Consider the following 115343-nt stretch of genomic DNA (forward strand, 5'->3'; position numbering starts at 1 on the left):
GCCATGGTGCGTCGGAAATGCGGAAGGAGGTGCCCGGCGCGATCGCCACGCCTTGCAGCCGGGCCTGGGCGACGAAGCTCTCCTCGGCGCGGTCGGCGGGCAGTTGCAGCCAGACATGCAGCCCGTCGCGCCGGGCGCGATAGTCGACGCCTGCCAGCACCTCCGCCGCGATATCCTGCCGCCGCCGCAATGCCGCGCGCTGCCAGCGGACAAGCTCCATCGCGGTGCCGTCGGTGACCCATTTGGTGGCGATCTCGGCCACCAGCGGCGTCGCCATCCAGTTCGAAACCAGATGCCGATTGGCGACGGCGGCGACATAGCGGTCGGGCGCGGCGAGATAACCGATGCGCAGGCCGGGCACGGTGATCTTGGTGAAGGAGGTGACGTAAAGCGTGCGCTCCGGCGCAAAGGCAGCAACCGGCGGCGGCCGGTCCTCGACCAGGGGGCCGAGCACATCGTTCTCGATGATGGCGATGTCGTGCTTGCGCGCCACCGCCGCGATCTCAGCGCGGCGTGCGGCATCCATCAGCGTCGCCGTCGGGTTGATCACCGAGGGCTGCACGAAGACGGCGCGGATGTCGGACAGCCGGCAGGCTTCGTCCAGGGCTTCCGGAATCAGGCCGTTGCCGTCGATCGGCAGGCCTTCGAGGTTGAAGCCGAGATAGCGGGCGAGCGGCACCAGCGTGTGGTGGCCGATCGCCTCGGTGGCAACCGTCGAGCCGGGCGGCGCCACGCTCATCAACGCCACCGTCATGCCGGCGGTAGCGCCATTGGTCAGACTGATGTTCTGGGCGGAGATGTCGAGCCCGCACAGTTTCAGCCATTCGACCGCCACCGAGCGGTGACGTGGAAACACCATGTTGGGCCGGAACGACAGTGCCGAACTCGACGGCAGGTTCTCTGCCAACCAGCCCAGCGCCTGCTTCAGCCGCTCCAGATGCATCGGTTCGCAGACCGGCTTCAGGATGGAGAGGTCGATGACCTCGCCAAGACGCTCGGGCAGATATGGCGGCTCAGGTTCGCGGCGTTGCGTCTGGACGAAGCTGCCGCGACCGATCTCGCCCGAAATCAGGCCGCGGCGGATCAGTTCCTCATAGGCGCGGCTGACCGTCTGTACCGAAAGTTTGAGGTCGTCGGCCAGCCGCCGATGGGTCGGCAGCCGCGCACCATTGGCAAGGCGTCCGTCATGGATGGCGCGCGCGAATTGGTCGGCCAGCGACTGATAGGCCGGCCGCCGGATGAGCGCGGGATCGGGTTGCCACAATGTCATGACTTATTAGAGATCGAAATCAGTGCAATTGACAATCGAAATAATGCGCCGTCATGGTGAGGACGACGAAAAGTGGACGCTGATGACTGCTGCGAAACTCGACCCGATCGACCTGAAAATCCTCGACGCCATCCAGCGCGACGGACGCATCACCAAGCTGGCCCTGGCCGAACAGGTCGGGCTGTCGCCGACGCCATGCTGGATGCGGCTGCGCAGACTGGAAAAGGCCGGCATCGTCTCGGGCTATCACGCCCGGATCGCCATGCGCGTCGTGGCACCCGTCGCCACCGTGCTGATGGAGGTGACGCTGGCCAGCCACCGCCAGGCCGATTTCGACCGCTTCGAGCGTGCCATTCGCGACATTCCCGAGATCGTCGCCTGCTGGTCGGTGGGCGGCGGTGTCGACTATGTGCTGAAGGTGATGGCGCGCGACATCGATGCGTATCAGCGCCTGGTCGACGGCTTGCTCGACCGCGAAATCGGCATCGACCGCTACTTCACCTACATCGTCATCAAGACGGTCAAGGACGAGATCGCGCTGCCCATAGCCGACCTGTTGCCTACATCGCCGTAGGACTGGAGAGATCGCCTGCCGGAGCGGCACAATAGAGAGAGTCTCTCTACGGGCGGGCATCCAAACAGCCTCTCTGTCCGCATAGGGCGGATAGTCTTCCCGCAATCAGTCCGAACCGGGAGGCCTCGACCATGTCCGCGCATTTCGCCCGCTCACATCGCCACGAAGCGCTCGATCGCCTGGCCGACCGCCGGCTGCTGCGCGAACTCGCCTATGTCGACGGTCACTGGACGGCAAGCGAGGCGGCCGAAAGTTTCGAGGTCACCGATCCCGCCGCCGGCACCACCGTTGCCTTCGTCGCTGCGCTCGATGCACGCCAGACGACAAAAGCGATTGATGCCGCCGCGCGCGCCTTTCCGGCCTGGCGGGCGCTGCTGCCGCAGGAGCGTTCCAAAATTCTGCGAAAATGGTTCGACCTGATCATCGCCGCGAAGGACGACCTCGCTTTGCTGATGACACTGGAACAGGGCAAGCCGCTGCAGGAGTCGCTGGGCGAAATCGACTACGCCGCCTCCTTCGTCGAATGGTATGCGGAAGAAGCAAAACGCCTGAACGCCGAGAGCGTCACCAGCCATCTGCCGAACGCGGAAATGATGGTGCGGCGCGAGCCGCTTGGTGTCGTCGGCGTGGTCACGCCTTGGAATTTCCCGTCGGCCATGCTGACCCGCAAGGCCGCGGCCGCGCTTGCCGCCGGCTGCACCATCGTCGCGCATCCGTCATCGGAAACGCCTCTGTCGGCACTGGCGCTGGCCGAACTCGGCGAGCGCGCCGGGCTGCCGGCAGGCGTCTTCAACATCGTCACCGGCAAGGCTTCGACGATCGTCGGGCAGATGTGCGAAGACCCGCGCGTCCGCGCCATGAGCTTCACCGGCTCGACCGAAATCGGCAGGCTGATCGCCGCACAGAGCGCACCGACGATGAAGCGGCTGGTGATGGAGCTTGGCGGCCACGCACCGCTGATCGTCTTTGCCGACGCCGATCTGGACAAAGCGGTGGGCATCGCCATCGACGCCAAATTCGCCACGTCGGGCCAGGACTGCCTCGCCGCCAACCGCATCTATGTCCAACGTCCGGTCTACGATCGCTTCTGCGCGGCCTTTACCAGGCGCATCGAGGCGCTGCGGACCGGCAATGGCCTTGCTCACGGCATCGATATCGGGCCGCTGATGCATGAGCGTGCCGTCAAGAAGGTCGAGGAACAGGTCGCCGATGCGCTGACCCACGGCGCGCGCTGCCTCACCGGCGGCGGGCGGCACCAAGCTGGCCCCCTGTTCTACCAGCCGACGCTGCTGGCCGACGTTTCCGACGAAGCGCTGATCATGCGTGAGGAAACCTTCGGCCCGGTCGCCGCCGTGACGCCGTTCGACAGCGAGGACGAGGTGATCGGCCGCGCCAACGCCACCGAATATGGGCTCGTCGCCTATGTCGTGACCGAGAATGGCGCCCGCCAGCAGCGCATGGGCCGCGCGCTCGACTACGGCATGGTCGCCATCAACCGCGTCAAGATCACCGGCGCGCCGGTCCCGTTCGGCGGCGTCAAGCAGTCCGGCATCGGCCGCGAAGGTTCGCGCCACGGGCTCGAAGCCTTCACCGATCTGAAGTATCTGTGCCTGGACGTCGCATAGGTTCGCCCGGCCATTCCTCAAGGAGTAGAAAAAATGCTCGACCAGTCCAACGAACTCGCCGCCTGGGATCGCGACCACTTCTTCCATCCCTCGACGCATATGGGCACGCATGCGCGCGGTGAATCGCCAACCCGCATCATGGCCGGCGGTGAAGGCGTCACTGTCTGGGACAACAATGGCAAGAAGAGCATCGATGCCTTTGCCGGTCTCTATTGCGTTAATGTCGGCTATGGCCGCCAGAAGATATCTGACGCCATCGCCGCCCAGGCCAAGAACCTCGCCTACTACCACGCCTATGTCGGTCACGGCACCGAGGCCTCGATCCGGCTTTCCAAGATGATCATCGACCGCGCGCCGCAAGGCATGTCGCGGGTCTATTTCGGCCTGTCCGGGTCCGATGCCAACGAGACCAACATCAAGCTGATCTGGTACTACAACAATGTGCTGGGGCGGCCGGAGAAGAAGAAGATCATCTCGCGCTGGCGCGGCTATCACGGCTCGGGCGTCATGACGGGATCGCTGACCGGGCTCGACCTGTTCCACAACGCCTTCGACCTGCCGCGCGCGCCGACCCTGCACACCGAGGCGCCCTACTACTTCCGCCGCGCCGACCGCTCGATGAGCGAGGAACAGTTTTCGCAGCATTGCGCCGACAAGCTCGAGGAAATGATCCTGGCCGAAGGTCCCGAAACCGTCGCCGCCTTCATCGGCGAGCCGATCCTCGGCACCGGCGGCATCGTGCCGCCGCCCGCTGGCTACTGGGAAAAGATCCAGGCGGTGCTGAAGAAATATGATGTGCTGCTGGTTGCCGACGAGGTGGTGACGGGCTTTGGCCGGCTGGGCACCATGTTCGGTTCCGACCACTACGGGATCAAGCCGGACCTGATCACCATCGCCAAGGGCCTGACCTCGGCCTATGCGCCGCTGTCGGGCGTCATCGTCGCCGACAAGATGTGGCAGGTGCTGGTGCAGGGTTCCGACAAGCTCGGCTCGCTCGGCCATGGCTGGACCTATTCGGCGCATCCGATCTGCGTTGCMGCAGGCGTTGCCAATCTCGAACTGATCGACGAGATGGACCTGGTGGCAAATGCCCGCGAGACCGGCGCCTATTTCCGCGCCGAGCTGGCCAAGGCCGTCGGCGGTCACAGGAATGTCGGCGATGTGCGCGGCGACGGCATGCTGGCAGCGGTCGAGTTCGTCGCCGACAGGGACGACCGGGTGTTCTTCGATGCCTCGCAGAAGATCGGACCACAGGTGGCGACGGCGCTTGCAGCGAGCGGCGTCATCGGCCGCGCCATGCCACAGGGCGACATTCTCGGCTTCGCCCCGCCGCTCTGCCTGACCCGCGAGGAAGCCGACATCGTGGTGGCCAAGATGGCCGATGCGGTGAAGAGCGTGTTTGCCAATCTCTGAAATCGACCTGTGAATGCCATGACCAAGACCCTCCCCGCCACCATGGCCGCCGTGCTTTTGACCGGGCACGGCGGACCGGAAAAACTCGTCTACCGCAGCGATGTGAAAGTGCCCTCGCCTGCATCAGGTGAAGTGCTGGTCAAGGTCAGCGCCTGCGGCATGAACAACACCGATGTCTGGGTGCGCCAGGGCGCCTATGGCACGGAAGAGGATGCGGCGGCGGTGTCGACATGGCGGCGCCAGGGCAACACGCTGACCTTCCCGCGCATCCAGGGCACCGATACGGTAGGCCAAATCGTTGCCGTCGGCGACGGTGTTTCGCCAGATCGCATCGGCGAACGGGTGATGGTCGATTTCTCCATCTACAACCGCGACGACGATTCGCTGGCCGACATCGACTATATGGGCCATGGCCGCGACGGCGGTTATGCCGAATACCAGGCCGTGCCTGCCGAGAACGCGCATGTCGTCGACACGACCTTGAGCGACATCGAGCTTGCCACTTTCTGTTGCGCCTACCTCACTGGCGAACAGATGCTGGAGCGCGCCGGCCTGAAGGCCGGCGAGCGCGTGCTGATCACCGGTGCTTCGGGCGGTGTCGGCTCCGGCATCGTGCAATTGGCACGGGCGCGCGGCGCCATTCCCTATGCCGTGGTCGGCAAGGGCAAGGAACAGGCGGTGCTAGACATTGGCGCCGAGGCCGTCATCACCCGAGGCGTTGCCGACCTGCCGCAAGCCGTCGCCACGGCAACCGGCGGCCAACCGATCGACGTGGTGGCCGACCTCGTCGGCGGCGCCATCTTCAACGACCTCCTGCGCATCCTGAGGCCCGAGGGCCGATACACGACTGCAGGCGCCATTGCCGGCCCGGTCGTGCAGCTCGACCTCAGGACCATGTATCTCAAGCAGTTGCAATTGCACGGCTCGAGCCAGGGCAAGCGAGCGGATTTCCGCCGCATAGTGGGCTACATCGAGGAGACGAAGATCCGGCCGCTGGTCGGCGGCGTCTACAAGCTCTCCGATTTCCACCACGCGCAAGCGGATTTCATCGCCAAGGATTTCGTCGGCAAGCTGGTGGTGGTGCCGGACGCCATGTGGAAAAGCGGGCCCGATCTCAAGTAAGATGGCGAAGCCATAACGTGCTGCCTTTCATGCTCCGCATACCCTCCAATTGAGTCCCTTGCCAGGATTTGTCGCAGAGTTGGCATGACATTTCGCAGCGGGCCACCGCCACAGAATTAACCTGACAGCCTCGACCTTGTCGTCCGGGCTGATTATCCCGCGACCCGCACGACAAGCTTGCCGAAATTCCTGCCCTCGAGAAGACCAAGAAAGGCCTCCGGCGCGTTCTCTATGCCGTCGACGAGATCCTCCCGGTAACGCACCCGCCCGGATGCTATCCAATCGGCCATGTCGCGATAGAATGCCGGGCGCTGGTCGACGAATTCACGCTGGATGAACCCCCTGATCGTCAGGCTGCGATGGAGCACCTGCTGCATCAACGTCGGCAGCCGGTCGATGCCGGAATCCGGGATGACATTGTATTGCGCGATCAACCCGCAGACCGGCACGCGGGCAAAATCGTTCAACAGGGGAAACACCGCATCCCATACAGGACCGCCGACATTCTCGAAATAGATGTCGATGCCATCAGGGCAGGCGACCCTCAACTGCTCGGCAAAATTGTCGGCCCTGTGATCGACGACCGCATCGAAGCCGAGTACCTGCCGCACGAAAGCGCATTTGTCAGTGCCGCCGGCGATGCCAACGGCACGCGCCCCCTTGATGCGCGCGATCTGGCCAACGGCTGACCCGACCGCGCCGCTTGCCGCCGCCACGACCACCGTCTCGCCGAGCTTTGGCTGTCCGATGGTGAGCAGGCCGGCATAGGCGGTGAAGCCCGGCATGCCGAGCACGCCAAGGGCCGTCGTCACGGGCGCCGCCGCGGGATCGAGCTTGCGCAACCCGACACCGTCGGACAGCGCAAAACTCTGCCATCCGGAATGGGACAACACGATATCCCCTACGGCAAACTCCGGATGGCGAGAGCTAACGACGCGCGCAACGGTGCCGCCTTCCATCACGCCGTCGACATCGACCGGCCTGGCATAGGATTTGGCGGCGTTCATGCGCCCGCGCATATAGGGATCAAGCGATAGATAGAGGATCTGCAGCAGCAGTTCGCCCTCACCCGGTTGGACGACGTCAACTGTCTCGATGCGGAAGTCGCCTGGCTTCGGCCGGCCTTGCGGTCGCGCCGCAAGCACGATGCGGGTGTTCGTCTGGGTCGGCATTGGAGACCTCTTTGCGAAGGACGTTCTATTCGAAAAACCGGTTGGGTGGCCGCTTCAGGCCAAGATTCTCGCGCAGCGTCGTTCCCTCGTACTGCCGCCTGAAGATGCCTCGCCGCTGCAGTTCGGGCACCACCTTCTCGACAAAATCGTCGAGCCCGGCAGGCAGATGGGGAAACATGATGTTGAATCCGTCGGAGCCCTCAGTGACCAGCCATTCCTCCATGTCGTCGGCGATTGTTTCAGGCGTGCCGACGAAAGCAAGGCCGGAATAGCCGCCTAGCCTTTGCGCAAGCTGCCTGACGGTGAGGTTCTCGTTGTGCGCCAGTTCGATGACGCGCTCGCGGCCGCTTCTGCTGGCATTGGTCTCGGGGATTTCGGGCAAGGGCGCGTCAGGGTCAAAACCGGATGCGTCATGCCCGATCGCGATCGACAGCGAGGCAATGCCGCTCTCGTAGTAGACCAGACTGTCGAGCTTCGCCCGCCTGGCCTGCGCGTCCTCGACGCTGTCGCCGACGACGACAAAGGCGCCGGGCAGGATCTTGATATCGTCCCGCGATCTGCCGAGTTTCTCCGCGCGGTTTTTGACGTCGGCAAAGAAACGCTGTCCCGCGGCGAGATCGGCATGCGCGGCGAAAATGACTTCCGCCGTTTCGGCAGCCAGTTGCCGCCCCGCCTCCGACGCGCCGGCCTGGACGATGACCGGCCAGCCCTGGATCGGCCGGGCGATGTTGAGCGGCCCGCGCACCGAAAGATGCTCGCCCTTGTGATCGAGCACATGCAATCTGGAAGGGTCGAAATAGAGCCCGCTTTCGGCATCGCGGATGAAGGCATCGTCGGCGAAGCTGTCCCACAGGCCGGTGACGACGTCGTAGAATTCCCGCGCCCGCCGGTAGCGCTCGTCATGCTCGACATGGTCGTCGAGGCCAAAGTTGAGCGCCGCGTCAGGGTTGGACGTGGTGACGATATTCCAGCCGGCGCGCCCGCCGCTGATATGGTCCAGCGAGGCGAAGCGACGCGCGATGTGATAGGGCGCGTCGAACGTCGTCGATGCGGTGGCGACCAGCCCGATGTGATCGGTGACGGCGGCCAGCGCCGACAGCAGCGTGAACGGCTCGAACGACGTGACCGTGTGGCTGCGCCGCAGCGCCTCGATCGGCATGTTGAGAACGGCCAGATGGTCGGCCATGAAGAAGGCGTCGAACTTCGCCGCCTCCAGCGTCTGGGCAAAGCGCTTCAGATGCGCAAAATTGAAATTGGCGTCGGCATAGGCGCCCGGATAACGCCAGGCGCCGGTGTGCAGGCTGACCGGACGCATGAAAGCGCCGAGCCGCAATTGTTTCTGGGTCATGAAAGTCGTCCTGGCAGATGAATACAATCGAGCACTGTCGCTCGAATCCTGATCTTAGGATCGGACGGTCTGCCCAACTCGGGAAGGCACTCTGTTGCGTCGCACCCGGCTTTTGCAGCATTTCCGTTTTGCCGCACCCTGGACCGCAGCACAAAAAATGGCCGGGCTCGAATGCGGCCCGGCCAAAAGAAGGTTAAAACCTTCAGAGGGGAACACCGCTCAGCGGAATGGGAGGAGACCGCCGAACGATTTTACCTGTTTGAGCCTATTTCAGAGCTTTGGCGACGAATGGCATTCCAAAGAATGCCCCGAACGGCGAAATTATGTTCAGCGCTTCCCACCAGCCTCATGGGCGCACCGCTCCGGTTTCAAGAAGATCGGCATAGTGGCGGCGCGCCACGTCGGGATGCGAACGCAGACGGCTTTTCAGGACGTTGGTGCCGACGTCGCGGAACAACGGGTTGTCGGGATCGCTTGCCGGTCCGCGTGCCTCCGCCGCCAGTTCCTCGGGCAAAGTCAAAAGCGGTATGGTCGCATCCAGCCGCGCGCTGAAGAAGAAGGGAACGGAAATCCGCTCGACGCCGGCGGGCGGCGTCACGACGCGGTGAACGGTGGCGCGCAGATACCCATTCGACGCCAGTTCAAGCAGTTCGCCGATGTTGACGACCAGCGTTCCGGGGATCGGATCCACATTGACCCAGCTTCCATCATATTCGACCTGCAGCCCCTTGTTGTCGTCCTGCAGCAGCAGGGTCAGGAAGCCGCCATCCTTGTGCGCGCCGACACCCTGGTCGCCATCCGTCGCGTCACGACCGGGATAACGCACGATCTTCATACGATGGTTGGGCGAGTCCCTGTAGATCGAGTCGAAGGCGTCCTCGGGCTGGTCAAGCGACAGCGCGAAGGCTTTCAGCAGCCTGATCGCCACCGCCGTGGCCCTGGTCTGCCATGCCAGCAGCGCCGGTTTGAGATCGGGCAATGCCGAGGGCCATTGGTTCGGCCCTTGCAGCCGCGTCCAGGCCGCAATTCCCGGCCCTTGCGGTATGGGCTGGCGCTCGACGCCGATGTCGAGTTGCTCACGCCAGTCGGCCGCGCCCTTGGTCAGCTCACCGCCGGCGCGCGTGTAGCCGCGAAACTGCGAGGATTTGACCATTTCGATCGCCAGCTTGTCGGCCTCCGGCAATGCGAAGAACCGCCGCGAGGCATCAAGCACGTCATCGATCTCCGAGGCGGAAATTCCGTGGCCGCTGAGATAGAAGAAGCCGACGTCCCGGGCTGCCGCGCGCAGGTCCAGGAGAAAGGCGCGATGCTCGGACGCCCCTTGTTCGACACGGCTCAGATCGAGTACCGGCACAATTCTGGGCATGGTCAGGTTCCTTCTTTTCCCTGCCCGTGCCGAGGAGAAGTAGAAGCGCCCCATCGGCAAGCACTCCGGGCACGGATCGTGCATCCAAGGTTACACGCCGGGCCGGCCGATCAAAGCAACGGACGCTCCAATCTGGGCCGGATAGAAGAAAGCCAGCGCTGCATATTATGGCTTGCGGGCAAATAATGTTCCCAACAGGTATTATAAAATCGGAGAGGGTTATGCGGACTTCGGCATAACCTCGAGGCCGGGCGGGTTGGCCGTTGCAAGGAGGAGGCAATCGTCTCGCGGGCAAGACGAGTAACCCGCCGATTCGCGCCTCACGTCTCCAGAGATCGGCCGGTCCCGGCATCGAACAGGTTCAATTTGGCAGCCGTAGTCGACCTTCTTTTTATCCGCCACGCTAAAGGCTGAACCGACCGGCAACATTGTTCCGTCGCTTGCTCGCACCACAGGCGCGCCGTTGTCGCACGCGGCCTCGCCGTTGAGAGCGCCGGCCGACAGAGCTAGATTACCGGCCCGAGGCTTTGGACCGACAGAGCGAGCGCCTGGTTACGCATGCGATCGCGCGAACGCTTGAGGGCTTCAAGCCAACCCGAACGTCTCCACGGCGCGCATGATGCCGCGCAGTTCGGCGAGGCCTTTCAGCCGGCCAATCAGCGAGTAGCCGGGATTGATCCTGGTCTTGCCGATATCGTCGGCGAGCAGATGGCCGTGATCGGGGCGCATCGGGATGCGCCAGTCGGCGCGACCTTCCTTGCTGCGGCGCGCCTCTTCCTGCATCAGAGCGAGGATGACATGTGCCATGTCGGTGCCACCCTCGAGATGCTCGGCTTCGTAAAACGAGCCGTCTTCCTCGATGGTGATGTTGCGCAGATGGGCGAAATGGATGCGGTCGGCGAACTCCTTGACCATGGCGACAATGTCGTTGTCGGCGCGTGTGCCGTAGGAGCCCGTGCAGAAGGTCAGGCCATTGGCCGGACTGTCAACGGCGTTGAGGATGAAGCGCGCATCCTCGGCGGTCGAAACGATGCGCGGCAGGCCATAGAGCGAGAAGGGTGGATCGTCGGGATGGATGCACATGCGCACCCCTTCCTGCTCAGCCACCGGAATGATCTCGCGCAGGAACCAGGCAAGGTTGTCGCGCAATTCCTTCGGGCCGATCGCATCGTAGTCCGCCAGGGCCTCGCGAAAACTGTCCCGGTCGTAGCTGCGCTCGGTCGCTGGCAGGCCGGCGATCAGATTGCGCTCGATCCTGTCGATCTTCTCAGCGCTCAACTCCCTCAGTCGCGTATCCGCCTCGGCGATACGCGCTGCACTGTAACCGACCTCGGCATTCCGGCGCTTCAGCACGAACAGGTCGTAGGCCGCGAAATCGATCGCGTCGAAACGCAAGGCATAACCCGTCGTCGGCAGCCGATAGGCCAGATCCGTGCGGGTCCAGTCGACCACGGGCATGAAATTGTAGCAGACCGTGGTGATGCCGGCCTTGGCAAGCGCGCGGATCGTCTCCTTGTACCAGCCGACATAACGGAGCCTTTCCGCCGCGCCGATCTTGATCGAGTTGTGGACGGGAATGCTCTCGACGACCGACCAGGTCAGCCCTGCCGCCTCGATAATCCGCTTGCGCTCCAGAATGCTCTCGAGCGGCCAGGCGCGCCCGTCATAGATGTCGTGCAGGGCTGATACGATGCCCGTCGCGCCCGCCTGCTTGACATGATCAAGCGTTACCGGGTCGTCGGGTCCATACCAGCGCCAGCACTGTTCCATTGCCGCTTTCCTTCTGCGAGTGAAGGGCAACTTATTGTTGGACCATAACGAGAGTCAAACTAAAAATCTGAGCTGATTTCAAGTACTCCTTCCCCGAACTTCAATTGAATCCCGGAGGCCCTAAGCCAAAATCAATTGTTTTTTTTAAATCCTGCGCTATCTTGGTCCAACAATTAAAAGAAGGCTCGACGTTTGGAACACTCTCAGGCTGCACGCGAGAACGCCGCCGCTCGGCGCATCAGCGGCCGCTCGGCGGTCGACACGACGGCCGGTCGGATTCTTGACCTGATCCGCGTGCGGCAGCTGAATGTCGGCGACGTGCTGCCGACGGAGCGTGAGCTCAGCGAACTCACCGGCGCCAGCCGCAACACGGTGCGCGAAGCGTTGCGCACCATCCGCACCTACGGGCTTATCGACCCCAAACCCCGCGTCGGCGCCGTCCTGGCCAACGGGCAGAGCATCGCCATCCAGAATTTTTTCGCCGCGCACATGGACATCTCGCGCTCGTCCTTCGCCGACATACAGGGCTACCGGCGCATCATCGAGGTCGGCATCGGTGACCATATCGTGCTCCACGCCTCGAACGAACAGCTCGACGCGCTCGACGAGATCAACGCCCGGATCGTCGGCAGCCACTCGGCCGAAGAGGCCGCCGAAAACGATTTCAATTTCCACATGGCGCTGATCAGGCTGGCGGACAATCGCATGCTGACGGACATGTATTCCTTCCTTTCGCCAGTGATCCTGCGGATTATGACCATCGGCAAGGAAAGACGCCCGATCCTGGCCGATACGAGGGCAGCACATGGCGAGATCATTGCTGCGCTGCGCGCGCGCGACAGGCTGGCCTACGCCTACCTGATCAGCCGCCATCTCGACTTCGGCTTGCGCTTCCTGCCGGAAGAGCCGGCCTGCGACCGCCAATGATGGAGTTCCCACAATGAAGGATTTCGACGGCAAGGTCGCCTTGGTGACCGGCACAACCGGAATCGGCCTGGCGACAGCCAGACGTCTTGCGGCAGGTGGTGCCGCGATCATCGCCTGCGGCATCGATCGCGCGGCCAATGCGGCGCTGAAAGCGAAACTGGAAACCTCTGGAGCAGGCGTGCTCGTCATAGACGCCGACGTCTCCGTGCCGGATCAGGTTCGTGACGCGGTCGCCACCGGCGTCGAACGGTTCGGTGGCCTCGATATCATCGTCAATTCCGCGGCGGTCCATCCGTACGGAACCGCAACCAGCACCGACTTCGAGACCTGGAACAAGGCGATGTCGGTCAATGTCGGCTCGATCTATCTGACCGCGCATTTCGGCATTCCGGAAATGATCCGCCGGGGTGGCGGCGCCATCGTCAATGTGGCTTCGGTACAGGGTCACGCTTGCCAGCAGAATGTCGCCGCCTATGCGACGACCAAGGGCGCGATCCACACTCTGACGCGCTCGCTGGCGCTCGACTACGCACGTCAGGGAATCCGCGTGAATTCGGTCAGCCCGGGCTCGGTCCGCACCCCGATCCTGGAAAAGGCGGCACGCGGCGAGAATGGCACCGATGCCGATGTCGAGGCGGCCTACAAGCGCTTCGGCGAAGCGCACCCTATCGGCCGCATCGGCGAGCCGGAAGAGGTGGCGGAACTCATCGCTTTCCTGTGTTCGGCGAAGGCCGGGTTCTGCACCGGCGCCGACTACAAAATAGATGGCGGCCTGACCGCCGGCATTGGCGTGAAGTAGCATCTCCGATACGGCCGACTACGGCGCACCCCCACCCAAAGTCGATTTCTGGTTTTGAACAGATTTAGCCCGGCATCTAGGCGCCTCGACCAAATGCTCTATTTCCTCCTTGTCGCGTTGATCAACGATGGAGGTTGGCATGGATCGGCGATTGTTTCTGACTGGAATGTTAGGATTGGCGGGCGCTGCGGCCGTGGTCACCGTAGCTCGCCCCGTGAGGGCGGTGGCTGGCATCCCGAGCACTGGGAACGGCATTCTCGATGAGCTGGACAAGCCGGTAGACGACCTTGTGGAGCCGGGTCCTGATAGCCAGAATGACGTCGAACCCGTGCAGTACTATCAATGGAGGCGGCGGCGTGTATGGAGGCGGCGGCGTGGATGGCGCGTGGTTTGCCGGCGCTATTGGCGTCGAGGCCGCTGGCGCCGGAGATGTTTCCGCCGATCCTACTGGATCCGCTACTATTGATACCCTGTAAACGCGAAGGCTCCGGCGTTTTGTTGGAGCCTTCGCTCGGCCCAGTTCATTCCTTGCTGCCGGCTCGAACCGGTTGCGCTTGCGGCGGTGGCTCCCATCCGAAAACACTGCGGCCGCCCAGCATATGCGACTGGTCGAACTCCCCTGCCACGATTTCCTTCAGGCTGGGACCGGTGACATAGCGCTCGACCTGGCGCGACTGGTCGTCCAGCCGTCTCAATGCATCGATTTCCTCGGTGCGGCCGAGCCTTGCTTTGTGAACGGCCGATTTCAGCACGCCGATCGTCTCGTCATAGACTTTCAGCGGCACCGGGAACGGGTGTCTATCCTTGCCACCATGCGCCAGCGAGAACCGGCCGGGGTCCGAAAACCGGCATGGCGCCCCATGCACGACCTCGGCCACCATCGCCAGCGCACGCACGGTGCGGGCACCGACGCCGGGCACCATGAGCAGTTCCGAGAAATCGGCGGGCCCGCGTTCGGCGGCGGCAGCGATATTGCTGTGCAGGCGGCGCATGACGACGTCGCTTTCGCGGACGTCATGATAGGCCGGCATGACGAGATACGGCAACAGCGGCTGCGCGGGAGCGGGTGGAGAGCCATGCTCCAGCAAGGCAAACTCTTTCACGATGCGATCGGGCCCCAGATCCCGCAGCAGGTCCAGTTGGCCGTGACGCGAAGCATCGGCGCGCCGGTCGGTCAGGTTGACGATCTCGCCCTGATTGGCGCCTTCGATCGCGGCATGCGGCTGGTCGACAAAGCTCGTCAGCCCCTCGGATAGCCAATGATAGCGACGCGCCACCTTGCTGTCGCCGTTCATGCCTTGTTGCACCACGACCCAGTCGCCATCGTCGGTGACGATGAAGCCGTGAAGGTAGAGATCGAAGCCGTCCTGGACGGCGGCACTATCCACCTTGGCGACCAGTCTGCTGGCCTTGGCCAGGCCGGTTCCGTCGAACCCGACACGCTCGCCGATCAATGCCAGTTCGTGCGGGGTCTTGCGCGAATGCGCGCCACGCCCGCCGCACACATGAATGCCGAGTTCGCCGGAGAGCGGTGACAGGCCACGTTTCAGGGCGCCGACAACGCTTGTCGTGATGCCGGAGGAATGCCAGTCCATTCCCATGACCGCGCCGAAAGACTGGAACCAGAACGGGTGTGCCAGGCGGCGCAGCAATTCGGTTCGGCCATAGTGATGGATGATCGCCTCGCACATCACCGCGCCAAGGCGGGTCATGCGGTCACCAAGCCATTTGGGCACGCGACCGCCATGCAGTGGGAGATCAGCACTTCCCGATCGTTGCGCCAAGTTGTGCCGCCCGCGTTGCTCGTTGCGTAGAGATAGGTGTTGCGGCCCTGTCAGGAAAGCCTGCTGTCGCCCTTGGCTGGGCGAACATCAAGCAGCAGCGCGAGATGTCTGGCCGCTGCGCTTTCGATGATGAGCTCTTCCAATTGATGATCGGACAAACTTGTAGCGGTTCGCTTGCGAACCTCATCGATGCCGCCGCGGACGGATATCGGGACGGAATGTGCCTGATCGTCAAGGTAGGCACCGATCGCCAACACCGCATCGGCATCGACATTGCGTGGCAATGGCCGCATCGACCCTTCCTCCCCGGCACAGTTTCCCTGAAGGTAAAGTCCGAGTCGAGATCGATCTCGTTGATGTACGATTTCGTACATTGATCGCGTCTCATCGTATCGATCGGAACAATTCAGCCATCAGGCGATTTAAGAGCCCTGGAAAATCTCTCGGGTGGAGGCTTGAATGGCGAAACGGAGAATGCGCGACCCGTATCAGCTGCGTGCGCAGGCTGACCGGATTTCCAAGGAGATCATCGACATCGAGCGCTCAGCCCGAGAAGCAAAGACCGCAAAGCTCAGGGCCCAGCGCGAAGCCCTGCAGCAGGCATCTGCTCGGACAAAGCCCGACAGGGTCAGCAGCGGCGACGCCGAATAGACCTGTCACGAAGATCCGCCAACGGATCGCACCATGGCCGGCTCGTCGGATTTTTGCCGATCCTGACCGCTGCAAAAACCGGGGGGCTGCTGCCCGAACCAGAACGAGAAATGGCACCAAGCCCACACCGGAGGAACGATTTGAACGGAAACTCGTTTGCCCTGACTGGAAACGGGATGAGCAAAATGGTCGCGCCCCGTGCTGCCTGGAAGGGTTTTTTGAAGGTCGGTTCGGTTTCCTGCGGCGTGAAGATCGTCGGCGCCACCAGCGAGGCGTCGAAGGTTCATTTCAGGATATTGAACCGCAAGGACGGACTCCCGGTCAAAAGCGTCTACGCCGACGACGAGACCGGAAAGCCGGTCGACGTGGAAGACCAGGTGAAGGGCTTCGAGGTCGAAAAGGATGAGTTCCTCCAGATCGAGCCCGACGACATCAAGGCGCTCAAGCTGACGTCGAACCATACGCTTGAGGTCGGTGAATTCGTATCGCTTGACGAGATCGACACACGCTACCTCGAGAAACCCTACTACCTGATCCCGGCCGATGGCGCTGCACTCGAGGCCTACGGCGTGATCCGCGATGCCATGAGGAACAAGGGTGTCGCCGCGCGATCCTGCGTCGTGCTTTACCAGCGGGGCCGCGAGGTTCTGATCCAGCCCTATGGCAAAGGCATGGTGATGACCGAGCTGCGAAACCACAATGAAATGGTCTCGCAGGACAGCGTGTTCGACGGCTTGAGGACACAGAAATATGATCCAGAGCTACTCGAAATCGCCGGCATGCTCATCGACAAGAAGCTGACGACGTTTGATCCTTCGAAGTTCGAGGACACCTACGAAGATGCGCTGATTGCCATGATCGATGCGAAGCGCAAGGGCAAGCAGCTGCCGAAGCCGGCGCCGAAGCCGAAAGAGAATGTCATCAACCTGGCCGAGGTGCTGAAAAAGAGCCTCAGACAGGAAGGGTTGGGGACACCTGAAAAGAGCGCCCCGCCGAAGCGCAAGACCGCCTAGCACCAAGACGACGGCTAGCACCAGGACGTGCCCGATCCAGGAGAGATTTGTGAGCAGACTTACTCCGCAGCAATGCCGTGCAGCACGTGGCCTGTTGGATTGGCCGCAGGCCAGGCTTGGTGCAAAATCGAATGTAAGCGAGGGAACGGTTCGGGATTTCGAAAAGGGAAAGCGTGTTCCAGCCGCGGACAAGCTCGTCGCAATCCTGTCGGCGCTCGAACTGGCGGGCGTCGCCTTTCTGGACGAGACAGCCCATGGCGGGCCCGGCGTCCGGCTCAGGAGGTCGACGACGTCGCGCACGCGTGTTCGAGACGGCGAAGCCGGAATTATCGAGAGCAGCGAAATGTAACGTGCCGTCCTTGAGGTGCCGGACTACGCGAACCGCCCCTACGAGGGCTGGCCCGTCATCAGGCGCAGGAATTTGGTCGACAAGTTAGGGGAACGACGACCAGACACCTGATCAGTTCGATGACATTTCGCGGATGAGTTCGTCGAGCGCGCCAATGTCGTCCAATGCCGCCACCTCCAGCGGATCCGTGCTCTGCCGCAATGTCCTGAGGTGCGGTGTCCCGTCCGGGCCGACAGGTGCGTAGCTCGCGACCAGGATATCGCGATATTGCTGCAGCAAGACGACCGCACGCTCCATAAGTTCCTGTTTCATCGATGCGAGACTATCAAATCGGTGCACTCGATGTGGATCTGTTTTGCCCGCACCATCTGTCCGCATCCGGCCAGGCTGCGTTGCGCCGCTCCCAGCCGTGCTTCAACGAAAAATGCACCATCGCCCTACCTATGGCCGGAACGCCGGCTCTCCTAGACGGTTATTGGCAAATGAGAGGAGCGGACCAACATGGTGAAAAGCGTCGAGCAGGCACTGGAGGACGCGATCCTTGCAATTCGGATTCTTCGAAAATCCATCGCCGACCATGGGCATTCCGAGGCGATGATAGATTTCGACCGGCTGATGGCCGCAGCCGTGGGCGGAGCCGAGGAACAACTGACCAAGCTGCAGGACTCCGGTTTGTCTTGAACGTCGACGCGCGACTGGAAGGCTTTCTAGGCAAGCATCCGAGCTGCCTTCGCTGCCAATCCCGGAACTCCAATCGGCTGGTTCCCCGAGCTGCTCAGCATCGCGCCGATCCTGGTCTCGGTCACCGGGCTAGGCACCTCGTCGCCGACGGTGGGGAAATCCTTCTCGCTGGCGTTCCGGCAGAGCGTGACGATCCAGGTCACCTAGCACATTTATGGAATTGCTCGCGCCGACACCATTGACGCTGGGCTCGGCTGCCTGAAGATGTCGGTACTGCCCGCCCGCACAAAGAAAGCGTCAGGCCACAACGCCAGACGACGGGTTTCAGCAGTGCCCGATCGGCGATTTCCATGCCGAAACCAGTCGTGCCGCCGTGTGGCTGCATATCGCCAAGGATTGAACGGAATGAACAAAATCGATCTTGAAGGACAGGTCGCCGTCGTCACCGGCGGAGCGCAAGGACTGGGCCTGGCCTTTGCCAGGCGGATGGTCGCATCGGGCGCAAGGGTGAGCCTGTGGGACATGAACGAGGCAGGGCTGGAGGTGGCGGTTGCCGGACTCGGCGATGCAGCCAGGGGAGTGCTGGTCGACATCACCGATGCCGAGGCGGTGCTTGCGGCGCATGCCCGCACCGAAAACGACAGTGGGGCCGTCTCGATCATGGTCAATTCGGCCGGGATAGCCGGGCCCAACCATACGCTGGATGAGTATCCGCTCGACGCCTGGCGGCGCGTCATCGATATCAACCTCAACGGAACCTTTCACGTCAACCGCGCTGTCGTGCCTGCCATGAAGGCGCGCAACTACGGCCGCATTGTCAACATCGCCTCGATCGCCGGCAAGGAAGGCAATCCCAATGCTTCGGCCTACTCGGCTTCCAAGGCAGGCGTCATCGGGCTGACCAAGTCGCTGGGCAAGGAGCTTGCCGGCTACGACATTGCGGTCAACTGCATCACGCCGGCCGCGGCGCGCACGCCGATCTTCGACCAGATGAAACAGGAGCATATCGACTACATGCTGGCCAAGATCCCGCGGGCCCGGTTCCTGGAAGTCGACGAGGCGGCAAACATGGTCGCCTGGCTGGTCTCGAAGGAAAACAGCTTCACCACCGCATCGGTGTTCGATCTCTCCGGCGGCCGCGCCACCTACTGATCCCAAACCACGAGAATTCGCGAAACACGGGCCAGGCTCACAGCAGTTTCAGGGGCGAACGCGGCCCGAGATTCAGGAGAGCAGCATCCTCCCGGCGGTGATCGCCAGGAAGAACGCAAAGGCAAGTTTCAGGTAACGCGGGTTGAGCGCGTGAGCGAGCCTTGCGCCCAAGGGTGCGAACAGAAAGCTTACGGGCGCTATGATGGCAACGGCCGGCAGGTTGACGTAACCCAGACTAAGCGGAGGCCTGCCAGCAACCTCGAGACCCGACCAGATGAAGCCGGCCACCGCTGGAAGCGCGATCAGCAGGCCGAGCGCGGACGACGTGCCGACGGCTCGGTGTACCGGAAAGGAAAAGCTGGACAGCGTCGGCACCGAGAGCGTGCCGCCGCCAATTCCCATGAGCGAAGAGACAACGCCGATGACAGAGGCAATCGCTCGGTTGATCCAGCCGCTTTGCGGCAGGTGATTGGAGATCACAAGGTTCTTCGGCATCGCCATGTTGACGGCCACCAGCAGGCCAACGACGCCGAAAACCAGCCGCAGGCCGGCGCCCGGAATGAATTTCGACATAATGCCGCCGATGAGGGCACTGGCGAAAATAGCCGGTCCCCAGAGATTGAGCAGGGGCCGATCGACATTGCCGCGCTTGTTGTGCGACCGCATCGATGAGATCGAGGTGGGAATGATGACCGCAAGCGACGTCGCGACCGCCAGATGACTGGTCACATCAGGCGAAAAGTGAAACAGGGCAAGCACCCAGAACAGCACCGGGACGATGACTATTCCGCCGCCGACCCCCAGCAGGCCGGCCAGCACACCGGACGCCACGCCGGTGATGGCCAGGCCGGCGACCAGCATTGCAACCGTCAGCCCGTCGAACATCGACGCGAATCCGAAGTTCACCATGATTTCCCCTTGAATGGCCGTGGCGGGCACTTTTGGCCGCACCCGTCCGCTGTTGCGACCCGATGCGAGTCGCCCAAAGTGTGCAGTGGTTTTGGGTACGCGATGCGCTTTAGACTAGTGGCGCACCATCCCGGCGTCGACATTGAGCGTCTGGCCGGTGATCCAGCGCGCATCGTCGGAAGCCAGGAACGAAACCACATCGGCGATATGCTCCGGCTGCCCTTTGCCTTTCATCGCCTGAAGCATCTCGACGAAGCCGAAGGCCTCGTTATGCGGGCTCGCCTTGACGCCGTCGCTCTCGATCAGGCCAGGCGTTACCGCGTTGGCGGTGATGTTATATTTGCCGAGTTCCGTGGCGAGAGCCCTGGTGAAGCCGATGACGCCGCCCTTGGCGGCGACATAGGCCGCCATATTCGGTGTGCCGGCAAAGAAGGTGTTGGATGCGATGCTGATCACGCGCCCGGCCTTGCCTGCCGCACGCATCTGGTCGGTGCCGGCGCGGCTGACGATGAAGGTACCTGTCAGGTTGACATCGATGATCTTGCGCCAATGGTCGAGATCGACATCGTCCCAGGCGACGAACGGCACTATGCTGGCATTGTTGACCAGAATGTCGATGCCCCCGGTCAGGGCCTGGATTTCAGCGAAGAGCGCCTTGACGGATGCCGGATCGGAAATGTCGGCAGCGATCGCCTTCGCCTTTCCACCGATCGACGCCGCCGCCGCCTTGGCGCCTTCCGCGTTGATGTCGCTGACGATGACGGTCGCGCCGTCGACGGCCAGCCGCGCTGCGATCGCCTTGCCGATACCCTGCGCGGCGCCAGTAACCAGGGCCGTCTTTCCCATAAGCCGTTCAGTCATGAAAATGCTCCCTCAATCCGTGATCTGGTGATGTCTGGTCAGGCGTCGGCATCGATCACTGCCAGCGCAGCATCGATGCCTTTGCCAATCGTGAGCTTCTGCCCTGCCGCGTTCATGGCGCCGCCAAGTGCCGTCAGCGCCGCGATCGCATAGATCGGCTGGGCGGTCGGGCCCATGTGGCCGACACGTGTCAGCTTCCCCAATGTTTCGCCGCGGCCCGACGAAAACACCACGCCGTAGCGGGCGCGCGCGGCCTGGCGAAGCGCCTTCTCGTCGACGCCTTCGGGTGTACGGACTGCGGTCGTTGTCGGCGACGCGATCTTGTCACTGGCGGCCCAGATCGACAGGCCCATCGCGGCGACGCCCGCGCGCATGGCCTTGGCCGTGAGCGCGTGGCGCGCCCACACCGCCTCCGGCCCCTCACCAAGGTAGAGGTCGAGCGCGACGTCGAGCCCGTTCATCTCGGAGACGGACGGCGTGAACGGAAACGCCTCGTTCCTTGACCATGCATTTTCCCAGTCGACGATGCTCAGCATCGATGCGCGCGGCGCCAGGGGATTTGCCTTCATCTTGGCCCAGGCCCGCTCGCTGACACCCATCATCGTCAGCCCGGGAGGCGCACCCAGGCATTTGTTCGGGCCGGTGACATAGATATCGGCCTGGCAATCCTCGGGGTGCGTCTTCATGCCACCAAAGGACGAGACGGCGTCGACGATGAGATAACCGCCATGCGCCGAAACCAGCGCGCCGATCGCGTCGATCGGATTGATGGTGCCGGACGGCGTGTCGTGGTGACAGACGGAAACGACGGTGATTTCCGGATGCGCTTTCAGCATTGCCGCAACCGCCTGCGGGTCGATCGCCTCGTTGTAGGGCACCTCGATCTCGAGCAGTTGTGGCGAATAGCGCTTCGCCCAATAGCCAAACCCCTTGCCGTAAACCCCAGAGGCGAGGTTGAGCACGACGTCGTCGGGCGCGATCAGGGAGGCTGCGGCAGCCTCCAGGCCAAGCACCGGCTCGCCATGCAGAATGACCGGCCTGTTCGACAGCCGCATCGCCTTCTGCGCCTTGTCGATCACCTTCTCGTAAAAGAGCTGGAACGCCGGGTCGTAGTCGTAGAGCACCGTGCGACCGAGGCCGCGCAGCACATCCGGATAGGCGTTCACCGGTCCCGAGGTGAGTGTAATGACCGGTTCGGCATGGTCAAAATAGCGCATGGTCTTGTCTCCGCATTGGTGACGGTCAGCCGTAGAATTGCGTGCCGGTCCTGTAGGTCTTGAAGTTGTCCATATCGTGCGAATACATCAGGTCGGCGCCATGGTCCTCGGCCAGCTTCTTCACCTTGCGCATCGAATTGACGCCCGCCACCGGATCGATGTGGAAAGCCGCCTGGCACAACGTTTCAAGGCTCTTCTGCGTATAGGCGGCATCGATCGTGAACATGATCGGCTTGCGCTTGGGGAACTCCACCAGGAGGCTGTAGTGGCCGATCGAATGGCCAGGCGTCGAGATCAGCCTGACGCCCCTTGCAAGGTCGACGTCGCCATCGATGCCCTCGAAGGTCGAGTTGGCGCGCGTCGTGCCCTCCAGCAACTGCGCGGTCGCGCCGCGCGCCTCCGCCGCTTCCGCCGAGAAGCTCAGGTCGGAATAGCCGAGGTGTTCGAAAGGCTGCGGATTGCAGGCCTGCGGCACCTCACTGCGGTGGCAGATCTTCTTGGCGTGCGGAAAGTACTTGTTGCCGCCGCAATGGTCGAAGTGGAAGTGCGAATTGACGACGACGTCGATGTCCTTCGGTTCGAGGCCGAGCAGCGCCAGGGCGCCGGGGATGGTCTGGTGCTTTTCCTGGATCGGCTTTTCGAACGGCAGTACCTTCATCACGTGATCGTAGTCGTAGCCGGTGTCGATGAGAAACCGGCCCTCGGCATGCTCGATCAGGATGGAATAGACGGGGAAGCGCACTTCGCCGCCAGGGCCCCTGTTCCAGAACACGTGATATCCGTCGAGAACGAGCGAGCCGCCGTCGAGCAGGTAGACCTTGGTATCCGACATTCTTGCCTCCTGTTTGGCGCGGGTCCCGTCCGCGCTTGATTGTGATCAGCGCGCGCCGCGCTCGTATGGAATGCCCAGCGCTGCCGGCAGACTGGCGCGCCGGCCGAACAGCACCAGCATGATCATCACCGCCAGGAACGGCAGCATCTGGATGATGTCGGTCGGTATGTTGATGCCGGCCACCTGCATTGCTGTCGTCAGCGACAGGCAGACCCCGAACAGCAACGCGCCGAACAGCACCCAGATCGGGCGACCGCGCGCCAGCATGGCCAACACGATGCCGAGAAAGCCTGCGCCATTGGTGATGAAAGGAATGAATAGCCCGGCCCCGACATTGGCGAGATAGGCGCCGCCAAGCCCGGCCAGTGCTCCGGTCGTCAACACGGCGATGGTGCGGGTTCGCACGACGTCGATGCCGGCGACATCGAGCGCGGCCGGCTTGTCGCCCGCAGCCTGCAGGTTGAGGCCCAGTTGTGTGCGCCGGTAGACGTAGCGCATGCCGAAAACCAGCGCGACCGCCAGATAGACGATCAGATGCTGTTTGAAGAACGCAGGGCCGATGACCGGAATGTCCGAAAGCAGCGGAATGACCGTCGCGTCCGCTGCCGGCAGGCGCGGATAGCTGCGCGAAAACTGGAAGTGATGGAGCAGTGCCGTCAGACCTTCCAGTCCCAAGGTCAGTGCGATACCAATGACGATCTGGTTCAGCCCGATGCGCACGCAAAGCAGCGCCATGACAAGCGCCACCGCTGCGCCGCCGGCGGCACCGGTGAGAAAGCCCAGCCACAGCGACCCGGAATAGAAGGCGCCGACAAAGCCGAGATAGGCGCCGGCCAGCATCATGCCTTCGATGCCGATATTGAGCACGCCCGCCTTCTCGGACATCTGCTCGCCGAGCCCGGCAAGCAGCAGCGGGATCGCCGCGGTGACGGCGCCGAACAGGAGCGCGCTGAGAAAGACTTCGCTGAAGAGCCCGGTCATGCCCTAAGCCCTCCGCGACTGGTTGTAGCGGTGATCGAAATATTCGGCGAGCGCGAGCACGATCAGCACGATGGAGACCAGCACCAGCGTGAAATGATTGGGTACGCCGAGCCGCCGAGCCGCACTCTCGCCGCCGATCGAAAGCACCGAAAGCAGGAACACGAAACCGATGGCGGCAAAGCCGTTCATGCGGGCAAGAAACACCGCGGGAATAACGGCAAGCCCGTAGGCGGGATTCCAGTCGGCGCGGACATTGCCCTGGACGCCGATGATGTCGACGGCGCCGGCTAGGCCGGCAAGTCCGGCCGAAATGGCGAAGACGGCGATGGTCAGGCCGGGCACGCCAAGCCCCGAATGAATCGCCGCGCGCGGGTTGGCGCCGACGATCCTCAGCTTCAGCCCGAACGCCGTGCGCGTCATCACCAGATGCACGATGATGATCGCCGCAAGTCCAAACAGCAGGCCGCTGGTAATGGTTGTTTCGAACAGGCGCGGCAGCCGGTCTTCCACCGGCAGCGTGCGGGTCTGCGGCACGGTCGTGCCAGGATCGCGAAACACCAGCTTGACCAGCACATTGGCAAGCGACGTCCCGAGGAACGTCATCATCAGCGTGGTGATGATCTCGTTGACGCCCTGATAGGCACGCAGCAGGGCCGGCACCAGCGACCAGATCATCGCCACCACCATGGCAATGAGGAACGCGCAGATCAGCGCCAGCCAGGATGGCATGATCTGAACGAACACCGGAGCACTGGCGGCCGCCGTCACCGCGCCGAGCAGGAACTGGCCGTCGCCGCCGAGATTCCACATGCCGGCGCGAAAGGCCACGATCAGGCCAGCGGCAAGGAAGAGCAGCGGCGCCATGCGCGTCAGCGTCTGCTGGATGCCGAGCGGCGAGAACAGGCCTTTCTCCAGCACGTAGCCATAATAGGCGAGCGGGTCGACGCCGACGGCAAGCAGGATGCAGCCGGCTATGACGAGGGCGGCAAGGATCGGGCCGAGGGTCATCAGCAGCCGGTGCAGAATGTCGCGGCGCGTCGCCGCCCCGCTCGTCGCATCGAGCGCGGTAGCACTGACCGTGGGTGCGGTGTCGATGCTCATGCGGCAAGTCCGATCATCAGGCGACCGACCCTGGTGCGGGCATCGTCGGCGTTCGCGACGGTGCCGACCAGCGCTCCGTTGGCGATGACGGCGATGCGGTCGCACATGCTCAGCAATTCCTCGAGGTCGGTGGAGATCAGCAGCACGGCAAGGCCGCGCGCGGCCGTGTCGCGGATGCGCTGGCGCGACGCCACGGTGTTGGCGAGATCGAGGCCATAGGTCGGCTTGTTGAAGATCACCACCTTGGCGCCTTCTGCCAGTTCTCGCGCCAGAAGCACCTTCTGGATGTTGCCGCCGGACAGCCGCGCGACGGGCGTCTTCAGGCTTGGCGTACGCACATCGTATTCGCGCACCAGCTGGGCGGCGCGCCTGTCGATCTCCGCGCGCTGCTCGACGCCGTTGCGCCACAACGGCGCTGCGCCGACCTGCTTGAGAAAGAAGTTGATCGAAACCGGGAAGGTTCCGACAGTGCCCTCGCCCAGCCGGTCGTCGGTCAGGTAGCGCAGACCGCGCTGGCGGCGTTCGCCGACGCTCAGCGCCTCGATGGCAACGCCCTCCAGCCTCACCGAACCGCCCGTCGCCGCGCGCTGGCCGGCCAGTGCCTCCGCCAACTGCTTCTGGCCGTTGCCGTCGATGCCGGCTATGCCCAGGATCTCGCCAGGGCGGATGTCGAAGGAGATCGACGACAGGCCGGGCGCATTGTCCGTCGGGGCGACCGCCAGATCCGCGACCTGAAGCAGCGGAGCCGCTTCGGCGCGGACAGTGCGGACAGGACGTTCGACAGCTTCCGGATCATCCTTCTGCTTGCCGAACATCAGTTCCACGATCTCCGAGATGATCTCCTGTTCGCCCAGCGCGCGAAACCGCTCGGGCGGGATCTCGCCGACCTTGCGGCCGAGCTTCAGCACCGAGATGCGGTCGCCGAAGGCCGCCGCCTCCTTGAGCTTGTGGGTGATGAAGACGATCGCCAGGCCCTGCTCGACGAGGCGACGCATCAGCGCGCCCAGTTCGTCGATGCCTTTGGGCGTCAGCATGGAGGTGGACTCGTCGAGAATGAGCAACCGGCTGTTGCGGACCATCGCGCGCAGGATTTCGACCTGTTGCTGTTCGCCAAGCGAAAGCTCCGACACCTTGGCATGCAGCTTCACCGTGATCCCGAGTGTGCGGGTGATCTCGGCGACACGCGCCGCCAGTTCCTCGGTCCTGGGCCGCTGCCACCAGGGCCCACCAAGCAACAGGTTCTCAGCCACGGTCAGCGTCGGCACCAACATCATGTGCTGGAAGACAGTGCCGATGCCGAGCGACAAGGCATGGCGCGGCGAGGTGATCGGGGTCGGTTTTCCGTCGACCAATATGCGCCCCTCGTCCGGCTGCTGCAGGCCGGACAACATGCCGATCAACGTCGATTTTCCGGCGCCGTTCTCGCCGAGCAGCACATGCACCTCACCCGGACGGATCGCCAGGTCGATGCCGTCATTGGCGACGATGCCGGGGAACCGTTTGGTCACGCCTTCGAGCGCGACGATGTCGCGCACGACAACAGACGATGAAGAAAAAATGCTCATGAAAGCCCAGCACCAGAAAATGGGAATCGTCCGGAGGGGTGAACGGATCACCCCTCCGGCAGCCGACCTTGATCGCCTTACTGGGCGACGCTTGTCATCAGCGCCCGGACGGCGGCCGCGTCATAGACCGGATCGACCTTGATCTTGCCGGAAATGACGTCTTCGCGCAGCGCCTGGATTTCGGCCCAGACATTGTCCGGGATCGCCGCGGTTTTCAGCAGCTTGACCGAGTCATCCTGAAGGCCGATCGTATAGTGTTTGGTGCCGAACGTGTCGGCCTTCAGATCGGCAATCATCGCCGCATAGACCGGCTCGATGTTCCACACCACCGACGACAGCAGGAAGCCCTTGTCGATCGACGATTTGTCGCCGATGACGTCGATGAAATAGACCTTGCCGCCATCGGCGGCCTTGGTCGTCTCGACCGCCTGCAGCATGCCGAAGCTTGAACCGTTGCCCTGGCCGAAGATGATGTCCGCGCCCGCCGCGATCACGCTTTCAGTGACGCGCTTGCCGCCGGCCGCATCACTATAGGCGGCGGGTCCGATCACCGCATAGGTGATCTTGACGTCCGGCTTCTCCGCCTTCACGCCTTGCGCGAACGCCGCCGACTGCGAATTCCACGATGGCGGTTCGCCCGACACCACGATGCCGACCGACTTGGAGCGTGACATCTTGGCGGCGAGGCGGCCGGCGAGATAGGCGCCCTGGTGGCCGCTCAGCGTGTAGTCGGCGACGAGGCCCTTCTCCAGGCCGGTCGGCGTGTCGACGATCGCCACCGGAACTTTCAATTCCTTGGCGATCTCGGGAGCCGAGGTGTTGTAGCCACTGGCGTGGGCGATCAGCAGGCTGGCGCCGTCGGACGCAAGTTCCCGCAATGTCGGACGAACGTCGCCATAGCCGAGGCCCTGGGCGACGACCACTTCGACGCCGGCGGCTTTGCCTGCCGCCTTGGCGGCGTCGATGCCTTGCTGGTTCCAGCCAAAATCCGTGCCCTCTTCGGGTGTCAGAATAGCAATCGACTTGACCTCGGCGGCAAGCGCGCCGCCCATCAAGACGCCACTCAATATAGCTGCACTTACACTGCTCTTAAGAAGCTTTAACATGTTACCCTCTCTGTTTGATCTACCAATCATTATTCTTATTGTTATTGCGCGAAAGCGAGATAGACTGCATAGGCAAATTGCATATGGAGTTCAGGCAAATTGAAGATCCGTTATGTCCTTCCGGTGGCGCTGGCGTTCTCCTCCTTCGCCAGCGCGGTTGAGTTGCACCATGTCACCGTCCGCACGGGCACCGACGGGCTCGACTTGGTGCCGCTGACGATCTCGAATGCGGGCAGCGAAGGGCTGTCCTGCAACGCCGACTTCGCCCACTGGTATTCGGCGGGGATCGCAACGGTCGAACCGGGCAGAAGCGCCCGCATCGAACTCTGGTTCGATCGGAAGACCGGCACGTTCACGATCCTCAACGACAAGCGCGAGAACCTGCCCGTCGAGCGGCTCTGGTGCGGCCTGTCGGGCCGCGCATATGCCACCCGCGTGCAGATCACGCTAAACCGCGCCGACGCGGTGAAAGGCGAGCGTGCCGTGTCCTGCGCCATGGCGCAGGACAGTCTGCTCTGCCGGTAGGCGCTCATCGAGCCGTCCGTTCGAACACCGCGCGCCCCCTTATTCTTTTGCCAGGAATGCGTCGGTGAAGACATCGTCCGCCGACAACGCCGCCTTGAGCACGCCCTGATCCGTCAGCGTCTTCAAGGTTTCCTCCCACTGCGTCTTCGTCATCCAGCCGAGACCGTGCTCGTTGGTGTCGGGGCTGTTGAACGTCGATGCGATGTCGGCGTTGATCTGCGCCAGCAACACATCCTTCTTTTCCGCATAGCCGGGCGCTGCCTTGGCCGTGATCTCGGCGGCCTCATCCGGATGAGCCACGACATAGTCGAAGGCCTCCCTGTAGGCCTTGACGAAGCGGCGCACGACGTCCGGCTTGTCCTTGATCATCGTCTGCGAGGTGAACAGGCCCGAGCCATAGGCCTTCCAGCCGTAGTCCGCCCCCATCATGATGCTGAGCGAGCCGGGGCCTCCGGCTTTGGCCTCCAGTTCGGGAACCTCCGCGTCGACATAACCGACGACGGTCTGAACCCGGCCGAGGAGCAGGTAGCTTTCATAGGGCGGCGAGACGCTGTTCAGCGTCATGTCCTTTTCGGTCAGGCCGTTGGCGGCCAGGAAGCCCTTGAAGAAGATATAGGTGGAGCCGGCTGGATGAATGCCGATGGTCAGTCCCTTGAGATCGGACGGCTTTGCCAGCTTCAGCGTCTTGGCCAGCGAAATGATCCCCAGCGGTGACTGCTGATTGACAGCCGCCAGCGCCACGACCGGAACATTCTGCGAGCGCGCAACGGCGAGCGTGGGAAGATCGCCGAAGCCGAAATCAGCGTTCTCATTGCCCACCAGCCGCATTGCGTCGGGCGAACCGGAGCCCTTGCGGATCTCGGCCACATCGATGTCGTTCTTGGCGAAGAAGCCTTTTTCCTTGCCGACGAAGAACATGGCGTGGTTGCCGCGCACCACCCAGTCGAGCTGGACGTTGACCTTGTCGGCCGCCAAAGCCGCGTTGGAGAAGCCGATAGCACCGACAACCGCCGCGAAGGCAGCGGCCTTGATAAGTGAGCGTCTCAGCATTGTTGTTCCCTTGTATGATTTTGGTTGTTCGAAGGCCTAGGCCTGGCTGAATTTGGGTGCCCAGGGCACCACGATGCGTTCGAGAATTTCGGCGGCGTAGTAGAAGGCGATGCCGAGCACGGAAACGAGCAGCAGCGCCGCAAAGACCAGCGCCGTATCGAGCTGGGTCGAAGCGAACTGGATGACGTAGCCGAGACCGTCCGAAGCGCCGGCAAATTCGCCGACAATGGCGCCGATCACACTCAACGTGGCGGCGATCTTGGTTCCGGCCATCAGGTTCGGCAGCGAGTGCGGAACGCGGATCCTGAACAGGATCTGCGTCGGACTGGCACCGACCGAATTCATCAGCGACAGCAGCGAGCGGTCGACCGATTGCATGCCCGCCAGCATCGACAATGTCACCGGGAAGAAGGCGATGACCAGGATCAGGCCGATCTTGGGTGCCAGCCCGTAGCCGAACCAGAGGATGAAGATCGGCGCGAGGGCCACCTTGGGCACGTTCTGGAACAGCACCACCAGTGGGTACAGCGCGCGCCCCAACCAGTCGAAGCGGACAATGACCAGCGCAATGGCAATGCCGACCACGACCGAGACCAGGAAGCCGAACAGGATCTCGCCTGCCGTCACCAGGGTCGCCTTCATCAGCGTGCCCCATTGCGCGACCAGCGATTGCGCGATTTCGGACGGGGCGGGAACGACGAAGGCGGATATGGAAAATATCCGCACGGCAGCTTCCCACGCCGCGATTGTCGCCAGCAGGAGGATGACCGCGGGAAGCCAACTGCCTGTCGCCGCGCTCCAGTTCGAGACGAGCCGCGGCTCGGAAAGATCCGTGATGCTTTGCTCGCTCAAGATACGCCTCCCGGTTGATGGCTGGCGCGCAGCATCGTCCGCAACTGAACCACCAACCTGACGAACTCCGGATCCTCCGTGACCGAAAGGTCGCGCGGATAAGGCAGTGCAATGTCGAGGCTCTCGGTAATCCGCCCCGGCTTGATCCCCAGCACATGAACATGGCGGGACAGGTGAATGGCCTCGTCGATGGAATGGGTGACGAGCACGATGGTCTCGCCGGTGCGCTGCCAGATCTCCAGCAGCGACTGGCCCATCGCATCGCGGGTGATGGCGTCAAGCGCGCCGAACGGCTCGTCCATCAGCAGCACCGCCGGATCGAGCGCCAGGGCGCGTGCGATGGCGACCCGCTGCCGCATGCCACCCGACAGTTCGTTTGGGCGCTTGTGGGCGGAATCGCCCAGTCCCACCAGTTCCAGCATCTCCTGCCCGCGCGCCCGCAAGTCCGAGCGCGACAGCGACTTGTCGGCGATACCCAGCAGCATCGAGGCATTGTCGACGGCGTTCTTCCACGGCAGCAGATTGGCGTCCTGGAAGACGAGGCCGATCATCCGCTTGCGCGCCGCCTCGGTCGGAGCGAGCCCGGCGATCGAAACGCTGCCCTGGCTCGGCTGCACCAGCCCGGCCAGCACCTTGAGCAAGGTGCTCTTCCCGCAACCGGAGGGGCCGATAAGGGAGACAAACGACCCCTTTGGCACCGAAAGATCGATGTTCTGGAGGATCAGTTGCCGGGCCATCACCACCGAAACGCCTTTGGCGGAGATCAGATCTTCATGGCGGATATGGGCTGGCCTGTCGCCGGCGGCTCGAATGGTTTCAATGCGCATGGCTTGTCGCCCCGCGCATTGTCATCGGCCGCACCCGCAACGTGCGGCCCGCGAAGGCAGGCTTCGCACAACGGACCAACCGGAACTCCCCACCCTGGCCAGCCTCGTGCGCACGATGTGACATTGGCTACTCCCGGCCTTCCAGGATGCGCCGCACCGCGACGAGCTTGCGTGCCCGTTCGCCTTGCAGCGCCTTTGTCTGCTCGGGCGTGTAGGAGAACATGCCCTCGCCCGATTTGATGCCGAACTTCGACGCAGCGGTCTTCTCCAGCACCATTGGCGCGACATCGTCGCGATTGGAGAGATCGGCGTTCAGGAAGGACGAAACCGATTTGTAGATATCGAGGCCCGCCATATCGAGCAGCGCCATCGGGCCGATGACGGCGATCTTGTAGCCGATGCCCCACGACACGCAGGTGTCGAGATCTTCCGGCTCGATGACGCCGCGCTCGACGAGGTCGACCGCCTCCCGCAGCAACGCATAGAGGACGCGGTTCTCGACGAAGCCCGGAACATCCTTTTTCACCACCACCGGCAGCAGGCCGAGCGAGCGAATGAGGTCGCGGATCGTCGCCACGGTTTCAGGCGCGGTCTTTTCGCCGCCGATCACCTCGATCATCGGTATGATGTGCGGTGGGTTCGACCAGTGCATGCCGACCATCCGCCCGGGATGCGAGATATGCGCCTGCAGCTTGGTGATCGGAATGCCCGACGTGTCGGAGGCGACGATGACAGACGCGTCGATCAACGGATCGATGTCGCGATAGGCCTGCGCCTTGATGTCGATATTCTCCGGCACATTCTCGATGACCAGTTCGGCGCCATCGACGGCTTCGGCGATCGTCTCGACGAAACGCACGCTGCCGGCGCCTGTCCCGGGCGCCTTGATGTCGAGACGGTCGAGCACCCCGCCGGCAAGATCAAGCATGCCGCGGGCACGCTCGACCGCCGCCGGCGAAACATCATACGCCGTGACATCGAGCCCGCCGCGCGAAAGCCGCGCGGCGATGCCCGGCCCCATCGTTCCCAATCCGATGAGAGCGGCGCGCTTGATCATCATGCGGCCTTTGCCGGGGCAGCGGCGGTTGCCGCCTTGAAGGCTGGTCGAGCGGCGATCGCAGCCACCCAACGCTCCAGATTGGGCATCGACGGCCGGTCGATCTTGAAGTCGACGCAGCGCTTCAGGATCGGCGCGCAGGCGATGTCGGCAAGGGTCAGCTTGCCGAGCGCCAGGAAGTCCTTGCCGGCCAGGTGGCCGTCGACGATCTTGAGCTGCGCCACAAGGTCCTTCACCTGTTCCTTGTATTCGGCGGTCTGTTCCTCAGGTGTCAGCTTGGCGCCCTTGAAGGCCGCCAGGTAGCCGGGATTGACCGCCGCCAGCAGGAAGTCCATCCAGCGCTCGACCTCGGTCTTTTCCGCCGGCGTGGCGCCAGTCAAATGTTCGCCGCCGGATGCCGCGAGATAGCGCAGGATGGTGTTGGACTCCCAGATCACGGTGCCGCCGTCGACCAGCGTCGGGACCTTGGAGGTCGGGTTGAGCGCCTTGTATTCGGCCGTCTGCGTGTTCTCGAACTGGCGGCCATAATCCTCGCGCTTGTAGGATGCCCCAAGCTCCTCGAGCATGAAGAGCACCTTCTGGACGTTGCCTGATGTCTGGCGGCCTAAGAGCTTGTACATGTCATCTCCTCGATTGTGTCGTGCCTACTTGCCGGCCGGCAGCGGCTTGTAGACGATGGCGTCCATTTCGATCTTGGTGTTGATGACCGCCTTGGCCTCGACGGTCGTACGCGCCAGCACGGCGTCGCCGATCCCTTCGAGAAACGCCTTGTTGTAGCGGCCGAAATCGCGCGTATCCTCGAGATAGGTGGTGATCCGCACGACATCGGACAGCGTCGCGCCTTCATGCGCGATAACGCGCGCGATGGTCTTCAGCGTGGCCAGCGTCTCTTCCTCGATCGTGCCGCTGATCATGTTGTTGTTTTCGTCCTTCGGCACCTGGCCGGAGACGAAGATGAAATCGCCGGCCCGCACAGCCGGATGAAACGGCAGGTTCGGGTTCTTGTTGCCGATGGCGTAGTGGCTGGCGGATTTTCGCGTGCTGTCGCTCAATGCCTGCTCCTAGAGAACGCTGGTTTCGATGATGTCGACGCCACGGATGCGGTCGATCAGGTAGACAATGCCGCGATCGTCGATGGTCACGTCGTTGGACGAGGAACGCTCCGCACCCTCCGGCGCGTCGGGCATGAAATGGCCGACTTCCTTTGGCGCGAACGGGTCGACGATGTCGACCAGCCGCAGTCCCTGCGCGAACCATGCAAACGGAATGACCGTTCCCTTGAACCGTTCGGAAGGCTGATGGCAGCCGGTCATCTGCGGCTGCGGTGAACCATCCGTGTCGAGGCCCGGCACCTGGAAGGTCGAAATCGGCAACGGGTTGGTCTCGTCGGTGATGTCGTAGATCCAGGTGAAGGCCGGCGCCGATGGCCGAAGCTTGGCGACATCCTCATCCGCCACCACCATGATGTTGCGACCCTTGAGCAGCTGCGGGATGGGCAGGCATGTATGCGTGGGATGCGGAAAGCTCGGGCTCGAATTGACGTGCGAGATCAGCTTCGGCTTGGAGATGTCCGAAATGTCGAGGATGAACAGGCCGTGATGCCAGTAGCTGACATAGAGCCGGTCGCCCATGCGCAGCGGATGGTGGCAACGCGGCGTGACATAGTCATGCCAGGGGTATTCTTCGCCACCGCCGGTCCATTGGCCGGGAATCCACCAGCGTCCGACCTCGACCGGCTTCGTGGGATCGATCAAATCGAGGATCATCACGATATTGCCGACATAGCCATCGGCGGTCGGCGAGATATAGGCGTAACGGCCGTCGAAGTCATAGCGGTGGACGCCCTTGCCGCCGGTTATCCATTTCGAGATGAGCCTGGGCTGTGATGGCTTGGTGGTGTCGTAGAGCGCCAGTCCGCCGCCGAAGTCGGCCGGGCCGTCGCTGCCGAAGCGCTCGTGATTGATGATCATCAGCCCGTCCTTGGCGCGCACCTTGTGCGAGTGCCAGCCGGGGGGGACATCGATCGTCGTTATCTTGCGCGGATTGCGCGGGTCGGAAATGTCGACCAGCGTCGTGCCGCTCGGCGGCCGCATGTGGCCGATATAGAGGATGTTGCCATCGACCCAGACCTGACCGCCGCCCGGACAGTCGACATGACCGATCTGCTTGGTGTTGAACGCCGAAACCAAATGCATGCGCCTTTGCTGCTGAAACGTCGTTTTCGATGTCGCGCCGCCATGGCGGCGCGACATTCTTGCCGGAGGACGAGGATCAGGCGAGGCGAAGCAGATCGCCGGCCTGGTTGCGGCCCCAGCGCTTGTAGAGGAGCAGCGCCTTCTGGGTCGGCGCATCGGTGGCGCCGAAGAAGATCACCGGCTCGCTAGAGGAGCCGTTGACATGTTCGACCCACGATCCGCCGGGTATGGCGATCGTGTCGAACTGGTTCCAGTCGTAACGCTTGCCATCGATGATCGAATGGCCGTTGCCGCGGAAGGGCGCCAGCAGCAGGCTGGCGGTTTCACGCTGCGGCAAGGTCTTCTCGCCAGGGCGCAGCATCTGAGCGTAGAAATTGATGGTACGGAAGACCGGCCCGCCTGTGCTCGGATCGACGTAATCGACGACGATGCCTTCATGAGGGTCGCCATCCCAGTCCTTGTGGGCATCGAGGACCGCTTCCATCTTCTCCCAGCGATAGACATACATCGGCGACGACAGGCCGCCACCGCGCTTGTGGTCGACGAAACGCGGCATCAGGCCACCCTCGCCATAGATGCGCTGTGAGTAGTCGCTCGGATAGCGGGCGGTCTGCACCTTCTTCTCGACTTCCTTGCCGTCGACCATCTCGGTGTATTTGTGGTCGAAATGGACGGCGTGCAGCGTCTCGACCAGCGGCAGGTCGAGCACCGACAGGTTGACCGCCTGCTCGCCGCCCACCGTGCCGTGATTGTGCCAGGCGTCGTTGGGCGTCAGCACCATGTCGCCCGGGCCGAAGACCACGTCCTCGCCCTCGACGCCGGTGAAGTTGCCCTTGCCGGTCAGGCCGAAGCGGATGGCGCTCGGCGAGTGCTTGTGCGGCGGCATGATCTCGTCCGGATCGTTCAGGCGGTAGGCGGTGTACATCGTGCTGACCGATGCGCGTTTGGGCGCAAGGCCCGGATTGACCAGGATCAGCGAACGGCGCTCGCTGTCGTCCATGGTCACCAGTTCGGCGGCGCGCTGCAGCAGCGGCTCGATGTCCGAATAGGACCAGACGAAAGGAATGGCCTTCGACGTCGCCATCAGCTGCTTGATCTCGTCATGGTCCACGCCTTCCGACGTCGCCCAGAACGGAAACATGTTCTTTTCGTAGAGGGCGTCGTAGAGGCCCTTGAGTGCTGCTTTCTTGTTGGTGAGCGTATCGTTAGCTGGTTGCGCCAGGGACATGTCGGACACCTCTTGTCACGCAGAAAATGCTTCTAACCAACTCAACCGTATTCGCATTGGTTTTGCTCGACAATCCCCAAATTGCGAAATTTAAAAGTTTTTGGTTGAGACGCATTTTCGAACGGCAAATGCCCAAAAATGGGCAGAAATGACGCGAAAATAGCACAAAGACTGCTCAAACCTGCAAGTTGCGTCCAACCCGTCACGGCCATGTAGGATCACATGGCAGCCCAACCAAATGCAGATTTTAATCTCAACCAAAAGATATTGGTTGCATTTCAGCCGTCACTATCAGGCCGCCACGCTCTGTTGAGCGCGGCTGCGGATCAGGTCGGCGGCCTTTTCGGCGATCATGATGACCGCCGCATTGATGTTGCCGCAGACGAGATCCGGCATCACGGAGGCATCCACGGCACGAAGTCCGGCAACGCCGCGCACCCGCAATTCCGGATCGACGACGGATTCCGCATCGACACCCATACGGCAGGTGCCGGCCGGATGGTGCACGGTGATCGATGTCTTGCGGATATGCTCGTCGATCTCTTCGTCGCTCTCGCATTTGGGGCCGGGGAAGAATTCCGCGCCAACGAACGGGGCCATGGACGGCTGGCTGGCAAGGTTGCGCGCAACACGAAAGCCGGCGCGAAGCGACTGCCAGTCGCGCTGCGAAGACAAGAAGTTCTGATGGATCAGCGGCGCGGCGAACGGATCGCTCGACGCCAGGTTGACGCTGCCACGGCTCTCCGGCTGCACGGCGACGATACGCGTTGCAAAGCCATCGGCGAACGGCGCCTTGAACGGCGACATGTAGGGCCACGCCCCAAGCGGTGCAGCGGTGAAAAGCAGCTGTACGTCCGGCAGCGGCCGGCTTGCATCGCTTTTGAGGAACGCGACGACACCGCCGGGCACATCCCCCGAAAAGCCCTTGCCCGTTAGATAGGTCTTGACGAAATCCAGGCCGATGCGATCGGCCCGCATCATCCTGAGAAATGGTCCTGGCTGCTTGCGCCGATACATCACGATGACCGAAACATGGTCCTGCAAATTCTTGCCGACCTGCCGACGATCGACCTTCGTCTCGATACCATGTGCCGCGAGTTCAGCTCCGTCACCGATCCCCGACAGCATCATGAGTTGCGGCGTGTTGATGACGCCGCCGGCAAGCAGAACCTCGCGCCGCGCGAGAGCTTCATGCCCCGCCCCGCCTCTGGTATAGGCAATACCGGTAGCGCGCCCATCCTTCAGCAGGATCTTCGTCGCCATCGCGCCGGTCAGCACCTCGAGATTGCCGCGGCGCATGGCCGGGCGCAGATAGGCGGACGCGGTCGAGCAGCGGCGGCCGTTTTCGATCGTCATCTGCAGGCGGCCAAAACCTTCCTGCTCGGCGCCGTTGTAGTCGTCGGTCTGCGGATATCCCGCATCACGGCTGGCCGTGGCGAAGGCATCGATCAGTTCATCCTTGTAGCGGCAGAACTGGGTGTTCAGCGGTCCGCTGCCCCCGCGATACTGGCTTGCGCCCTTTTCCCAGCGCTCCTGCTTCTTGAAATAGGGCAGCACCTTGTCGAACGACCAGTCGCTCAGTCCGGTTGCCGCCCAGCGATCGTAATCGCCGCGATTGCCGCGCACATAGGCCATGGCATTGGTTGAAGACGAGCCGCCGATGACCTTGCCGCGCGCGCATTCGACCTTGCGGCCGCCGACATTGGCCTCGGGTTCGCAGAAATACATCCAGTCGTGGCGGCGCTCGGTCAGGATCTTGCCCCAGCCGAGCGGGATGTGAATCATCGGATCGCGGTCCCAATCCCCCGCCTCCAGCAGAAGCACCGAAACCGCAGGGTCCTCAGTCAGCCGGTTTGCCAGCACGCAACCGGCCGAACCCGCGCCGACAATGACGTAGTCAAAGGTTTCGTCAGCCGGCATCCATGACCCTCGGGAGAAGGACAGCCGCGATGGCAGCCGTCAACGAAGTCAGTCAACCATCGCGCAACTGGTGTTGTCAACCACCGCATGTGGATGTAGATTGGTTGAATTGGTTGAGTGCCGTTTCCATCAGGTTTCGTGTCACAATATGATAACCGGACGCTGAGTCGGCGCCTGCCGATCGGACAGGAGATTTGGTTTTGAGCGCATTCGAGCCGCAGGTGGAAGCATCGGATCTCGACGACATCATTGCCGCAGTGCGCCAGTTGCAACAGGGCGGCGGCAAACTTCCGTCCGAGCGCGACCTTGCAGAACATCTGAGCGTAAAGCGCCATCAGCTTCGCAAGGCGCTTGAAGTGCTGCGTCATGCGGGCGATCTCAAACCGGCGCGCGCCAGGCGGGCGCCGACCGCCCTTCCAAGATACGGGGAGGAACTTGTCAGGGTGACCAACCCGATCGAGGTTCTGGAATTGCGCCTGATCATGGAGCCGGGCCTTGCCAGGTTGGCGTCGCTGCGCGCGTCCTCGTTCGAGACGGCGCGGATCATGGACGCGGCAACCACGCCGGAGAATGCTCCATCGGGTGAGGTCGACTTCGCCTTCCATCTCGCGATCGTCGCTGCTGCCCGCAACCATCTCGCGGCAGAATTCTACAAAATGTTGCGTCAGGTCGGTGTCGACGCGCGGGTGAAGGTTGCACGCACCGCCGCTCCTACCTGCCCCAAGCGGATCGCCCAGCGCGACGGCGAGCACCGCCTGATCGCCGAAGCGATATCGCAGCGCGATCCCGAAGCGGCGGAGGCGGCAATGCGCGCGCATCTGTTGTCCGTGCAGAGGCAGATCATGGAACGATCGAATGCCGGCGCCTTCGCCGCGTGATCGCATCATCGCGTGAGATTGAGCCTGTGCGGGGAATTTCAAATTGAAACGTCATTTCGACGTGCTGGTGATCGGCGCGGGATCCGCCGGCTCGGTTGTTGCCAGCCGGCTCAGTGAAGACCCGTCGTGCCAGGTCGGCCTGATCGAGGCCGGGACGATGCCGGCTGACCCCGATATCGCCGACCCGCTGAAATGGACGATGCTCCAGGGCCGCGCCTACGATTGGGCCTACCGGACCGTGCCGCAGCCGTTCACCGCCAACCGCGTCCACGAGTGGCCACGCGGCAAGATCGTCGGCGGCTCGAGCTGCCTGCATGCGATGGCCTATGTGCGCGGCCATCCCGACGATTTCGAACCCTGGGCGCAAGCCGGCGGCGAGCGCTGGTCCTATCAGGGATTGCTGCCGGGCTTCATCCGCAGTGAAGCCTTCACGGCCTTCGCCGGGCCGACACGCGGCAGGAGCGGCCCGCTGGACGTGTATCTGCCGGACGCCGAGGTCAGTCCGGTCGTGCGTGCCTACATCGCGGCCGGGCACGCCTTGGGTGCCCCCATACTGAGCGACCACAACAGCGGCGAACTGGTCGGCACCAGCCCCAACTCCCTCAACATACGCGACGGCAAGCGCGTGAGCGTCGCCGACGCCTATCTGCCGCCGCGAGTCATGGCGCGGCCGAACCTGACCTTGCTCACCGGCCACGAGGTCGAGCATCTCGTGCTGGACGGCCACAAGGTCACGGGCGTGATCGTGGTGTGCGAGGGGCAGACCAGAACGCTGTCCGCCGACCGGATTGTTCTTTGCGCCGGCGCCGTGTCAACGCCGCTCATCCTCATGCGGTCGGGCATTGGTTGTGCGGATACCCTGAAGCAGGCGGGGATACGCTGCCTTGCCGACCGACGCGATGTCGGCCGCAACCTGCAGGACCATCTGCTGGCTCTTGGGAATGTCTACAGCACGAAAAAGCCGGTGCCGCCGTCCCGCCTGCAGCACTCCGAATCGCTGATGTACCTGCATGGTGACGACCCGGCCCGTTCGTCGGGAAGTCCCGACGTGGTGCTCGCCTGCGTCGTCGCGCCGTCAGCGGCCGAGGGCCTGAATGCTCCGCCCTACGGCTCCGCCTTTACGATCCTGTGCGGCGTTACCCATCCGACAAGCCGCGGGCGCATCGCACCGGGCGGGCCCGGCCGTAACGATGCGCCGGTGATCGATCCGCATTATCTCGAAACCGAACACGACCGCAGGGTCTTCAGGACGGCCTTGAAAAGGGCGCGCATGGTCGGCCATCATGCGGCTCTCGACGAATGGCGCGATGCGGAAGTCCTGCCCGGTATATCGGCTCAGTCCGACGACGAGATCGATGCCTTCATCGCCAGCGCTGCCTCCACCCATCATCATCCGGCCGGCACATGCCGGATGGGTGGCGATGCCGACGCCGTCGTCGACCCCGATTTGCGGCTGAACGGCTTCGACAACATCTTTGTCGTCGACGCCTCGGTGATGCCGGCGATCCCGAGCGGACCGATCAACGCCGCAATCGTCGCCGTTGCGGAAACCTGGGCAGCGTTGGCGGCGCACCGGAAATCCTGACAATGCCAGCAGTCGCAAGCTCGGTTCACCGTTTCACGGAAACGCTGAACCACTCCAGCTCTTTGTTTTGACGCAATTCCCTAAGGGAAAGCGCTACGCGCTTTTCCCGGGGAAACCGGTTCCCACTTTTCCTGGAATTGCTCTAACCCTTGATTTGGTCAAGCCGATCAACCGCCTTGACGTTCTCCGCCGAAGGCCCGGTTGGATCGAAGTTGGACGCCAGATACTTGTCGACGATCGCCTTCGCCAGTTCCGGGCCTATCACACGCGCGCCCATGGTGATGATCTGCGCATTGTTGGACTTGGCAGCACGTTCGGCCGAATAGGTATCGTGGGTCAGTGCGGCGCGTATCCCCGGCACCTTGTTGGCGGAAATCGAAACGCCGATGCCGGTTCCGCAGAACAGCAGACCGCGGTCGAATTCGCCTTCAACCACCTTTCGAGCAACCGTCTGCGATATGTCGGCATAGAAGCCCGGCTGACTGAGATCGGTTAGCGTGATGCCGGTCTTTCCGGCCAGATGCGCTGCAATCACATCGAGAAGCGGCTTTCCCCCACTGTCGGCGCCGATAGCGATCTTCATAGGCTCCCTTCCTTTCGATTTTGGGCTGGTTCTCCGCACCATGCCGACAACGCGCCGTCTTGCGCCTGGGCCCTGGGCGTCCGCGGGGGCATTCGATCCGCGGCCAACGGGGTGGCATTCATAGTCTCATCCACCGCTTGACATTTGTCGAGTGCTAATCGACTATTGTAAAAATCGACACCAAGAAGAAAGAGCATTCGTGTCGATCGGCTCGCGCCAAGGAGGGGTGTCGAGCAGCCGTGGGAGGAGAAACGACGTGGAATTTTTGCTCGAGGTGGAAGGGCTGAAGAAGTCCTTTGGTGGCGTCGCAGCCTTGCGCGAAGGCCGCTTTCAACTTCGCGCCGGCACGGTTCACGCACTCTGCGGCGGCAACGGCGCCGGCAAGTCGACCTTCCTCAAGATACTGATGGGTATCTTCAAGCGCGATGCCGGCTCAATCCGCCGCCGCGGCAAGGACGTGGAGTTCGCAAGCCCGGCCGACGCATTGGCCTCGGGCATTGCCATCATCGAACAGGAGCTCAGCCCTGTCCCTCACATGACGGTTGCGGAGAACATCTATCTTGGCCGCGAGCCTTCCGGGCGGTTCGGAGGCATCGACTTCCGGGCCATGAACCGGTCCGCGCAAAAGCTGCTGGACGATCTCGAATTCGACATTCGAGCCACGCAGTACATGATGAATCTCTCCGTCGCGCAGATGCAGCTCGTCGAGATCGCCAAGGCGCTCAGTCACGATGCCGAGGTCATCTTCATGGATGAGCCTACATCGGCGATCGGCGAGCGCGAGGCACAGCACCTCTTTGCCGCGATCCGACGCCTGCAGGCCCAGGGCCGCGGCATCGTCTACGTTTCTCACCGGCTGTCGGAGATCTTTCAGATCGCCGACTCCTACACGGTCTTTCGTGACGGCGCCTATGTCGGCAGCGGGGCGCTTGCAGACATCGACCGGCACAATCTGATCCGCATGATCGTCGGCCGCGAACTGTCCGAGGAATACATCAAGACCAACACGCCCACCTTGGAAACCGTTCTCGAAGTTACCGCCCTCACCTGCCCGAACAAGATCGAAGATATCTCCTTCTCCGCACGAAAGGGCGAGATCTTCGGCATTTACGGCCTGATGGGGGCCGGCCGGACGGAGATTTTCAACTGCCTCTTCGGGCTCGACAAGCCTTCGGCGGGAAGCATCAAGGTCGACGGTACCGAGATCACCATTTCCAAGTCGGCGGATGCCATGGCGCAGGGACTGGCGCTGGTCACGGAGGACCGCAAGCTGACCGGTCTCAATCTCTCCGATTCCGTGCGCGCCAACATCTGCATGGCGAGCCTGCCGGAAATGAGTCCCGCCTTCGCCATGGATCGGGGGCGGGAGGCGCAAGCGAGCCGCGACATGCGGGAAAAGTTCCAGATCAAGGCCGCGCGCGACACGATGCCGGTTTCCGGCCTTTCAGGCGGCAACCAGCAGAAGGTGGTGCTCGCAAAGTGGTTCCTTCGCAACCCGAAGGTCCTGCTTCTGGACGAGCCGACCCGCGGTGTCGATGTCGGGGCCAAGCGTGAAATCTATCGGATCATCAGCGACTTCGCCGCCGCCGGCGGCACGGTCGTGATGATCTCGTCGGAAATCGACGAAGTTCTCGGCATGTCGGACCGCATCATGGTGATGCGCGCCGGCAGGAGCGCCGGGATCTACAGCCGGGAGGAAACGGATGCCCAATCACTCGTCCACCTATCAACCTGAACAGGGACAGGGTGTTCGTCCGGCAGCAGAGGAGTCAGGGATGTCGGTTGGAGACAACAAGAACACAAAGGGCTGGCTCGGTTCCGAGCAGCGCCGGCTGCTGATCCAGGAATACGGCATCTTCTTTGCTTTCCTGATCCTGGTTGCGGTTCTGTCGGTCTCCAACGAGTTCTTTTTGACGGCCGGCAACATCTCGAACGTGCTGCTGCAAACGTCGATCAACGGTGTCCTCGCCATCGGCATGACCTTCGTCATCCTGACCCGCGGCATCGACCTCTCGGTTGGCTCGGTCGTCGCGCTGGCCGGCCTCATCAGTGCCAGTTTCGTGACCACGTCGGCGACCGCGGGGATTTCCGGAGCGCCCTATCCAGTCGTCTTCGGCCTCGGCATCGGCCTGTTGGTGGGTGTTGCCTGCGGTGCCGTTTCCGGTGTGATCGTGTCGCGGTTCTCGGTACCGGCCTTCGTGGCGACGCTGGGCATGCTGTCGGCGGCGCGCGGACTGACTCTCATCTATGGTGGAGGCCGACCTGTTCCGGCGCTGACGCCGGCGTTTCGCTGGATCGGCACAGGCGACTTCCTCGGCATACCGGCCCCGGTCGTCATCCTGGCAGTTGTGTTTGCCGTCTCCTGGTGGATCCTCAACCGGACCCGTTTCGGCCGTTACATCTATGCCGTCGGCGGCAACCCTCACGCAGCCAGGACCTCGGGCATCAACATTACCCGCATACAGTTCGTCGTCTATGTCGTCTCCGGCGGTCTTGCCGGCCTCGCGGGAATGCTGCTCAGCGCCCGCACTGGCTCCGCACTGCCGCAGGCAGGCATTGCCTACGAACTGGACGCGATCGCTGCGGTGGTGATCGGGGGAACCAGCCTTTCGGGAGGGGTGGGCCGGGTGACCGGCACGCTGATTGGCGCGCTGATCATCGGCGTCATGAACAACGGCCTCGATCTGATGGGTATCCAATCCTACTACCAGCAAGTTCTCAAGGGCGCCCTGATCGTCGGCGCCGTGATGCTTGATCAGAAGAGAAACTACGGGGCCTGAGCCCCCTTCCGGGATCGGACCTGCACAACGCGTGTCCGTTGATAGGCGAACCATGTCGGTCGCTCACTTAAGTGGAGGTACGAAATGAAAACATTGATGATAGCGCTCGCATCCGCGACCGCGCTGCTGGCCTCGTCGGCCATGGCGCAGGAGAAGATCAAGATCGGCGCAGCGCCTTACGGGTTGAATGCGGAGTTCATGCAGATCTGGGCGGCAGCGCTTCAGGAGCACCCTGCCGTCAAGAGCGGTGAAGTCGAGCTGACGGTCTTCGACGGCCGCTATGATGCCCTGGTCCAGCAGGACCAGTTCAAGACGATGGTCACGCAGAAATACAATGCGATCATCTTCGCGCCGATCGATGTCGACGCCGGCGCGGCTGCCGTGCAGACGGCAGCCGACGCAGGCATCCCGGTTGTCGGTTCGAACACCCGCGTCAATTCTGATCTCCTGGCCTCCTATGTCGGCTCGGACGACACGATCTCGGGCTACATGGAAGCCAAGACCGTGCTCGACAAGATCGGCTGCAAGGGCAACGTCGTCATCCTCGAAGGACCAGTCGGTCAGTCGGCGCAGATTTCCCGTCTCGAAGGCAACAAAAAGGCGCTTGCTGAGTGCCCGGATGTCAAGATCCTCGAAGATCAGACGGCGAACTGGTCGCGCGCTGAAGCGCAGACGCTGATGGAAAACTGGCTCACCGCACACCCCAAGCAGATCAACGGCGTGATCGGCCAGAACGACGAAATGGCTCTCGGCGCCATCGAGGCGATCAAGGCCGCGGGCCTTGACGTGAAGAGCTTCGCCATTGCCGGCATCGACGGCATCACCGACGCGCTCCACGCCGTCAAGGCCGGCGAGATGACGTCGATCCTTCAGGATGCGCGCGCCCAGGCACAAGGTGCGCTCGATCTTGCCATCTTCAATGCCAAGAAGGGTGACTACAAGCCCCAGTCCGACATCTGGGTGACCTACAAGGACATGCCGTGGAAGGACGGCAAGGAAAAGATCTACAATGTTCCGTGGACCCCGGTGACGGCGGAGAACGTCGACAAGCTTCTTGCGACGCGCAAGTAATCCAGCCCGTGGGGTGTGCTCTCTCGCACACCCCACTTTCCAACAGGCCGAGAAGAGAACCATGACTGATTCCATACAGGTCGACCTCAATTTTTCACTTGGCGGCAAAGTCGCCCTGGTCACCGGCGGCGCCTCCGGCATCGGCAGTGCCATTGCGTCGGCATTTGCCTTCAAGGGAGCTGCCGTGGGCGTGATCGACATCAATGAATCAGTCGCGAAAGCGAAGGCCGACGAACTCGGCAACGGCGCGAAGTCCTTCGTCTGCGATGTCTCCAATCCGCAATCGGTGGATGCCGTGTTTGCTGCGGCGGAAGCCGCCTTCGGCCATATCGACATCGTCGTCAACAGCGCCGGTGTCGTCATGCTTGCTCCCGCCGAGGAGCTCAGCCTCGACGCCTGGGACAAGACCATCGCCATCAATCTCAAGGGGACGTTCCTGGTCTCCCAGGCCGCCGGACGCATCCTGATCAAAGCCGGCAAGGGCGGCAAGATCATCAACATGGCCTCGCAGGCCGGCACCGTCGCGATCGACCAGCACGTCGCCTATTGCGCCTCGAAATTCGGCGTCATCGGCCTGTCCAAGACGCTTGCCGCCGAGTGGGGCAAGCATGGCATCACCGTGAATACGATTTCGCCGACAGTGGTGCTGACCGAGCTCGGCAAGAAGGCGTGGGACGGGCCGCGCGGCGAGGCGCTGAAGCAGCGCATTCCGACCGGCCGCTTTGCCTTCCCGGAGGAAATAGCCGCCGCGGCGGTGTTCCTGGCATCGAACGGCGCCGACATGATCAACGGCGCCGACCTTCTGGTCGACGGCGGCTACACCATCATCTGACGGCGCAAGATTGGAGCAACAATGCAGCGGTTCATCAACAATCCCGACGAGGTCGTCGAGGATACGGTCAAGGGCTTCGTCAAGGCGCATGCCCATATCGTCAGGCTGGGTGGCAATCCCCGTGTCATCGTCGCCCGCCATGCACCGGTCAGCGGTAAGGTCGGCGTGATCACCGGCGGTGGCTCCGGCCATGAACCGGCCTTCATCGGCTATACGGGACGCAACATGCTGGATGCGGTCGCGGTCGGCGAGCTGTTTTCGTCACCGACGGCAAAGAGCTTCTTCGACGCCGCGCGCGAGGCCAATGGCGGCAAGGGTGTCGTCTGCCTCTATGGCAACTACGCCGGCGACAACATGAATGTGAAGATGGCCATCAAGCTCGCGGCCAAGGAAGGCATCGAGATCGCAACTGTCGTTGCCAACGACGATGTGTGTTCGGCGGGACCGGATGAGCGCGACAAGCGCCGAGGCGTGGCCGGCGAGATCTTCATGTGGAAATGCGCCGGAGCCAAGGCCGCGGAAGGTGCCGATCTGGCGGATGTCCGGGCGACGGCGCAAACGGCGATCGACAACTGCCGCTCGATTGGTGTTGGCCTTGGCCCTTGCACGCTGCCCGCCGTGGGGCACCCAAACTTCTCGATCGAGCCGGGCACGATGGAAGTCGGCATCGGGCATCACGGTGAGCCGGGTGTCAGGATCGAGCCGCTGAAGCCCGCGGCCGAGATTGCACGGGATATGGTCAAGATCGTCCTCGATGATCATGACCTTGCGGCCGGAACAGAAGTTGCGGTCCTTGTGTCCGGCCTCGGCGCAACGCCGGTCAACGAACTCTACATCCTCAACGACACGATCGAACAGGAGATCACCGGACGCGGGCTCAGCATCCACAAGACCTATATCGGCAACTATTTCACCTCGCTGGAGATGGTCGGCGCCACACTCACGGTCATGGCGCTCGACGCCGAATTGAAAAGGCTGCTGGATGTGGACGTCGATTGTCCCGCAAGGTTCTAGGAGACAAGCGAATGCAGCACTTTGACAACGCTTCCACTGGCGACATCGTTCTTTCGGTGGCGGACCGGATCATCGAAAATCGCGCCTATCTGAGCGAGATCGACGGCAAGATCGGTGACGGCGACCACGGCGTCAACATGGCCAAGGGCTTCGGCATGGCCGCGGAGAGGATCAGGGGCAACGACATGTCGCTGGCCACGGCCTTCGATACGCTGGGCACCGTGCTGATGACCGAGATCGGTGGTTCCATGGGGCCGCTGTATGGCGTCATGTTCACGCAGTTCGCCGAAACGATCGAAAAATCATCGTCAATCGATGCGAAGACTTTCAGCGCCATGCTCACCAGTGGTCTCGACGGCATCCAGGCCATCGGGTCGGCCAAGGTTGGCGACAAGACGCTTCTCGATACGCTCGTCCCGGCCATCGACGCCTTCAACAGCGCCGACGCCGACGGAAAGCCGTTCCCGGAAGCCCTGGATGCGCTGGTTGTCGCGGCAGAGAAGGGCCGCGACGGCACAAAGGACCTTGTGGCAAGGATCGGCCGGGCCAGCCGTCTGGGTGAACGCTCGCTCGGCGTCCTCGACGCCGGCGCCACATCCTGCGCGTTGATCCTGAAAGCCCTGGCGCTCGGTGCCAAGCAGAAAATGCAGCTGCCTGCGGCCTAGGTGCGTTGAATTTTGAAGTATGCTCCTCCCGAGCAATGGCTCCCGGCTGATCTCCCAGCCGGGAGCAAGCCAGAGCATGATCCCGAAAAGTGGAATCCGGTTTTCGGACAAGATCATGCTCAAACAAAAGCCAGAGCCCCATCGCTCTGGTGCATGATCCGGAGCAAGATTGAGAGTTCGCCCGTTTGCGCTCATCTTGGCGGCGATTTTGGATTCGGGGAAACCAGGCAGCATGATCGTCAAGGCATCATCGGCACGGAAGAACGGAACGATGCGGACGGGAGCAGAGGCCGGCACTGAACCCATCCCGCTGCGCTACGGTGACGACCCCTATGTCTGGGCCTGTTGGCTGTACTACGAAGATCGCATGACGCAGGGCGATATCGCCGACATCATGGGCATTTCGCGGGCGACGGTGAACAGCTATCTGGCCGATGCCCGCGCCCGCGGCATCGTCAACATTTCCCTCGAGCCATCCCGGCTGAGCTCGCTCTCCATCGCACAGGAACTCAAGCGTCACTTCGGGTTGCATGACTGTCTGGTCGTGCCAAGCGACGACAATGCGCGTCCGCTGATCGATCGTCTTGGCGGCGCCGCGGCGCAGGCACTCGCCAAGCTCCTGAAATCCGGGGACACGCTTGCGGTTGCCTGGGGAAGAACGGTGCTGGCGATCGGCGAGCAGGCCTCCGTGCCCGGCCTCCAGGACGTCACTGTCGTTCAGGCGACCGGAGGCACCCGTGCGAGTTTTGCGTATACGCCGGAACTCTGCGCGGCCGCCATCGCCGGCGCCGTGGACGGGAAGCTGATCAACATCACCGCACCAGCAGTCGTTTCGACCGCCGAGGTTCGCGACATGCTGCTGCGCGAGACGCTGATCGAAAGCCAGTTCGAGGCGCTTGCCAAAGCCAACAAGGCGCTTTTCGGCATCTCTTCGCTGCGACCAAATTCAACGATCCACACCAGCGGCTTCTTCGAATCGGTCTCACTGCAACAGTACCTCGCCAAGGATGCCGTGGGTGTCGTTGCCGGTCGCTTCATCGACGGACAGGGCAATCCCGTGGCCGGCCCGCTCGACGACCGTACGATCGGAATATCGCTCGACAAGCTGAAGGCCATCGGCCTGCGCATCGCGGTCGCCGGCGGTTTCGACAAGGTGCCGGCAATCCTTGCCGCGCTGCGCGGCGGCTATGTCAACGTGCTCATCACCGACGCTGCCACGGGCCGCGGCATCCTGAATGCCGACGGCGTGACGGAGCTCGACCAGAAGCTCTCGCAACGCCCAAGGTTCGACAACACCGTGGCTTTGCCCAGCAACTTCCGGACCCATATCAAGAAGTTCCTCAACGACCCCGACGATGTCGTCGAGGAAATGCTTGACGGCGTGTTGAAGGCCCATGCCGCCTACATCAAGCCTATCAACGGTTCGCATCGTGCTCTCGTTGCCCGCACAGGGCCGAGGCCTGGCAAGGTGGGGCTGGTGGTCGGCGGCGGCACGGGGCACGAACCCTGCTTTCTCGGCTATGTCGGAAAGGGGCTCGCCGATGCCGTGGCGGTCGGCAACATCTTCTCGTCACCGCCTCCCGGCCCGATCTTTCAGTGCGCCAAGGCCGCATCCGGCGGGCAAGGCGTGCTCTTCGTCTACGGCAACTATGCCGGCGACGTGATGAACTTCGAAATGGCGGCCGAGATGGCGGCGGAAGACAACATCGAGGTTCGCACGGTTGTCACGACGGACGACATCGCCTCGTCTCCGCTCGAGGACAGGGAGGGCCGCCGTGGCGTCGCTGGGAACTTCTTCATGTTCAAGATCGCCGGAGCCGCCTGCGACCGCGGCTTGTCGCTTGATGCCTGCGAGGCAGTGACACGCAAGGCCAACGCGCGGACATTCACGATGGGCGTTGCATTGGAGCCCTGCTCTCTCCCGCAGACCCGCCGCCACAATTTCGAGATCGGCCCCGACGATATGGAGATCGGCATGGGCATCCATGGCGAGCGCGGTGTCATTCGCGAGAAAATGATGAGCGCCGATGAGATCACGGACCGGGTGATGGACCGCATCTTTTCGGAAATGAAACCGGCATCGGGCGACCGTGTCGCGGTGCTGATCAATTCATTTGGCGCGACGCCGCTGATGGAACTTTACATCCTGTTCAGACGTGTCGCGCAGCGGCTGAGCGCGAAGGACATCAAGATCGAGGCGAACTGGGTGGGGCATTATTGCACCTCACTCGACATGGTCGGTGCGTCGATAACGGTGTTGCACCTCGACAACGAGTTGACGGACCTGTTGCATCACCCTTGCGATACGGCCGTCCTGCGGGTCGGCTGAGATTAGAAGTATGCGCCGATCGACGATGGGCCGCATCCTGCTTGAACTGGGAGGAACACGATGTCGGAAAACGCGGCGCGACGCCTGAGCAGGATGTTTTATCGCATCTCCATTGCGATCGAGGCGGGCAAGGACCGTCTCTCGGATCTGGATGGCGCCATCGGCGATGCCGACCATGGCATCACCATGTCTCTCGGCTTCATGGCGGTAAACGCGGAGCTGGCCAAGCTCGATCTCGACCACATGCTTCCATCGGACGTTTTCACCGCCGCCGCGTCGGCCTTTCTCGATGCCGTCGGCGCCTCCACGGGGCCGCTTTATGCGACAGCGTTCCGAAGAGCGGCACAGGCCCTCAAACAGGATGAACGCCTTTCAGCCGCCGGCCAGGCGGCGATCGTCGAGGCGATGACGACCGGCATCAGGGAGCGCGGTAAAGGGCAGCGCGGCGACAAGACGATGCTGGATGCCTGGATTCCCGCAACGGAAGCAGCTGTCGGTGCACGTGCCCGCGCTGCCGGAAGCCTGGAAATGTGGAACAGCGTCCTCGAGGCCGCGGAAGCCGGCGCGAATTCGACACGATCCATGGTCGCTGCGCGCGGCAGGGCGGCCAGGCTCGGCGAGCGATCCCTTGGACACATGGACCCGGGCGCGGCCTCGGCTGTGATTATCCTGCGCGCGATGAAAGACACCTTTGGCGAAGACGGTGCGAAGTAACCTGCGATCCTGCGGCCGGGTTTTGTTGGTCGAGGCCATGTGTTGGAGTGACCCAGCCGGATAGCGTGCCGGTGATGCGGTCGAACCCATCGAGTTGTGGAGCCACGTCCCGCGGTCGTCGTCGATCCAGTCTGAGCCTCGGAAGGGTAGCGGCCCGCAAAAGGGGCCGCCAGCTTTATGGAAAGCTCGGGGCTCAGCCTCGCTTCGGAATCTGGATGTCCTCGAGCAGAAGCGTCAGCGCCATGGCGACAAAGTAGAGCGCCGCCACCCAGATGAACATCGTGTTGAAGGCACTCGAGTAGTGGCCGAGCACCACTTCGCGGATCGTAGCCGGCAGGCTCGACGCGAGGTGCGGGCTCAGTCCGGTCAGCCCGTCCGACAGCAGCGCGGCGGCATCGGCGGGGAGCTCGGCGGTCTGCCTGTTCAGGGCCCAGGTCATGACCGCGCCATTCAGCGCCAGTCCCAGCGATGCTCCGATGGTCCGCGCCTGCGTGATCAGCGAGGTCACCGCGCCGATGTCCTGCAGCGGCGCCGCGGCCTGGATCGCCACGATCAGCACCTGGAACTGCAGACCCATGCTGATGCCGAACAGACCCATCATCGCCGCCAGAACCCAGATCGGCGTGTGCGAATTGACAAGGACAAAGCTCAGCATCAGCAGCCCGCCAATACCCATCGCCACAACCGGCATCCATTTGTAGCGGCCGGTTGCGGCAATCACCCACCCGGCCACGATCGAGATGATCATCGAGGTGATGGAAGCCGGCAGGAAAAGGAAGCCGACTTCGGCCGGGCTCAGTCCGGTCAGCGTCTGCATGTAGAGCGCGAAATAGAAGAACATGCCCAGCGTCACCGATCCGGCGACCAACGACACGCCCGAGACGATGCGGACCGTCGAAATGGCGAACAGCCGCAAGGGCACGATCGGCTCCTCGGCCCGCCGCTCAACCATGATGAACGAGGCGATGGCGGCAAGCGCGAGTACCGGCAACACGAAGGTGAGCAGGTCCGGCCCCGCGGGGTCGAGCACATGATAGCCCCAATAGACGATGGCGGTGGTGCCGATGGCCAGCAGCAAGCCTCCGAGATAGTCGATGTGATGCTTCTTCTCGTTGAACCGGCTGCGCATGGCGAACGCCAACACCGCCAGCACGATGATGCCTATCGGCAGGTTGACCAGAAACACCCAGCGCCAGCCGAACAGGCTGGTGATGTAGCCTCCGGCCAACGGGCCCAGCACCGACGACAGCGCGAACACCGCCGAACTGTAGCCTTGATATTTGGCGCGGTCGCGCGGCCCGAACAGCTCGCCGATCATGGCGAAGGCCGAGACCATCAGGCCGCCGCCGCCGATACCCTGCAGGACGCGCGCGGCGATCAGGCTCTCCATCGACCATGCCATGCCGCAGACCAGCGAACCCAGCAGGAACAGACCGATCGCCGTCAACACCACGTTCTTGCGGCCATACATGTCACCGAGCTTGCCGTAGAACGGCGCGACCGCCGCGGTCGACAGCAGGTAGGCGGCGCCGACCCAGCCGAACAGGTGCAGATTGCCCAGTTCGCCGGCAATAGTGGGCAAGGCAGTGACGACGATCTGCATGTCGATGGTGGCCATGAACATGGCGATCAGCGCGCCGAAATAGACGATGAGTGTCGCGAGATCGGGTTTGGCTCCGGCGTCTGCGGACGATGCATCCGGAAGGGTCGTATCGACGGTCATAAGTGTCTCCGTACTTGCCCGCAATTTATGTGCCTGCGGCATATATATGTCAATGACAAATACATGCCCATAGCATATAATTGACAGTCGCATATATTTTTGCTAGCGCGCGGGATATGAGCAGCAACGATACTGGACCAGGCAATTCCGACCGATTTTCCGCTTTGTGTCAAACACACGGCGATCAGAACCTTGCGAATCTGGCGCGCAGCGCTGGCCTGTCCGAAGCGGCAGCCGAGGCCGTCGCTGCCATCGATGCGGTGATGAACAAGGTGCGCCGCTCAATCCAGCGCCGGGACTTCGGTCGTTTGATCCTGGCCCGCATCGACCCCTCGCTGGAAGTGAGCCATCTCGATGTGATCAGTGCTATCGCGCTCAATTCGGCCGTCGGCAACACCCAGCAGGACGAGGTGACGGTCGGCATCATCGCCGAGCGCCTGGGGATCGATCCCTCCCGCGCCAGCCGTATCTCCGCGGACATCGTCGAGCGCGGCTACGCCTTGCGCGTCGCATCGCAACTCGATGCCCGGCGCATCTGCCTCAAACTCACCGCCAGGGGCGAGCGCCTGGTGACGGCGGTACGTCAGACCAAATGGCGGATTTTCGCCGAGTCACTGGCGCAGTGGGATGAGCAGGAACTGGTGACGTTCGCCACCTTGCTGGAACGCTTCGCGGGTTGGGCCACGGACGAAGCGAGGATGAGCAGGTCGGCCGATGCCGTCAAGCAGATGATGGACGGGACGGAACCCGTGGTGAAACTGCCCGAGGCGAAATAGGCGCCAGCACTGGACGATCCCGGGCGCCTGACGCCCAGGGGTTCAGGTGCTCCCCTGGGTCGACCATAGTGTGGCGATGCCGGATGCGAAGCAGATCGGCTATGCATGCCGCGTTGGCTGCGCTGTAGTGGCGGTGTCCGTCACGTGATGCTGTTTGGCGCCCGGCCGATGCGGCCTAGATGGGTATCGGAAAACGCAGTCGCATATTTGAGGCCATAGCCCAGCGCACGATCAATACCGATATGCGCAATCCAGATCAGTGCCAGGCTGGCGAACCAGGATGCATGGGTCACCCAGGCCAGCGCGGCCAGCAGACCAGGCCCGATATAGGTATGGACCGCGTTGTAAGCGATTGCACCGGCGCGTGGGCCGGCGAGATAAGCAAACATCGAAAGGTCGGGGACCAGAAGCAATACGGCAAACCAGCCCCAGTTGCCGCCGGACAGCTGATATGCCCAAACAGCCGCACCGATAGCCGCCAATCCCTCAAGACGAAGCAGAACCCGTGGAACGCCCGTGACGGCGAACGGTGATGAGGAAGAGCGCGAGCCCGGCAGAATGGCGCTACTGGTCACAGTTAAATACCTCAAGAAAAGTCAATGACGCGGGGACATTGCCCAGCATTCGCCTTCGAGTCTATCGTCGCAACATAACCAGCGCTTCGAAAAAAGTGACTATGACGGCTTCTGCAAACTGGGCTTTGTACGCGACCTTTCTGTCCGTGATGCATCATGGAAGCCTGTCCGCTGCCGCGCGTGCGCTTGGTACTGCGCAGCCCACGGTCAGGAAGCAGATTGCCGAGCTCGAAGCTGCCTTGGGCTGCGTCTTGTTCACCAGATCCAAGGCAGGTCTGGTGCCAACCGAGACAGCTCACGCGGCCTACCCTTTCGCCGAGACAATGGCAGCTACCGCCAATGCTCTCGCCGCTCGATCTCGGGCCAGGAGCACGACGAAAGCGGGGTGGTCCGCATTACCTGCAGCGAGGTTGTCAGCGTGGAGGTGCTGCCTCCTATTCTCGCTCGGTTGGCCCGTGCACATCCGGCCATTCGCTATGAGATATCGCCGACCGATCGCGCTGAAGATATGTTGCAACGCGACGCCGACGTAGCGATCCGCATGTTTCGACCACGCGAGTCCGCGTTGATCGCCAGGCGGGCATGCACGATCGAACTTGGTCTGTTCGCCAGCGAGAGCTACCTGGCCGAATATCCGCTGCCAGACAGCTTTGAGAGCCTGCTGGCGAACCACCGCCTGATCGGCGATGATCGTGGCCAAGTGCTTATTGCCGCGCTCGAACGGCAGGACGCGAGGCTAACCAGAAAAGACATTTCGTGGCGAACCGATAGTGGGCTGGCGCAATTGGCGGCTGTCCGCGCCGGGTTTGGCGTGGGGCCATCTCAAGTCCCGCTGGCCGGATTGACCAACCCGCCCTTGCGCCGCGTACTGCCTTGGCTGCGTGCGGATATGGAGGCCTGGGTCGTCATGCATGAAGATCTGAAGGCGGTTCACAGGGTCCGGCTGGTGTTCGACGCCCTGTCGAAGGGCCTGGCGATTTATGCACGGTGCCCCGGAATGCAACGGCCGTCGAAGAGCTATATGGACGATACGACGCGGTTTCCATGCTGATCGAAGAGATGAATCTGGGCCAGATCAGGCGCCAGGAAAACCCGTTGGCCGGGAACCACATGGGCGCGTTCGCGCACCAATGCGCTTAACGTGTTTCGGCCGGCGGTCGTGACGACAAGGGTTTCCGATCCGGTCGGCTCAACCACCTCGACCACGGCCGGCACGCCGCTGTCCGAGAGCCTGAGATGTTCCGGCCTGATGCCGTAGGACACCGCCGTCCCGGTGTGTCCTGCCTGTTGCAGCGGAAAGACCATTCCATCTGCGGCCACGAAGCCGTCCGATGCCGCATGGCCCTCCAGGATGTTCATCGAAGGGGAACCGATGAACTGGGCGACGAACAGATTGGCTGGGCGGTCATAAAGGTCGAGCGGCGCACCGAACTGCTCGACGACGCCGCCATTCATGACGACGATCTTGTCGGCCATGGTCATGGCTTCGACCTGGTCATGGGTGACGTAAACGATCGTCGTTCCCAGGCGCCGGTGTAGTGCCTTGATCTCCGAGCGCATCTGCACGCGCAGCTTGGCGTCGAGATTGGAGAGCGGTTCGTCGAACAGGAAGACCTTGGGGTCGCGCACGATGGCGCGGCCCATGGCGACACGCTGGCGCTGGCCGCCGGAAAGCTGGCGCGGATAGCGGTCGAGGAGATCCTGCAGTCCGAGGATCGTCGACGCCCGAGTGATCTTGTTCTCGATCTCGCGCCTGTCCGTCTTCTTCAGGGTCAGTGCGAAGGTCATATTCTCCCGCACAGTCATGTGCGGGTAGAGCGCGTAGTTCTGAAACACCATGGCTATGTCGCGCGACTTCGGAGCGACGTCGTTGATGACCTTGCCATCGAGCGCGATCTCGCCCCCACTGATGTCCTCCAGGCCGGCGATCATTCTGAGCAAGGTCGACTTGCCGCAGCCGGAAGGCCCGACGAGAATAACGAACTCGCCCGACGTTATTTCCACCGACACGCCATGAATGACACGTGCCTTTCCATAAGCCTTCTCAACGCCGGTGATCGTAACTGCACTCATGTTGTCAGACGCTCCATCGCTTCCGTTCGTGTCAGCAAGCATTCGTCAGAAGGAGACCTTGTCGCCGCCCTTGAGCTGGAGAATTTGCCGCGCCTCATCAGGCGTAGCGACAGAGGCGCCGAGCCCTTCGATGATCTGGCGTACCTTGCGCACCTGTTCGGCGTTGGATTTCGCCAGCTGTCCCTTGCCGATCCACAGCGAGTCCTCCAGCCCGACGCGCACATTGCCGCCGAGCGCGATGGCCTGCGTGGCGATGGGCAACTGGCTGCGTCCGGCGCCCAGCACCGACCAGCGGTAGTCGTCGCCGAAAAGGCGGTCGGCCGTGCGCTTCATATGCGCCACATCTTCGGGGTGGGTGCCGATGCCGCCCAGGATGCCGAACACGCTCTGAACGAAGAAGGGCGCCTTGACCAGGCCGCGCTCGACGAAATGGGCGAGCGTGTAGAGATGGCCGATGTCGTAGCACTCGATCTCGAAACGAGTGCCGTTGTCGGCGCAGGTGCGCAATATGTGCTCGATGTCGCCAAAAGTGTTGCGGAAGATGCGGTCGCGCGAGCCCTCGAGATAGGGCTGCTCCCAATCGTGCTGGAAAGTCTTGAACCGCTCAAGCATCGGGAACAGAGCGAAATTCATCGAGCCCATATTGAGCGAGGCGACTTCCGGCGCAAAGACCTTGGCCGGCTTGACCCGCTCCTCGACGCTCATCGTTGCGGCGCCGCCGGTGGTGATGTTCACCACGCACGCGGAACGCTGCTTGATCACCTGAAGGAAGGGCGCGAATGCCTCCGTCGACTGATCGGGCCGGCCGTCGACGGGATTGCGCGCATGAAGATGGACGATGGCGGCACCGGCCTCCGCCGCCTCGATCGCCGCCGTGGCGATTTCCTGAGCCGTCACGGGCAGATGCGGCGACATCGACGGCGTGTGGATCGAGCCTGTTACCGCACAGGAGATGATGATCTTGTTCTGGTTTGCCATTCAGCAAGTCCTCGATTGCGCGTCTGAATTCTGGTCAGGCATCACCGCAACGACCGGCTGCCGCTTTTAAGGTCATGCCTATTTGACCGCGCCTTGCGTGATGCCGGAAATGAACTGCTTCGACAGCACGATATAGACCAGTGTGATCGGCAGTGCAGCCAGCGTCAGTCCGGTGAACAGCACGCCCCAGTCGGTGGTGAACTCGCCGACGAACACGGTCAGGCCCTGCGGCAGGGTCTTCAGATTGTCGGAAGTGATCAGCACCAGCGGGAAGAAGAAGTCGTTCCAGATCGGCACGGCGTTCTGGATTGCCACGATGACCAACGCCGGCCGCGCCAGCGGCAACATGATCGAGCGCATGATGCGAAATTCACTGGCGCCGTCCATGCGTGCGGATTCTTCCAGCTCGCGCGGCAAGGTGCGCAGGAAACCGGTCATGATGAAGACGGCAGACGGAATGCCCATGGCGACATAGACGAGGACGAGGCCGAGATAGCTGTCGACCAGGCCCAGCGAATCCAGCTGGATGAATAGCGGAATGATCGCCAGCTTCAACGGCACGGTCATGCCGCTGAGGAAGAACATCAGCACCAGCGCACTAAAGCGGAACTGGTAGCGGGCTATGGCATAGGCGGCAAGCGTGCTGAACAGGAGGATCAGCGCAACCGATGCCGTGGTGATGCCGACCGAATTGGCGAGGTAGCGCACGAAATTGGTCTGCGTCCACACCTTGTCCATGTTGGCGGTCGAGAAATGCGTCGGCAGCGCCAGCGGCGAGGAAAAGATCTCGGCATTGGTCTTGAACGAAGACATCAACATGACGAACAGCGGATAGATCATGATGACGGCATTGATCGCCAGCAACAGCTGGATGACGCCGTTCTTGAACAGGTCGCCCTTGGCCGTCATGATCCAGCCTCGGCGGAAGCGTGGGTTGTGGTCACGGCGGCGCTCATAGCTCGATCTCGCGGCGGCGCAGATAGCGCAACGCCAGCGCTGTGACCCCGGCGACCAACAGGAACATCAGCACCGCCAGCGCGCTGCCCTGGCCGAAATCCTGGATGCCGGTGGTCGTGCTGCCGAAGGCGGTGCGGTAGAAATAGAGGCCAAGCACGTCGGTCGAGCCGCCCGGCGAGCCGGTCAGTCCGGTCATGACATAGGGAATCTCGAACCAGTTGAAGCTGCCTATGAAGGTCAGGATGGTGACGATGGTGACGCTCGGCGCGATCAGCGGCCAGACGATCTTGCGCATCAGCACATAATCGCCGGCGCCGTCGAGGCGGGCAGCCTCCAGCACTTCCTTGCTGACCCGCTGCATGCCTGCCAGAAGCACCAAAGTGGGGAAACCCAGCCAGTGCCAGATATTGGCGAACAGGATACTGCCGAGCGCTGTGTGCTCATTGCCGAGCCAGGGAATGGCGCTGAAGCCGACCAGTCCCAGGATCTGGTTGACCAGGCCGAACAGCGGATGCAGGAACAGCTTCCACAGGAAGCCGACGATGACCGCCGACAGCACCACCGGCAGGAAGACGATGACCTGGTGGACACGATGCCCGGGCAAGGCCTTCAACAGTGCGTAGGCGAGCAGGAAGGCGGTGCCATTCTCGAACACCATCAGCGCCACGAAGGCGATGACATTGTGCTTCAGCGCATTGTAGGTCCAGTCGCTGTAAGGTGTTTCGAACAGCACCTCGCGGAAGTTCGCGAACCCGATGAAGCCTGAGGGCCTCAGGCCGTTGAACTCATAGAAGGCGAAGCGGAAGGCCGAGAGCAACGGCCAGAGCACGAAAAGCACCATGACCACCAGAGCCGGTGTCAGCAGAGATGCGATCCAGAGCGACCGGCGCCACGGAAAGGCTTTTGCGGTGTGGCGCCGGCCGTTGGTCATCTCACTTGCCCTGGAAAGGCTTGTACCACTTGGCGAGGCCGTCGGTCAGGTCGGCGGCCAGTTGGTCCGGGGTGATCGAACCCGACATCATCTTGGTGATGTCGCCTTGCAGCAACTCCGATCCCGTCGGCTTCTCGAAACGGAAGTAGACGACATTGATATGCGGCATTGCGGTCTCGTTCAACTTGGCGACATGCGACAGAAGCTCGTCCTTGATGACGACGCCCTTGATCGGCGAAATGTTACCGAGCAGGGCCGAAAACTTGTCGCCAAACTCCTTGGTGCCCATCCAGTTGACCAGCTTGAACGCCGCCTCCTTGTTGGGCGACTTGGCGTTGACCGCATAGCCGCCGTCGAAGAACTTGGTCACCTGAGGCGTGTCGCCGGCCTTGGCCATGGGCGGGGCGACGAAGTCCATGTTGATGGCCGGATTCTGCGTCCTGTAGGTGGCGATGTCGAAGCTGCCGCCCGCCAGCATCGCTGCCTTGCCGCTGATGAACAGCTGGTCGGCGGTTTCGTAGTCGATGCCTTCGAAGCCGTCAGGCATGTAGTCGCGCAGTTCGAGCAGCTTGCCGAGTGCCGCGACATAACGCGGGTCCTTGAAGTTGGTCTTGCCGCTGGTCAGGTCGCTGACAAAGTCCGGGCCGAGGAAGGGGTTGGTGAAGATGGCCACGAACATCTCGTTGAACCAACTGGTGCCCATGCCGTTGGCCAAGGGATAAATGCCCTTTTCCTTCAGCGCCTTGCTGACCGCGATGAACTCGTCCCAGGTGGTCGGCGGGTTCAGCCCGGCCTTGGCGAAGACATCCTTGTTGATGAACAGGCCAAGTGTCTGTGAGGCGAAGGGCAGAGAATAGACCTTCTTGTCGGCGCGGTAGGTGCCGGCCACCAGCGCATCGGCGGGCTGGTTGGCGAGCGAGGGCACGGTGGTCATGTCCTGCGGCTCGAAATAGCCGGCTTTCACGAACTGCTCAAGCCAGCCATAGGCGTGGGTGTGGATGACGTCGCCGCCCTTGCCGGCGGCCAGAGCCGTCGAGACGATGGTCGGATAATTCTCGTCCGGGAACGACTCGAACTTCACATGGATGTCCGGGTTGGCTTTGGTGAAATCGGCGAAAAGTTCATTGTAGGCTGCCTTGTCTTCCTGGCGCCAGGTCCAGAACGAGATGTCGGTGGCATGCGCCACGCCTGCCGCGAGTCCCCATGCGAAAGACGCCGCCGCCAGGGCGAGACCAATCCTTCTCCTGCTCATGTTGCAATCTCCCATGCGCTTGATGCGCTTTTCACGACGATTATCAAATCATAGTTCTTGCCGTCTGGGAAGATAGTTTGTAAAGTTTCCTAACTAATGCGATTTGCGCGAAGGCGACCTGCCTCGCCAGCCTGCAGGATGAGTGTCCGTGAATCAGAAACTGTTGGCCGGCGTGGATATCGGCGGCACCAAGACGCGCATCATGGCAAGCCGCGGCAGCCTGACGGTGGTTGACGAGACGATCATCACCGATGGCTGGCGGGTTCGCCAGATGGAGGCCGATGCGGTGAAGCTTGCCGGTATTGTCATCGATCTGTGCGGCGGCTCGGCCCCCGACGCCATGGCCGTCGGCGCCCATGGCTGCGACACGGATGAACAATGCCGGCGTTTTCAGGCGCTGTTGTCGCAGCAGACGAGCGGCAAGGTACAAGTGGTAAACGACGCGGAACTGATGGTTCCTGCCGCCGGCTTTGTGGACGGCGTCGGAGTTGTTGCGGGGACGGGATCGATCGCAGTGGCGCGGACAGCCGAGGGCAAGATGCTGGCTGCAGGGGGTTGGGGATGGATCCTCGGTGATGAAGGCAGTGCGGCGGCGCTGGTGCGCGAGGCAGCCAAGGCGATACGCGGCGTGCTCGATCGCGGCCAGGATGGCGACCCGCTGATTGGCGCGCTGATGCGCGAACTCGACACGGACGACCAGACCAAGCTTGGCATTCTGCTCAACGAGACGCGGGGCGCCGCAGTATGGGGCCGCTATGCCAATGCCGTCTTCGACGCGGCGGTCGCGGGCTCGCCGCTGGCGACCCGTGTCATCAGGGAAGGTGGAGCGGGGCTTGCCGCACTCGTCGAAGTGCTGATTGAACGCGGCGCGAACGCGGCGCTGGTCGTCGCCGGAGGTGGCGTCATCGCCGAGCAGCCCATGCTGATGGAGGCCTTTGTCGAGGCGATGGCATCGATTTCGCCCAGCAGTCAGGTGGTGCTGTTGCGCGAGCCGCCGGTGATCGGCGCCGTGGCGATCGCCAGACGCCTCGTCGCGGCTAGCGGCCGGGCCTCGCAGAGCGACGCATAACCGTGGAGTATGAATGATGATGAAGCGTATCGGCTACCGGGCAGCTGTCGCGCGACAGGCCGAGAGTCTTGAAGCAGGTGTGCGGGCGGTTGCCGGCGCACTCGAGGCCCTGGCCCTTGCCGATTTCAGCGGCAAGACGATTGGCTTTGCCGGCATCGGCGCCAGTTATCAGGCGGCGTTGGCGGGCGCGACCTATCTGCGTGCTTCTGGCACCAAGGCCTCCGCCTATTCGCCGACGGAACTTTACGGCAGGACCGGTGCCGCTGCCGAGGCTTTCATCGCACTCTCGGCATCGGGGCAAAGCCGTGAGATCGCCGATGTCATGGAGGAGGCCAGAGCCTATCCTCGTCTCGCCATCTGTCGCGGCAGCGACAATCCGTTGACCGCCATAACCGGCGCGGCAATCGCCACGGCATCGGGTGCCGACAACGGCGCCAGTTCGACAGGCTACACCGGCACATTGCTGGCACTGGGCATGCTGATCGACAGGATTGCCGGCAGCAAGCCGCCCTTCGCGTGGAAGCGGCTGCCGCCAATGGCCGCCACCGTGCTGGATGGTATAGACACTCCTGCCGGACAGGCTGCAGGCTTGCTCTCAGGCCGAACCTCGATCGATATCGTCGGAGCAGGCATCGGCTTTGCGAATGCCGGCGAGGCGGCCATATTGATCCGCGAGGCGGTTCGGATTCCCGCATCCGGTTGGGATACGCTGAACTACCTGCACGGTCCGATGGAATCCCAGGATCCGACCACTGGCCTCATTGTTTTCGGCGATGGTCGCGAAGTGCAGATCGCTCGCGATGTCGCCGCCTTCGGCTGTCCTTCTGTTCTTATCACGCACCGAACGGACATCGCGCCGCTGGACAAGCTCGTTGTCATCTCCATTCCGACGCTTGGCAATGCCATGGCAGACGGCATTCTGGAGATCATCGCCCTGCAGGCGATCGTTGGCGTGATGCAGGACGAAGCCGGCCTGACCGACATAACATTCCGCTACCGCCAGGCCGACACCAAGCTGAAGCCGTGGTCGCCGACCGAGCTCTAGAGTCTCACAAGGATGGCTGGCATCCGGCGCGGTCGACGCTTGGCCGGACACGTTCGCAGAAATTGTCAAAACACCGCACAATGAACTCGGCTTTGTTGATTCGTGATTTCAACGTCGAATTGCGACTAGACGCACCGGCGTTTTCAGGGTGGGTTGAACACCGCTTATGGCTTCACCAGAAATTCCCAGTCTGACTGAAAGTGCCCGCGCCGTCCTGCGCGTGCTCGCTTCACATGGACCGGTCACGCGCCCCAAGCTTGGCGCCATGCTCGACCTGTCGAAGCCGACCATGTCGGCAGCCGTGTCGGAACTCAGCGCCCTGGGGCTCGTTGCCTCGCGCGGGATCGAGCGCGGCGCCATCGGGCGTACGGCCACTATCTACGGCATCGGCCCAGGCGCCGGATGCGTGATCGGCATAGACGTGGGCGCAGCACAGGTGCGTGCCGTTGCCTATTCGATGGATGCCCAACCGCTGGCCGCGCTGGAAGAGACGATCCCGGAGGCGGGAACGACATATCCGGACGTTGTCGGCGCCGTGATCCTGTCGGTGACGAGGTCGATCCTTGCAAAGGTTGGAAAGAGCTTCCGCGTGCTGCGCAGCATCGCCGTTGCCGTGCCGCGCATCGTATCCCCCAGCCGTCTTGGCATGGACCACGTGAACGGTCCCGATGCTGTTCTTCGAGAGCTTCGGCGCCATTTCAAGGTGCCGATCATCCTCGAAAACAATGTCAACTGCGCAGCCATCGGCGAAATGCATTTTGGCGCCGCCCAAGGCCATCAGACATTTGCCTTTCTGCAAGTCGGCGTGCGGGTCGGTCTTGGGTTCATCACCGAAGGCCGCCTGTTCCGCGGAGCTGGTGGTGCCGCAGGGGAAGTCGGCCGCATGCCTTTTCCCTGGTCTGCGAGCGAGACGCCTTCCCGCGAAGGGCTGGAGCATTATCTTGGCTCGAAAGCGCTCGTTTCCCGTTGCCGGCAAGACTGGCCGGCCGATCAGGGCGAGCCGCCCGACTCAGCCAAGGAGTTGTTTGAGCGAGCAATAGCCGGATCGCCGCCTGCCCTCCTGTCGGTGGCGCGCCACGCCGCCGACATCGGCCGGCTGGCCGCCGGGTGCATAGGTGTGCTCGATCCGGGATTGATCGTGCTTGGCGGCGGCGTCGGACGAAATGCGTTGATGACGGCCGAGGTCGAGCGCGTCGCCAGCGAACTTGCCTGGCCCACGAGGATCGCGGTCAGCTCGCTCGAGGATAGCGGAACGGCGCTTGGCGCCACCAAGCTCGCGCTGGATTACAGCCTTGGGCTTCTCTTGCGCGAGGATCGCCATCCGGCCGTGGTCTTACCGCCGCTGCCAGCCGCATAGGCTTCGGACAGACCGTCGACACCGCATGAAGGACGATTGCGCAATCTGCGGCGGCGTCAATCAAGGCCCCACGGCGGTCGCGGAGTGAATGCCGCGAATCAGGAAATCGATCATGGCCCGGACCTTCGGGAGGGGAGCGGTCGGGCGGGTAGATCAGATGTATGCCGCCGAGGTCCGCGGCCGGTTGATCGAGCTTTATCTCTTCCAGCAAGCCTTGCCGGATTGCATCCGCGACGATGAATTGCGGCTCGTAAAGGACGACCAGGGTCTCACTATTTTGGCGACACATTGGCCCGCTGCCTCGCGGTGGGGGCTTGGGACTTTGGTGCACTCGGCAGGGCTCGAACCTGCATCTACCCGAGAGGTCCCGCTCTGTCCTAGATTGAGCTACGAGCGCTAATCTCCGCACGCTAATTGAACCAGGGTCGGTCGAACAATTTAGAGATTGGGGTAACTGCCACATGCATTGGACGTAGAGCAAGGTGCGGCGCACTGCCCATAAGTATCAGGAAGGACGGCGATGCCTTCTCAGAGTCGGGACCCATCCAATATTCAACTATGTCCTTTCGCCCAACCCCCTAAAACGGGCGAATATTCCAAGAGAACCATTGCCGAACGGGGGCGATTTGGCACCCTGCCCTGTCAGTCAATGCATTTATTGAAGAAGCCGATGGTAGAGTTGGCTGATTCTGAACCTAAGCCTCAAATCTGCATACTACCAGCAAGTCAGTTTGAAACTGCCGATCTGAACTTGCTGGGCGGTTGGCCATAGGCCTGACGGAAGAGCCTCGAGAAATGCGAGGCGTTTTCAAACCCGACTTCGATGGCGATCTCGATCATCGGAGCCCTGGTCTGCATCAGGAGGTGCTTCGCCCGCTCCAGACGCACCCTTGTGTAAACAACCGCTGGAGAACTGTTTGTCTTCTCCATGAAGAGGCGCTCGAGTTGCCTTCGGGACAGTCCGACCAAGGCCGCCAATTTCGGAATGGAGATTCTGTTCTCGACATGGTTCTCCATGATGATCAGCGCCGCCTTCAGCCTGGGATCGTGGCTCTCGATGGAAAGCGGTCTGCGCGGCTGGATGTCGGACGCCGAGCGCGCCTTCTCGATCTGCAGCACTTCGAGTGCGTTTGTCTCCGCCTCCCTGCTGATATGGCGTCTGACGATTGACGCCGCCATATCCGCAGCGCTGCTGCCGCCGGCACATGATCCCCTTGTGCGATCAAGATTGAACAGACGGTCCGCCCTGACCGCGTGGTCGGGGAAGCGCTCGCGGAAAGCCTGAAAGTGCAGCCAGCTGACGCAAGTCTGATGGTACTTCATCAGGCCGGCCTCGGCCAGGATGAACGTTCCGGTGCAGACTCCGATCAACGGAACTTTCGCAGCGGCTGCTCTCTTGAGGTAGCTGACTGTCTCGCTGTCGACCGGGAACTCGCTGTTCAGCAGCCCGCCCACGACGACGATATAGTTGAACTCACCCGGATCCACGAAATCCGATGTCGGCGCGACCTGGACTCCGCAACTGGAGGTGATCAGGTTTCGATTGCTCGCCAGGAGTTGCCAATCGGCGAAAACCCTGCCGGATTTGTCGGTCTCGTCGCTTGCCAATCTAAGCGTGTCGACGAACAGGGCGAATGCGGAGAGGGTGAAGGAGCGAGCGAGAACAAAGCCGATCTTCAACCGGTCGATCTCCGGAACGTCATTGACTGATTTCATGTCGGCTCGAACCTCTGGCTATTTGCCGGCAGCGCTGGGCGCAAAGCGCGATAGGTCTCCCGAGTACGCCTTATTCGACGGCATTGGCGACGTCAGACGCAATCATGGGATCAAGATGCGCACCACCCCCATTTTTAAAGACCGTGATCTCTGATGCCGTTTGTCGCACCAATGCCGCCGAAGCGACAAGGTCATAAAGATCTCCGCGCACATCAACACGTTTGATCGCGCCCGTAGCGATCGGCTGCATCAACTCGCCGATGCAAGCAATCGTCGTCTGCCGGCAATCTACAAACACCTTACCCTTTGCCGTCGTCTCACAGCCCTGCCGTCGACCCACCTACTGCTTCACCGAGGTGGAGGTGCCCCATGTATCCGACAGCACATAGCCTTGGGGATACGGATCGGTTGGATCGAGATAGTAGCTGTGCTCGCCCGTGATCCAGGCCCGGCCGGTGATCTCCGGAACGATTGCCTTGCGGCCCCCGATCTGCGTGAGTTCAACGATCCTGCCGGTGAAGCGCGAGCCGATGATCGATTCATGGATCAACACGTCGCCAACATTCATCAAGCCGCGAGCCTGCAGGACGGCCATGCGGGCCGATGTGCCGGTTCCGGTCGGGCTGCGGTCCGAGCGGCCCGGCGAGACGATGCAGGTGTTGCGGGTGACGTTGCCGGGACCCTGGAACGGCATGGCGAACTGCACGATCGACACGCCGCGCACATGGTCGAATTCCGGGTGGACGACATCGAGCTGTTCGCGCGCCGCCCGCCGGACCTTCTCGCCCGCCACCGCCAGTTCACGAGCCTCGTCGGGGGCGACCGAGAAGCCGAGCGCCTTGGCATCGACGATCGCATAGAACATGCCGCCATAGGCGACGTCGACCGTGAGCGTTCCCAGCCCTTTGACCTCGATGTTGGCATCGAGGCGATCGACAAAGGCAGGCGCGTTGCGGAAGGTGATCGACAGGCATTTGCCGTCGCGGCATTCGGCGCGCACTTCGATGACGCCACCCGGCATGTCGAGCTTGAAGCATGTCTCAGGCTCCTGCATCGGCACCATGCCGGTCTCGAGCAGCACCGTGGCGACACAGATCGTGTTGGAACCGGACATCGGAGGATATTCCGTCGGCTCCATGATGATGGCCCCGGCGACGCAATCCTCGCGGGTCGGTGGAACCAGGAGATTGACGTGCCGGGCAACGCTGCCGCGCGGCTCGCAGATCAGCATCCGCCTTATATGATCGTGATCACGTTCCATGGTGATCATCTTTTCCATCATCGTGCGGCCGGCAGGCGGCAGCACGCCGCCGACGATGACGTCGCCGATCTCGCCTTCGGCATGACAGCCGACGACACGAATAGAGGCTTTCGTATGCATTGTTTTTCCTTGTCGTTTGCAATGCCTTCACGGCGAAACGAGCAGCGAGTCCCGAAGTTCAGGCCCAGATGTCTCCCACGGTGAAACCTTCTGGGAAAGGATCATCGTTGTCCAACACGATCGTGTTCAGCCACGCGCGCGACGCTATCCATGCATCTGGTTCCGCCTACTTGATCTGGAAGCCGTGGGCCAACGGGTCGCGATCGTCGACGAATATCGTGTTGTGGCCGATGACCCGCGCCCAGCCGCCGACACTGGGCTTGATGCCCTTGAAGGGGCCTATCTCGGCCTCTGCCTCGATGCGGCCCTCGAAGACGGTGCCAATCAGGCTTTCCTGGCGGAACGTGTCGCCGACCTTCAGTCGTCCCTTCCCGTAGAGTTGCGCCAGGCGCGCCGAAGTCCCGGTGCCGCCCGGCGAACGGTCGATCGCCTTGTCGCCGTAAAACACCGCGCCGCGGCCGTCGGCCTTGCTGCTTGAGGGCGTGTCGCACCAGATGGCGTGGTCCACGCCGCGTATCCTGTCATCTTCGGGATGAACTGGATCGCAGACAGGTTTGAGCGCTTCGCGAAGACTACGGCTGAGGTCTACGATGGCGCTCGCCGACATGCCGTCCAGGCCTTCCCATGACTCCTGCGGCTCGACGACGGCGTAGTAGTTGCCGCCATAGGCGATGTCGACGACGAGCCGACCGAGACCAGGCACGTCGACGGCGACATCGGCGGCATGCAGATAGCTGGCAACGTTGAACATCCGCACGGAGTCCACGAACTCGCCGGGCTTCTCGTATTCGATATCAACCCTGCCGGCCGGAGTCTCGATCGACAGCTTGCCGGGAATCCGGGGCGTTACCAGGCCCTCCTCGATTGCTGCCGTCACGAGGCCAATCGTGCCGGCGCCGCACATTGGCAGGCAGCCGCTGACTTCGATGAAGATCACGGCGAAGTCACAGTCCTCACGGTAGGCAGGATAGATGATCGCGCCTGACATGATGTCGTGCCCGCGCGGCTCGAACATCAATGCCTGCCGGATCCAGTCATGATCGCGGACGAACAGCTCGCGTCGTTCGGCGATCGGGATATGGGGCAGCAAGGGACCGCCTCCCGCGACCAGACGGACTGGATTGCCGCAGGTGTGAGAATCGATGCAGAAGAAACTGCGGCGCATGGGAATTCCTTTTCGGTTCAGGCGGCCTTCGCTGCGCCAGGCCTCTGGCTGCGCTGCAGAACGCCTCTGGAAACCCGGTCGAGAAGGATGGCGACGGCGACGATCGATAGGCCGGCTCTGAGGCCCAGGCCCATCTCCATCCGCGTCAATCCACGCGTCACCTCGGCTCCAAGACCTCCGGCTCCGACGAGGCCGGCCAGGACGACCATGGCCAACGACAAGAGAATGCACTGGTTGAGACCTACCAGGAGCGTCGGGGTGGCTGAAGGGATCTCGATCTTGAAAAGGATCGACCGCGGCGAGGCGCCGGTGGCCTGCCCGAGCTCCAGTAGGTCTTTCGGCACCTGGTTGAAGGCGAGCGTTGTCAGGCGCAGCATCGGCGGTATGCCGTAGACGATCGTCGCGATGATCGCCGGAACGCGGCCGAGGCTGAAGATCATCACGGCGGGAATGAGATAGACCCATGGCGGCACCGTCTGCATGATGTCCAGAACGGGTCGGATCGCGGCCTCGAACTTGCGGTAGCGTGATGCCAGAACGCCAAGCGGGAAGGCGACCGCCACGGAAATGATCACAGCCACCGTCACCAGCGCCAGCGTCTGCATCGACGCGGTCCAGAAACCCGCCAGCAGGCAGAACGTGAGCGCGATGGCCGTCACCACCGAGACTCTGACGCTGACGAAGAACGCAGCGAGAAGGATAGCCAAGACGATGGTCGCGTAGGGCGGCGGGTAAAGCAGGGAGGTTTCGATGGCGCCCAGCACCGCCTCGATCAGCTTGGTCACGGCGTCGAAGAACGGATGGAAGTTCTTGTTCAGCCAATCAACGGCAGGGGCGAGGTAAGCGCCCGGCGAAAACTGGAGCAGATCAGGATTCATCATGCGTCTCCTTGGCGCGCTGCGCCACGCTCTGCGTGAGCCTGTCGAGCACCATGGTCAGGATGACGATCGCAATAGCGGCGTTGATCGACGTGGCGATGTCGAGCGTGCGCACCGCCGAATAGATCGTCTCTCCCAGGCCGCCAGACCCGACGATACCTGCAATGACGACCATGCCGAATGCCATCATCAGGCATTGATTGATCCCGGCCATGATGCTTGGGATGGCGAAAGGGAGCCTGATCTTGGTAAACATCTGCCAGGGTGTCAGGCCGCTTGCCTGGCCAAGCTCTATGAATTCGTGCGGCGTCATCCGGATGCCAAGAGAGGTGAGCCGGATGGCGGGAGGCATCGCGACGATGAAGGTTGCAACGAGTGCTGTCGCAGCCCCGTAGCCGAGCAGCGCGATTGCCGGAAGAAGATAGATGTAGGGCGGCATGGTTTGGATCAGGTCGAGTATCGGCTCGAGAAAGCGGTCAAACGCCCTGACGAAGCCAGCCACTATTCCAATGGGGATGCCGAAAAGAAGAGCGAGGATCGTGGCAGTGATCACCAGGGCCAATGTGCTCATGGTTTCGCTCCAAAGCCCCATGACGGCGCAGAAGATCATGGCAAGCCCCGCCAGGATGCCCGCGAAGGCGTTGATCAAGCGCCATCCAAGCAGGGCTGCAATGATCGCGATGACGTAAAACGGTGCGAGCTGAAGAAGCCAGAGGACGCCGTCATAGGTGCCTTCGAGCACGGCCCTGACAGAGTCAAACAGCCACTCGCCGTTGTCGCTGATCCAGCCAAGTGCATTGTCCGTCCAGCTGTCAAAAGTATCCGTGATGGTCGAGATGTCCATTTCGCTTCTCCCGAGCCTAGGCGGCGTTTGGCGTGCCGGCGACGCCCCGGAGCAAGCCACGAATGGTCACGACACCGATGACGGCTCCGTTCTCGACGACCGATATCGCGTCGCGATCGGACTGCATGGTGAGATCGATGAGCGCGGCGATATCGGACTCCGGCGAGGTGCGAAGAAGCGCGTTCACGTCGCAATTCGGCTCTGCCGCCTTGAATTCGGCAACCGGACGCATGACGGAGTGTGCCTTGACCAGGTGGATCCTGGAGATGCCCGCCACGAAATCTGAGACGTAGTCGTCGGCGGGCCTGGTTACGATCTCCTCCGCCGTTCCGACCTGGACAATGACACCGTCCTTCATGATGGCGATGCGGTCGCCGATGCGGATGGCTTCCTCAAGATCATGGGTGATGAAAACGGCGGACTTGCCCAGCGACTTCGTCAGCTGTCGGAATTCGTCCTGCAACTGGCGCCGGATGAGCGGATCGAGGGCGCTAAACGGCTCGTCCATGAGGATGATCTCCGGGTCTGCCGCCAGCGCCCGGGCGAGACCGACACGCTGCTGCATGCCGCCGGACAGTTCTTTCGGATAGCGCGAGGTCCAGTCGCCAAGTCCAACTTTTTCGAGGGCCGCGCGGGCGGTCCTGTTGCGCTCGTCTTTCGCGACGCCGCGTACCTCGAGACCGAAGCCGGCGTTCTCGAGAACCGTCCGGTTGGGGAGCAGCGCCACGCTCTGAAACACCATGCCGATGTTGCGGGAGCGCATTTCGCGCAGCTCCGCCGGATTGAGCTTCGCGATCTCCTTTCCTTTTACCGTGATCTTGCCGAGGCTTGGTTCGATCAGGCGGTTGAGGAGGCGGATCAACGTCGACTTGCCGCTCCCCGACAGCCCCATGATGCAGAAGATCTCGCCGCGGCGGACCTGCAGGCTGGCGTCGGAGACGCCGACCACGCAGTCGAAGTCCTGCAGCACCTGTTTCTTGGACAGTCCACGTTCGGAGATGGCCTTGACCGCCGCCTGGGCGCGGGCGCCGAAGATCTTCCATACCGACTGGCAGTCGACCAGCACTTCGCTGGAGTCGTTCATCGCAGTGTTCATCGCGTTCCCCACGGGCCGGTTTGGCGGCGGCCTTCATGTTTTCGTTGCTCCGAACGGGCCGCCGATGTCGGCGGCCCGCCGTTTCGACGACTACTGGGTCTTGATGTTTTCCCAGCGCTTCAGGAGGTCGGCATGGCTGTCGGTCCAGGCCTTGATGGCCTCGTCCATGGTCTTGCCCTCGTTGACGGCAGAGTTGATCGCGGTGATGTCGGCAAGCGGCACGTAGACGCTGGCGATCACTTCGCGTGCATGTGGATTGTCGGCGGAGAAGCCCTTCTTGCCGATCCAGTAATAGCTCTGCGGCGGCGGGAAGACGGCCTTCGGGTCCTTGAGGAACTTGACGTCATATTTCTGCATCATCCAAGAGGGCTCCCAGATGGTGACGGCGATCCATTCCTTGCGGTCGACGGCCGACTTGAGCGCTGCGGTCATGGCAGCGGTGCTGCCCTCAACGAGTTGCAGTTTCAGGTCGTATGCCTTCACCGAGTTTGCCGTATCGCGCATCAGACCCGAACCGGGCTCGATGCCGACGATCTTGCCGCCGAACTTGTCGGCGTTGTCGTTGAGCTGGTCCATGGAGTCGATGCTCACGTATTTCGGTACCGCCACGCCCTGGAACAGGCCATGCGAAACCGGGGAGATCTTCTCGAGCTTCTTCTTGTTCTTGTCCCAGTAGTCCTGGGCGACGTAGTCCGTCTGCGAGGCCAGGAGCTGGATGTCGCCCTTGGTAAGTGCGGCGTAGGCGATGCCCCACTCGGAAAAGTCCACCACCTTCACGGTGTAGCCGGAGTCTTCGAGCACCTTCTTGGTGATGCCCGTGATGGGGGTGAGGTCCTCCCAGGACATCGTGCCCATGGTAATGGTCTTTTCTTCCGCCTGAGCGGACAGCATGGTCATACCGACCATCGCGGCAGCGCAGAGCGCTTTCCACAACGTCTTCATTTTACTCACTCCTTTGTCTTTTGTTCCCATTCTCTTTGAAGACTTTTGCGGTCGGCTCGGTCTTCACATTGCGCGGCGAGGGTCATCCCTCGCGGCCTGCACGCAATTCCTGCAATCGGATCACGGTATTCACGCCAAGCCATGCAAGCGGCTCCGGAGGGAGCCTCTTGGGCTCCGGCTGATCCGAGAATTCGTCGAGCATGTGCGAGCGGGTGCCGGTCGCCAGATCGGCGGCCATGACGCCCGCGAGCGTGCTTTTCACGGTCCCGAGGCCGTTCTCGCAGCACGCCGAGTAGAGGCCTTCTTCGATCTCGCCGAAGGCGGGCACATGGTTGCGGCTGAGGCAAAGCCGTCCGGCCCAGACATGCTCGAAAGGCACGTCCCTGAGGTCGGGAAACCTGGCGTCCAGCGAAGTCCGCTGCTCGGCGGCGATCCCGGCCAGGCGCTTCTCACCGACCTGGACGGCCCAGTCGTAGGTGAACCGGGTCCGGATCACGATCCGCGAGCTTCCATCGGAGCTAATCTTCCTGACGGTCGCGCCCATTGGATCGGCCGGAAGCAACGCCCACCTGTCCTTGCCCGTCGATCTTTCGGTGAAGGGCGCGGTCATCGATGCGTAAGTGAAGATGTGCATCAAGCGGCCGCGGAAATGACCGAAGTCCTCGATGTGGCCGTTGACGCCGAGGATGACTTTCGGCGCGCTGATGCTGCCTCGATGCGATATGGCCTTCCACGCCCCGCCGACACGCTCAAGTCTGAGCACCGGCGAGTGCTCGAATATGTCGACCTTCGATGCCAGCCCGGCTGCCAAGCCGCGAATATAGTCGGCGGGCTGGATCACCACCGCGCCTGGCGTGTAGAGACCTCCCAGATAGTAGGACGATCCGGTGATCTCCCGCATCTCGGCCGCATCCACAAAGCGGTGCTCCTCGCCGATGCTAGCGAGCGAGCGGCCATAATTTGCGTTGAGTCTTATCCCGCGCTCTGTCGCGGCAGCATTGATCTTGCCCGACGGATCGAAGGTCCGCACCGACATGTCATACTCGGCCGCAGCGTCGGCGGCGAAGGAGATCGCAAAACGGTTCTGGGCGATCTCCGTCTTTGTCGCGGCCCCGTCGGCGACAGAATACTCGCCCGACGAGATATTGTGCGGGACATCGATCATGTAGCCGGAGTTCCGGCCCGCGGTGCCCTTGGCGATCTCCCCCGCCTCCAGTAGGACGATCCTGTCGCCGGGCCGCAACTGAGACAGCCGCCGCGCCGCGGAGAGGCCGGCGAAGCCCGCACCGATGATCAGCCAGTCGGCCGACACGTTGCCGTCGAGCGTCCGGACGGGGAAGCAGCGTCCGCTGAGCGCCTCCCAGCCCGAGGTTCCGGATTCCGCCGGAAGCCGCTTGACGACGATTTCGTTCATCTGACGGTCTCGTCGACCGAACGATCCGAGACGTCGATCCAGACCGTCTTCAATTCGCAGTAGTTGTCATGCGCGAAAACCGACTTGTCGCGGCCCCCGAAGCCGGACTCCTTGTAGCCGCCGAACGGCGTCGTCGCGTCGCCTTCGCCAAAGCAGTTGACGGTTACGACGCCGGCTCGGATTTCGCGCGCAAGCTTGATCGCCTTGCGCAGGCTGCCGGTGTAGACGGATGCGGTCAGGCCATAGTTCGTGTCATTGGCGAGCGCCACGGCTTCGGCAAGCGAATTGAACGTCGTGACCGAAAGGATCGGTCCGAAAATCTCCTCCCGAAACAGGCGGCTTGCGGGCGTAACTCCGTCGACGACGGTCGGCTCGATATAGATGCCCTTGTGCGTGGCCCCGCCATGGGCGATGGCGAGCTTTTCGGTCTTCACGTCACCGAGGAAGGATTTTACCTTCTCGAAATGGCTCTTGCTGACGAGTGCGCCGATGCGGTTTTCCGGATCGAGCGGATCGCCCGTCTTCCACTCGCGCATGTAGGCGCCGATGCGCTGCAGCAACTCGTCCTTGATGCTGGCGTGAACGATGAGCCTCGACGTCGCCGAACAGTTCTCACCCATGTTCCAGAACGCGCCGTTGACCACCTGCTCGGCGACGAGGTCGAGATCTTCGGCATCGTCGAGAACCACCGCCGGGTTCTTGCCGCCGCATTCGAGGACGACGCGCTTGAGGTTGGAGTCCGCTGCGTAGTGCAGGAAGCGGCGACCTGTCGGTGTCGATCCGGTGAACGCGACCATGTCGACGTCCATATGCATGCCGATCGGTTCGCCGACCTCCTTGCCGCCGCCCGTGACAACATTGAAGACGCCCGCCGGGATACCCGCCTCATGCGCCAGTTCGGCGACCCGAAGCGTCGTCAGCGTCGTCTCCTGTGCGGGCTTCACGAGCACCGAGCATCCCGCGGCAAGTGCTGGACCGATTTTCCAGGCCAGCATCAGCAGCGGAAAGTTCCAGGGCAGGACGCAGCCGACGACGCCGACCGGTTCGCGCACGACCATCGTCAGCGCGTTCGAACCCACGGGAGCGACGCCGTCATAGAGCTTGTCGATCAGTTCGGCGTGCCAACGGATGGTGTGGATCGTATCCGGAACATCGACGGTCTGGCATTCGCGGACCGGCTTGCCGCTGTCGAGGCTCTCCATGACCGCAAGCTCGTGGCGGTTGTCCTCCATGAGCTTGGCGAACTTGATCAGCACGGCCTTGCGCTCGCCGGGCGAGCGGAGATGCCAGCGTCCGTCGTCGAAGGCTTGCCTGGCCTTGGCCACGGCGAAATCGACATCGGTGGCATCGCATGCCGCGATCTCGGCAAGCGTGTCGCCCGTCGCCGGATTGGTCGTCTTGAATGTCTTGCCGGAATTCGCCGGACGGAACGCGCCGTCGATGAAGGCATTGGTCGGAAATTGAAGGCCTGCGGCAATCGCCTTGTATTCGGCGGCGGTCAATGGTTCATGCATGGTTTGCTCCCGACGTGATCTGGGCGACCGTGCGCTTCAAGGTGGCGACGACGGTCTGCAGACCCCGCTTTTCTTCCGAGTTGAGAGGGCGCAGCGGCGCCCGCACAGGGCCGGCCTTGAGGCCGATCAGCTCACAGCCATGCTTGATCGACTGCACGAACTTCCCGCATTCGAGGAAATCCATGAGCGGCAGCATCGCCGTCATGATGGCGCGGCCCTTGTCGAAGTTCTTTTCGAGGACGCAGGCCTCGTAAAGTGCGACGTGTTCGCGCGGCAGAAAATTGGAGCCGGCGCAAACCCAGCTCCTGGCGCCCCATGCAAAGAATTCGAGCGCCTGGTCATCCCAGCCGCAAGAGAGCGCGATATGCGGGAATTTCCGCGCCAGCAAATGGAGGTTGCCCATCTCGCCGGAGCTCTCCTTGATGGCGACGACGTTCCTGGATTTGCCGACGCGGGAGAAGTAGTCCTCTCTCATCGTCACCCCCATGCGGGCGGGGTAGTTGTAGAGCATGATCGGAAGGTTCGCGGCGCGGTCGACCGTGAGCGCGTGAACCGCATTCTCACGTTCCGTAGGCAAGGCGTATGGCGGCGACGACACAAGGATAGCGTCGGCTCCGATTTCCTTTGCCGCCTTGGCGTATTCGACCGAGTCTTCGGTCCTGATGGCGCCCGTTCCAATGATGAGCGGAATCCGGGTACCAATCACCTCCTTGGCATAGGCGGCGAGATCAAAGCGCTCCTGGGCGCTCTGGGCGTAGTATTCACCCGTCGATCCGCCAACGATGATGCCGTGCACCCCGGCTTCGATGAGCGACTCCAGAACAGCCGCGAAGGCGTCACGGTCTATCTGCCCCTTCGGGTCGAGAGGTGTGATAGCGGGCGTGTAGATACCTTCGAACTTCAAGACGGCTCCTCCGTCGATGCGGCGGGCATTCCGACCAGCGCGTCCGCCTTCAATCCTTGCGGGGCGATAAACATCTCCATGTTCTCGCGCGACAGTTCCCAGTGCTCGAATACGAGGTCGACGACCGTGTCCTCGTCATGCGAGCCGATGGCGGCGATGAAGCCATCATGGTGGTCCGCAGCGAGCCGCAGACGCCGGTGCATGTCATCAGTACGGGGCCGGAAGAAAGTGTGGCCGATGCGAGCGTGGTCGATCAGCAGTCGGCCAAGGCTCGGCTGCAGGTAGGCGTTGCCCGACATCTCGCCGATGATCTCATGGAAGCGATTGTTCTCGAGAACCATGGCGAATGCGTCGCCGGTGACGCTTGCCGTACGGAACCGCTCCTGCGTGTCCGTGAGGTCTGCAAGTTGCTTCGGCTTGAAATTCTGGACCGCCAGGCGGCCGATCGCGGCATAGATCATCGGCGCGACCAGGAAGAAGTGCCGGAGCGTCTGATGGTTCATGGGGACAACGCGTGCGCCGCGATTGGCACGGATATCGATATAGCCCTCCCCCTCGAGCCGGCGAAAAATCTCCCGCACAGGCGTTCGAGATAGGCCGTAGCGCTCGCTGAGGCTCACCTCATCGAGATCCTGATCGGGGTCGAGTTCCATCGTCAGGATCTGCCGCTTCAGATCGTCGTACAGACCGTTCTTCCCGCTCTTCATCGAGACCTCCGTCTGAGTTTCGCGACAACGGTTCGACCGCGTCGACGGCAAGGAATTTGCACAAACCGACGTGCGAGTCAACAGATTGTATAATCTACGTACACAACTGATGTACAGAAAGAGTACAATCGATTTGGAGGGGCCGCCGATTTAGAGGGGCCGCGACGACTCGCGGTCGAGTCCGCTGCCCAAGTCAGGCGTTGATCATCAGATGATGCGCGTCGTAGATAAGCTGCGTGAATGTTCCGGCTGGCCACGGCATCGCCGATCCGGAACAGGCGAAAACCGTTTCTCCGGATTCCGCTCGATGTCCGAATTTCGCCTTCGAGGGCTCAATGGATATCGAAGATGGCAGCAAAGCTGATTGACATAGCCCGGCTTTCTACATCCTGGCATCGCCATCGCAGCGACTGCATTTGAGACAACGCGAACTGGCCATCAGGCAGATTGTCAGGGAAAGTACGGCTGTCGTGCGGCGCTAGCAAAATTGCGGTCGCTTGTGCCTTGGCCATCCTGAGTGACATGGCCACTTCGTTCGACCTTTGGCGTGGCCGAGTAGCGCCCAACGGCAATATACTGAACCGCAATATCTAAGTTTCGCTGCTTGGGAAACGTGCTTCGGCCTCATTCGGTTCAGACAGGTTCACCCGAAAAAGGCAGACCAGTCCTGACCTTTCGAAAGTCAGCACCACTCGGCCCCCGGAATCGGAGTCGAATATGCGCTCCAGAAGCTGGGTGCCAAATCCCTTGCGCTCGACAGGACCAACGGTTGGGCCCCCGGTCTCTCGCCATTCGAGTTCAAGTCGGCGTTGGTGTTTTTGACCATCAAGCTTCCAGAAGATCGAAACCCTGCCGTTCGCATTCGACAGCGCCCCATATTTGATTGCATTCGTCGTAAGTTCATGAAGCCCGAGAGCACATGAAAGGGCGACGTTTGGCGGAAGCCAAACCGTCTCTCCGCTGATTTGAAAACGTGCGATCGGAGCATGTGGCTTGATCGATGCTGTGATCAGATCATGGAGATCGGCGCCGCTCCAGTTCTTCTGCGTCAGGATATCGTGCGCCTTCGCCAACGAGATCAGCCGGCTGGACAGGGTCCGTCCTGCCTCGGGCAATGTGGTTGCGTTGCGGATCGTCTGGTTGGCAATGGCCTGGACCACCGAAAGCGTGTTCTTGACGCGGTGGTTCAGTTCGTTGACCAGCAGTTTGCGATGCTCTTCGCCGCGTTTGCGGTCGGTTATGTCGAGGCTGATCTGCACGGCACCAATTATGCTGCCGCCTGGGCTGCGGATCGGACGCGCGCTCGAGAGCAGAAAGCGCTCCACGCCCGTCGGAAGCGTATAGGCGAATTCTTCGTTGTCGGTCAGTTCCCCGCGCATTGCCCGACTTAGGGGCCGGTCCTCCCGGCTCACGGTATGGCCGTCCTTGACCGCCACGGTATTGATCACGAGGTCGGGCGCGCCAAACGATTTGCGGGCGTCGGTCGGCAAACCCATGAGTTCCGCCGCGAAGCGATTGCGGATGACCTGAAGGGCTTTAGGGTCATAGGTGAACCAGACTGCTGCCGGCACCGTCTCCAGTACGGTCTCCAACTCATACCGGCGCTCGGCGATGGCGCCCTCTGCAGCTACCAGCGCCTGCGCAATGGCACCGAATTCGGCAACCGTGGTGGACATGGGCTCAACTGTGCGGCCCTGCCCAAGCGCCTCAGCGCGGGCGGCAAGGTCGGTGGTCGCTCCAGTGAAGCGCTTTCCAACGACGTATCCGAGGGCGGTCGACACAAGAAGCGCCAGGAGGCCGATACCGCAAATTGCCGCGAGCGAGCGCCACAGCGGCGCCTGTACCTCCGAAAGCGGCACGTTGGCGGTATAGAACCAATCGGAATAGGAGGATCGGTAGTAGCCTGCCAGCAGCGTGGTGCCCTCGAAGTTGCGGGATGTGAAGCTGCCGGAGCGGCCAACGATTTTTTCCAGATATTCCGGCAATCCGGGCTTGCCGGTCATCTCCTGATGCGACCTGGAACGAGCCACGTAACTTCCGTCGCGATCTCCAACACCGACCGTCCAGCCTTCAGGCACAGCAGGCATCATCACATCGCGAATGTGCGCGGTTGGGATAGAAATCGAAAGGACCAGGTCTTCGCCCGTCGGAGCCGGCACCCGTATGGCAACGGCGATGCGATGGTTTTTGGAATCCCTGCCGGCAAAGACATCGCTGACCAACAGTCCAGACGCTCTGAGTTTCTCCATATCCCCTGCCGGAATCGGTTCGACCGGCGGCAAATCTGCGCCGTATCCGATCGCTGTATTCAACAGTTGATTGCGACCTAAATCGCGCAAGACGATGATCCGGTCCGTCCCTTCGACCAGGCTGAGCGCCTCGCCGCGGAAAGCCTCCAGATCGCCATTGGACAGAGCAGGCGATTTCGACAGGCCGTTGAGAGTCGTTTGGAGATTGGCCAGTTCACCCTCGACGACGAGCGAAACCTGCCGGGCGGTTTGGCGTGCGTCCTGTTCGAAGCGGGACCGCTCATGCACAGCATATTGGACCAGTTGATAGGCCGCGAAGAGCCAGACGGGTATCACCGCGGCCGCGATCAGGCCAAGCAGGTGAGATCGAGCCGATCGACGAGGCAAATGCTGTTCCCCTGCCGCCTCAGAAACTTCGCCAACCATAATCGCAAGCCTGCGGACAGCAAGCGTTAGTTCAAGCGAACGCAGCGGCGGAAAACAGAGGCTATGTTTGCAAGCCGTATCCCGACCGGGCAGGCTTTTTGGTCTGCGGCAGCGCGTATTTGCTCCGGCTCATCCAGATTTTTGGTAGGTGCGCCGCCGTCTGAGAAGGCTCGCAAGCAACTTTCGTCCGCCCTTGCGCGGGACAAGATCGACATCGCTCACCAGCTTTGCGCCACCCTTGCGCCGCTCCAAGGTGATCTTTCGGCTATGGAAGGCTTCCAACTCGACCCGGTGTGCAACACTTATGATGGTGGCCGTCGGCAATTCTTGGATGACGGTCTCCATCATCTTGTCCTGACTCTTCTCATCGAGTGCTGCCGTCGCTTCATCGAGCACGATGATATCTGGGGCGTGCAAGAGGAGGCGCGCAAATGCGAGCCGCTGCTTTTCGCCACCCGACAGGGTCTGGTCCCATGGCGCGTCTTCCTCGATCTTGTCGCTCAGATGACCGAGTCCCACCTTGTCAAGCGCGGCCCTGATTTCTTTCAGCGTCCAGTTGTCGGCTGCACCGGGATAGGCGGTCGCACGGCGAAGCGTCCCCGAGGGGATGTAAGGACGTTGCGGCAACATGAACATTCGCTTGTCAGGGTGGAAATTGACGCTGCCGCCACCCCACGGCCACAGGCCCGCGATCGCCCGCACCAGCGTGCTCTTGCCTGAACCGGATTCGCCGGCGACCAGCACCCGCTCACCCGGTTCGATCGCGACCTCGGTTTCCCTGACCACGGCACTGCCATCGTCAAGCGATACGGAGAGATCGTTCAGGCTAAGTATTGCCTCGCCTTCAGTTTCGCCGAGGGTGATGCGCCCCAGGGCGTCGCTCTGCTCGGCGCGCTCGAGTCCATCGAGCGACATCATCAGCGAGGCGATGCGTCGCGCGGAAGCGTTCCAGTCGGCAAGGCGCGGGTAGTTGTCGACCAGCCATCCAAACGCGCCCTGCACGATGGCGAAAGCGGAGGCAGCCTGCATGACCTGTCCAAGGGTCATACTGCCCTCGAGAAACTTCGGAGCGCAAAGCAAGACCGGCACAACCGGAGCAAACAGACTCGACCCCTGCGACACCAGAGCGGTGCGCATGTGCTGGCCCGTCAGCAACGCCCATTGCTTGAGGACATGGGCGAAGGTCTTGTCGATGCCACTGCGCTCCTCTTCCTCGCCGCCGAGCAATGCAATGCTCTCGCCGTTTTCGCGCACGCGCGTTAGCGTGTGGCGGAATTCGGCTTCGGTCTGGTTTTTCGCCTCCGAGAGCTCGACGAAGTGGCGGCCAATGACCACCATCGAAGTGGAGGTGATGGCGGCATAGATCACCGCGGTTACAACGAGGAAGCCGGGAATGGTGACGCTCGAGCCTCCCATCGGCAGGGTGAGCGCACCGCCGATCGTCCACAGCACGACTATAAAGGTTGAAGCCGACAGAAATGCGGAAATGACACCGGCAATGAAATCGACGGGCGACTCCGTCGCAATCCGCAAATCCTCAGCGATGCGGGCTTCGGGATTCTGGTGGTCGCCGCTGACCAGGTTCAACTGATAATAGCGGCCGTTGGCCAGCCAGCGGCCGATGACCGAAGTTGTAAGCCAGGAGCGCCAGCGACGTTGAATCGTCATGCGAAGGAAGACCTGTGCCACGACGAGACTTGCGTTTCCGGCCACGAGCGGCAGGAAAGCGACGCTGAGGAAATAAACGGTGTGGGCGTCGCGGTTCTCGATGGCGTCGAAAATCGCGCGGTTCCAGACGTTGATCCCATACTGGAAACCGACGTTGATGCCGATCAGGGCCAACAGGCCGATCGTGCACGGCCAAGCGAGCCGGTCGCCATGCCGGCTCCAATAACCACGCGCGCTGATCCAGAAGCGCGTTAGGAGGTATTTCTTGCGCGTCTGCTCGGCCTCTTCGGGCGTCAGCTGTGGATCTGGTTCGATAGCTTCCGGCGGCGGCGCGGCCTCGCCGACCACCTCGGACGCGACTTCCACGGCAGGCCCCTCCTGCCGACGCGACGCCCTGGTACTACGTGGTTTGGCACCGTTGGTCGGTTTCGGTTTGGATCTAGGAGACATGCGGCCGACAACGGCTTAGAAATCAAAAGGTTTCATGACATCAGCATGAGGCCGCAGGCGCCAAGGCTGGTTATTCGTAACAGGCTCGCTATGTTCGTTCTCGAACAACTGGCTTTATTTGCCGACAACTCGCCGCTGGTCTGCTGCATCGCGCCATTTAGGGCCGATGAAGCCGCGTGCAGATCGCCGTCAAGCATTCGACTTTCAAAGGCCGCCGGGCCAATTCCTCGAGTGACGCTGCGCCAGGTGCGCGGAAGGCGTTGTGCCGCGAAACATCGTCATCGAGAATATGGATTTCGGCGACAGGGCTTTTCGCAGCCAAGTCGAGAAGACGACCCAGTACCGCCCAGCCCCGGGACAAGCGGTTTAGGCTTAGTTCTCCGCAAGGTTTGGGATCACTGGCTTGAAGAGCGCCCATCCGCCGATGGCGGGAGGTTGTGGGTCGACGTTTATGCTGACTTCCGTCACCAACTTCCGGCGAAGGGCCATAGTATAGTCGCTTGGGCCCTTCGGGGTTATGACGAAGGCTTGCGAACCGCCAATGACCGATTGGGCGAAATAGGATGCCAATGGTTGTTCAGGATTCTCATCTTTTGCTGGAATGGCGATTGCATTGATTGTGTATCCCTTGGCAACGGCGTTGAGCCTGCTCGGCTGAACAGGAAGTCCGTCGTTGTTCTCACCATTGGAAGAGATGTCGATTACTTTCTTGGCCGCGTTTCCAGGGAACTGGTCGAGCAGAAGGCATCCGACGTCGATGGCCGCGGAAACGGATGTTCCGCTTCGCCCTCTGCGAATATGGCCCGTATCTCCTTTCTTGCTGATCACCGACGCAGCCGCCTTGGCATCTTCCAGCCCACAGATATTTGTCCACGGCAGCACAATGCGTGTGTGCCCGGGACTCGACCATTCAAAGTAGGCCACGCTGATGCAGCCAACGTAGTTCCGCGTGATGGCCGCAATGATCTCTGGCGAAGTGAGCGCCGCAGCATGTCCCTCGCGCTGCAGGTCGGCAATCTCCGGATCAATCGAGGACGAGAAATCGACCGCGAATACGATGGCAACATCGACGTTGGCCGCGTGTGCCTGCAGCCCCCAAAACACCGAAGCGGCAAGGGTTCCCGCCAGTCTCAAGTATGAGCTGACCTGCTTTGCCGGCCCTCTGGCAGATCGTTTCAACGGCTTCAGAAAGTCACCGCGTACCGCCTGCGCCTGCTCGCGGAAGGAGACCGCTGCAGACAAGGCACCTACGTCCTGATGCGCACTTCCGAACATGTCATTCTCCATCTCGACAACCGGTCGTTTTCAAAGCGGCCATTTTCAACATGTGGAAATTTGGCGAGGGGCCTTGGTCCCGCGGCGTTCGGTTCGACAGTGCGACGGACAGGATCGCACCGAGAATGATCGCGGCACCCAATGCGCCTGCCGGTGAGTTCCGTTCGCCGAGGAAGATCGCCGCGCCCAGCGCCCCGAAGACGCTTTCGGCACTGACGATCACGGCGGCATGACTGGCGGGAGTGAAGCGCTGGGCGGCAATCTGTATGCCGAAAGCGATTGCGGTGGAGAACACGCCGAGGACTGCCAGGTCCGGGCCGGCGGCAAATGCACCGGCCAGCGACAGATTGCCTTGCAGTGCCGCGAGCGGCAGGACGAAAGCGGCGGCGCCGAGGAACTGCGTCGCCGCGGCCGTGAACGGTCGCGCGTGGGCCTGCATGTGCCGGCCAAGCTCGACCATCCAGAGCGCATAGCAGGCAGCCGACAGGATGGCGGTGAGATCGCCGCCGCTGAGACCGGCGATCCCACCGGACAAAAGCAGGGCACCGAGCACGGTCAACCCGGCGGCGATGGCAAGGCTCGCTGTCGGACGTTCGCCGTTGAGCAGCCAGGCGGCCAGTGGTGTCATCACCGTTGCCGTGCTCACCAGGAAGCTTGCATTCGTGACCGTGGCGCCGAGATAGCAAAGCTGCTGAAGCGTGATGGAGATGGCAAACAGCACACCCACCCTGGCCAGACTGGAGAAATAACCCGGCCCGGCAGGCAGTCGCCTTTCGATCAAGACAAAGGGCAGTACAAGCAGCCCACCGATCAGGCAGCGCAGGCCGACGGCACTCAGTGCGTCGAGATGAGCAAGCACTGTCTTTTGCGCGACATTGCCGAGGCCCCATAAAGCAGCTGCAAACAGCAGCAGCAAATTGGCTCTAGTCTTGGACACCCGCCACCCCCTCGAGCCAAAGCCTGTTGCTGGCTCGGTCGCCCTAGTTTAGCGAAGCCTAATTGACCTTGCGTCACGACAGCGCTTGAGGGCGGGGCGCTACAGTTTGCGAAGCGTTAGTTTTGAGTTAGAATTTCGTCAGGCTGGGAGAGCGAATGCAAAATAAGAATAGCAGCGCTGCAAATAGAATCTCGCTCTTCGGCGGTTTCCGGATCGAAAATGAAAAGGCGGATCCGCTCCGGCTGACAGGGAAACGGGGTCCCGCGATCATTGCTTATCTCGCCCGGTGTCCAGGCATGGTGGCGACCCGGGAGAGACTGGCTGATCTGTTTTGGGGTGACAGCGATAGCGAACACTCGCGCAATAGCCTGCGGCAAACCCTCAGCGTCTTGCGCCGGGATCTGTCGCGAGCAGGTGTGGATCTCATCCATTCCCGCGGGGAGTTGATCGGCCTTGCGCCGGACGCGGTTCGGGTTGACGTGGCGGAGTTCGAAGCAGGCCTCTCGGCTCGTTCCGTGCCGGAACTCGAAAAGGCTCTGGCGAACTATACCGGGCCATTCCTCGACGGGCATTATCTGGGAAGCAATGGGTTCGATGACTGGGTCGCATCCGAACGCGACAGGCTGCTGAGCCGCGCACTCGAGGCTTTCGAAAAATTGGCACGCCTCGTCGACGCAGAAACCGGGGTCATCCTGGTTGATCGTGTTCTGGCCATGGAACCGACGCGGGAAGAATCCTATCGGCTCAAGATGGAATTGCTCCTCGCATGTGGCCAACGCGACAGGGCGATCAGGACATACGAGGCTTGCAAAAGCATGCTGAAGAAGGAGTTTGGGGTCGAAGCCGGCCCGGAGACGCGAGCGCTTTGGCAATCCATGCTGTCTGCTGCGGACACTGCGTCAAATATGCAGTCGGCAAGTGGTATTCCGGCCGGCCAGCGTCTCGGGCGCCCGTCCATCAGCGTTGCCGACTTCATCAATCTGACCGGAAAGCAAGGCGACGACTTTTTCGCCAAGGGACTCGTCCAGGACATCACCACAGCCCTCTCCGAGGTGGCCGACTATGTCGTGCTCTCTGCGCTTCCGTCCATGGAGAAGAACGGCCCAGGCGAAGAAGCCAAAACGCCGGGGATGCGCCGGGCGCGATATATGCTCAGCGGCAGCGTCCAGAGATCCGGCAATGGGCTGAGGGTGAACGTCCAGCTTGTCGATGCCGCTGGCGGCCACAACGTCTGGGCCCAGAAGTTCGACGGCCACTCCGAGCACGCGCTGGAATTCCAGGACAGGATCGCACAGTCTGTTGTCCTGGCAGTGATCCTCGACCTTCAACTGACCAATTGGAAAGTCCGCGACAAGAGCCCGCCTGGTCCTCCTGAAGTGCGCAGGTTGGTGAACGAGGCTCTCATGAAGTATTTTGAGATGACTCGGGACTCGCTATCGGTCGGGATAGAGCTTGCCGAGAAGGCTGTCTCGATAGGTCCCGACAACGCTCGTGCGAAGCGGACGCTCTCGATCGTAATTTCCATGGGCGTGGCGTTTGGCTCGCTGCCCCGGGAGCCGGGCCAGATCGAGCGTGCGGTCGAGCTTGCGGAAGCAGCGGTACGGGCGGTGCCTGACGACGAAATTGCCCGCTGCATCCTGTCATTCGCTCTCGAAAGTTCCGGCCGCATCGACGAGGCGATCGCCGAATGCCAACATGCGATCAGCCTCAACCCAAGCTATCCGACCGGCCACGGCGATATTTCGATGCTCTTTGCGTTGCGCGGAGAGGTCAGCGAAGCAGTGCGTGAGGCCAACGAGGCAATCCGGCTCGGAACGCATGACGTAATCGACTTCTGGCGTCACCATGCCTTGGTTGTTGCACTGTTCGCGGGCGGAGACGATTGGCGGGCGCTCGAAGTCGCCCGCAGGGTGGTCAGGACAAAGCCGGGATTCGTTCGCGGCGCCCTCTATTGGGCTGCGGCCGCCGCGGCAACCGGAAACAACGACGAAGCCTCACGGGCCGTCCATCACTGCCTGTCACAACTTCCACATCTCAACCTGGATAATGTTTGCCCCGGCTTTGTGCCACGCTATGTGAAGGATCATCATCACGCGAGATTCCTTGAAATGCTGTCGAGGGCCGGCCTTCCGAGTTCCTGATGCGATCACGAAGAGACAGATCGAGATGGATGCGGTCCGACGGTTCGCTAGGGTCGAGATCGGCCAGCTTCCGGGCCACTTCAGCACCGGTGGTAAGCCCGCGCCGAAACGCTGAGCTTTTCGCTGGCATCCTTGAGCAGCGACAGGCCGCCTGCATCATGCGACGTTCGCATGGTCGCTCAGGCGAAAGCTTCGGTAGGCATCAGGGTCTCGGCAGAACGGCTGCTTTCCTGATCCATTCGACTGGAAGCGGACCGACCGGCGGCCACAGGCTGCCGGGCGGCAATGCGCCTAGTGTGTCGCGGCCGAGATGTTTTGGTTGACGCTAAAAAAGTTCGTCGGGTCATATTTCCGCTTTACCTCGGCAAGCCGACTGTAGTTGTCGCCGAAGGAGGCGCGGATCATCTGGTCCGCGGGCTCGCTCTGAAAGTTCAGAAGGTGCATGCCGCTCGAATGCGGCTCGAACGCATCAAACATGGCCCGCACCCAGGCAATATGCCTTTCACTTTCGGCCGGATCCGCCCACTGTGCAGTCATCCCGATGTTGTATTCTGCGTTCCGCTGGGCGAAGGCGGAGTCCGCGCGACCGATGCGGCCTGGCGCGCCGCCGTAGAACTCCACGATGCAGGCCGAAAGAGGCGACTCCATCCGATTTCCATGCTCGACAAGCAGGTCGATGATCGTGTCGGTAAGCTGGGGAACGAAGCTCGCCTTCCAGTAATTGTGGGTACCGTTCGGGAAAGCGCCGTCCAGCAGCTTCTGCATCGACGGGAAGGGCATTGGCTGGATGGCGTCGAGCAGCGGCGGACCGAAGGCTCGCAGCGGCGCCAGCACACGTGCGCCTTCTTCCCCCTCGCCGCACCAGCATGAGATTATGCCGACCGCCGGCATGCCGTCCGGCGTCGTCAGCATGGCCGCGTAGGCAGTCAGTTCCTCCGGTGCCGTGGCCATGAAGTCGCGATAGAAGCGCAGCACCTCGCCGGACTTGTCGCGGGCGTGAACAATCAAGCCGCCGAGCACCGAAGATATTTGCTGCGCTCGGAAGGTGAAGCAGGTGACGATGCCGAAATTGCCGCCTCCGCCGCGCAAGGCCCAAAAGAGGTCGGGGTGTTCTTCTGCGTTGGCCGTCAGCAGGTGTCCCTCCGCCGTCACCAGCTCAAACGAGATCACATTGTCGCAACTGAGCCCGTGCTTGCGCACCAGCCAGCCTACGCCGCCGCCGAGTGTCAGACCGGCAACGCCGGTCTTCGAGACGACGCCGACCGGCACCGCAAGCCCATGCAGATGCGTTTCGCGATCGAGGTCACCAAGCGTGGAGCCGCCCTGCACCCGCACAGTCCGCGTCTTGGGATCAACAAGCACGCCACGCATGGCGGAGAGGTCGATAACGATGCCGTTGTCGCATAGAGCCCGCCCGGCGACATTGTGACCGCCCCCACGCACCGCGACCAGAAGGTCATTTCTAGACGCGAATTTCACCGCCTGGATTACATCGGCAACACCAAGGCAGCGTGCGATCACTCCCGGGTGTCGGTCGATTGCCGCGTTCCAAATACGACGTGCCTCGTCGTAGTCGGCATCAGCGGGCCGGATTAAGCGTCCAGCCAACCCGGAAGCGAACTCATCGATAAGATCGGCGCCAATCGGCATTCCACTGCGGTTTTGAAGCTCCGTCTCTGCCATATCCTCCTCCTCAACCTCATCGCCTAAGCTCAAGCCTCGGGGCAAAAAGTAGCATAACACCAGCTGGCGGGCTTGTGATGCCGAAAACACCTCGATCCGATCAGTGGCGATACCGTCGCAGACGCGCCGCTGTATCTCGTGCGCGGCCTCGCGCGGTCGTCGGTTACCCCAGTCGTTGAGCGCAGGTCTCTCTTGGAGCTCCTTGATTGTGATCTCACAAAGCACACACCAAGATTGAAAACACCGTTCGATACCTCGGCGTGGACATAGAAGATGCACTGACCGTCGCAGAGGGAACTGAAATCTGAACACGGTGGCCGCCCCGGTTCCGGTCTCGGCCGCCATCTGAGCAGTCATGCACGGCGATGCTTGGTGGAAAACGGAAGTCAGTAGATAGGATCACCTACCCGTGTTGCGCATTAGGGGTCATGATCGCATTGTGATCGAGCGGCCCAAAGGGCGAACAACGGGGGCGGCACATGTCGGCGAGTGCTTATGCATTGACTGGATTCATCTCGTGGGCACTGGCCCTGCTGATCGTGATGGAAGTCATCCGGACCTACCTGGTGATCTCTGGGCAAGTCGCGGCAAACGGCTTCACGCCAGATAACGCAGCACTCACCCCCTTCATGCAGCGGTTGGCCCGCGCCCACGCCAACTGCATTGAAGGGCTTCCAATCTTCGGAGGTCTGCTAGGCGTCGCGATCATCATTGCAAAAACAGATATCACGAATCCCCTGGCCTACACGCTGTTAGGCGCACGGATAATGCAGTCGATGATCCACCTCGTCTCCACGACCCAGCTCGCGGTCAGCCTCAGATTCACCGCGTTCGCCGTGCAAATGGTGATCGGTGCGTATTGGTCCTGGATGCTGTTGATCTGAAGAGTGCCGCGACTTCAGAACCACGTCGACCAAGACCGTCTGGTCTTGATCAATGCGCCACGCCATCGGATGCGTGCAGGAGTTTCCAGGTCAAGCCGATGCGGCCGTCGAACTGGGATGCAAAATGTTCGGCGGCGACGCCTTCCAGGCCGTCATCCACAAGAGCTTCGATGCTTCGTCGCACCAGCGCGAGTTGCATCTCGCGGGCGTGTGCCAGGTCTGCCTCTCTCATGATTTCCGTGACGTGGTAGGCGAGAACGGGCTGGCCGAGGCAAGATGTGAGCGCGCTCGCTTCTGACGTCACCGCCGCAACTGCATCTTCGATCTTCATTCTGGCGCTCCTCATCAAACATGATGCTGGCGCCTCCCTATTAGACGACGGTGTTCCGTCGCTTCTTTTTCAATTTCAACTTGTCGCGAGTGAAAGTACACGTGCGCGAACAGGAGAATTACCCTCTTGTTCCAGTCTCCTTGAGCAGCCTCGCTACCCAAATCAAGTATGCTGCAAAATTGAATCAAAGGCGACCGGATAGTTAATCGATGGTTAATGGCGGCGCTCGCATCTCAGGCGTTCGCGCATGAAACATCGGGCAGGTCTGCTTTGCGCCTCCAACAAGTGCCGAGCGGCAGACGCGCTCGGCCGGAGCGTCTAGCATCAGGTGGGTGATTGGTTGGGTCCCAAACCAATTTCCGCCTGCCGCGCTCCACGTTATTGCAAGACGTTCAAATTTGAGCTTCCGCACTCATGCTTTGTCGAGAGTATCTATTGTAGTCTCTTAGCCTTCTGCGCCGTAAGTTTTAGCCGTTTTGAATCGCCGCCGGCGACGATGACGACGAAAATAGGAGAACTCAATGACTCGCAATCACGTTGAACGTCTTGGAGAGTTCAGGGAAATCCTGGTCGCGACTCGACGCGAAGGAGTCCGCAACGTGCACCATACCCGCGACGCAATGCGGGCAAGTGGCTTTCAGATCGGGGACAGCGACGGCTCCAGCTACGGAGCCGAACTGAAGGCGCTCCAAGAGGAAATTGAGGCCGTCGATCGCGCCATAGAAGACGAAAAGCGATTGGCTTTGGCCCTCGAGAGCGCGGATCAATCCCGCCGACCGACTAAACCGAGAATCGTGAAGGGAACATAGAGTCAGGGACAGCCCTTGGCACCCGTGGCGTCGATCGCCTGCAGTATGGTGTAGGGCTGGTCGACGCCGAGGCGAGCGCCCCTGGAGGTCATCCGTTGTCATCAACGTCGGGAAGGGACGGCCGAAGCTGCCCTCTACGATGTCGCTGACTGCTCCGCCTTCATCTTCCTCGTCGATTTCGGCGTTCTTCAAGTGTCCGATTACGGATCTGAAACGCGATATCTGGCGCAAGCGCTAAGTCAACTACGCATAATTCTTCAGCAAAATCAAAATTTAGCGGACGATGGTACCGTTGGCTGGGATCGCTTGCGACCCTATGCTACTGTTTCTATTTGCTTTTTCCCGGTTTTCAAGACCGATTTGTATCACAATAGGTATCACAATACGTAGCACATTTGCCGCTGCCTCGTGAGCGCAACCAAAGGTACGCGGTCGAAGCCGCCGCTGTATAGTGATCCATATGCAATGTCGACTCCATGCGCCATCCTGCTTCCTTCCGCCGCGCCGAGCTAAACGCCCTCTTGTCCAAAGTGGAATTGTTGGGGCCGATGCCATGGCTATGCTCCTAGTACGAGATTGACGAAGGTCATCGTGCTTCCTCGGACCACCTGTTGCCGTATTCGTCCGAATGCGTCGGTGTTACCCGGCGCGATGGTGAGTTCGACCCTGATCCCAATCATCGTATCGCCTCGCATCTACGGCCGACGGAAACCCGGCCCTAACCGGGCCGGGTCCAGCGGCGGATTATGCCTTAGACACGAACTCCTGCGTGGTGACGGCGTTGGCGTAAAATGGGGCGATCTCGGCGACGAAGTCGTCCTGCTGTTTGCGAGTATAGCCGGCCGACGCGTCGTAGATGACGTTGGTGTGGTAGCCGAGGTCGTGGGCATTGCGCATCGAAGACTCGACGCACTGGCGCAGCGAAAAGCCCGACAGGTAGATCTCGTCGATGCGGTTGTTGCGCAAGTAGCCGTCGAGCGTGGTTCCGACGAAGACGCTGCTGCCGCCGGCGCGCTCGCGAACGACATGCTCGCCTTCCGCCGGCTCGAAGCCGGGGAAGAAATCGGCCTGCTCGCCCAGGAACGCGCCATGGTCGCGCGTCATCTTACGCAGGCCGTACTTGGCCTCGCCCAGCACCTTGAAGGTCGGCTCGAACTTCAGCGCTGCGTGGATCACGTGCAGGCCGCGACGGCGGGCCTCTTCGAGGATGATCTTCGAATTGGCGATAGCGGTGTCGACCTGCTCGCGATCCTGGAACGCCGGATAGATGCCACCGGTCGGCGAGAGCCAGTCGTTGACATATTCGATCAGGATCAGCGCGCTTTTGGATGCGTCGGTCATGCTATAACTCCTGGGATGGTGGTTAGGGTCAGGCGGCGATCATCGCGCCTTGCTGGCGCAGGTGGTCGCGAAACAGGTCGGGATAGGTGTCGATTACGGCGTTCTTGACGCTGGGGCGCTCAGCGAGCGCCGCGCGCCACGCCGTCACGCGTGGCAGGCCCGCAAAGATCGGGTCCGCCACTTCCGGATCGATGATCCCGAAATAGCGGAACAGCGGTGCGTAGACCGCATCGACCAGACCAAAGTCCGGCCCGGCGAATACGTGCCGTCGCCCAGTTCCGCTTCGATCTTGCTCAGCCGATCACGGAAGGCGGCCCGCTTGGCGTCGGCGGTCGCCATGTCCTTGGCGTGGAGGAACTGCCAGCCCTCCGTAAAGGTCTGGGTGGCGCATTCGATCCAGGCGCGATGCCGTGCACGCAGCAATGCATCGTCGGGATACATCGCCGCGCCACCCTGCGTCTCGTTCAGATATTCGCAGATGACCACACTTTCGAAGAGGATCGCCTCCTCACCATTCAGCTGGCGTACCTTCAGCACCGGCACCTTGCCGGTCGGCGCCAGGGCCAGAAACCAGTCAGGCTTGGCCGATAGATCGACGTTGACCCGGTCGAACGCCACCCCCTTTTCGAGGAGAACGATCGCGGCACGCTGGACGAATGGGCACAGCGGGTGGCTGACGAGAGTGAGGTTTTGCTCGGTCATGACGGGGTCTCGATGTGCTGGAACAGAGGTCAGAGCGACTGGCCGCCCGACACGTCAAACGTCGTGCCGTTGGCCCAACCTAGATCATCGGACAGGATTGCGGCGACCGCGCCACCGATGTCGTCGGGCTGGCCGACGCGGCCGAGCGCGATATTGCCGGCAACAAAGTCGTTGATATGCTTGTCGTCGCGCACGCGGCCGCCGGCGAAGTCGGTGGCGATGGCGCCCGGCGCGATCGCGTTGACGCGGATCTGGCGTGCGCCCAGTTCGACCGCCATGAACTTGGTCAGCGTCTGCATTGCCGCCTTAGCCGCGGCATAGAGGCCATAACCGGCCATGGTCGTCCGCACAAAGCCGGTAGAGACGTTGAGGATGCGCCCGCCGTCGACGATCAGCGGCAGCAGCTTCTGGGTTAGAAACAGCGGCCCGCGCAGGTGCATGTCGACCATCTGGTCGAACTGCTCCTCGCTCGCGTCGGCGACCATCACATAGATGCCCTCGCCGCCATTGTTCACCAGATAGTCGAACCGTTCGACGCCAAAGGTGGTCCCCAGCGTTTCGGTGACCGCCTGTGCGAAGCCGGAAAAGCTTGTCGTATCGGTGACGTCGAGCGCCAGCATCGCCGCCTTGCCGCCCAGGGCTTCGATCTCGTCAACGAGCGCCTGGGCTTCTGCGGCGCTGTTTCGGTACGTGCCGATGACGCCCACACCACGCCTGGCGAGGTGGAGCGCCATATTGCGCCCGAGGCCGCGGCTGGCGCCGGTGATGAGTGCGATCTTCTGAGACATGGCTAGGTTCCTTGTGATTTGATTTTCCAGACGCCACGCCGCTGAGGTGTCGCATTCGCTGCCAAGCAGATAGGCGATTGCTGTGTCCGACGCCCCGCCTGATGCTCTCAATTACTTGCCTGATTGTCTCAGGCTCTTTTCAGGCGTGAGGATTGGTGTCATAGTCTTTGCCATGACCGACAACCTACAGCCGCATCGCGATATCGCGCTCCGCCACGGGCGGACCGGAATGACCCTGACGCCGATCCCGCGCCTGGAAATCGGCGTAGGACAAACGACCTCGGGAACGTCACCGTGTCTCTACCGCTCGATGATCTGCTTCATTCTGCAGGGATCGAAAGAGGTGGCCATCCACGACGACCTCCTCCGCTACGACGCGTCTCAATATCTGGTCAGCGCACTCGATCTGCCTTTGAGCGGCCAGATCCATGACGCTGACGACGGCAGTCCTTATGTGGCGATTTCGTTAGTCCTTGATCCGGCACTTCTCGCCGAGGTCGCATCGACGATGCCGGCGGTGCGCGACGCGGACGCGCCGGGCAGCGGCATCGCGATCAATCCGATGACTCCGCCGCTGCGCGACACGCTGCTGCGACTGCTGACGTTGCTCGACACGCCTGCGGACATCCCGGCGCTCGCGCCGATGGCCGAACGCGAATTGCTTTATCGTCTCCTGCAGGGCCCGCAGGGGCGACTGTTGCGCCACATCGCGCGCCCAGAAGGCGCGATCGGCGGCATCCGCCGCGCGGTCGAATGGATCCGCGACCGCGGTAATACGCGGCTGCGGATCGAGGCTCTGTGCGAAGCTGCTGGCATGAGCCGTGCGAGCCTGCATCGCCACTTTCTCGCGCTGACTGGATTGAGCCCGATCCAGTATCAGAAGCAGATACGCCTTCAGGAGGCGCGCCAGTTGCTGCTCGCCGGCGACCATAGTGCCTCCGACGTCGCCTATGCGGTCGGCTATGAAAGCGCCTCTCAGTTCAGCCGCGAATATCTGCGGCAATTCGGGGCTCCGCCCGTCCGCGACGTTCGCAGGCTCAGGCAGTCAATCGACAATCAAATGATCAATTAGATGGCTGTCAGCTTCGATGCTGCTGGCTCCAGGCTGCTCAAGGGATCCGATATCGCTACCGCCCACTACCCGAACGCGGCCGACAGCTGCTGATTGCCGCATGAGGCAGTATCTGTTTATCAGAGGCTTATAACGGTCTTATAGTACTCATCTTCGTCGGGCGCGGCCCGCTAGCCCCATCGATGGCGTGCAACCGTGCGATATTCGCCGCATTAGCTGCTCAGTCACCGCTGACTTCGATCGGGAACCCAGCAGCGTCGAGGTGGCGGACGCGCAGAGCCGTCCCTGCGAGTCTACCCTGCCGACATTATTCCCAGTTTCAGCTCGATGTAGCGGACGGCCTTCCAGAAGGACAGTGCGCCGTTCGGCATCTATGCGGGCAACAGCGCTGTCGCCGCCAATGGCGTCCAGCTTGTCGCTCGCGCGCGTCCGCCGAATGAGCTGTTGCAGTATTCAGCGCTCGGACGGCGGTGCTGCAGGAAGGGGATGACGAGGGTCAGCGCGGTCACTGCAGCGGATTGCTCGACATCCTCGTCATCCCCCGAGCAAGCTTAGCCCGCAGGGCTCGGCACCGGCGTGTTGAGCAGTTGCTGCTCCCAAAGATACGCGATGCCGCTGCCGCCGAAGTGCTGGATGAGAATCTCGGTCAACTCCTCGACATGCTCGGTGCGCGCCCAATCGCGTTGCCATTCGCCAGCGAGCGCCATCACCGTCATCACGTTCGCGCCGGCCGCGATCATTCGCTGGATGGCAACTTCGTGAGACTCCTTCGAAATCCCGCCCGACGCGTCGGTGATCACGGTCACGTCCCAGCCTTCGCCGGCGGCCTGGATCACGGGCATTGCGACGCAGACCTCGGTCCACAGGCCGGCGATGATCAGCTGCTTGCGGCCGGTCGCCTTGACGACGTTCACCACATTCTCGTCCTGCCAGGTGTTCACCCAGGTGCGATCGATGACTTCCTGGTTCGGAAATACGTCGGTGATCTGCTTAAAGAGAAGTCCACCGCGCGCCGCGATCACGCTGGTGAGAATGGTCGGAACATTGAAGGCTTTTGCTAGCTTCGCCAGCGCGGTCGTGTTGTTGACCACCATATGGGGATCGTGGCTGTTCAGGTTTGCGAGCTGGTAAGGCTGGTGGTCGATCAGAACGAGTAACGAGTCTTCAGGACGAAGAAGCGAATCGAGGCCGTTACGAAGGGTCATCAGGACTTCCTTTCTCTGCCGCCATGGACGGCAATGGGTTCACGGGAGACATGCGCCGGCGGGCCACGTTGCCTGGGCACAATTTGCTGTTCCTGTTGGTGATGCGGTAGTGCCATAGTCGGGCGAGCTGTGTCGCGAAACAAGGAACGCCAGGATGGACATGGAAGATCTACAGACATTCGTCGCAGTGGCCGATGCAGGGGGCATATCGTCAGCCGCGCGCAGGCTCGGCGTCTCCAAGTCAATCGTCAGTCGGCGGCTCTTTCGGATTGAAGCGGAACTTGGCGTCCAGCTTCTTGCACGAACGACCCGCGGCGCCGCTCTCACCGAGGCGGGGATCACGTTCAGGGACCATGCGGCCAGGGCCAGCGCCGAGATCGACACCGCCAGGGAAACGATCCTCCCGACCGGCGACCTTCGCGGCGGGCTGAGGGTTGCCATGCCGCTTACTTTCGGCCCAACCCACTTCGCCCCGGTGATCGCGGAAATGGCGCGTCTGCACCCGAAGCTTCAAATCCATACCTCCTACAGCGATCGCTTTGTCGATCTCATAGCGGAGGGTTTCGATTGCGCGATCCGGGGCGCCTACCTTCAGGACTCCAACTTGATCGCGAAGCGCGTTGGGCCGATCCATGGAAAGCTTGTCGCAAGCCCGGGTTACATCAAAGCGCATGGGTCACCGGAGACTCTGGATGAACTTGTCACCCACCAGGCCCTCATGCAGGGAACGGAACCCTGGCAGTTCATGGATGGCAGCAAGATTGTTACGGTCCAGCCGCAGGGCAAGTTCAAGGCCGACAGCGCCACGGCACTTGCCGCTGCTGCTGCCGCAGGCCTCGGCATCGCCTGGCTCCCAGATTGCATCACATATGAATATGTGGCCTCCGGTGCATTGGTTCCGATCATGACACGCTATCCGGTACCTCCGGGGGCCGCGTATGTCGTACGCCCGCCGGGCCAGCATCCCGCGCGGAAAGTGCGGGTGCTCACCGAAATGCTGACTGAGTATTTCAAAAGCAACCCGGAAGTTTGGGGTCTCGACCCCTAGAACGCGAACCGTTCAAGGCCCTGTCAAGGAACCGATTTCCGTCACCGGGACAGCACCGGGGCGGACGCGGTGCCGCCCATCCGGAGCGCACATCAGCGGCCGCCCGAGGCGGTGCGAACAGGCTGTTCGGGATCCAGACAGCCTGGCTTTGCCTGGGCCCTACCGGGCCGGTGGCTTCCTAGGCTCCAGGACGAAGCGGCCATCGCTCCTGAGAATGATTGCCATGGCTGCCTTGTGAGCCATGGGGCAGCGTTCCTCCCCCCGCAACACGGTTTGGCACTTTTCGACACTAATCGGGACCGATGCCGAACACCAAATCCCGGATCAGGCCGTCGAGCGGGTGTCGCATCCTACGCGAACCAATTGGATGCCTGAACAAAGTTGGTAGAAAAGGATGGACACATGATCGATCTGAGTGGGAAACGTGCATTGGTGACTGGAGGATCGCGGGGCATCGGGGCCGCGATCGCGTTAGCACTGGCGGAGAACGGCGCCGACGTTGCATTTACTTACTGGCGCTCCGCCGAGAAGTCTGATGCGGTAGTCAAGTCCATCGAAAGCATGGGGCGTCGCGCAGTCGCCATCCAAGCCGACAGCGCCGCCCCGGAGGCCATCAAGCGCTCAGTGAGCCAAGCCGTCTCGGCGCTCGGTGGACTCGATATCCTCGTCAACAGCGCGGCTATCGGCCACACCGGAACGATCGCCGAGATCGACGTGAACGACTATCAGGCCGTGATGGACGTCAACGTGCGAGCGCCAGTGCTGTTTGCGACAGCAGTTATCCCGCATCTCACCGAAGGGGGACGTATCATCACGATTGGTTCGGCCCTGGGAGAGCGGGTCCCATTCCCCGGCATAACGGTTTACGCGATGTCCAAAGCGGCACTTACCTCCTTCACCCGCGGTCTTTCGCGTGAACTCGGTCCGAACGGCATCACCGTGAATCTCGTGCAGCCCGGAGCGACCAATACGGATGCAAATCCGGCGGATGGGGAGGCTGCCGATTTCCAGCGAAGCCTGACGTCACTGGGACGCTACGCCGAGCCGCGCGAAATCGCGAACGCTGTGGTCTTTCTGGCAAGTCCCGCCGCGAGCATGATCACGGGCTCCATCCTGACCGCCGACGGTGGCGCAACCGCCTGAGCGGACTTGATGTTCGCAAGCGGGCCAATTGCGTGCTCGGCAATGCATCGAGCGCCCCATCGCCATTCACGCTAAGCCCCGGCCTTGGCAGAGTCGGGTCGAGGACGACGTGAAGGAGGCAGCCCTGTGGACTCTGTGTTGAGAGGATTTCAAGCTAACCGCTCAACCACACCAGCTAGAAGGAGAAATTCCCGTGAAGGTTCGCAAGTTTGGCCTGCTGCCGGTTGAGACGCGGGCGTAGCTCACCCCTACATGTAGCTCACCCTCACATATGGTCACGCGGTATTCGGGCGCTGCGCTCGCGCTCGAATACCTTGTGACCGTCAGCCAGTGCTTCAACCCGCTCCATAATCACCCATTCGGTCGTCGTGCAAGAGAGACGGGTGATGTATTGGCTTTGCGTTCTCCAGCCTTCCCGCTCGGCACAGCACGTCCAGCGGATCTCTGCCGTCAGCGACAGCGGGTCATCAGGAGCTATCGACCATACCTCCTGCCGGATGTCGCGCGTGCACAAGCCGTTGCCCGGATGGCGGCTAAGACCTGTATCCTCGCGCACCCGGTAGCGCGTCACGCCATTTTGCAGATCGCGTTCAACAGAGCGGCCCGATGATCCTTCCGTCAGGACCTCGTAACGGGGCAGAGGATCGGGATTGAATGGCTGCGCGATTTCGACCCTGCGATGCTCGCCAAGCAGCGGCACTCCCAATCGCAGCGTGGTAAGATCGATCGTCAGCGTTGCGTCGCAGGGCGGCGGCAGGATCGTCGGCCAATAGGCGCTGGACAACGACAGACGCAGACGGTGGCCGGGCGCAAAACGGTAGCCGCACGCATCGAGTACCAACTCGATTTCGACCGTCTCGCCCGGCTTCAGGGGCTGTGGTTTGGCATTGCCGTTGCGATGCGCGAGGTTGAGCACACCGTAGCTGACGCGCGTCGCCACACCATCGGGATGGACGTCAACGATCCTGACGGCAAGGTTGGCCAAGTCGGCATCGCTGGAAAGCGACAGTTTTACAAGTGGTTGACCAAAGACGACGCATTCTTCGGCAAGGACGGCGCTGTCGAAAATGAGTGATCCAGCATCGTCGATACGCTGGTCGCCGGCCATTTCCGAATCCGGCTTCAGCGCGAAAAACTCTCCCGCAGCGGTGCCCGTATCCTGAGGAGAGTTCAGGAGGGTATTTCCTTCAGCATGCGATGAATTGCACCGAGCGAGCCTGCCCGACGCGTCCAGGCTAAGGACGAGTGTGTCGGGAACGTCCCATCTGTCCATGGCAACCCAATAGCCCGGGTCGGTCTCGCGCCGGCGGCCGGGTCGCGGCCCGTCCAGGATATAAGCACGCAGCCTCGGCGTATCCTCCACCTTGTTGTCTTCTGCACACAGCCAATGCCGCCACCATGAAATTGCCTCGGCATGAAAATCGGCGCGGGGCTTCGGATCAGCAAAATGCGGATACTTGTGAACCCATGGACCGATCAGGCCCCAGGCCATCTCCGGCATCCCGGCAACCGCCTTCAAGGGCGTGTTGCGGTAGCCGTCGGCCCATCCGGCAATTACCAGTGCGGGAACGGAAAACCCGTCAAAATCCGCGCAGATCGACCCGTGGCGCCAGAAGTCGTCGCGGCGTTGGTGGGACAGCCACTCCTCCATGAAGAACGGCTCGCCTTCCAGACGCTCAAGCCACATGTCGCGCCAGCGTTCTCCGACGAGATCGGGATCGGGGGACCGCGACTGGAAGGCAGTCATCGTCGCCGCCCATGACAGTTGCGCCGATAGATGCGCTCCATTCTTGTAGTGGATGTCGTCATTGTAGCGGTCGACGGTGGACGACAGGGAAATCACGGCCTTGAGAGCAGGTGGCTTCAAGGCCGCAACCTGAAGCGCGTTGAACCCGCCCCAGGAAATTCCCATCATGCCGACATTGCCGTTCGACCAGTCCCGCGCAGCGATCCATTCGATAATCTCGACGGCGTCGGCAAGCTCGCGCGCGGTATATTCGCCGTCGATCACGCCGTCGGATTCTCCGCAACCGCGAATGTCGACACGCACGCCCGCGATGCCGGCCGCCGCGAAGACCGGATAGGTGGACTCGTCACGGGCGGCGGTGCCGTTGCGTTTGCGATAAGGCAGGAATTCGAGCACCGCCGGCACCCCGCCAGGAACCGTTTCGGGCATCCAGATGCGCGCGGCGAGCCGGGTGCCGTCTTTCAGGACGATCCACTCATTTTCAATGACACGGAAATTCCTGTTCGTCATGCGATCAACCACGAAAGCTCCACTCGGTGGCAAGCACACTATCCCGCCGCCGGAAAGTCGCGATCAATTCCAGGGTTCAAGCCTCCAGCCAGACCCGGCTGGCGATGCGGCCATTGGAAAAGTCATTGCCAATATCGGGAACAAAACCCTTGAGATGGCTCGTGCAGGCGTTGATGAAGTCGTTGAATACCGGCAGTATCAAGCCGCCCTCATCTCGCACCATGAGCGCCATGTCACGGTAGAGTACGCGCCGCTTGGTCTCGTCCAGTTCACCGCGCGCCTGCACCACCATATTGTCGAAGTCGGGCCGCCTGAAGCGGGTGTCGTTCCACTCCGCGTTGGAAACGTAGGAAGTGGAATAGCGCGCATCCTGCGTCGGACGACCACCCCAAAAGGAGGTGCAGAACGGCTTGACGTTCCAGACTTCCGACCAGTAGCCGTCACTCGGCTCGCGCTGCACATTGATCTTGATGCCGGCCTTTTCCGCGCTCAATTGGAAAAGCTGGGCCGCGTCGACCGCGCCGGGAAACGCCGCCTCGGAAGTGCGCAGCAGGATTGCATCCTGAACGCCAGACTTCTTGAAGTGGAATGCTGCCTTGTCGGGATCGTAATTGCGCTGCTCTATATCGGTGGGCGCGAGCGCATAGTTGGCGTTGATCGGGTAATCATTGCCAATGGTGCCGAACCCGCCCAGAACCCGCTTGAGGATAGCCTCGCGGTCTATCGCATATTTGAGCGCCAGACGCAGATCATTGTTGTCGAAGGGCGCGGTGTCGCAATGCATCAGGAAGGAATAGAACCCCTTGCCGGAGGTGCGCAGGATCTCGACGCCCGGAACCCGCTTCAGCAACGGCACGATCTTGGGTCCGACGGTGCTGATGAAATCGACCTGACCGGACTGCAAGGCGCTGGTCCGCGCGGTCAGGTCGTTCATCACGGTAATAAGGACGCTGTCGACGTAGCCCCGATCCTGGCGCCAGTCGTCGGTGTTTTTTTCGAAAGCGGCGCGAATGCCCGGCTCGAACGCAACCAGCTTGTAGGGGCCAGTGCCGATCGCTGCCGCCGGCTTTTCCACGCCACCGCCTGGCTGGATCTGAAGATGGTAGTCCGTAAATATCAGCGGCAAGTCAGCGTTGGCCTCCTTCAGCGTCACCACCATGTCGCCCGACCGTTCCTCGATGCGGTCTATCCCGGACAGCAGGCCGAGTGCGCCCGATTGCGATTTCTTTCCGGCGTGGCGGCGCAACGTCTCGACTGCATCGCTAACAGTAAATGCCTTGCCATCGTGGAAACGAACGTCCTTGCGTATCTTGAAGGTCCACTCCTTGGCGTCGGCCGACGGAGACCAGGATTCGGCCAGCGAGGGGACCGCCGCGCCCGTCTTGGGATCGGATTCGACCAGCGTATCGCCCCAGCAATGCGCGATCACAAAATTGACGCTGGAGGACGCCAGGGCCGGGTCGAGCGTATCGGCGGAGGCGCCGCCATCGAGCCCCAGCCGCAACTGTCCGCCGCGCACTGGCGTTTGCGCCACGGCCGGTGACACCAGCGAGCCTGCGGCTGCGACAAGGCCCAGAGCCACCCCCGCTTGAAGAAGATCACGGCGTGAAAGACTCGATAACCTGCTGGGAGCGCTCATTGGGTTCCCCTTTGGAGTGAAGGCTTGTGGCCGATACTAGGCAGAGCCCGCGGCAACGCAATTTCGTCGCTTGAAGCGTTTTTAAGCGAGTTTATACTGTCTCCATGAGCAAGCCATGGGCCAATTTCAGCAGCAACCTGAAACTTGCCTGCAGCACGCGCAGATCGGTATCCGATCTATGCCGCACCATCGGTATCAACCGGCAGCAGTTCAACCGCTACCTCAATGCGGGAGCCCTTCCTTCCGCCCATAATCTCCTGACGATCGCGGCAGCCTTTGGCCTCGAACCAGCCGATTTCGACCTTCCTCCGGGCGTGTTCCGCAGCAAATTGGGCGAGCGGCGCCGACACGCCGACCTTACAGGCCCGCTAGCGGATGCCTTTCCCGGCGACCTGCACGCACTCGAACCCTATCTCGGATTTTACCAGGCATGGCACACATCGCTGTCCTGGCCTGACCGGATCGTCTGCGCCTGCGCTCACTTGCGCGAAAATGGCGGACAAGTTCTGGTTTCCACGCTTGAGCGCATCGAAGATACCGAAAACGGCATCGTGCAGCGTTCACGGTACGTCGGGCTCGCGGCGTATCGGCACCAGCGCATCTTCCTGACGGAACTGACGCGCGGCGAGGCCCCAACCTTTGGACAGACGATCCTCATGCCGTTCGAAACGTACCAGCGGCGTTACCTGCGGGGCATTACTATGGGCATATCGTGGCGAGCCAACAATCTGCCCTACGCCACCCGCACCGTCTGGCACTATCTGGGGAAACGCGTCAACAAGAGGAGTCTTATATCGCGTTGCGGCATCTATGCGCCCAATTCCGCAGCGCTGCCCGCGGCCGTGCTGTCTTTCCTGACCGAGGCACAGCCGGTTGCCGCCGCGCCTGTGCAGGCACCAAGACCGGATCGCCGAGCGCCTCCCTGAGCCGCGACACGGTGCGGCTCATTGCGTGAGCCGGATCCGGAGCGCAGCCCCGCATGATGTCGAGCGGCCGATCCGAAAATTACCGGAATCCCGGCTGACCTTTGTTGTCAAGGCAAACCGGAGACCCAGTCGTTTTACAACCGGAATTTCTAAAGCTCTTGGTCAGTTGGTAGCGAGTAGATATCCGCTGTATGGAACTCAAAGTCGCGATCGAGAAAGCCCGCCATCGGCGTGGACAACCGAGCCGGTCGCAAACACAAAATCGCCACCGACTAGCCTGCGCACGATCCGGGAGACATCCTCGGCCCCTCCCCATCTGCGTTCAGACCATCCTCTATCAGCGCGTCAGAGGTGGCCCCTGCCGTCTTGGGTGTACGGATGATGCTGGGACGCACCTCCTATACGCCGACGCCATGTAGTGCGAGCCCTATTGCGAACAGGTTTACGAGCACCGGCAGCGCTGCTTCGGACAAGCAACGGTCTCGCGTTCGACAAACGCCATCGCCGCGCTGACCGACGAGATCACGACGATCGACCGGGTCCGGCCGTCGTCGGCTTTTGATTCTACCATCCGGCGTGCGATGCTCTGGGTCAGAGAGAAAGTTCCACGCAGATTGACCGCGAGCGCGTCATCCACGAAGGGGGGTCGAATCGCCAGCAGGCCGCCTCTTACTCGGGCTGGGATGCCCGTTCCCGGCGGGGAAGGAGGGCGCAAAGCCGATGTTCAGCGAGCTAATCTTCTATTTCCGATTGGGTACCACTGCGAAAGTGAGCGATGCCCGCCTTGAAAGGCGGTCAAACCAAGGACCGATCATCGGTTAGGTTCACGTTGGATAACGATGATCTATGGAACTCATTTCATTGTGGCGGTTATTGCGGCTTTCCTGTCAGCATAGGGTGTCCGCGGCTCGTATCGAAATCTCCCGGATGTGCTGACGGAAAACCTGTCGGAACTCCCTGAAGTTATCGAACCCGAGAGCAGTGGCCACTCTGACCACGGTTGAGGGCGACACTCCGCATCGGTCCGCAAGCGATTGCGCGGTGCCGAATGCTACAATTTCCGGATGGGCGAGAGCCGTGCGTGCGACGCGCTCCTGTCGCTCTGGGAGGCTAAGCCTGGTTGCTACAATCATATCCTTTAGCTCGGCGATGTTCGTCGGGTTTCGAATGGTTTTTTCCGTGCTCATGATTGTGCTTCCGATGCATGTTCGGCTATGACTTATTGGGAAGGGCCGTCGGAGGTTGACATCTAACCCCTGAACTTTGCCTGGATGGAACACAGGCCTGCGCTATGTACTCTCTCGGAGGCGCGATCGCGGGGTCACGCCCGCTTCGACGACGAGCCATCCGGCACAATCCGCACAAGGCGGACGACCGGATCGAAGTCTACGAACCCGTCCCTTCGGATGGCGAACTTTCCCGTCCGCACCATCGTTGAAGCTGATATCCTGCGGCCGGTACCTGTTATTGCAGCAGCTCGTTGATCAAGTCCTTCGCGTGCACCATCCTCCGGTAAATCAGTAAGTATGCGGCGGCATGATCCGAAGTTCGGGGCGCCGCTAGTCTAGATCGGACAGGAGGAGGATTTTGCTTCTCTGAACGGTCAGCCAAGAACCTCTGCCAATTTCACGGGGAATCCGTTCTTTGCAGACTGGGTTGCAGCTTCCGCCATGGCGAGTGCTGCGACACCATCATTAAGGTTGACCGGCAGAGCCGAGCCTGTCTTCACAGCGTTGACAAATGCTGCCCATTCCGCCGCATAGGCGGGCATATAGCGTTCGAGGAAGAAATAGGTGGGCTTTGCGCCCGTGACTCCGGAAGTCGTGGACTTGACCAAGGTGTTTTCCAACATGTTCTGCGCCTGTAGCAGCCCTTCGGAGCCGAGAAGCTCCAGCCGCTGGTCATAACCATAGACGGCTCGGCGGCTGTTCTTGATGACGGCGATTCGGCCATCCGCATAGGCAAGGGTCACGACGGCGGTATCGACGTCGCCTGCCGCGCCAATTTCCGGATCGACAATCGATGTACCCACCGCCGAGACGGAGACCGGCGCTGTCCCCATAATGAAATTAGCCATGTCGAAATCATGGATCATCATGTCGCGGAAAAGACCACCCGAAACCTTGATATAGGCGATCGGCGGCGGCGCGGGGTCGAAAGAGGTGATCGAGAGCATTTCCGTCTTGCCGATTTCACCACGGTCGGCTGCTGCCTTGAGAGCCGAAAAGTTGGGATCGAAACGGCGGTTGAAGCCTATCATCACCGGCTTGCCGGTAGCGGCGGCCACCTTCTGACAAGCCTGTGCCCTTGCAAGGCTGAGGTCGACAGGCTTTTCACAAAGCACGGCCTTGCCCGCTGCCGCCGCCCGCTCGATCAAGTCGGAATGGGTATCGGTGGAGGTGGCAATCAGCACGGCATTGATGGCGGGATCATTGAGGATCGCATCGGTCGAACGGGCTTCGGCGCCATACTGGGCCGCGATCTTCTCAGCGGCGGCCTGATTGATGTCGGAGACAGCCGCAAGGCGGCTGCCGGGATTGGTGGAAATGGCGGTGGCATGGACGCCAGCAATACGGCCTGCGCCTAAAAGGCCGACGTTCAGGATGGTGGATGACACGGATGATCCTCTCAGGAAAACAACCTCAGATAGTGAAAGCGGTGCGGAAGGCTTCGAGTGCAGCTTCCGGATCACCGGAGGCAAAGGCTTCCATACCGACCGGCCCCGCGTAGTCCATGGATTTCAGGGCTTTTGCGACGCCATGCCAGTTCACTTCGCCCGTGCCCGGCTCGCAACGGCCGGGATTATCAGCCACCTGAACTTCCCCGATCCAGGGCAGGCAGGCCTCACACCAGCGGATAAGATCACCTTCACCGATCTGGGTGTGGTAGAGATCGAGGTTAATTCGCAGTTGCGGGCGGTTGACGGCTGCAACGAGCGCAAGCACGTCTGCCGTCGAGCCGAAGGGGCAGCCGGGATGATCGATTGGGTTGAGGTTTTCTAACGTGAAGACCTGACCCCCGGCTTCTGCCAGATCGCAGATGCGGTTGAGTGTATCGCGAGCCCGCTGTTCCTTGCCCGGCGCGAAGGCACCGATCTTCGGGATCGGAATGCCCATGTCGCCAAGCCCTGTGCCATGCAGATTGAGGCGGTGGACACCGAGTCGCTTGCCGACCTTCGCTGTTTCCTTGGCAGACGCCAGAAGCATCTCACAACCTTCTGCATCGGTGAGCCGACCTTCGAGATAGCCATTCATGATAGTGAAGGTGGCACCGGTTTTTTCAAGCGCATCAAGATTCCAGGCGGGCCAGTTCCAAAGGCCGACGCCGAAGCCCATTTCTTTCAGGCGGCTTGCCCGCCATTCGATTGGTTTGTCGCGCCAGAGCATTTCGGCGCAAGCGGCAAGTTGGAAGCTCATCTTAGATTTCCTGCAGTTTGAAATCGGCCGATGCAACCGGCATGACGCCCTTGAGAAGGGCCACGGAATTTTCGAGGCCCTCAAGTGAGTTGAGAAGCACGTCCTCATGCTCGATTGAAAGCCAGCCGTCGTAGCCAGCCATCTTCAGGCGATAGCAAAACTGTCGCCACCACTTCTCACTGTGGCCGAAGCCGAGTGTGATGTATGACCAGGAGCGGGCTGGAATGTCGGTCAGGTTGCCGTTTTCGAGGAGGCTGGTCACTGCCTGTTTGGGCGCGTTCAGGAATGTGTCCTTGGCATGGACGTGATAGACGGCCTCCCCCAATGCCTCGGCTGCTATCAGCGGATCGGCTCCCATCCAGAAGAGGTGCGAGGGATCGAGGTTCGCGCCAACGACGGGGCCGACTTCTTGACGGAGTTTCAGGAGCGACGGCACATTGTAGACGCACTGGTTGCCATGCAGTTCGAGCGCAATCTTTCCCACACCGCATTCATTTGCTAGCGCCACGATCTCGGTCCAGAACGGGAAGAGTTTTTCTTCCCACTGGTATTTGAGGATAGCTTGCGTTTCCGGAGGCCAGGAAGAGACGACCCAGTTTGGCATGGTATCGGACGGATTGCCCGCAGGCAGGCCAGACATGGTGCAGACCGTCTTGATGCCCATCTCGCCTGCGACCCGGATGGTGTTCTTCAGACCTTCGCCCTGAGCCGGATCGGACGGGTGAAGCGGATTGCCATTAGCATTGAGGCTGATCACGTCAAGCCCACGATCTGAAAAGCCCTTGAGGAAGTCCTTCTGCGCGACCGGGTTACCCAGCATGGATTTGAGATCGAAATGCGGTGCGGTCGACCAGCCGCAGGTGTTGACCTCAATACCGGAGACGGCCATGCGTGCAGCGTTGTCGAGAAGGTCGTCGAGCGGCATGCCGCCGAGGCTGTCAGATACAAAACCCAGTTTCATTCGTAGAACTCCGGCTTGGAAATCATGGTGACGACCTGCTTCTGCCCGGAAGCGAGTGCCGTTACGCCTGCCTCGGCGGCAACTGCTGCGGCATAGCCATCCCAGCAGCTTGATGCGATCTCGGGAAACACGTCCGTGTCGACGAAGCGTAGGAAGGCGCGGTTCTGGCGGCGATAGGCATCGAAATAGCGGGTTCGCCAATCAGCATCGTAGCCGGTGTGGACGCCAAGCGAGCGTTCGAGATGGGTATAAGCGACATGGCTCATGGAAATGCTCGCCTGCTCGCCCACGAGTTCGGCACGCACGTCGTAGCCGTACGCAGCGTTGTTGTTGATCTCGATGTTGACGAGCTGGCCATCGACGGTTTCGAGGACCATGAAGACGGGGGCGACGCGTCGATCAGAGCGCTTCGGCTGGAAGGCAGAGATCCAGGCATATTCGGTGCCAAGTAGATGGCGCACGACGTCGAACTCATGCGGGGCGGAATTGGTGATTGCCATGGCGCCGGTGAAGTCGGAGGCTGGCGTTTCCACATTGCGGTGGAAGTTGTGCATCATCAGGGCTCGGCCCAGCGTGCCATTTTCAATTGCCTCTTTCATCTCGACATAGGACTGGTCGTAGCGCCGCATGAAGCCGAGCTGGACGAACTTTTGACCAGATTCCTGTTCGGCCTGCATGACCAAGAGGCATTCTGCCGGGGACTGCGATAGGGGCTTTTCGCAGAGCACCTTCTTTCCCGCGCTGATGCAGGCGAGTGACAGAGGCGCATGAGTGAAGTCCGGGCTCGCGACGATCACCGCATCCACATCGGCACGGGCAATCACGGCTTCCGGATTACTTGCAACGTCTGCCGCACCATGGGCATCGGCCACCTTGCGAGCGCGGACTTCATCCATGTCGCAGACCACCTGAAGGCACGCGCCCGGCATTTCCTCCACGACGATCCTGGCGTGGTCAGCGCCCATCAGCCCTGCACCAATGACTGCTACACGCACCATTGGACAAACTCCTTGCGTTCGGTTGGTACAAAGCCCAACCGCTTTCCATTCAACAAATTCCGCTACCTGGCGGCTATGCCCATATTCACTCAGTGAGCGGGGGGTGGCGGAAGACCGTCATGGGTCTCCATATAGCCTTCAATAGAGGCTTCGAGACTCGCCATGGATTCACCACCGGCCATCAGATCAGCGATCTGCTCGCGTGTCTTTTCCCCCTTGCGGAAGTCAGCTGCAATTGCACCACGAATGAGCACTGCGAAGTGATCGCCCACTGCCATGGCATGCATCACCTGATGGGTGATGAAAATAACCGCCAGGCCACGACGCTTAGCTTCATTGACGATACGCAGTACGTGAGCAGCCTGCTTGACGCCGAGGGCTGCCGTCGGCTCGTCAAGAATGAGAACACGAGCTCCGAAATAGACAGCACGGGCAATCGCGAGCGACTGGCGTTCCCCTCCGGAAAGGCCACCGACCAAACGATTACCGTCGTTGATGCGTGTGATCCCCATTTTCTGAATCTCTGCAACTGCCACTCGAGCGGCGGTTTTGCGGTCGAAATATTTGAACGGTCCCCAACCCTTTGTCGGCTCCGAACCCATGAAAAAGTTACGTGCTATGGACATCAATGGATATGTCCCACCGAATTGGTGAACCGTAGCTATCCCGCGTTCCTGAGCCTCACGGGGACTGGAGAACAGTGCGGGCTGACCATCCATCAGAATTTCGCCACGCGTCGGCTGATAGACACCAGACAGCGTTTTGATGAGCGTCGACTTACCCGCGCCGTTGTCGCCGAGCAGGCAGAGCACTTCACCTTCACCGACCTTGAGGCTGATATCGTTCAGAACATCAATATGGCCAAACGATTTGTCGACGCTTCGAAACTCGAGAACGGGTTTCTTATCGGACATTGCCGCTCTCCCTATTTCTTCTTGAACGTCGACCAGCTGGTGGCCAAGTGACGAAACGTGTCATTGAGCAGGACAGCGATCAAAAGCATGACACCGATAATTAGGAAAGACAGGTTTCTGTCGATCTCTGTGAAACCAATAGCTTGGGTAACAATGGAAAGGGTGAGCACCCCGAAGACAATGCCCATTACAGTACCAAAACCACCCGTGAGGAGAACGCCACCTACGACCACGGCGATAATGGTGTTGAAGATTAGGCCAAAATTGGCCTGAGACGTTGCGGAGCTGAATGTCATCACCTGAAGGACGCCAGCAAAGGTCGCCGACATGGAACACAGCATGAAGAGTGCAATCTTCATCCTGGTTACAGGAATACCTGCGTTTCTCGCGCTTTCTTGGTCTCCACCAAGAGCAAAGACCCAGCTTCCCTTGGGAGAGTAGTGCAGAAAGAAGACGAATGCTTCGACAAGCCCACCCCACCAGAAGACGGAAGAATTGAAGCCATATACCTTCCCGCCGAAGAGCGATTTAGCCCAATCTGGCGCATGATAGAAGGAATTGGTGTTGTTGATGAAGAAGATCGACAGGTAGAGCGTGAGGCCTGCCACTGCAAAGAGCGTCGCCAATGTCACTATGAACGACGGCACGCGCGTGTGGGTTACGATGTATCCATTGATGAAGCCGATCAGTGCACCGATGGCAAGCGCTGCAGCTACACCGACAAGCACAGGCATCTGATAGTGCTCGCAGACAATAGCAACTGTCATCGTGGAGGCGGGAAGTACAGCACCGGTTGAAATATCGAGTTCACCGGCAATCATCAGGAACCCGACCGGAATTGCAATCATTCCTATGAGTGACGCGAAGTTCACCCACGTAGTTACACCAGCCACGGACAAAAAGTTGCGGCTATATCCGAACATCGCAAAAAGGATGAATACAGCCACGAAACCCATGAAAGCACCAGCGGCAGGGGTGCGAAAAAAGGCCTTGATGGATGAAATGGCCGATTCACTCTCGATGGCGGGTGTTTCAACGGTGCTGGTTCTCAGGTTTGTGGCGGTCATGGAAGCAAAATCCTCAGTTGCCGCAGACGAAGCTGCATAGAGGGAGCATGGATGAGACCCGGCCAGGTTAGCGGCCAGGTCTCAGCCTCGGGCCAGCCTCAACGTGCGCCGAGTTTGACGCCTTCGATTGCCGAAGCAACATTGGTCTTGTCGACAATCGCGGGGCCAGTCAGAACCGGCTTCGTCGCAATCGCAGTGCCGAACTTCAGGTTTGCAAACAGCATGGAGGTTGCGAGGAACCCCTGCAGATAAGGCTGCTGGTCGATTGCGAAGGTCTGGGTGCCCTTTGAAATGCGATCCAGAACCGAGGCCGACATATCAAAGGTGCCAAGCTCAATCTTGCCGGTCTTGCTCTGCTGTTCGATGGAGCTAGCGGCAGCGTCTGCAGCCCATGCAGCGAGCGTGATGACGGCGTCGATGGACGGATCGGCGATCAGCTCGGATTTGATTGCTTCAGAGGTACCATTCATGTCCTGGTCAAGGTTAGCAGGAACACGGAGGATGAAGGTGTCTGCGCCAGCTTTCTTCGCACCGTCTTGAACGCCCTTGCAGCGGGTCTCGAGATTTACGGCACCTGGGTTCTGGATGTGGCAAAGGATTTTCTTTGCGCCATGAGAAGCGAGATACTTCCCACCCTCAACACCTGCCAGATATTCGTCCGACCCGAAATAGTTTAGCGAGCCGTAATTATCCATCTCACTCTGGCCAGCGTTGAAAGAGATGATCACCACGCCCTTCTCCCGCGCAGCCTTGAGGGCAGGGGTTTCGGATTCTGGAAGCCAGTTCGGGATAGCAATGCCTTTAGCACCCTGGGCTACTGCCTGTTCGATTAGCGAAGCGAGGTCCGGCCCGAAGTTGTCATAGTTTTGGGTCTGCATGAAATTGACGGTGCCGCCATTAGCCTTGACCATCAGCGAAGCATCATCGACGCCCTTCTTGACCATGTTCCAGAAGCCATCTTGGGCCGAACCCACGATGACGGCGATATCCGTGTCACCCGCTTGAGCGCTGGATGCCAGCATGAATGCCATGGCTGCGGTAGCGATTTTCTTGGTGAACGACATGTCGAATTCCTCCTCAGGTTAAAGCCGCATGGCTGCGGCTCGACATACTTTTTTGCCTTTTTTTGGCCGTGCGGCCGATCCCGGTAGGCACGCGCAGGTCCGCGATCTCAACACAACGACGTTGAGCCTCCTCGTCCAAATTGTGCGCTGGGCCTCCCCCCAAAGCGCTGACGGCTCCTAGATCGCTGAGCACCGTCAACGCGTAATGAATGCTACGTTGACATCGTTCAGGTCAATCTGGATTACTATCGCTTCAGAATTTTCGTCTCAAATCATTTCGAAAACTTGTATGGATGATATTTTTTGAGATGCCGAAACCAGAGTAATGGAATTTTTGACATGAAGAGACCAACCATTCCAGACTTGGCAAAAGCTGCAGGTGTATCCGTGTCAACGGTCAATCGAGTACTGTCCGAACCTGAATCGGTCCGGAGCAATACACGCACACGCGTTTTGGCAGCCGCTGAGGAAATCGGCTTCTATGGACTTGGCACCATCAAGGAGGCGGCGAAGGCACAAGAGGTGATTCACCGTGTTGGGGTTTTGCTGCAGCGACGGGAGAGACGCTTCTATCGCCTACTCGGCGATTCAATTGCGCAAGCTGCGAAAGTTCATCCTGCCTGCAATATCGATCTGACGGTCGAGTACATGGAAGACCTCACGCCGGAGAAAGTCGCGGCACATATTCAGTCGCTCGGAGGGCGGTGCGAAGCACTTGCGATTGTAGCGCCGCAGCATCCTGCCGTTGCTGACGCGATTGACGCAGTTCTTGAAAGCGGCGTCCCGGTCGTTTCACTTATCGGCCCCCTCACGTCCAAGGGAGGCATCAGCTTTGTGGGGCTCGATAATTGGAAAGTAGGACGCACCGCTGCATGGGCGTTTGACCGCATGGTGAGAGAGCCGGGGAAAATAGGCATTCTTGTGGGCAGCCACCGATTGCGAAACCAGGAAATGAACGAAAGCGGGTTTCGTTCTTACTTCCGTGAACATAATTCGGGATTCACGCTGCTCGAACCGTTGCCAACTTACGAGTCAGCCGTGGTTGCCCGTGAACATGTCGAAAAGCTGCTGACAGACCATCCGGATATGTGCGGACTATTCATCTCAGGGGGTGGTGTTACAGGTGCTATAGCCGCACTCAGGGCTACTCCAAAACGGGAAGACTTCGTTACCGTAGGCTATGAACTCTTTGAAGATACGCGGGCTGCTTTGATAGACGGTACGATTTCGCTGATCCTGTCACACCCCATAGAGCGTTTTGCATCAGAGACTATTGCAACCCTGGTGAAAGCGAAGAACGCAGGTCCTGATAACGGGGTATTTAGGATCACGTTTCCATTCGATATGTACAGCCCGGAGAGCGTTTGATGACGACTTGGCTCTTAAGTTGGCCATCCAAACGGCAGGCTGGGATGCACCTACCTCTTCACGTCCGCTTTGAGGCGCAAAGCAGTTATCATCGCCTGAACCCTTCAATGGCAACTTCGGGTCACGACGAGAAGTCCGCAGTGACGGCGCCGGCATTCGCCACAGGTCTCGATCCGACGGGGTCGCGGGTGCAACAAGCTGTTGCACACCTCTGCTATCTATAACGCCCATGCCTGACCCGAACTACGTCACCCCTGAAGAAGTCATCGCTCGCTATCGCGGGACAGGTAAGCGAAGGAACTCTTCGCAACTAGCGTTGCATGCGGATCGGGCGATCGTGCCAAGATCGGCAAAGCAATCCACTATCCGAGCGGCGAGTTGGATCGCTGGGACAAATCGATCCTCGTCGTCTGCATACCCACACGCGAACTGCCGCGGGAAAAGGCGGCACCCCCAAAGTAGCAGAGAGGCCGTTCAGTCGTTCCGAGGTCGCTGGCTAGATAGATAGGAGGGGACAGGGATTTCTATCTAGACGCACTCGACCTTCCGCCGGGGCCGGGGCAATACCGCGAAGGCGATCTGGGCGGTTGGAGATTTCCCCGAACTACTACGACGATCTCGAAGCTCGCCTCGGGCTCGAACCTGAATTCACCAACGGGTTGCGAGCCCGAAACATCCTGTTCGATTGCGATTAGGGCGGCGACTATTTCCAGCTCTACAGCCAGACCCACAGCGAAGGTTTCTTCTGCGAGATCGTCGAGCGTCGCGACTATCGCGGCTATGGGGCGGCCAATGCGCCGTTCCGCATTGCCGCCCAGAAGCGAACACTGCGGCCTATAGGCATGCCAAGGATCTTGCCGTTCGACGTCACCGAAAAGCGAAATTTCCACTTGGGTCAAAAGCTGCCTTGGCTCCGCTTCGCCACTGGTGCAAACGTGCCGCCTCGCCTGTGGGCTTTTGGGATGCGGCTAGACCTGCTCAAGGGCCGACATGCGCCGCGAAGCTGCCCTTCGCGTCGTGAATGATGGGCTTCGGCACTGGGTAAAAGGGGCTAGACTATCAGGTGGACGATCCATGCTGACATTGTGAGCACGCCATGATAGCACGAGTCACCCTCGGGGGATGCAACTGCTTAGCGCCCAGTAGGCACCTTTCGGCTTAGTCATGCTCAGCCAGACCGAAACCAGCGTAGGGCTTCAGTGGGACGATTTCGAAATCGAGCATCCCTGCCCTCGCCAGCGGCAGCGTCCCCAGCTTCTTGTGAACTTCACCCATTGCCTCGACCACCTGGCAAGCGCCGGGCATGTCGCCGCGATGCCAGATCTGGCGCGTGAAGCCGATGCTATAGAGATGGCGGGCTTGTGCACCCTCGCTGGGCACCAGCCGTTCGAAATCCGCGTTGCTGAACTGGTCCGTTCGGCGGCGAGACAAAACAAGAAATTGCATCGGCCTGGTCTCCGAAGACTTACGCTACTGCTGTGATCACGTGGCGGGCATGTGCAGACCGGACCCCCTTGACCAGATCGGCGCCCTTTTCGCCGATCATCATCGTTGGCCCATTGGTGTTGCCGCTGATCAGGACCGGCATGATCGATGAGTCGATCACCCGCAGACCGTCGAGTCCGCGCACGCGCAGGTCGGGATCCACGACTGCGGTTTCGTCGACGCCCATCTTGCAGGTGCCAACAGGGTGATAGTCGCAGCAGGCATATTGCCTGATATAGGCCATCAGATCCTCGTCGGTTCTGGCGTTCGGCCCAGGCAATCTTTCGACCTTGATGAACTTGGCGATTTCGCTCTGCGCCAGCACATCGCGGATGATCCGCACAGATTTCAGCGCCATGCCGCGATCGTAGGGATCGGATAGATAGTTGGGGTCGACCAGCGGCTCGTCGGCGGGGTTCGATGAGCGCAGCTTCACCGAGCCGATGCTACGTGGCCGAAGGAATGTCGAGTTGATGGTAAAACCATGTCCGTCGAGCCGCGTCTGGCCGCCGCGCACCACCATCGCTGGCGCGATGTGAATCTGAAGGTCGGGCCGCTTCGCTCCCTCGCTCTGGAAGAAGCCGCCGCCCTCGACGATGACCGAGGCGGCAGGGCCATTGCGATAGAGCAGCCAGCGAATGCCGTGCAGGAGCGCCTTGGGATAGCGATCCTGGCCGTCATAGCTGATCGGATCCTTGAGCGTCACATGGACGTTGGTGCAGAGATGGTCCTGGAGGTTCCGACCGACACCGCTGAGATCGGCGATTGGCGCGATCCCAAGAGCTTTCAACTCGTCGGCAGGTCCGATACCGGACAGCATCAGCAGGCGGGGCGAGTTGATGGCTCCTGCCGATACGATCACCTCGCTTTCGGCCCGCAGCACCTTCCGCGATTTGCCCTCGGAAAGCTCGACGCCGACGGCGCGGCCGTTCTCGACAACGATCCTTGTAACCCGGGCATGTGTCCTGACCGTCAAATTGGGCCGTCTGCTGACGGGATGCAGATAGGAGACGGCGGACGAGCGGCGGCGGCCATCGCGACAGGTGACCTGGTAGAAGCCGGCGCCGTACATGGTGTCGCCGTTGAAGTCTGGATTGAACGGCAGGCCATATTGTTGCACGGCGCGGACAAAGGCCCGTGTCAATGGGTGCGGGCCGACCTGATCCGAAACTGCGAGCGGACCGCCCTGCCCGTGATAGCGATTGGCGAGCCGGTCATTGTCCTCGGATTTACGGAAATAGGGCAAAACATCCTCATAAGCCCAGCCGTCGTTTCCGCGTGCTGCCCAATTGTCGTAGTCCTCCTTTTGGCATCGGATGTAGATCATCGCGTTGATCGAACTCGAGCCACCAAGCGTCTTGCCTTGCGGATACCAGATGGAGCGGTTGTCGAGGTTCTTCTGCGGCACCGTGTGGAACCGCCAGTTGACGCCCGGTCCGAACAGCTTGCCGATGCCGCCAGGAATATGGATCATCGGATTCCAATCCCGGCTGCCAGCCTCCAGCAGCAGGACATTGACGTCAGGATCCTCGGACAGGCGGTTTGCCAGCACACAACCGGCCGAGCCCGCGCCGACAATAATGTAATCCCACATATTCTGCCTCCACTCGCGCCCGAAGGCACCTTCTCCGTCCGCGCAACGAAACCCGGGCGGACCTTGCTCCCTCAGTCCTATTTGCCCCTGAAGGCCGGCGCCCGTTTCTCGGCAAAGGCTCGCAGGCCTTCAATCCGGTCCTCCTTGCCGAATGCCTCGACGGTCAGCCGGTGCTCAATCTCGAGCCCGCCTTGCAGTTCGGTTTCGAATGCCGCCAGAACGGCCTTCTTGGCATAGGGCGTGATGGCAACCGACTTGGCGGCGATCGCAGCGGCGATCTCCAGCGCCCGTGGCAGGAGCCTGTCGGCCGCCATGACTTCGCTGACCAATCCTTTGCGCTCGGCGAGGGTCGCATTGACCATTTCGCCGGTCAGGACCATCTGCATGGCAAAGGATTTGCCGACGAGGCGTGGCAGACGCTGGGTGCCGCCATCGCCGGGAAACGAGCCGATCTTGATTTCAGGAGTCGCGAATTGAGCTGCCTGCGAGGCAATGATGATGTCGCACAGAAGCGCAAGCTCCAGCCCGCCGCCGAGCGCATAGCCATTCACGGCGGCGATAATCGGCTTGGAGAAGCCCTCTATGGCGCGCCAGCATGCCAGGCGCTCCGGATCGGTGTAGGAGGCGACGCCGCGTTCCAGCATGTCAGAGATGTCGGCGCCCGCCGCAAACGCGCGACCGGCACCCGTCAGCACCACGCAGCCGACTTCTGTGTCGGCGTCATAGCCAGCAAGCAGTTGGCTCAATTCGCCTAGCAGCGCTTTGGACAACGCGTTCAGCTTGTCCGGCCGGTTGAGCGTCAGCAGTCGGATGCCGGGCGCCGGTTCCACTGCCTGAACGTGGCGGTCCATCATCGATTAGGCGACCTTCCTGTAAAGCGTCTCCGAACGCAGACCAGCCTCGGCCAGCAGCCCCCGGATCTTCTCGATCTCGGCAGGGCTTGGCTTCAACAATGGGGGCCGGACATGAGCTTCGTCCAGTCGCCCGAGCAGCACCAGCGCCTCTTTCATGCGATTGTGCATGTCGAGAAGCGGCGCGTCATAAAAGGCCCGTACCGTCGGATAGATGCGGTCATTGATCGCCTTGGCAACCTTGAGATCGTTTGCCTGCACGGCGCGGTACAGCGCAACCTGAAGGCTGGCGATGACGCTGCCGGCGCCCGACAAGAGCCCGTCGCAACCAAGCGCCAGCGAGCCGAGTAGCCAGGCGCTGTGGGTGGTAAGGGTGTTGACCGGACGGTCGAGAGCTTTCAATTCGCGGATCTGGCGTTCATGCAAATTGCCATCGCCGCACTGGTCCTTGATCGCGACGATCGAGGGAAAACGACGGCAGAGGTCGAGCAATGTCTGTAGCGGGTAGGCAAGGTTCGACGCCAGCGGATACTGGAACAGGATGATGGGAAGGTTGGACGCCTCGGTAATGCGCTTCAGATGCTCGACGATCATCTCTGGCCGCAGGTGCCCACCGAGCGTCATGAAGTCCGGCGGGAAAACCAGCAGCGCGTCGGCACCCTCCCGCGCGGCATAAGCAGCGATGCGCGCGGCCTCGAGGCTGGAGTTTGTGTAGACACCGACAATGGTCGGAACCTGATCCTGCAACACATCCTTGGTTACCACGATCGCGCGGTATTGCTCGTCGATGGTGAGCGCGTGCACTTCTGCCGCATGACCATTGATGGTGATGCCGGAAATGCCTTCGACCGAGGAGACGTCAGCGAGGTGCTTGCGGTAGGCGCTCTCATCGACAGCCAGATCGGCGGTGAACGGCATCAGGCAGGCGGGAATGACGCCATGGGCAGCAAACGGTTTCTTATCGCTCATCATCCAGTTCCTATCTGAAATTTCGGGACGCCGCGCCATTGCGGCGTCCCGTTGTCCAGGGAGGACTTAGAAGCCCTTGCCGATCATGTCGGCGATGTTGTCCGGGGTCACTGAGACCGTTGGCAAGGTGATCGTCTCCGGGACCTCTTCACCCTTCGCCACCTTGTAGGCGGTCTCGATCCCTTCCGGCGCCACGAATGGATAAACGAAGGTTGCGGCGAGCTTGCCCTGTTTGACCGCCTCGAAAGCAGTCTCCTGGCCGTCGATACCGACCACCGCCACTTCATTGAGCCGGCCGGCGGCCTCCAGCACCTGGATCGCGCCGAGTGCCATCTCGTCATTGTGCGCGTACACCGCCTGGATCTGGCCGGGACCAAACCGCTGCACCATGTCTTCCATGAACTTCACCGCCTTGTCGCGGGTGTAGTCACAGTTCTGCGATGCGACCACCTTCATGTCCGGGTGCTTTGCGATTGCTTCCGCAAACCCCTTGTTGCGATCGATGGTGGCCGATGCCCCCGCCGTCCCCTGCAACTCGATGATGTTGCCTTTGCCATTCAGTTTCTTCGCAAGGAACTCGCCCGCGCCGACGCCGAGCGGCAGGTTCTCGCCGCCGACATGGACGGTGACGGGCGTGTTGACCTTGCGGTCGAGAGTCACAACCTTGATCCCCGCGTCCATTGCCTCCTTGA

General features: G+C 61.5%; 105 protein-coding genes, 1 tRNA gene and 3 pseudogenes (2 of these 109 cut by a window edge). 37 read left to right on the forward strand and 72 right to left on the reverse strand.

The annotated features are described in order from the left end of the window. Positions 1 to 1270: the 5' portion of a MocR-like ectoine utilization transcription factor EhuR gene (gene ehuR / locus AC1D10_RS10120; protein ID WP_477271152.1), read on the reverse strand. The gene continues 116 nt to the left of window position 1, outside the view; only the first 1270 of its 1386 coding nucleotides appear in the window; it begins with the start codon at positions 1268 to 1270; its stop codon lies off the left edge, out of view. 82 nt (positions 1271 to 1352) lie between these two features. On the opposite strand from ehuR, the gene AC1D10_RS10125 reads away from it, so the two are divergent. From AC1D10_RS10125 to AC1D10_RS10140, 4 genes are all read left to right on the forward strand, one after another. After that, on the forward strand, positions 1353 to 1844 hold the full coding sequence (locus tag AC1D10_RS10125; protein WP_477272070.1) for an Lrp/AsnC family transcriptional regulator: 492 nt from the start codon (positions 1353 to 1355) through the stop codon (positions 1842 to 1844). A gap of 131 nt (positions 1845 to 1975) precedes the next feature. Then, positions 1976 to 3469 (forward strand): NAD-dependent succinate-semialdehyde dehydrogenase, encoded by a 1494-nt coding sequence (locus AC1D10_RS10130; protein ID WP_477271154.1) that lies wholly within the window; start codon positions 1976 to 1978, stop codon positions 3467 to 3469. 33 nt (positions 3470 to 3502) lie between these two features. Continuing rightward, positions 3503 to 4882: an aminotransferase gene (locus AC1D10_RS10135; RefSeq protein ID WP_477271156.1), complete on the forward strand. Its 1380-nt coding sequence runs from the start codon at positions 3503 to 3505 to the stop codon at positions 4880 to 4882. Between the two features lie 18 nt (positions 4883 to 4900). After that, positions 4901 to 6004 carry an alcohol dehydrogenase family protein gene (locus tag AC1D10_RS10140; protein WP_477271158.1) on the forward strand — a complete coding sequence of 368 codons (1104 nt, stop codon included), beginning with the start codon at positions 4901 to 4903 and terminating at the stop codon, positions 6002 to 6004. Positions 6005 to 6156: 152 nt separating this feature from the next. Here the strand turns inward: AC1D10_RS10140 and AC1D10_RS10145 are convergent, their stop codons facing one another. From AC1D10_RS10145 to uxuA, 4 genes are all read right to left on the reverse strand, one after another. After that, entirely contained in the window at positions 6157 to 7176 is a 1020-nt protein-coding gene (locus AC1D10_RS10145; protein ID WP_477271160.1) for an NADP-dependent oxidoreductase, read from the reverse strand. Between the two features lie 25 nt (positions 7177 to 7201). Then, positions 7202 to 8524 carry an LLM class flavin-dependent oxidoreductase gene (locus AC1D10_RS10150; RefSeq protein ID WP_477271162.1) on the reverse strand — a complete coding sequence of 441 codons (1323 nt, stop codon included), beginning with the start codon at positions 8522 to 8524 and terminating at the stop codon, positions 7202 to 7204. A gap of 346 nt (positions 8525 to 8870) precedes the next feature. Continuing rightward, positions 8871 to 9890, reverse strand: a complete 1020-nt coding sequence (locus AC1D10_RS10155; protein ID WP_477271164.1) for an isopenicillin N synthase family dioxygenase — start codon at positions 9888 to 9890, stop codon at positions 8871 to 8873. Positions 9891 to 10475: 585 nt separating this feature from the next. Then, entirely contained in the window at positions 10476 to 11660 is a 1185-nt protein-coding gene (uxuA, locus tag AC1D10_RS10160; protein ID WP_477271166.1) for a mannonate dehydratase, read from the reverse strand. A gap of 192 nt (positions 11661 to 11852) precedes the next feature. On the opposite strand from uxuA, the gene AC1D10_RS10165 reads away from it, so the two are divergent. Then, on the forward strand, positions 11853 to 12587 hold the full coding sequence (locus tag AC1D10_RS10165; protein ID WP_477271168.1) for a FadR/GntR family transcriptional regulator: 735 nt from the start codon (positions 11853 to 11855) through the stop codon (positions 12585 to 12587). A gap of 13 nt (positions 12588 to 12600) precedes the next feature. Continuing rightward, a complete protein-coding gene (locus AC1D10_RS10170; protein WP_477271170.1) occupies positions 12601 to 13386 on the forward strand; it encodes an SDR family NAD(P)-dependent oxidoreductase in 786 nt (261 codons plus the stop codon). Positions 13387 to 13907: 521 nt separating this feature from the next. On the opposite strand, the gene AC1D10_RS10175 is transcribed toward AC1D10_RS10170, so the two are convergent. Together AC1D10_RS10175 and AC1D10_RS10180 are read right to left on the reverse strand one after the other, a co-directional pair. Further along, on the reverse strand, positions 13908 to 15170 hold the full coding sequence (locus tag AC1D10_RS10175) for a DUF763 domain-containing protein (protein ID WP_477271172.1): 1263 nt from the start codon (positions 15168 to 15170) through the stop codon (positions 13908 to 13910). Positions 15171 to 15220: 50 nt separating this feature from the next. Then, positions 15221 to 15463, reverse strand: a complete 243-nt coding sequence (locus AC1D10_RS10180) for a hypothetical protein (protein ID WP_477271174.1) — start codon at positions 15461 to 15463, stop codon at positions 15221 to 15223. Between the two features lie 166 nt (positions 15464 to 15629). On the opposite strand from AC1D10_RS10180, the gene AC1D10_RS10185 reads away from it, so the two are divergent. The 3 genes from AC1D10_RS10185 (at position 15630) to AC1D10_RS10195 (ending at position 17183) form a co-directional block, all read left to right on the forward strand. Continuing rightward, positions 15630 to 15821, forward strand: a complete 192-nt coding sequence (locus AC1D10_RS10185; RefSeq protein ID WP_477271176.1) for a hypothetical protein — start codon at positions 15630 to 15632, stop codon at positions 15819 to 15821. Positions 15822 to 15997: 176 nt separating this feature from the next. Further along, on the forward strand, positions 15998 to 16834 hold the full coding sequence (gene ku / locus AC1D10_RS10190; RefSeq protein ID WP_477271178.1) for a non-homologous end joining protein Ku: 837 nt from the start codon (positions 15998 to 16000) through the stop codon (positions 16832 to 16834). A gap of 49 nt (positions 16835 to 16883) precedes the next feature. Then, positions 16884 to 17183 (forward strand): helix-turn-helix domain-containing protein, encoded by a 300-nt coding sequence (locus AC1D10_RS10195; protein WP_477271180.1) that lies wholly within the window; start codon positions 16884 to 16886, stop codon positions 17181 to 17183. Positions 17184 to 17294: 111 nt separating this feature from the next. Here AC1D10_RS10195 and AC1D10_RS10200 read toward each other — a convergent pair whose 3' ends face one another. Next, positions 17295 to 17495: a hypothetical protein gene (locus tag AC1D10_RS10200; RefSeq protein WP_477271182.1), complete on the reverse strand. Its 201-nt coding sequence runs from the start codon at positions 17493 to 17495 to the stop codon at positions 17295 to 17297. Positions 17496 to 17684: 189 nt separating this feature from the next. On the opposite strand from AC1D10_RS10200, the gene AC1D10_RS10205 reads away from it, so the two are divergent. Both AC1D10_RS10205 and AC1D10_RS10210 read left to right on the forward strand, forming a co-directional pair. Next, the gene (locus tag AC1D10_RS10205) at positions 17685 to 17864 is read left to right on the forward strand and encodes a hypothetical protein (protein WP_477271184.1); all 180 of its coding nucleotides are present in this window, start codon (positions 17685 to 17687) and stop codon (positions 17862 to 17864) included. A 405-nt stretch (positions 17865 to 18269) separates the two neighbouring features. Next, a complete protein-coding gene (locus AC1D10_RS10210; RefSeq protein ID WP_477271186.1) occupies positions 18270 to 19016 on the forward strand; it encodes an SDR family NAD(P)-dependent oxidoreductase in 747 nt (248 codons plus the stop codon). A 72-nt stretch (positions 19017 to 19088) separates the two neighbouring features. Here the strand turns inward: AC1D10_RS10210 and AC1D10_RS10215 are convergent, their stop codons facing one another. From AC1D10_RS10215 to AC1D10_RS10250, 8 genes are all read right to left on the reverse strand, one after another. Then, entirely contained in the window at positions 19089 to 19922 is an 834-nt protein-coding gene (locus AC1D10_RS10215; RefSeq protein WP_477271188.1) for a sulfite exporter TauE/SafE family protein, read from the reverse strand. A gap of 117 nt (positions 19923 to 20039) precedes the next feature. Beyond that, entirely contained in the window at positions 20040 to 20786 is a 747-nt protein-coding gene (pldH, locus tag AC1D10_RS10220) for a pyridoxal 4-dehydrogenase, SDR-type (RefSeq protein WP_477271190.1), read from the reverse strand. Positions 20787 to 20824: 38 nt separating this feature from the next. After that, positions 20825 to 22003, reverse strand: a complete 1179-nt coding sequence (gene ppaT, locus AC1D10_RS10225) for a pyridoxamine--pyruvate transaminase (protein ID WP_477271192.1) — start codon at positions 22001 to 22003, stop codon at positions 20825 to 20827. Between the two features lie 25 nt (positions 22004 to 22028). Next, positions 22029 to 22835, reverse strand: coding sequence for a 4-pyridoxolactonase (gene pldA, locus AC1D10_RS10230; RefSeq protein ID WP_477271194.1), 807 nt, complete (start codon positions 22833 to 22835; stop codon positions 22029 to 22031). A 45-nt stretch (positions 22836 to 22880) separates the two neighbouring features. Further along, positions 22881 to 23816, reverse strand: a complete 936-nt coding sequence (locus AC1D10_RS10235; protein ID WP_477271196.1) for a putative B6 ABC transporter permease subunit 1 — start codon at positions 23814 to 23816, stop codon at positions 22881 to 22883. 3 nt (positions 23817 to 23819) lie between these two features. Continuing rightward, positions 23820 to 24917, reverse strand: a complete 1098-nt coding sequence (locus AC1D10_RS10240; protein WP_477271198.1) for a putative B6 ABC transporter permease subunit 2 — start codon at positions 24915 to 24917, stop codon at positions 23820 to 23822. Further along, positions 24914 to 26482, reverse strand: coding sequence for a putative B6 ABC transporter ATP-binding protein (locus tag AC1D10_RS10245; RefSeq protein WP_477271200.1), 1569 nt, complete (start codon positions 26480 to 26482; stop codon positions 24914 to 24916). The genes AC1D10_RS10240 and AC1D10_RS10245 overlap by 4 nt, the downstream gene beginning before the upstream one ends. 77 nt (positions 26483 to 26559) lie before the next feature. Beyond that, positions 26560 to 27588 carry a putative B6 ABC transporter substrate-binding protein gene (locus AC1D10_RS10250; RefSeq protein WP_477271202.1) on the reverse strand — a complete coding sequence of 343 codons (1029 nt, stop codon included), beginning with the start codon at positions 27586 to 27588 and terminating at the stop codon, positions 26560 to 26562. A 99-nt stretch (positions 27589 to 27687) separates the two neighbouring features. On the opposite strand from AC1D10_RS10250, the gene AC1D10_RS10255 reads away from it, so the two are divergent. Further along, on the forward strand, positions 27688 to 28113 hold the full coding sequence (locus AC1D10_RS10255; protein ID WP_477271204.1) for a hypothetical protein: 426 nt from the start codon (positions 27688 to 27690) through the stop codon (positions 28111 to 28113). Positions 28114 to 28152: 39 nt separating this feature from the next. Here AC1D10_RS10255 and AC1D10_RS10260 read toward each other — a convergent pair whose 3' ends face one another. From AC1D10_RS10260 to AC1D10_RS10300, 9 genes are all read right to left on the reverse strand, one after another. After that, the gene (locus tag AC1D10_RS10260; protein WP_477271206.1) at positions 28153 to 29163 is read right to left on the reverse strand and encodes an ABC transporter substrate-binding protein; all 1011 of its coding nucleotides are present in this window, start codon (positions 29161 to 29163) and stop codon (positions 28153 to 28155) included. Positions 29164 to 29199: 36 nt separating this feature from the next. After that, entirely contained in the window at positions 29200 to 30015 is an 816-nt protein-coding gene (locus AC1D10_RS10265) for an ABC transporter permease (protein ID WP_477271208.1), read from the reverse strand. After that, entirely contained in the window at positions 30012 to 30842 is an 831-nt protein-coding gene (locus AC1D10_RS10270) for an ABC transporter ATP-binding protein (protein WP_477271210.1), read from the reverse strand. Before AC1D10_RS10270 ends, AC1D10_RS10265 begins: the two co-directional genes overlap by 4 nt. A gap of 127 nt (positions 30843 to 30969) precedes the next feature. Next, the gene (gene fhmpcd1, locus AC1D10_RS10275; protein WP_477272072.1) at positions 30970 to 31899 is read right to left on the reverse strand and encodes a 5-formyl-3-hydroxy-2-methylpyridine 4-carboxylate 5-dehydrogenase; all 930 of its coding nucleotides are present in this window, start codon (positions 31897 to 31899) and stop codon (positions 30970 to 30972) included. Next, complete coding sequence (locus AC1D10_RS10280; RefSeq protein WP_477271212.1) at positions 31899 to 32519, reverse strand: glutathione S-transferase family protein; 621 nt, start codon at positions 32517 to 32519, stop codon at positions 31899 to 31901. Before AC1D10_RS10280 ends, fhmpcd1 begins: the two co-directional genes overlap by 1 nt. Before the next feature lie 24 nt (positions 32520 to 32543). Next, positions 32544 to 32951, reverse strand: coding sequence for a RidA family protein (locus tag AC1D10_RS10285; protein ID WP_056582478.1), 408 nt, complete (start codon positions 32949 to 32951; stop codon positions 32544 to 32546). Between the two features lie 9 nt (positions 32952 to 32960). Next, complete coding sequence (locus tag AC1D10_RS10290; RefSeq protein ID WP_477271215.1) at positions 32961 to 34094, reverse strand: LVIVD repeat-containing protein; 1134 nt, start codon at positions 34092 to 34094, stop codon at positions 32961 to 32963. A 76-nt stretch (positions 34095 to 34170) separates the two neighbouring features. After that, complete coding sequence (locus AC1D10_RS10295) at positions 34171 to 35322, reverse strand: cupin domain-containing protein (protein WP_379093305.1); 1152 nt, start codon at positions 35320 to 35322, stop codon at positions 34171 to 34173. 291 nt (positions 35323 to 35613) lie between these two features. Beyond that, entirely contained in the window at positions 35614 to 37242 is a 1629-nt protein-coding gene (locus AC1D10_RS10300) for a GMC family oxidoreductase (RefSeq protein ID WP_477271217.1), read from the reverse strand. 200 nt (positions 37243 to 37442) lie between these two features. On the opposite strand from AC1D10_RS10300, the gene AC1D10_RS10305 reads away from it, so the two are divergent. Together AC1D10_RS10305 and AC1D10_RS10310 are read left to right on the forward strand one after the other, a co-directional pair. Beyond that, positions 37443 to 38120, forward strand: a complete 678-nt coding sequence (locus tag AC1D10_RS10305) for a FadR/GntR family transcriptional regulator (protein WP_477271219.1) — start codon at positions 37443 to 37445, stop codon at positions 38118 to 38120. Between the two features lie 43 nt (positions 38121 to 38163). Then, a complete protein-coding gene (locus AC1D10_RS10310; RefSeq protein WP_477271221.1) occupies positions 38164 to 39705 on the forward strand; it encodes a GMC family oxidoreductase in 1542 nt (513 codons plus the stop codon). A gap of 142 nt (positions 39706 to 39847) precedes the next feature. Here AC1D10_RS10310 and derI read toward each other — a convergent pair whose 3' ends face one another. Beyond that, positions 39848 to 40288 carry a D-erythrulose-4-phosphate isomerase gene (gene derI / locus AC1D10_RS10315; RefSeq protein ID WP_477271223.1) on the reverse strand — a complete coding sequence of 147 codons (441 nt, stop codon included), beginning with the start codon at positions 40286 to 40288 and terminating at the stop codon, positions 39848 to 39850. Between the two features lie 256 nt (positions 40289 to 40544). Here derI and AC1D10_RS10320 point away from each other — a divergent pair, with 256 nt between their 5' ends. From AC1D10_RS10320 to dhaL (AC1D10_RS10355), 8 genes are all read left to right on the forward strand, one after another. Further along, positions 40545 to 42023, forward strand: coding sequence for a sugar ABC transporter ATP-binding protein (locus tag AC1D10_RS10320; protein ID WP_379093317.1), 1479 nt, complete (start codon positions 40545 to 40547; stop codon positions 42021 to 42023). Between the two features lie 40 nt (positions 42024 to 42063). Further along, on the forward strand, positions 42064 to 43068 hold the full coding sequence (locus AC1D10_RS10325; protein WP_477271226.1) for an ABC transporter permease: 1005 nt from the start codon (positions 42064 to 42066) through the stop codon (positions 43066 to 43068). Positions 43069 to 43152: 84 nt separating this feature from the next. Then, a complete protein-coding gene (locus AC1D10_RS10330; RefSeq protein WP_477271228.1) occupies positions 43153 to 44139 on the forward strand; it encodes a substrate-binding domain-containing protein in 987 nt (328 codons plus the stop codon). A 61-nt stretch (positions 44140 to 44200) separates the two neighbouring features. Next, positions 44201 to 44971 (forward strand): SDR family oxidoreductase, encoded by a 771-nt coding sequence (locus AC1D10_RS10335; RefSeq protein WP_477271230.1) that lies wholly within the window; start codon positions 44201 to 44203, stop codon positions 44969 to 44971. Positions 44972 to 44992: 21 nt separating this feature from the next. Beyond that, entirely contained in the window at positions 44993 to 45985 is a 993-nt protein-coding gene (locus AC1D10_RS10340; RefSeq protein WP_477271232.1) for a dihydroxyacetone kinase subunit DhaK, read from the forward strand. Between the two features lie 11 nt (positions 45986 to 45996). Further along, positions 45997 to 46650 (forward strand): dihydroxyacetone kinase subunit DhaL, encoded by a 654-nt coding sequence (gene dhaL / locus AC1D10_RS10345; protein WP_477271234.1) that lies wholly within the window; start codon positions 45997 to 45999, stop codon positions 46648 to 46650. A 232-nt stretch (positions 46651 to 46882) separates the two neighbouring features. Further along, positions 46883 to 48979: a bifunctional sugar-binding transcriptional regulator/dihydroxyacetone kinase subunit DhaK gene (locus tag AC1D10_RS10350; protein ID WP_477271236.1), complete on the forward strand. Its 2097-nt coding sequence runs from the start codon at positions 46883 to 46885 to the stop codon at positions 48977 to 48979. A gap of 60 nt (positions 48980 to 49039) precedes the next feature. Beyond that, entirely contained in the window at positions 49040 to 49693 is a 654-nt protein-coding gene (gene dhaL / locus AC1D10_RS10355) for a dihydroxyacetone kinase subunit DhaL (RefSeq protein ID WP_477271238.1), read from the forward strand. Between the two features lie 193 nt (positions 49694 to 49886). Here dhaL (AC1D10_RS10355) and AC1D10_RS10360 read toward each other — a convergent pair whose 3' ends face one another. After that, complete coding sequence (locus AC1D10_RS10360; RefSeq protein ID WP_477271240.1) at positions 49887 to 51416, reverse strand: MDR family MFS transporter; 1530 nt, start codon at positions 51414 to 51416, stop codon at positions 49887 to 49889. Between the two features lie 116 nt (positions 51417 to 51532). Here AC1D10_RS10360 and AC1D10_RS10365 point away from each other — a divergent pair, with 116 nt between their 5' ends. After that, positions 51533 to 52192 (forward strand): MarR family winged helix-turn-helix transcriptional regulator, encoded by a 660-nt coding sequence (locus tag AC1D10_RS10365; RefSeq protein ID WP_477271242.1) that lies wholly within the window; start codon positions 51533 to 51535, stop codon positions 52190 to 52192. A 140-nt stretch (positions 52193 to 52332) separates the two neighbouring features. Here the strand turns inward: AC1D10_RS10365 and AC1D10_RS10370 are convergent, their stop codons facing one another. Further along, positions 52333 to 52767, reverse strand: a complete 435-nt coding sequence (locus AC1D10_RS10370; protein WP_477271244.1) for a DUF4260 domain-containing protein — start codon at positions 52765 to 52767, stop codon at positions 52333 to 52335. A 149-nt stretch (positions 52768 to 52916) separates the two neighbouring features. Between AC1D10_RS10370 and AC1D10_RS10375 the strand changes: the two are divergent. Continuing rightward, a pseudogene (locus AC1D10_RS10375) lies at positions 52917 to 53003 on the forward strand (helix-turn-helix domain-containing protein); the annotation flags it as partial. A 149-nt stretch (positions 53004 to 53152) separates the two neighbouring features. Then, entirely contained in the window at positions 53153 to 53818 is a 666-nt protein-coding gene (locus AC1D10_RS10380) for a LysR substrate-binding domain-containing protein (RefSeq protein WP_477271246.1), read from the forward strand. On the opposite strand, the gene AC1D10_RS10385 is transcribed toward AC1D10_RS10380, so the two are convergent. The 5 genes from AC1D10_RS10385 to AC1D10_RS10405 all read right to left on the reverse strand — a co-directional run bounded on the left by AC1D10_RS10385 (position 53785) and on the right by AC1D10_RS10405 (position 58958). Further along, entirely contained in the window at positions 53785 to 54840 is a 1056-nt protein-coding gene (locus AC1D10_RS10385; RefSeq protein WP_477271248.1) for an ABC transporter ATP-binding protein, read from the reverse strand. The genes AC1D10_RS10380 and AC1D10_RS10385 overlap by 34 nt on opposite strands. A 45-nt stretch (positions 54841 to 54885) precedes the next feature. Then, positions 54886 to 55818 carry a 3,5-dioxohexanoate:acetyl-CoA acetone transferase gene (gene kce / locus AC1D10_RS10390; protein WP_477271250.1) on the reverse strand — a complete coding sequence of 311 codons (933 nt, stop codon included), beginning with the start codon at positions 55816 to 55818 and terminating at the stop codon, positions 54886 to 54888. Positions 55819 to 55896: 78 nt separating this feature from the next. Then, positions 55897 to 56727 (reverse strand): carbohydrate ABC transporter permease, encoded by an 831-nt coding sequence (locus AC1D10_RS10395; protein WP_477271252.1) that lies wholly within the window; start codon positions 56725 to 56727, stop codon positions 55897 to 55899. A gap of 43 nt (positions 56728 to 56770) precedes the next feature. Beyond that, entirely contained in the window at positions 56771 to 57706 is a 936-nt protein-coding gene (locus tag AC1D10_RS10400; RefSeq protein ID WP_477271254.1) for a carbohydrate ABC transporter permease, read from the reverse strand. Position 57707: 1 nt separating this feature from the next. After that, complete coding sequence (locus AC1D10_RS10405) at positions 57708 to 58958, reverse strand: extracellular solute-binding protein (protein WP_477271256.1); 1251 nt, start codon at positions 58956 to 58958, stop codon at positions 57708 to 57710. A 148-nt stretch (positions 58959 to 59106) separates the two neighbouring features. On the opposite strand from AC1D10_RS10405, the gene AC1D10_RS10410 reads away from it, so the two are divergent. The 3 genes from AC1D10_RS10410 (at position 59107) to AC1D10_RS10420 (ending at position 62429) form a co-directional block, all read left to right on the forward strand. After that, positions 59107 to 60027 carry a BadF/BadG/BcrA/BcrD ATPase family protein gene (locus tag AC1D10_RS10410; RefSeq protein ID WP_477271258.1) on the forward strand — a complete coding sequence of 307 codons (921 nt, stop codon included), beginning with the start codon at positions 59107 to 59109 and terminating at the stop codon, positions 60025 to 60027. Between the two features lie 13 nt (positions 60028 to 60040). After that, a complete protein-coding gene (locus AC1D10_RS10415; protein WP_477271260.1) occupies positions 60041 to 61072 on the forward strand; it encodes an SIS domain-containing protein in 1032 nt (343 codons plus the stop codon). A gap of 166 nt (positions 61073 to 61238) precedes the next feature. After that, positions 61239 to 62429 carry an ROK family transcriptional regulator gene (locus AC1D10_RS10420; RefSeq protein WP_477271262.1) on the forward strand — a complete coding sequence of 397 codons (1191 nt, stop codon included), beginning with the start codon at positions 61239 to 61241 and terminating at the stop codon, positions 62427 to 62429. A gap of 323 nt (positions 62430 to 62752) precedes the next feature. Here the strand turns inward: AC1D10_RS10420 and AC1D10_RS10425 are convergent. The 17 genes from AC1D10_RS10425 to AC1D10_RS10505 all read right to left on the reverse strand — a co-directional run bounded on the left by AC1D10_RS10425 (position 62753) and on the right by AC1D10_RS10505 (position 81995). After that, positions 62753 to 62826: transfer RNA gene (locus AC1D10_RS10425), tRNA-OTHER, on the reverse strand. A gap of 329 nt (positions 62827 to 63155) precedes the next feature. Then, entirely contained in the window at positions 63156 to 64145 is a 990-nt protein-coding gene (locus AC1D10_RS10430; protein ID WP_477271264.1) for a GlxA family transcriptional regulator, read from the reverse strand. A 70-nt stretch (positions 64146 to 64215) separates the two neighbouring features. Next, on the reverse strand, positions 64216 to 64485 hold the full coding sequence (locus tag AC1D10_RS10435) for a hypothetical protein (protein ID WP_477271266.1): 270 nt from the start codon (positions 64483 to 64485) through the stop codon (positions 64216 to 64218). Continuing rightward, complete coding sequence (locus tag AC1D10_RS10440) at positions 64486 to 65526, reverse strand: proline racemase family protein (RefSeq protein ID WP_477271268.1); 1041 nt, start codon at positions 65524 to 65526, stop codon at positions 64486 to 64488. It abuts the gene before it with no gap. A 166-nt stretch (positions 65527 to 65692) separates the two neighbouring features. Further along, on the reverse strand, positions 65693 to 66691 hold the full coding sequence (locus tag AC1D10_RS10445; RefSeq protein WP_477271270.1) for a 4-hydroxyproline epimerase: 999 nt from the start codon (positions 66689 to 66691) through the stop codon (positions 65693 to 65695). Positions 66692 to 66708: 17 nt separating this feature from the next. Next, the gene (locus tag AC1D10_RS10450) at positions 66709 to 67569 is read right to left on the reverse strand and encodes an ABC transporter permease (RefSeq protein WP_477271272.1); all 861 of its coding nucleotides are present in this window, start codon (positions 67567 to 67569) and stop codon (positions 66709 to 66711) included. Further along, positions 67559 to 68413, reverse strand: a complete 855-nt coding sequence (locus tag AC1D10_RS10455) for an ABC transporter permease (protein ID WP_477271274.1) — start codon at positions 68411 to 68413, stop codon at positions 67559 to 67561. The genes AC1D10_RS10450 and AC1D10_RS10455 overlap by 11 nt, the downstream gene beginning before the upstream one ends. A gap of 16 nt (positions 68414 to 68429) precedes the next feature. Then, positions 68430 to 69509: a quaternary amine ABC transporter ATP-binding protein gene (locus tag AC1D10_RS10460; RefSeq protein WP_477271276.1), complete on the reverse strand. Its 1080-nt coding sequence runs from the start codon at positions 69507 to 69509 to the stop codon at positions 68430 to 68432. 90 nt (positions 69510 to 69599) lie between these two features. Continuing rightward, positions 69600 to 70451, reverse strand: a complete 852-nt coding sequence (locus AC1D10_RS10465; RefSeq protein WP_477271278.1) for a glycine betaine ABC transporter substrate-binding protein — start codon at positions 70449 to 70451, stop codon at positions 69600 to 69602. Between the two features lie 82 nt (positions 70452 to 70533). After that, a complete protein-coding gene (locus AC1D10_RS10470; protein ID WP_477271280.1) occupies positions 70534 to 71865 on the reverse strand; it encodes an NAD(P)/FAD-dependent oxidoreductase in 1332 nt (443 codons plus the stop codon). Beyond that, the gene (locus AC1D10_RS10475) at positions 71862 to 73379 is read right to left on the reverse strand and encodes an aldehyde dehydrogenase (protein ID WP_477271282.1); all 1518 of its coding nucleotides are present in this window, start codon (positions 73377 to 73379) and stop codon (positions 71862 to 71864) included. Before AC1D10_RS10475 ends, AC1D10_RS10470 begins: the two co-directional genes overlap by 4 nt. Next, the gene (locus tag AC1D10_RS10480) at positions 73372 to 74283 is read right to left on the reverse strand and encodes a dihydrodipicolinate synthase family protein (protein WP_477271284.1); all 912 of its coding nucleotides are present in this window, start codon (positions 74281 to 74283) and stop codon (positions 73372 to 73374) included. The genes AC1D10_RS10475 and AC1D10_RS10480 overlap by 8 nt, the downstream gene beginning before the upstream one ends. After that, on the reverse strand, positions 74280 to 74990 hold the full coding sequence (locus AC1D10_RS10485; protein ID WP_477272074.1) for a GntR family transcriptional regulator: 711 nt from the start codon (positions 74988 to 74990) through the stop codon (positions 74280 to 74282). The genes AC1D10_RS10480 and AC1D10_RS10485 overlap by 4 nt, the downstream gene beginning before the upstream one ends. 590 nt (positions 74991 to 75580) lie before the next feature. Next, positions 75581 to 77665 carry a sensor histidine kinase gene (locus tag AC1D10_RS10490; RefSeq protein ID WP_477271286.1) on the reverse strand — a complete coding sequence of 695 codons (2085 nt, stop codon included), beginning with the start codon at positions 77663 to 77665 and terminating at the stop codon, positions 75581 to 75583. Positions 77666 to 77794: 129 nt separating this feature from the next. Next, positions 77795 to 79783, reverse strand: coding sequence for an ABC transporter ATP-binding protein/permease (locus AC1D10_RS10495; protein ID WP_477271288.1), 1989 nt, complete (start codon positions 79781 to 79783; stop codon positions 77795 to 77797). A 372-nt stretch (positions 79784 to 80155) separates the two neighbouring features. Beyond that, complete coding sequence (locus AC1D10_RS10500; RefSeq protein WP_477271290.1) at positions 80156 to 81058, reverse strand: DUF1194 domain-containing protein; 903 nt, start codon at positions 81056 to 81058, stop codon at positions 80156 to 80158. A 1-nt stretch (position 81059) separates the two neighbouring features. Beyond that, the gene (locus tag AC1D10_RS10505; RefSeq protein ID WP_477271292.1) at positions 81060 to 81995 is read right to left on the reverse strand and encodes a DMT family transporter; all 936 of its coding nucleotides are present in this window, start codon (positions 81993 to 81995) and stop codon (positions 81060 to 81062) included. Positions 81996 to 82150: 155 nt separating this feature from the next. On the opposite strand from AC1D10_RS10505, the gene AC1D10_RS10510 reads away from it, so the two are divergent. Next, positions 82151 to 84136 (forward strand): BTAD domain-containing putative transcriptional regulator, encoded by a 1986-nt coding sequence (locus tag AC1D10_RS10510; RefSeq protein WP_477271294.1) that lies wholly within the window; start codon positions 82151 to 82153, stop codon positions 84134 to 84136. A 291-nt stretch (positions 84137 to 84427) separates the two neighbouring features. Here the strand turns inward: AC1D10_RS10510 and AC1D10_RS10515 are convergent, their stop codons facing one another. After that, positions 84428 to 85819, reverse strand: a complete 1392-nt coding sequence (locus AC1D10_RS10515) for an FAD-binding oxidoreductase (protein WP_477271296.1) — start codon at positions 85817 to 85819, stop codon at positions 84428 to 84430. A gap of 479 nt (positions 85820 to 86298) precedes the next feature. Between AC1D10_RS10515 and AC1D10_RS10520 the strand changes: the two genes are divergently transcribed. Continuing rightward, on the forward strand, positions 86299 to 86703 hold the full coding sequence (locus AC1D10_RS10520) for an MAPEG family protein (protein ID WP_477271298.1): 405 nt from the start codon (positions 86299 to 86301) through the stop codon (positions 86701 to 86703). Positions 86704 to 86752: 49 nt separating this feature from the next. Here AC1D10_RS10520 and AC1D10_RS10525 read toward each other — a convergent pair whose 3' ends face one another. Next, a complete protein-coding gene (locus AC1D10_RS10525; protein WP_477271300.1) occupies positions 86753 to 87034 on the reverse strand; it encodes a hypothetical protein in 282 nt (93 codons plus the stop codon). Positions 87035 to 87555: 521 nt separating this feature from the next. Here AC1D10_RS10525 and AC1D10_RS10530 point away from each other — a divergent pair. Beyond that, entirely contained in the window at positions 87556 to 87843 is a 288-nt protein-coding gene (locus tag AC1D10_RS10530) for a hypothetical protein (RefSeq protein ID WP_477271302.1), read from the forward strand. A gap of 744 nt (positions 87844 to 88587) precedes the next feature. Here AC1D10_RS10530 and AC1D10_RS10535 read toward each other — a convergent pair. From AC1D10_RS10535 to AC1D10_RS10545, 3 genes and pseudogenes are all read right to left on the reverse strand, one after another. Continuing rightward, positions 88588 to 89184: a cysteine hydrolase family protein gene (locus AC1D10_RS10535; RefSeq protein WP_477271304.1), complete on the reverse strand. Its 597-nt coding sequence runs from the start codon at positions 89182 to 89184 to the stop codon at positions 88588 to 88590. 28 nt (positions 89185 to 89212) lie between these two features. After that, positions 89213 to 89886 (reverse strand): annotated as a pseudogene (locus AC1D10_RS10540) (glutathione S-transferase family protein). A 29-nt stretch (positions 89887 to 89915) separates the two neighbouring features. Continuing rightward, the gene (locus AC1D10_RS10545) at positions 89916 to 90674 is read right to left on the reverse strand and encodes an SDR family NAD(P)-dependent oxidoreductase (protein WP_477271306.1); all 759 of its coding nucleotides are present in this window, start codon (positions 90672 to 90674) and stop codon (positions 89916 to 89918) included. Between the two features lie 172 nt (positions 90675 to 90846). On the opposite strand from AC1D10_RS10545, the gene AC1D10_RS10550 reads away from it, so the two are divergent. After that, a complete protein-coding gene (locus AC1D10_RS10550; RefSeq protein WP_477271308.1) occupies positions 90847 to 91746 on the forward strand; it encodes an AraC family transcriptional regulator in 900 nt (299 codons plus the stop codon). A gap of 551 nt (positions 91747 to 92297) precedes the next feature. Here the strand turns inward: AC1D10_RS10550 and AC1D10_RS10555 are convergent. Beyond that, positions 92298 to 92951, reverse strand: coding sequence for a hydrolase (locus AC1D10_RS10555; RefSeq protein ID WP_477271310.1), 654 nt, complete (start codon positions 92949 to 92951; stop codon positions 92298 to 92300). Between the two features lie 154 nt (positions 92952 to 93105). Between AC1D10_RS10555 and AC1D10_RS10560 the strand changes: the two genes are divergently transcribed. Both AC1D10_RS10560 and AC1D10_RS10565 read left to right on the forward strand, forming a co-directional pair. Further along, positions 93106 to 93999, forward strand: a complete 894-nt coding sequence (locus tag AC1D10_RS10560; protein ID WP_477271312.1) for a LysR family transcriptional regulator — start codon at positions 93106 to 93108, stop codon at positions 93997 to 93999. Between the two features lie 402 nt (positions 94000 to 94401). Further along, on the forward strand, positions 94402 to 95142 hold the full coding sequence (locus AC1D10_RS10565; protein WP_477271314.1) for an SDR family NAD(P)-dependent oxidoreductase: 741 nt from the start codon (positions 94402 to 94404) through the stop codon (positions 95140 to 95142). Positions 95143 to 95407: 265 nt separating this feature from the next. Here the strand turns inward: AC1D10_RS10565 and AC1D10_RS10570 are convergent, their stop codons facing one another. Together AC1D10_RS10570 and AC1D10_RS10575 are read right to left on the reverse strand one after the other, a co-directional pair. Then, on the reverse strand, positions 95408 to 97399 hold the full coding sequence (locus AC1D10_RS10570; protein ID WP_477272076.1) for a CocE/NonD family hydrolase: 1992 nt from the start codon (positions 97397 to 97399) through the stop codon (positions 95408 to 95410). A 76-nt stretch (positions 97400 to 97475) separates the two neighbouring features. Further along, positions 97476 to 99038 carry an ABC transporter substrate-binding protein gene (locus AC1D10_RS10575; RefSeq protein WP_477271317.1) on the reverse strand — a complete coding sequence of 521 codons (1563 nt, stop codon included), beginning with the start codon at positions 99036 to 99038 and terminating at the stop codon, positions 97476 to 97478. A 104-nt stretch (positions 99039 to 99142) separates the two neighbouring features. On the opposite strand from AC1D10_RS10575, the gene AC1D10_RS10580 reads away from it, so the two are divergent. After that, on the forward strand, positions 99143 to 99964 hold the full coding sequence (locus AC1D10_RS10580; RefSeq protein WP_477271319.1) for a helix-turn-helix domain-containing protein: 822 nt from the start codon (positions 99143 to 99145) through the stop codon (positions 99962 to 99964). 442 nt (positions 99965 to 100406) lie between these two features. Here AC1D10_RS10580 and AC1D10_RS10585 read toward each other — a convergent pair whose 3' ends face one another. The 9 genes from AC1D10_RS10585 to AC1D10_RS10625 all read right to left on the reverse strand — a co-directional run bounded on the left by AC1D10_RS10585 (position 100407) and on the right by AC1D10_RS10625 (position 108384). Next, on the reverse strand, positions 100407 to 100601 hold the full coding sequence (locus AC1D10_RS10585) for a hypothetical protein (RefSeq protein ID WP_477271321.1): 195 nt from the start codon (positions 100599 to 100601) through the stop codon (positions 100407 to 100409). A gap of 250 nt (positions 100602 to 100851) precedes the next feature. Next, positions 100852 to 101151, reverse strand: coding sequence for a MurR/RpiR family transcriptional regulator (locus AC1D10_RS10590; protein WP_477271323.1), 300 nt, complete (start codon positions 101149 to 101151; stop codon positions 100852 to 100854). A 416-nt stretch (positions 101152 to 101567) separates the two neighbouring features. Continuing rightward, complete coding sequence (gene iolG, locus AC1D10_RS10595) at positions 101568 to 102569, reverse strand: inositol 2-dehydrogenase (RefSeq protein WP_477272078.1); 1002 nt, start codon at positions 102567 to 102569, stop codon at positions 101568 to 101570. Between the two features lie 37 nt (positions 102570 to 102606). Continuing rightward, positions 102607 to 103380, reverse strand: a complete 774-nt coding sequence (locus AC1D10_RS10600) for a TIM barrel protein (protein ID WP_477271325.1) — start codon at positions 103378 to 103380, stop codon at positions 102607 to 102609. A gap of 1 nt (position 103381) precedes the next feature. Continuing rightward, positions 103382 to 104341 (reverse strand): sugar phosphate isomerase/epimerase family protein, encoded by a 960-nt coding sequence (locus AC1D10_RS10605; RefSeq protein WP_477271327.1) that lies wholly within the window; start codon positions 104339 to 104341, stop codon positions 103382 to 103384. Beyond that, positions 104338 to 105339 carry a Gfo/Idh/MocA family oxidoreductase gene (locus AC1D10_RS10610; RefSeq protein ID WP_477271329.1) on the reverse strand — a complete coding sequence of 334 codons (1002 nt, stop codon included), beginning with the start codon at positions 105337 to 105339 and terminating at the stop codon, positions 104338 to 104340. Before AC1D10_RS10610 ends, AC1D10_RS10605 begins: the two co-directional genes overlap by 4 nt. An 89-nt stretch (positions 105340 to 105428) precedes the next feature. Next, a complete protein-coding gene (locus tag AC1D10_RS10615) occupies positions 105429 to 106253 on the reverse strand; it encodes an ATP-binding cassette domain-containing protein (protein ID WP_477271331.1) in 825 nt (274 codons plus the stop codon). An 11-nt stretch (positions 106254 to 106264) separates the two neighbouring features. Further along, positions 106265 to 107320 (reverse strand): ABC transporter permease, encoded by a 1056-nt coding sequence (locus AC1D10_RS10620; RefSeq protein WP_477271333.1) that lies wholly within the window; start codon positions 107318 to 107320, stop codon positions 106265 to 106267. 98 nt (positions 107321 to 107418) lie between these two features. Continuing rightward, positions 107419 to 108384 carry a substrate-binding domain-containing protein gene (locus AC1D10_RS10625; protein ID WP_477271335.1) on the reverse strand — a complete coding sequence of 322 codons (966 nt, stop codon included), beginning with the start codon at positions 108382 to 108384 and terminating at the stop codon, positions 107419 to 107421. Positions 108385 to 108723: 339 nt separating this feature from the next. Here AC1D10_RS10625 and AC1D10_RS10630 point away from each other — a divergent pair, with 339 nt between their 5' ends. Then, positions 108724 to 109752, forward strand: coding sequence for a LacI family DNA-binding transcriptional regulator (locus AC1D10_RS10630; protein WP_477271337.1), 1029 nt, complete (start codon positions 108724 to 108726; stop codon positions 109750 to 109752). 572 nt (positions 109753 to 110324) lie between these two features. After that, a pseudogene (locus AC1D10_RS10635) lies at positions 110325 to 110606 on the forward strand (3-keto-5-aminohexanoate cleavage protein); the annotation flags it as partial. Between the two features lie 304 nt (positions 110607 to 110910). Here AC1D10_RS10635 and AC1D10_RS10640 read toward each other — a convergent pair. From AC1D10_RS10640 to AC1D10_RS10660, 5 genes are all read right to left on the reverse strand, one after another. Beyond that, on the reverse strand, positions 110911 to 111198 hold the full coding sequence (locus AC1D10_RS10640) for a hypothetical protein (protein WP_477271339.1): 288 nt from the start codon (positions 111196 to 111198) through the stop codon (positions 110911 to 110913). A gap of 19 nt (positions 111199 to 111217) precedes the next feature. Next, positions 111218 to 112831, reverse strand: coding sequence for a GMC family oxidoreductase (locus tag AC1D10_RS10645; RefSeq protein WP_477271341.1), 1614 nt, complete (start codon positions 112829 to 112831; stop codon positions 111218 to 111220). Positions 112832 to 112908: 77 nt separating this feature from the next. Then, positions 112909 to 113685 (reverse strand): enoyl-CoA hydratase-related protein, encoded by a 777-nt coding sequence (locus AC1D10_RS10650; RefSeq protein ID WP_477271343.1) that lies wholly within the window; start codon positions 113683 to 113685, stop codon positions 112909 to 112911. 3 nt (positions 113686 to 113688) lie between these two features. Then, on the reverse strand, positions 113689 to 114651 hold the full coding sequence (locus AC1D10_RS10655; RefSeq protein WP_477271345.1) for a dihydrodipicolinate synthase family protein: 963 nt from the start codon (positions 114649 to 114651) through the stop codon (positions 113689 to 113691). A gap of 66 nt (positions 114652 to 114717) precedes the next feature. After that, on the reverse strand, positions 114718 to 115343 hold the 3' portion of the coding sequence (locus AC1D10_RS10660; protein WP_477271347.1) for a substrate-binding domain-containing protein. The gene runs 322 nt beyond the window's last position; 626 of the gene's 948 nt are visible here — the last part of the coding sequence; its start codon lies off the right edge, out of view — the gene reads right to left on this strand; its stop codon occupies positions 114718 to 114720.

This window comes from Mesorhizobium sp. P2_A8, from assembly GCF_056404935.1.

Bases quoted from the DNA above. Each gene is read 5' to 3' on its own strand.
- AC1D10_RS10125 (WP_477272070.1), top strand. From the start codon at position 1,353: ATGACTGCTGCGAAACTCGACCCGATCGACCTGAAAATCCTCGACGCC.
- AC1D10_RS10130 (WP_477271154.1), top strand. From the start codon at position 1,976: ATGTCCGCGCATTTCGCCCGCTCACATCGCCACGAAGCGCTCGATCGC.
- AC1D10_RS10140 (WP_477271158.1), top strand. From the start codon at position 4,901: ATGACCAAGACCCTCCCCGCCACCATGGCCGCCGTGCTTTTGACCGGG.
- AC1D10_RS10145 (WP_477271160.1), bottom strand. From the start codon at position 7,176: ATGCCGACCCAGACGAACACCCGCATCGTGCTTGCGGCGCGACCGCAA.
- AC1D10_RS10150 (WP_477271162.1), bottom strand. From the start codon at position 8,524: ATGACCCAGAAACAATTGCGGCTCGGCGCTTTCATGCGTCCGGTCAGC.
- AC1D10_RS10155 (WP_477271164.1), bottom strand. From the start codon at position 9,890: ATGCCCAGAATTGTGCCGGTACTCGATCTGAGCCGTGTCGAACAAGGG.
- uxuA (WP_477271166.1), bottom strand. From the start codon at position 11,660: ATGGAACAGTGCTGGCGCTGGTATGGACCCGACGACCCGGTAACGCTT.
- AC1D10_RS10170 (WP_477271170.1), top strand. From the start codon at position 12,601: ATGAAGGATTTCGACGGCAAGGTCGCCTTGGTGACCGGCACAACCGGA.
- AC1D10_RS10180 (WP_477271174.1), bottom strand. From the start codon at position 15,463: ATGCGGCCATTGCCACGCAATGTCGATGCCGATGCGGTGTTGGCGATC.
- AC1D10_RS10185 (WP_477271176.1), top strand. From the start codon at position 15,630: ATGGCGAAACGGAGAATGCGCGACCCGTATCAGCTGCGTGCGCAGGCT.
- ku (WP_477271178.1), top strand. From the start codon at position 15,998: ATGAGCAAAATGGTCGCGCCCCGTGCTGCCTGGAAGGGTTTTTTGAAG.
- AC1D10_RS10200 (WP_477271182.1), bottom strand. From the start codon at position 17,495: ATGAAACAGGAACTTATGGAGCGTGCGGTCGTCTTGCTGCAGCAATAT.
- AC1D10_RS10205 (WP_477271184.1), top strand. From the start codon at position 17,685: ATGGTGAAAAGCGTCGAGCAGGCACTGGAGGACGCGATCCTTGCAATT.
- AC1D10_RS10210 (WP_477271186.1), top strand. From the start codon at position 18,270: ATGAACAAAATCGATCTTGAAGGACAGGTCGCCGTCGTCACCGGCGGA.
- pldH (WP_477271190.1), bottom strand. From the start codon at position 20,786: ATGACTGAACGGCTTATGGGAAAGACGGCCCTGGTTACTGGCGCCGCG.
- ppaT (WP_477271192.1), bottom strand. From the start codon at position 22,003: ATGCGCTATTTTGACCATGCCGAACCGGTCATTACACTCACCTCGGGA.
- pldA (WP_477271194.1), bottom strand. From the start codon at position 22,835: ATGTCGGATACCAAGGTCTACCTGCTCGACGGCGGCTCGCTCGTTCTC.
- AC1D10_RS10235 (WP_477271196.1), bottom strand. From the start codon at position 23,816: ATGACCGGGCTCTTCAGCGAAGTCTTTCTCAGCGCGCTCCTGTTCGGC.
- AC1D10_RS10240 (WP_477271198.1), bottom strand. From the start codon at position 24,917: ATGAGCATCGACACCGCACCCACGGTCAGTGCTACCGCGCTCGATGCG.
- AC1D10_RS10245 (WP_477271200.1), bottom strand. From the start codon at position 26,482: ATGAGCATTTTTTCTTCATCGTCTGTTGTCGTGCGCGACATCGTCGCG.
- AC1D10_RS10250 (WP_477271202.1), bottom strand. From the start codon at position 27,588: ATGTTAAAGCTTCTTAAGAGCAGTGTAAGTGCAGCTATATTGAGTGGC.
- AC1D10_RS10260 (WP_477271206.1), bottom strand. From the start codon at position 29,163: ATGCTGAGACGCTCACTTATCAAGGCCGCTGCCTTCGCGGCGGTTGTC.
- AC1D10_RS10270 (WP_477271210.1), bottom strand. From the start codon at position 30,842: ATGCGCATTGAAACCATTCGAGCCGCCGGCGACAGGCCAGCCCATATC.
- fhmpcd1 (WP_477272072.1), bottom strand. From the start codon at position 31,899: ATGATCAAGCGCGCCGCTCTCATCGGATTGGGAACGATGGGGCCGGGC.
- AC1D10_RS10280 (WP_477271212.1), bottom strand. From the start codon at position 32,519: ATGTACAAGCTCTTAGGCCGCCAGACATCAGGCAACGTCCAGAAGGTG.
- AC1D10_RS10290 (WP_477271215.1), bottom strand. From the start codon at position 34,094: ATGCATTTGGTTTCGGCGTTCAACACCAAGCAGATCGGTCATGTCGAC.
- AC1D10_RS10295 (WP_379093305.1), bottom strand. From the start codon at position 35,322: ATGTCCCTGGCGCAACCAGCTAACGATACGCTCACCAACAAGAAAGCA.
- AC1D10_RS10300 (WP_477271217.1), bottom strand. From the start codon at position 37,242: ATGCCGGCTGACGAAACCTTTGACTACGTCATTGTCGGCGCGGGTTCG.
- derI (WP_477271223.1), bottom strand. From the start codon at position 40,288: ATGAAGATCGCTATCGGCGCCGACAGTGGGGGAAAGCCGCTTCTCGAT.
- AC1D10_RS10325 (WP_477271226.1), top strand. From the start codon at position 42,064: ATGTCGGTTGGAGACAACAAGAACACAAAGGGCTGGCTCGGTTCCGAG.
- AC1D10_RS10330 (WP_477271228.1), top strand. From the start codon at position 43,153: ATGAAAACATTGATGATAGCGCTCGCATCCGCGACCGCGCTGCTGGCC.
- AC1D10_RS10335 (WP_477271230.1), top strand. From the start codon at position 44,201: ATGACTGATTCCATACAGGTCGACCTCAATTTTTCACTTGGCGGCAAA.
- AC1D10_RS10340 (WP_477271232.1), top strand. From the start codon at position 44,993: ATGCAGCGGTTCATCAACAATCCCGACGAGGTCGTCGAGGATACGGTC.
- dhaL (WP_477271234.1), top strand. From the start codon at position 45,997: ATGCAGCACTTTGACAACGCTTCCACTGGCGACATCGTTCTTTCGGTG.
- AC1D10_RS10350 (WP_477271236.1), top strand. From the start codon at position 46,883: ATGATCGTCAAGGCATCATCGGCACGGAAGAACGGAACGATGCGGACG.
- dhaL (WP_477271238.1), top strand. From the start codon at position 49,040: ATGTCGGAAAACGCGGCGCGACGCCTGAGCAGGATGTTTTATCGCATC.
- AC1D10_RS10360 (WP_477271240.1), bottom strand. From the start codon at position 51,416: ATGACCGTCGATACGACCCTTCCGGATGCATCGTCCGCAGACGCCGGA.
- AC1D10_RS10365 (WP_477271242.1), top strand. From the start codon at position 51,533: ATGAGCAGCAACGATACTGGACCAGGCAATTCCGACCGATTTTCCGCT.
- AC1D10_RS10385 (WP_477271248.1), bottom strand. From the start codon at position 54,840: ATGAGTGCAGTTACGATCACCGGCGTTGAGAAGGCTTATGGAAAGGCA.
- kce (WP_477271250.1), bottom strand. From the start codon at position 55,818: ATGGCAAACCAGAACAAGATCATCATCTCCTGTGCGGTAACAGGCTCG.
- AC1D10_RS10395 (WP_477271252.1), bottom strand. From the start codon at position 56,727: ATGACGGCCAAGGGCGACCTGTTCAAGAACGGCGTCATCCAGCTGTTG.
- AC1D10_RS10400 (WP_477271254.1), bottom strand. From the start codon at position 57,706: ATGACCAACGGCCGGCGCCACACCGCAAAAGCCTTTCCGTGGCGCCGG.
- AC1D10_RS10405 (WP_477271256.1), bottom strand. From the start codon at position 58,958: ATGAGCAGGAGAAGGATTGGTCTCGCCCTGGCGGCGGCGTCTTTCGCA.
- AC1D10_RS10415 (WP_477271260.1), top strand. From the start codon at position 60,041: ATGATGATGAAGCGTATCGGCTACCGGGCAGCTGTCGCGCGACAGGCC.
- AC1D10_RS10420 (WP_477271262.1), top strand. From the start codon at position 61,239: ATGGCTTCACCAGAAATTCCCAGTCTGACTGAAAGTGCCCGCGCCGTC.
- AC1D10_RS10430 (WP_477271264.1), bottom strand. From the start codon at position 64,145: ATGAAATCAGTCAATGACGTTCCGGAGATCGACCGGTTGAAGATCGGC.
- AC1D10_RS10440 (WP_477271268.1), bottom strand. From the start codon at position 65,526: ATGCATACGAAAGCCTCTATTCGTGTCGTCGGCTGTCATGCCGAAGGC.
- AC1D10_RS10445 (WP_477271270.1), bottom strand. From the start codon at position 66,691: ATGCGCCGCAGTTTCTTCTGCATCGATTCTCACACCTGCGGCAATCCA.
- AC1D10_RS10450 (WP_477271272.1), bottom strand. From the start codon at position 67,569: ATGAATCCTGATCTGCTCCAGTTTTCGCCGGGCGCTTACCTCGCCCCT.
- AC1D10_RS10455 (WP_477271274.1), bottom strand. From the start codon at position 68,413: ATGGACATCTCGACCATCACGGATACTTTTGACAGCTGGACGGACAAT.
- AC1D10_RS10460 (WP_477271276.1), bottom strand. From the start codon at position 69,509: ATGAACACTGCGATGAACGACTCCAGCGAAGTGCTGGTCGACTGCCAG.
- AC1D10_RS10465 (WP_477271278.1), bottom strand. From the start codon at position 70,451: ATGAAGACGTTGTGGAAAGCGCTCTGCGCTGCCGCGATGGTCGGTATG.
- AC1D10_RS10470 (WP_477271280.1), bottom strand. From the start codon at position 71,865: ATGAACGAAATCGTCGTCAAGCGGCTTCCGGCGGAATCCGGAACCTCG.
- AC1D10_RS10475 (WP_477271282.1), bottom strand. From the start codon at position 73,379: ATGCATGAACCATTGACCGCCGCCGAATACAAGGCGATTGCCGCAGGC.
- AC1D10_RS10485 (WP_477272074.1), bottom strand. From the start codon at position 74,990: ATGAAGAGCGGGAAGAACGGTCTGTACGACGATCTGAAGCGGCAGATC.
- AC1D10_RS10490 (WP_477271286.1), bottom strand. From the start codon at position 77,665: ATGGTTGGCGAAGTTTCTGAGGCGGCAGGGGAACAGCATTTGCCTCGT.
- AC1D10_RS10495 (WP_477271288.1), bottom strand. From the start codon at position 79,783: ATGTCTCCTAGATCCAAACCGAAACCGACCAACGGTGCCAAACCACGT.
- AC1D10_RS10500 (WP_477271290.1), bottom strand. From the start codon at position 81,058: ATGTTCGGAAGTGCGCATCAGGACGTAGGTGCCTTGTCTGCAGCGGTC.
- AC1D10_RS10510 (WP_477271294.1), top strand. From the start codon at position 82,151: ATGCAAAATAAGAATAGCAGCGCTGCAAATAGAATCTCGCTCTTCGGC.
- AC1D10_RS10515 (WP_477271296.1), bottom strand. From the start codon at position 85,819: ATGGCAGAGACGGAGCTTCAAAACCGCAGTGGAATGCCGATTGGCGCC.
- AC1D10_RS10520 (WP_477271298.1), top strand. From the start codon at position 86,299: ATGTCGGCGAGTGCTTATGCATTGACTGGATTCATCTCGTGGGCACTG.
- AC1D10_RS10525 (WP_477271300.1), bottom strand. From the start codon at position 87,034: ATGAAGATCGAAGATGCAGTTGCGGCGGTGACGTCAGAAGCGAGCGCG.
- AC1D10_RS10530 (WP_477271302.1), top strand. From the start codon at position 87,556: ATGACTCGCAATCACGTTGAACGTCTTGGAGAGTTCAGGGAAATCCTG.
- AC1D10_RS10535 (WP_477271304.1), bottom strand. From the start codon at position 89,184: ATGACCGACGCATCCAAAAGCGCGCTGATCCTGATCGAATATGTCAAC.
- AC1D10_RS10545 (WP_477271306.1), bottom strand. From the start codon at position 90,674: ATGTCTCAGAAGATCGCACTCATCACCGGCGCCAGCCGCGGCCTCGGG.
- AC1D10_RS10550 (WP_477271308.1), top strand. From the start codon at position 90,847: ATGACCGACAACCTACAGCCGCATCGCGATATCGCGCTCCGCCACGGG.
- AC1D10_RS10555 (WP_477271310.1), bottom strand. From the start codon at position 92,951: ATGACCCTTCGTAACGGCCTCGATTCGCTTCTTCGTCCTGAAGACTCG.
- AC1D10_RS10560 (WP_477271312.1), top strand. From the start codon at position 93,106: ATGGACATGGAAGATCTACAGACATTCGTCGCAGTGGCCGATGCAGGG.
- AC1D10_RS10565 (WP_477271314.1), top strand. From the start codon at position 94,402: ATGATCGATCTGAGTGGGAAACGTGCATTGGTGACTGGAGGATCGCGG.
- AC1D10_RS10570 (WP_477272076.1), bottom strand. From the start codon at position 97,399: ATGACGAACAGGAATTTCCGTGTCATTGAAAATGAGTGGATCGTCCTG.
- AC1D10_RS10575 (WP_477271317.1), bottom strand. From the start codon at position 99,038: ATGAGCGCTCCCAGCAGGTTATCGAGTCTTTCACGCCGTGATCTTCTT.
- AC1D10_RS10580 (WP_477271319.1), top strand. From the start codon at position 99,143: ATGAGCAAGCCATGGGCCAATTTCAGCAGCAACCTGAAACTTGCCTGC.
- AC1D10_RS10590 (WP_477271323.1), bottom strand. From the start codon at position 101,151: ATGAGCACGGAAAAAACCATTCGAAACCCGACGAACATCGCCGAGCTA.
- AC1D10_RS10600 (WP_477271325.1), bottom strand. From the start codon at position 103,380: ATGAGCTTCCAACTTGCCGCTTGCGCCGAAATGCTCTGGCGCGACAAA.
- AC1D10_RS10605 (WP_477271327.1), bottom strand. From the start codon at position 104,341: ATGAAACTGGGTTTTGTATCTGACAGCCTCGGCGGCATGCCGCTCGAC.
- AC1D10_RS10610 (WP_477271329.1), bottom strand. From the start codon at position 105,339: ATGGTGCGTGTAGCAGTCATTGGTGCAGGGCTGATGGGCGCTGACCAC.
- AC1D10_RS10615 (WP_477271331.1), bottom strand. From the start codon at position 106,253: ATGTCCGATAAGAAACCCGTTCTCGAGTTTCGAAGCGTCGACAAATCG.
- AC1D10_RS10620 (WP_477271333.1), bottom strand. From the start codon at position 107,320: ATGACCGCCACAAACCTGAGAACCAGCACCGTTGAAACACCCGCCATC.
- AC1D10_RS10625 (WP_477271335.1), bottom strand. From the start codon at position 108,384: ATGTCGTTCACCAAGAAAATCGCTACCGCAGCCATGGCATTCATGCTG.
- AC1D10_RS10630 (WP_477271337.1), top strand. From the start codon at position 108,724: ATGAAGAGACCAACCATTCCAGACTTGGCAAAAGCTGCAGGTGTATCC.
- AC1D10_RS10640 (WP_477271339.1), bottom strand. From the start codon at position 111,198: ATGCAATTTCTTGTTTTGTCTCGCCGCCGAACGGACCAGTTCAGCAAC.
- AC1D10_RS10645 (WP_477271341.1), bottom strand. From the start codon at position 112,831: ATGTGGGATTACATTATTGTCGGCGCGGGCTCGGCCGGTTGTGTGCTG.
- AC1D10_RS10650 (WP_477271343.1), bottom strand. From the start codon at position 113,685: ATGATGGACCGCCACGTTCAGGCAGTGGAACCGGCGCCCGGCATCCGA.
- AC1D10_RS10655 (WP_477271345.1), bottom strand. From the start codon at position 114,651: ATGAGCGATAAGAAACCGTTTGCTGCCCATGGCGTCATTCCCGCCTGC.